The sequence below is a fragment of the Pseudomonas sp. NPDC099000 genome (genome assembly GCF_044759925.1).
In the GTDB taxonomy this organism is placed as follows: Bacteria; Pseudomonadota; Gammaproteobacteria; order Pseudomonadales; family Pseudomonadaceae; genus Aquipseudomonas.
The window spans coordinates 1-111789 of the sequence record NZ_JBIWAF010000008.1 but is presented as its reverse complement, the minus strand read 5'-3'; the positions used below and the strand labels follow the sequence as shown (position 1 = coordinate 111789).

The following is a 111789-nucleotide window of genomic DNA, read 5'->3' as shown; positions in this document are numbered from 1 at the left end:
TGGAAAACGCCTATCTGTTCATGAACTTCCTGATGCGCCCGGACATCATCGCCGAGATCACCAACAACATCGGCTACAGCAACGCCAATGCCGCGGCCACGCCGTTGGTGGATGAGGCGATTCGCGATGATCCGGGGTCGTATCCGCCGCAAGCGGTGATGGCGACGCTGTATGCGATTCCGGATATGCCGATCGGCGTTCAGCGGGTGATGACCCGGGGCTGGACGCGGGTGAAGCTCGGGAAATAGTCGCTGAATGATCGTTCCCACGCTCTGCGTGGGAATGCAGCCCGGGACGCTCCGCGTCCCTTCCAAAGCCGGACGCGGAGCGTCTGTGGAGGCATTCCCACGCGGAGCGTGGGAACGATCACTGTCAAAGTTTCCGTTCACGCAGCGCCTTACCACCGCTGCACCCTCTCTGACGAACGGCCTCACCTGGCTTCCTCGGTTAAGGTGAATTCGGGCGCCCTCCTCGGGCGCCTTTTTTTATGCGGGGACGAGCGGCCATTCCGCCAGCGCCCGATACCGTCCCTTATGGGATTCAAACAACACAAAGTGATCGGCCCGCAGGAAAAACTCCGGCGGCGTCGCGGATTCCGGCACCGGCATTCGATAGTCACGCATCAACGTCAAGTGCGGTCGAAACTCCTTCGGCGCCTCCTCAAAACCAAACGGCAACATCGCCTGTTCCAGCGCATACACCAGACGCAATAACTCCGGTGGCGCCTGCTCTGGCGCCAGCACCAACACCCCCGCCCTGCGCCAGACCTCCATTCGATCCAGCGCCAACCTCAGCGGCGCACCCGGTACGTGAACCTTCGCAGCTGCTGCGCAGATCTCGCCTATTTGCGCCACCGCCACAGCCCCCAAAAACAACAAGGTCAGGTGCAAGTTTTCCGCCGGCACCGGACGCCCGCTGCGCAGCTCAAGGGCGCTGCGCCATTGGGCCATGGCCTTGCGTTGCTCCGGCGGGCAATTGAGCGCGAAAAACAGCCGCTTGAACGGTTCATGGGATTCGTCAGTCATGCCTGGCAGCTCCTGACATGCACGTTATAGTTGAACCAACCGAATCAACGGGAGGGGGCCATGCGACAGATCATCAGCAAAGAGCCATGGTGGGCAATGCCGCCGAAACCGGGGCAGGATGAGTCCGAGCTGGAATGGGGCTGGCTGGTTCACTATAGCGAAGGGGAGCCGCGCTTCGAGTTTATCAGGGAGCGGCCGACAGACAGCGAGATCCGCAACCGCAAAAGTTGCAGGATCACACCGACGCCGGAGTGATCCTTTCGTCGGGATCAGGCCTTCACGATCATTTCAAAACCACCAAAGACCAGACGCTGGCCATCGAAGGGCATCGGATTGACGTCCGGCTGCATCCGCGGATCGTGCATGAGTTTGTCCATGCCCGCATTACGGGTGGCCTTGTCCGGCCAAATGATCCAGCTGAACACCACGGTTTCGTCCTCCTTGAGTTTCACCGCCATGGGAAACGAGGTCACCTTGCCGTCAGGCACATCGTCGCCCCAGCATTCAACGACGCTGAGCGCGCCGCTTTCCTTGAAAATAACCGCAGCGGTTTCGGCGTGCTTCTTGAATTTTTCGCGATTGGCGGTGGGTACGGCAGCGAGGAAGCCATCAACGTAGGACATGGTGTTTCTCCTTCGGTTATGGAACGGTCTGCTGGCTAGTCGTTTCCATCGGGCTCCAATCGACAGCGCCACTGCCCGAACTGACCGACGGTACGTCGGCGCTCCCCGCCAGGTTGCCCTCGATCTGCGACGCCATGTACAACGTTCCCGCCATCACGCCGGTGGTCGGGTTCTGCACCAGTTTCGTCCAGGCCTTGTCGAACGTATTGCCCAGGCTGCTGCGAATCAGCGCCTCGCTATCCGGCCGGTCGTTGGCCTGAATGATCGCCCGAACGCCTGCTACCCCCACCGAAATCAGGGCGCCGGCCAGTTTCCCGGCCACCGCGGCCACCGCACTGGCCGCTCCTCGCGGGGCCATTTCGGCCTCCATCCGCTGGCTGGCGCGTTTGGCCACCGGTGCCATGGCGGTTTCGGTTGAATCCACGCCTTTGTCGCCACCCGCCTTGTGAATCTTTTCGATCAACGCCGCGTAGGCCGGCAACGTGTTCAGCGGTTGCGTGTGCACGACCTGGTACAGCGACGCGTCGCGAGCAGACGGCGGGCCCAGTGCAATCGCGGGGATTTTCTGGATGCGGCCGTTCAGCTGAGCCATCGGCACGCCGTGACGCTGGGAGATTCGCTGCAGTTCTTCCTGAACAATGTCCACGTAGAAGGCCGTTGCCAGGCCGAGAATCGCGTCGGGATCAATCTCCACCGCGACCGGCGCCAGCACGCGCTTCTGGTATTGCTCCAGCAGATAGGCGGCGAGTCGCTTGGCCGAGGCATCCTGCTCGCCCTGGGCACTGAGGCTGTACCAGCCGACCTTCATCGACAGCCATTCCTGGGTCCAGTAACTGCTGAACCAGGGAATGAAGTTCTCTTCGGTCAGTTGGTAGACCCGGGTGCGCCAGTAATCCATGGCGCCGCGGGCGTAGATTTTGGTCTGTTCGGTGGCCGATTGGGAGGCTGCGACAATCTCCTGATCCACTTGTCGCCACGTGCTCTCGGACACCACCACAATCGGCTCCACCACCGGCGCACGCGGCGGCGTGGCGCATCCCGCCAACACCACCATCACGGCGACGATCAGCGAACGCAGGTTCAAGATCGCGGTTCCTACAGTGTTCCCCGGACGGTATGTCCGGTGCTCAAACGCCTATTTATTTGAGTATAGGTGGCGGCAATTGTTCGCTTGGGGTTAGTAGCGACTTCAAGTGCCTCATCGCGGGCAAGCCCGCTCCCACAGGGATTAGCGTCGATTGAAAATCTGTGTTTCGCCAAAGAACACTGTGGGAGCGGGCTTGCCCGCGATGACGCCCTCCAGATCACCAAAAAATCCGCTATCAACGGCGTCGATACTCACCATCGCGATGATTGCCTTCCGCTAAAAAACCGCCAGGCGCAGGATCAACCCATCCCAAGGCAAAAGCCCACACCGGAGGGGAAAATCATGTTGATCCATCTGCTGACCTGCCTGGCCCTGACGGCCGTGACCTTGACTGTCTTTTCCTACATCGTCCTCGCCGAGGAGCGCAGATCATGATCCACGCCATCACCCTCTCCGTAAGCTTCCCGGTGTTCGGCAACAACTACTATTCGCAGCCATTCGTCTCGCGCAAAGAGTTGTCACTGGTGTTCGACAAAAACTTCGAGGCGTTGCTGATACCGGCAGCCGCGAACCACTTCAACAATGAAGTGGTCGGGCTCAACGATCAGTTCCGGTTTCTCAACGACGTCCTGGTTGAACACCTGCTGGAGATCGAATTGGCTCAAAGCGCGCCTCGGTCGTCCCGTCAGTTCACGTTTTAGGATGAGGCGGGCCGACGAACGGCCCTAACCTTGCCGCTGTTTCCTCCGCCACAGAAAAACCGGTCCGCGCCGTCGGACTCAAGCCCGGACACGCCGACACCGGTTGGCAGCGTGAGGCTTTCCAGCACCTCGCCGGTGTTCGGGTCTACTCGCCGCAATTCACCTTCCTCTCCTTCCCATGTGCCGTGCCAGAGCGCACCTTCCACCCAGGTCACGCCAGTGACGAAGCGGTTGGACTCGATCGTGCGAAGAATCTTGCCGGTGTCGGGGTCGATCTGATGGATCTTGCGCTCCCGATACTGCCCGACCCACAGCGTTCCTTCGGCCCAGGCGAGCCCTGAGTCACCACCGCCGCCGGGTGCTGGAATGGTGCCGAGTACCCGGCCGTTCGAAGGATCGATCTTCTGGATACGATCCTCGGCGATCTGGAACAAGTGCTGGCCATCAAAGGCTGTCCCGGCATGCGCGGCGATATCAAGCGAGCGCAGTGTCTGCCCGCTGGCCGGGTCGAGGGCGTTGAGTTTTTCTCCGGAAGCGAACCAGACGTGCTGACCGTCATAAGAAACGCCATGCACGCTGTCAACGCCCGGAAAGGGTCCGTATTCGCGAATGATTTCGGCAGATGATTGCTTCATGGTTGCATCCTCTTCGCTGGGGGGTGGAATGGATCCTAATCACCCGGCACCCAAGCGGTGAGTAACAAAGTCGTCGCGAATCCCGGCAACGGCGGCATCATCCAGCGCCGGGCGCGCCCGCGGCCAAACGACTGCACTTTGCCGGCGGTTGCCAGCGAGTCGAGTACCCGCTGAACGGTGCGTTGACTGGCCATTAACGCCAATGCGAGCGCCGAACTCGACCACGACTCGCCGTCGGCGAGGAAGGCGAGCAGCGCCGCCTGCGGTTCTTCGACGGGCCGTGCCAACACCACAACGTCGTCAGCAATCAGTGGTTGCAGCGCAAACCCGCGCTTGGTCGCACTGACACCGGCCAGAGGTTTCAGCGCCTTGCGCAGCCGGCCGATTTCGACGCGCAATCGCGCGCGATGGGATTCATCGGTGAGTTTCAAGCGAAAGGCCTGCGTGATCAGTGTTTCCCTCGCCACATCCGCCGGCCACGCTTCGGCCAACGCTCGCACGAGGGTAAATAATACCGGGCGTTTGGCCAGGGATACCGACATCCCGGAGCCGCGCACGCCGTATCGGCACGCGTCCACCACCAGTGATGTTGAGCCGAGCAGCGCTTCCACCTCATCCAGCAACAGGGGGCGCTCTTCACCACGGGTGATCAGTCGCGCAGCGGGCGTGTTGAGGACTTGAGCGGCGTGTTCGACCTCGGCGGTCAGCGCGGGAATACCGGCGTCGACCGCAGCGCGTTGAGCCCTTTCGAGCGCAGATCGCGCCCTTTTTGTTTCGAGTCGCCGCACGGCGATCCCGGCCACCACCAATTCATGAACGACGCGCAATGCCGGCGGCAGCGGCGCAGGGTCGAGCTCTGCGAGCAAACTGTCGACCTCATCCAGACGCCCGATCAACAACAAACGGCGAATCTGCAAATACCGCGCATGGGCGGCGTTCAGGCGATCGCCATGCGCCTGCAAGGTCACTCGCGCCGCTTCGAGCGCCTTCACCGGCCAAGCCAGATCCCTTGAAGCCAAAGCGATTTCGGCCTCGGCGACCACGCACCGCGCCCCGGCCAGCGGTGCTTTCGGACCGAAGGCGCGGGCGGCGCTGCGCACCAATGCCTTGGCCCGGACCAGATCGCCCAACTGCGCCATGGCGATGCCGCGAAGTGCCAACGCAGGCGCATCGTCGCGCAGGGCAACCCGGTTCAGCGCACCGAGGGGGTCGCCCGCGGCGAGTGCGTGTGCTGCAGCGGTGATCAGCGAGTCCATTTGAATGGCGCCACAGGTGTCACTCCTTCGGTTCGATGCCCGTTGATGAGTCTATCTCACGCTCACGAAACCTGTGGGAGCGAGCTTGCTCGCGAAAGCGGTGGGTCAGTTGCCATTGATGTTGGATGTCCCGGCCTCTTCGCGAGCAGGCTCACTCCTACACGGATTGTGTTCAACCGGCCGAAGGGGTCACCGCGGGCGTTTTGCGTCTTGCAGCCACTCGCGCGGGCTGGTGCCGGTTTTGCGCCGGAACGCCCGGGCCAGCGCCGAGGGGCTTTCGTAGCCGACTTCATCGGCGATCAACGCAATGGACTTGCCTTCACGCAAACGTTTCTGCGCCAGGCTGATGCGCCAGCTCACCAGATAGTCGACCGGCGTCTGCCCCACCACGGAACGGAAGTATTCAGCGAAACTGGCCCGGGACATGTTGGCCGCTGCCGACAGTTCGGCCACGGTCCAGGCCTTGCCAGGCGTGTCGTGCATCAGGCTCAAGGGGCGCGCCAGGCGCGGATCGGCGAGCCCCGCCATCATCCCGGGCGTCTGATCGCGGCTGGTCAGAATGTGCCGCAACAACTGAATCACCAACAGTTCGAACAGCCGGTCCATCATCGCTTCGCGCCCACAAATGCCGCCGAACGCCTCGCTGAACAGCCAGTCCAGCGTGCCGGCCATGGTCGGGATGCTGTCGAGCTGGAGCACCAGGTATTCAGGCAGCGCCGCCGCCAGGGCATTGCCCGACCCACCGTCGAATTCCAGGGAAGCGCACACCAATTGCGTGCCCGACGCTTCGCTGGCGAACAACCGATGGCGATAAGGTCGCGGGAAGAAAATCAACGTCGGCTCATTGAGCTGCAGGTCTCGCCCATCCGCGAGTTTGAGCGTCAGTTCGCCGGCCTGGAGCAGATGCAGATGCCCGGTGGCCTGGTCGCCCTCAAACGCCGTGACGCCACAAAAATCCCCGCTGTGGAAGGTGCCGGCACTGACACCGAAATGGGTGAGCAAGGTGGACAAGCGATCCATGGAACGACTCCCCGGGGCCATATTTGGACGATCTGTCGCATATCCTCGACGATTTGCACCCTCAAAGCCAGCGCCGATCCCTAGCATGGACCCCGTACCCAGCGCATACCGCGCTTGCATCGACGGAGTCTCACCATGAGCCGCATCACCCCCCTGAGCCTTGACCAAGCCACCGACACCACTCGCCCGCTGCTGGAAGGCGTGCAAAAGAAAATCGGCTTTTTGCCCAACGTCTTCAAGACGCTGGCCCATGCCCCCGCCGTGCTGTCGGCCTATCTGCAACAGTCGGTGGCCCTGGGCAAAACGTCCCTGAGCGCGACTGAAAAAGAAGCGATCTTCCTGGCCACTTCGCAGGTCAACGGCTGCGACTACTGCCTGGCGGCGCACACGCTGTTTGCCGGTAAGGCCGGGTTGTCTGCGCAAGACATCGTCAGCGCCCGACACGGCCAACTCAATGCGTTTGCCACCCTCGCCCGGCAAATCACCGAAAGTCGCGGCCACGTGAGCAACGAGCAGATTGCAGCGGCGCGTGCAGCCGGCATCACCGACGCCAAGATTATCGAAGTGGTCGCCCACATCGCCTCGCAGACCCTGACCAACTACCTGAACAATCTGGCCCTGACCGACATCGACTTCCCGGCGATCGACGCTTGAAGCGGAGCCCAAATTCGAGGAGTACACACCATGAGCACCGTGACGCTTTACACCACTGACACCTGCCCCTATTGCCGCAATGCCAAGGCGCTGCTGGCCAGCAAAGGGATCGCCACCCAGGAAATAAACGTTCAGTCAGACCCCGGCAAATTCCAGGAGATGCTCACCCGCAGCGGTCGTCGCAGCGTGCCGCAGATCTTCATCGGTGACACCCATGTCGGGGGCTTCGACGACCTGGCCAAACTGGACCGTCAAGGGGCCCTGCTGTCGATGCTGGCCTGAAGCTGCAACCCAAAATCCCTTCCCCTTACCCGGCAAGACTTCTATCAGCTCCTAGAAGTCTTGCCTCGTCGTTTTGCCACGCTTCATTTAATTTCTGACAGGTTGTACGATGACCGACGAGTCATTCATAACAACAAGGAACTACCCATGAAAAAAGTGAACGTGCTGATTGGTTTTCTGTGCCTGTTCAGTGGCTACGTGGCGGCAGCCCCGGCGCCGGGCGAGAAGGATGTCGCAGACGCTGTGGATCACCTGACGCAAGCCATGCTCCACAAGAACATCCCCGAACTGAAAGCGTTGACCGCTGAAAACCTGACCTACGGCCACTCCAGCGGCAAGGTCCAGGACAAGAAAGACTTCATCGCCGATATCGAAACCGGCAAGAGCGCGTTCAAAACCCTGGAAATGCAGAACCAGACCATCACCGTCTCGGGTGACGTGGCGCTGGTACGTCACCATTTCTCGGCACAGGCGATCAAGGGCATCGAGCTGGTCCCGACCGAAATCGAGAACTTCCAGATCTGGCAAAAGAAGTCTGGCAAATGGTTGCTGGTAGGCCGACAAGCCTTCCGTATCTGAACAAAAAAAAATCCCGCCCAAGATCACTTGAGCGGGATTTTTTCAGACAGAGCGTCTCATCGACACAGCTCTGCCAACCTCTTAGGCCACCACCGGGATCATCGGATCCGCTGCCGCCAGCGCTGTTGCGCGATCTGCCGCCGGCGGATAGATCCACACCGTGTTGATCTGAGTCTTGAGTGATTTACCTTCCTGCTTGACCAGTTTGACCTGGCGATCCCAACCCTCGGTGTAAACCGCGCCCCAGGCACCCAGATCCAGACAAGTGACGTACTTGGGTTGACTGTACGCTGTCGGGTCCACACCCAGGATTTGCGCAGCGACGTTGTTGCCAGCGTGACGCCCCAGCGAGATCGCGTGTTGGCAGGTCATCAGGGCGTAGTTGCCGATGTCATCCGCGGCGGCGTAAGCCACATCGCCGGTGGCGAATATGTCGTCCTGGCCGATGACTTTCAGATGCGCATCGACGTGCAGGCGGCCGAGGTGATCGCGTTCGGCCGGGATCTGCTCGGTCAGCGAGCTTGCCCGTACCCCGGTGGTCCAGACGACAGTCTTGGCGTCGATGCGTTGGCCATCGGCCAGGGTCACACCGTTTTCATCGACGGCAACCACCGATGACTTCAAGCGCCATTTCACGCCCAGCTCAGTGCTGGCTTCGGCGATTGACTGGCTGATTTCGCTGCCCATGGAGGCCCCGACTTTTTCACCGCGATCGACGATGATCACTTCAATGTCAGCGTCCTCGCCGAGGATGGCCCGCAGACGTGCCGGCATTTCGGTCGCCGTTTCAATCCCGGTAAAGCCGCCACCGGCCACCACTACGGTGTTTCGAGCGTTGCTTTGCGGCAGGTTTGCCAGGGATTTCAGATGGTTTTCCAGGCGTACCGCTTGTTCGATCTGGTCCACGTCAAAGGCGTGTTTGGCCACGCCCGGGGTGTTCGGCAGCGCGAGACCGCTACCGGTGGCCAGAACGAGTTTGTCGTAGCTGCACACCTGTCTGGCACCCGACGCATCGGTGTAGCCGACGCGTTTTTGCTGCACATCGATGGTTTCTGCAGCGCCCTTGATGAACTTCACACCGACGGCATCGAACAGGTCGCCGAGGGGTGCCGCCAGTTGATGAGCATTCGGCTCATAGAAGCGCGGACGCACACGCAGCTCGGCCTGAGGCGCCAGTACCGTGACTTCTACGTGGTTGTGATCATGGATGTCCAACAGGCGCGTGGCGCTCAATGCCGTCCACATGCCACCGAAACCTGCGCCGATTACCAGAATGTGCTGCTTCATTGTTTTAACTCCGAAGATGACCAAAGACTGAACTCGTCGCCGAGCTGACAACGGCGACTATAGTGATCCGAGTTATTGGAAGCAATGACCTTCTATCGATGGTTATCATCACACATTCAGATACCTCGACAATCCACACACAAGCTTCTATCCACAAGCAGGACAGGACAGATTGACGATCAAGGCCATGCCGATGCTTCGTTGCGCCCCTGATCATCGGCTGGTAACATTGGCGACTCATTCAGTCGGAGATAACCATGTCTCTCTACAGCGCGGGCGTTGAGTACGGCATTCACTGCCTGCTTTTTCTGGTGGGCGATTACGGCGATAGCCGTGAGGCAAGCGTGCGCGACCTCGCTGAGCTGCAAGGCGTGCCACTGGACTACCTGGCGAAAATCTTCACCAAGCTGGCCAAGGCCAAACTGGTTGTGGCGACCGAGGGTGTGCGCGGCGGTTTCAAGCTCGCGCGGCCGGCGGACGAAATCAGCGTGCTGGACATCGTCAACGCCATTGATGGCCAGAAGCTGATCTTCGATTGCCGTGATATCCGTGGGCGTTGCGCGCTGTTTGAAGGCTCCCCGCCGACGTGGGCAGTGGAAGGTCATTGCTCGGTTCACGCGGTCATGATGACCGCGCAGCAACGCATGGAAGACGCCCTCGCCCAGCAGACCATTCTTGACCTAGCCCGCAGGGTCGGACGTAAAGCCCCGGCCGAGTTCGGCGCCCAGGTGGACAACTGGATCAATGATCGTCGGGAAAGGAAAACCGTGACCGGCACTCAGCCCGATGGCGAACAGATCATCCCGGTGACCGATATTTCCGACTGACGATTCGCCTGGGGCGCTCTATGATTAAGGCCCATGACAACCTCTGCTCCGATCCGCTCACCCTGCCCGCCCGGCGCCTGCATCTGCGGGCGAGACCCGTTGCTGGAAACACCGGGCGCGGACGTGCGCATCCTGTTTCTGACCCGGCAGGAAGAAAAGCGTCTGCTCGATCGTCTGGAAAACCTGCAAAGCCTGGCTGACCTCGAACGCTTGCAAAACCGCATGTACGCACAACTGGGCATCCGCGTGGACATCGTCCCCAGCTTCAACGAAGTACGTACCATGCGCGGCATCGGCATCACCCTCGGCGAATTGCCGGGCCTGTGCCGCAAGACCCGCCAGTCGATCCCGGCCGCGATTCGTCGCAGCCTGGAGAAACGCCCGGAGATCGCCTTCGAGATCCTCAACGCCAATGACCTGTTGCGCGACGCCTGAGGTCCGAACCGATGAATCCCCTTCTCGAATTCCCCGTTACCGACGAAATACTGACGTCCTACGCACTGGCGATCGGTACCGATTTGTCGGGTTATCGCAATCACATCTACCGGGTGCTGAACTTCTACCGCGCGATCAGCGGCATTGAAGGCCTGCCATCCGAAGCCGTACAGATCGCCGGGGCGTTTCACGACCTGGGCATCTGGACCGATCAAACCATCGATTACCTGGAACCCTCGGTGCGCCTGGCCAGCGACTACCTCGCCAACCGACAACTGTCGCACTTGAGCGGCGAAGTGACGGCGCTGATCCTGGAACACCACAAAGTGCGGCCCTACGGTGCCGACCATGCGCTCAGCGTCGAGCCCTTCCGGCGCGCCGATGTCATTGACGTGTCGCTCGGCCTGCTGACATTCGGCCTGCCACGGGCCTACATCAAAATGGTGAAGTCGGCGCTGCCCAATCATGGCTTTCACGGGATGCTGCTCCGGCAAACCGCACGGCAATTCCTGCGTTCGCCACTCAAGCCGCTGCCTATGTTTCGCTGGTGAAACAAACGTCGCCCAAGCCTGGAAAAAAGCCATTAAAGAGGATCAGCGGTCGTACGCAGACGGCCCGGCGCTGCTATGCCTTCAAAGGGGGCGAGAGGCTGTAGACACAGCGTCACCGTGGTCCCGGCGCCAACCCGGTACGCGCAGACAAACAGGTGCCAATCCGTAGCAGGAGGTGGCAAATGTTATTCATCGTCAGTTGGTCGATTAATCCGGATAACCGTAACAAGGCGATCGAGCGCTTCCTCAAGACCGGCGCCGTTCCACCGGCCGGCGTCCAGATGCTCGGGCGTTGGCATGCCGTCGGCGGTTCGAGCGGTTTTGGCGTGGCAGAAGCCAGTGATCTGGTGCAGATTCAGAAGTGGGTGCTGGAGTGGAACGACATCATGAAGATGGACGTCCAGGCGGCATTGACTGATGAACAGATGGCGCCACTGTTGGCGGGCACGGTCGGCAAGTAGCTGTCATCGGGGCGGCGGATGTTGCTCGCCGCCCCAACACATTCTTCTGTCGCCCCACTGAAATCGACTGGAAAATTTTGCGGCCGAACCTACGCTCATGGCGAAGGATCCGGTTTCAGCCAGGGTTTGCCCCGGCCTGGACTGACCGGGCCGACCCTGCGCTGAACCTACGGAGTAGAAAATATATGAATTTGTCGCAGAAACTGTTAATCGGCGCTGCACTTGCCAGCCTGCTACTCGGCGGCTGCACCTCGAAAGTCACCGAAAAAGACCAGTACTCAGGCTTCCTGTCCAACTACAACAACTTGCAGCAAGTAACCACCACCAGCGGCGAGACCGCGATGCGCTGGGTGAGCCCGTCCTGGAATCCAAACGCCTACGACACCGTGGTCTTCAACAAGCTGGAGCTCTATCCGGCGCCCAAGCCTACCGAGCGGGTCAATCGGCAAACCCTGGATGAACTGCAGAGCTACATGACCAGCAAGACTAAAGGCGTGTTGGGCCAGAGATACCGGGTGGTATCGAGCGAACAATCAGCGCCGGCCGGTTCGAAAAAACTGATCATGCGTGCAGCGATTACCGGGGTGAATGCCGAAAACGAAGGCATGAAATGGTATGAAGTGGTGCCTGTCGCGGCGGTAGTCGGCGGTGTTTCCGCTGTCAGCGGGCATCGGGATCAGGACACCACGCTGTTCATCGAGGCCGAGTTTATCGACGCCAGCAACAACCAGACCGTGGCCAAGGTGGTGCGCAAGGTGTTCGGCAGCACTCTGGAAAACGCCAGCCAGAAAATCACCGCCAAAGACTTCAAAGTGGCGATCGACAAACTGACCAGCGATTTGCAGGCGTTTGTCCAATAGCGGCATCGCAACCCAACAACCTGTGGTGAGGGGATTTATCCCCGTTCGGCTGCGAAGCAGTCGTGAATTCAGACGACGCGGTGCATCAGATAGACCGTGCGTTCAGGTTTTGCGACTGCTTCGCAGCCGAACGGGGATAAATCCCCTCGCCACAAAACAGCCTTAAGCAGTTGCCTGCTCTATTTTTTCATGCCGACCCGCCGACGCATGTCGGCGGTGATCGCTTGCCGGGTTTTCTTCAGGTTCGCCCAAGGCTCATCACCGACTTCGGCCAGTCGTTCCTGCACGTTGTGGACGTTCCACTGATTACCGCCCTTCAATTCGGCCACTTCTTCCCGAAAAATCGGCACCGACACCGGCAGCCCTTCGCGGGTGCGGGCGGCGTAGGCGCAAATGGTGGTGGCGCCCAGTCCATTGCGCAAGTAATCGATGAAAATCCGCCCGACGCGATTCTTCGGTCCCGACACCGCCGAAAAGCGCTCCGGCAGCAACTTGGCCATGTGGCTGACAATCGCGTGACTGAAGTCCTTCACCTCGTCCCAACCGAGCTTGCGGGTCAGCGGGACCACCAGGTGAATCCCCTTGCCGCCGCTGGTCTTGAGGAAGGCCTTGAGCCCCAGTTCATCCAGCACCGACAGCGTCAGCTGAGTCGCCTCGACCATGCTTTTCCACGGCAGCGCCGGGTCCGGGTCGAGGTCAAGAACGAAGCGGTCAGGCTTGTCGAGATTCTCCGTGGTGGCGTTCCAGGTGTGCAGTTCCACGGTGCTCATCTGCACCGCGCCAATCAGCGCTTCGGCGTTGTTGATGATCATCACCGGTTGGCCGGTGACGTCCTTGTCCAGCGTGGTGATGCCCGGAATGGCCAGGCGCTCTGCATTTTTCTGGAAGAACAGTTCGCCGGCGATGCCGTCCGGGGCGCGCACCAGCGCCACTGGGCGGTCCTTGAGCTCGGGCAGAATCCATTCGGCGACGCTGGCGTAATACTCCGCCAGCTGCACTTTGGTGGTGCCGCTGCTCGCATCGATCACCCGGTCCGGATGGGTGATGCGCACCTTGCCTTCGCCGAGGCCGATTTGTGAGGGCGCGGGCGCGGCCTTGGCCGATTTCTTTTTCGCAACGGCAGCCGGTTTGTCCGCGGCGGCTTTCTTGCTGGTCTGGGCTTTCACGGCTTTCGGACGCTCCTCATTGATGTCTTCGGCGGGTTTGTCATCGCGCAAGCCATGGAATACGGCATGGCGCACCGACCCGTCCTTCGTCATCTCGGCGAACGCGACTTCGGCGAGCAAAACGGGTTTGAGCCAATGCACGCCCTTGGCGTCGAAACCGGTCGGCGGGTTGACCACCGTTGGTTTTTTCACCTGCAACGGTTTGAGCTGTTCGTAAATGTGCTTGAGCGTGGTCTCGTTGAAACCGGTTCCGACCTTGCCGGCGTAGCGCAACTCGCCGCTGTCACGGTCGTGCAGGCCCAACAGCAACGCACCGAAGGCATTGCGCGCGCCTTTCGGATCGGTGAAACCGACCACAACGAATTCCTGCCGATGCTTGCACTTGAGCTTGATCCAGTCACTGCTGCGCCGGGACACGTAAGGCGACCCCATGCGCTTGCCGATCAACCCTTCCATCTGCATCTGGCAAGCACTGTTGAGCAAGGCTTCCGGCTCTTCGCCGAACGCATCGGAGAAGCGCAGCAGCGAGTTTTGACTGGGTTTGAGCACCGTCGCCAGGGCGACCCGTCGCTCCTCGACCGGCACTTCGCGCAGGTCCACGCCATTGAGGTAAGGCATGTCGAACAGGTAATAGAGGATGTTGCCACTGCGATTGGATTCGAAGGCATTTTGCAGCGCCTGAAAGTCCGGCACGCCTTGCTCGTTGGCCACCACCATCTCACCGTCGAGCCAGGCGGATTCCAGGCCCAGAGCGGCCAACGCCTCGGCCTGTTTCGGCAATTTGTGGGTCCAGTCGTGACCGTTGCGGGTGAAGAGTTTCACCTCGTCGTGGTCGATGCGCGCCATGATCCGGTAACCGTCCAACTTGATCTCATAGCTCCACTCGCCCTGCGGGGCTTTTTCCACCAGCGTCGCCAGTTCCGGTTTGAGCTGGTCAGGCAGCTTGGCCTTGTGAGCGCCGGTGAGTTGCGCTGACGGCTCTTTCGGCGCGACCTTGCGGGCTGGCTTCTTCACCGGTTTGGGCTTGGCGGCGGTCTTCGCCTTTTTGGGAAGTATGGTCCGGTCACTGAGCACGCTGTCGGGCTCGGCGGCCACCACGTCGTAATCGCTTTCGGGTTTCGCCGCGCTGTCCTGATGCTTGATCAGAAACCATTGCTCCTGCTTGCCCGGCATGTGCGTACGCACCAGGTTCCACAAGCCACCGAGTTTCTCGCCTTGCAGCTCGAACTTGAGCTTGCCCTTGGCATAGGCCTTGGCCGGATCTTCCTGGGGGATCCACACGCCCCGGTCCCAGACAATCACGTCGCCGGCGCCGTAATGCCCTTCGGGAATGCTGCCCTCGAACGTGGCGTAATCGATCGGATGGTCTTCAACGTGGACCGCCAGGCGCTTGACCTTGGGGTCCAGCGAAGGGCCTTTGGGTACCGCCCAACTTTTCAGAGCGCCGTCGAGTTCCAGGCGAAAGTCATAGTGCAACCGCGAGGCATCGTGCTTCTGAATACAGAACTGCAAGGCATGGTCTTTCGCGGTTTTTTTCGCCGATCGTTTCGCGGCGGGTTCAGAGGTCGCCGAGAAATCGCGCATGCGGTTGTAATCGTCCAGATTCTTGTTCATGGCGCACCTGCCGGCTCAACGCTTCCCCCAATGCCGGGGCCGATACGCGTGACGATCAGGGCCACGACCGCAATCCGCTCCACCCGTTGATAGCCGGGTGTCAGCAATTCTTCACCGAACACATCAGGGTCGAGTTCGCGATAGGTCCAGCCGAACATCGGCGACTCGAGGCGCGGGGTCAGTGCCTCGAGAAACGGATCCTGGCCATCGATCATTGCCACCCCGGTGTACAGCACCAAAGAGCCACCGGGCGCCAGGCGATACAATGCTTGCTCGACAATGCGCAACGACAACTGCGCACCCAGCGCGCCGCCGCCATGGCGATAAGCACGTTCGGCGGGGTCGGCCATGTAGGGTGGATTGGCGACGATCAGGTCGAAATTGCCGTCGACGTCCTGCAGCACATCGCTGGCCTCGACCGTGACGTTAGCGACTTCGGCAAGCGCCGCGTTAACCGCCGTCAGGCGCAATGCTGCAGGATTGATATCGACGGCCAGCACCTCGGCCTCACGGCGTGCGCGGGCAATCACAATCGCCCCGACACCCGCGCCGCAACCAATGTCCACGGCGCGCCGGATCGGCGCGAAGGTTTGCTGCAAATGGGTATGGATCAGCTGCGCGAACCGGTAGCTGTCCGGCCCGAAAAACACCGCGTCAGCCGCGTCGGTGGGAAACCCCGAGTGCACGAACAGCAGATCATCCAGGCTGGACCAGCGCACGCGGCTTTTCAGTCGGCCGTTGCTTTCTTGAAGCACGCCCGCCTCCTGCAACTGCCGCTGTTCATCGGTCGACAGCAGGCCCGGTTCGAACGAGCGCGACCAGCCGAACACATCGCGCAAGGTCCGGGCGTTTTGCCCAAAGGCACGGTCGTTGACCCGCTGGTGAGTGAGCGGCGTCGGGGTGATGAACCGGTAGCCATCGGCCTGCAAACGGCGCCCCAGCTGCACCAACGCCAGATCGGCAGCGCCCAGTTGCTCTTCCTGATTCATGTGGTGCTCCTATCGCAGGCTGGATTTGAGTTCGATAAACCGTCGCGTGGCCATCAGGCCGGCTGGATGGGAATGCCGATGGGCCGACAGCCACGGGATCAGCACCTGCATCTGCTCGTGTGCGGCGAGCCCGTCCAACGCGGTTTGCAGGCTCTGGACATCCGGGTCGTTGTCGGACACGGGTGCTTCTGTCGCGATACTCGCGCCCCGGCGAACCGCTGTGGCTGAGCGCTCAGGCGTCCAGTCACCGGCAATCCAGTCATGCAGCAGCTGTTTTTCATAAAGGCTGAACACGCCGAACATGGCGGCGCCGTCACCCTCGATCAACTGCCAGAAACGGCTGGCCTGAGGGTCTTGCTGGCGTTTGATCCATCCTTTGTTTTCCATGGCAGCGAGGAACCCTGGCAACTGCTCCGGCGCGGACAGCCATTGGTTAACGGTCTTGCCTTCAAAACGGCAATAGTCGGAATGCATGTGCTGGCCGAATGGACGCTTGCGCTCAAGCATGTTGAGCAACTCGGCGTCGAGGTCGAACGACTCGATGATCGCGCGACTGCCCTGCCCCAGATCGTTGAGCCGATAACCCAGCGCGACCCGGCGCAGAAAGTCTTCGCGATCGCCTTCCACCGGCAGCAGTTGCAGCACCGACTGCACGGCTTTGTGCGCGTGGCCGGTGCTGGCGTTGTCGATGGTGACGTGCAGGGTGAAGTAGTACGGATCGATGCCCAGTTCGCTGAGTTCATAGGCGCTGATCAGCAGATGCAATGGCAGTTGCTCGTAGCCGAGGTTGTAGCCGATCACCTCTGGTAAAAACTCGTCGGCGGATTCGCCCAGCGCCAGTTGTATCGCGCCTTGCAGGTAATGCTCGTCGGCGATTACCCCGGTGTCTTGCAGGCCATGTTTAGCGAGCAGTTTGCGGTAGATCACCACATGATTCTGCGCCGGATTGCCGTCGCCCAGCTCTTCCAGATAAGTGCAGATCAGCCCTTCGAAACGCGGGTCGCGCCATTGACGCAACAGGCCATACAACCAGGCGCCGTCGACCAGCTTGGTCGGCGCCACGGCTTGCAGGAAAAACAGCGCGTGCGCCTTGCTGGTAAAGAACTGCCGCGGCCCGCCGTCCTTGCGTTGTTGCAGGTAATCGGCGTATTGGCGGGCGACATCGACGCTGTGTTGTTCGACGAACGATTGCAGGGCCGACAGGTCCGTCGGCATCTCCTGAGGCAGGTCGGCGGCGTGTTCGAGCTGCGCCTCGAGAAAGGTTCGGGCGAGTGCGCGCCGTTGCTCGGGGTCATCGCCCAGCAGCAGCTGCTCATAGGCTTGTTTCAGGCTTCCGGCGGCCGGGATCGGGTGTTCGTGGGCGGGCCGCGATTCAAGTCGTGTCAGGGCAGTCATGGGCGCATCTCTCGGTCTGAGGCCAGTGGCAGGACGCTGAATCAACACGTCTCTACATCAGCAGAGCGATTTGCCTGGATAAAAATTCAATTGGCGTTGAAATCGCCCTGACGGACGGACCTGTGGAGCGGCGCCCGGCTGGCGCACCAGGCATATACTCAGCGGGTGTTGACTCATCTTCGGAGAGCAATCATGCGAACGGTGCACGTCATCGAACAATCGCCGGCGCCGGTGAACGTCGTGGGCGAGGCGATCACCATCCTCGCGGGCGGCGACCTCAGTAAGCCCTTTGAAATGCATATCCAGGAAGGCGTGCAAGGCGGTGGACCGCCACCGCACTTTCATCCGTGGGACGAAGCCTTTTACGTGGTCGACGGCCAGGTCGAAGTGACCGTTGCGGGCAAGTCCACCACCGTCTCGGCCGGGGGTTACGTGCATATCCCCGGGGGTTCCATCCATGCCTACAAGAACATCAGCCCGACCGCGAAGATGATTGGCGTGGTGTCGGATCCGCGCGGCGGACAGTTTTTTGCGGCAGTGGATCAATTAAGGGTGCCGGAGGATTTGCCGCGAATACTGGAGATTGCCGAAGCGCATGGGGTTATCTTCCTGGTCCCCAAACCACCGCATGCTTTGTAGCTGCCTTGTGGTGAGGGGATTTATCCCCTCGCCACAGGGCAGCTGCTAGAAGGCCGTGTTCGGCGCTACGTCGCTAAGCCGCGCCCCCCTTGGCCTGCTGCTCCAGATGCACTTGCAGCTCAGGATCAATCTTCAGCGCCGCCGCCAGCTCATCCAGATAGTTGCGCTCGGCATCCTGTTGATCGTCCACCAGCATCACGCTGGCCAGGTACATTTCCGCCGCCATGCCGGGATCCGTCGCCGACTGCGCCACATCGGCTGCATCCAATGGCCGGGCAACTTCGTCATCCAGCCATTGCTGCAGTTGCGGATCGTCGGTGTGGCGGCCGATTTCGGTGCTGATCATCTGTTTCTCGGTGTCATCGATCCGGCCATCGGCCTTGGCCGCCGCAATCAATGCGCGCAAGATCGCATGGCTGTGGTCCTCCACTTCTGGGCCCGACAACAAGTCGACCGTGCGCGGTGCCTGTTGCGGCGCAGCCGCCTGACTGCGTTGCCAGGCCTGATACGCCTGGAAGGCCATCATCCCGAGCGACGCCAGGGCTGCATAGTTGGTGCCGCCACCCGAGCGGGTTCGGGTCGCGCCACCCATGGACGAACCGCCGCCCAGCAGGCCACCGAGCAAACCACCCAATCCGCCACCGCCTGCACTTGAGCCGGCGCCACCGCCCAACAGGCCACCCAACAACCCGCCCAGACCGCCGCCGATGCCTCCCTGCGCGGATGCGCCACCCTGTTGCGCCCCGGAGCCCTGGCCGCCCCGCAGGAGTTGTTCGAGCAAATCGCTGGTGTTCATGACGACGTCCTCATCGATGGGAGTGACCCGCTCAGGCAACAATAGTCCTCGCCGGCAAATGCGCCACCACCGTTTGGCTGACATGACATGGACCCGACTGACGAAGAAAACGAGAAAATCTTCAGCCGAGCAGGAACCCTGTGGTGAGGGGATTTATCCCCGTTGGGTCGCGAAGCTGCCCCCAGCGTCCTTTCAAAGAGACTCAATTGTCCGGATTTACGACTGCTTCGCAGCCGAACGGGGATAAATCCCCTCACCACAAAGGCAGATGTGCCTGAAGCGCCTTGTTTAAGTGAAAAGCTTAACGGATTAATCCGACGTATTTTTTGCCGGCCCAGCTAAGATCTACAAACGGTGAACCTTATTCCCGGATTTCCGGTCGATACCTGCAACCGAACCGGTTTGCCGCCGCCCTTGATAACGAGGGTGATGAACTGGCTTGCTTCACTTTCTGGAGAACGCCCCCGTGATATCCACCCTACACATCGCCAGGCTCAAAGCATGGGGTGCCCATGGTTTTACCGCCACCGGCGTGGTCACTGCCTTCCTCGCCACCCTCGCCTTGCTGGAAAACCAGGCCACCAACTGCCTGCTGTGGCTGGGCGTGGCCCTGATCGTCGATGGGCTGGACGGTGCCCTGGCGCGCAAGGTCAATGTGCAGTCGGTGCTGCCGAGTTTCGATGGATCGATCCTCGATCTGGTGATCGACTACCTGACGTATGTGTTTATCCCCGCGCTGTTCATCTATCGCTATATCCCGTTGCCGGACTACACGCTGCTGCTGACCGTGTCGCTGATTCTGGTGTCGTCGCTGTTTTGCTTCTGCAACGTCAACATGAAGAGCAAGGACAACTACTTCCAGGGCTTCCCCGCCGCGTGGAACGTCGTGGCCCTGTGCCTTTACATCATTGCCCCGTCGCCGTGGATTACCTTCCTGACCGTCATCGGCCTGGCCTTGCTGACCGTGACCCGAATGAAGTTCCTGCACCCGTTCCGCGTGCGCAAGTTCATGCCGATCAACATTGCCGTAACCGCCATCTGGTTGCTGTGCAGCTTGTCGCTGGTGGTCAATCACCCGGTCGTCAACCCGATGGTCATGGGGCTTTGGCTACTGATGTCGGCTTACTTCCTGGGGATCTGCATCTGGCGCACCGCCATGGAGTGGTTCGACGGATCGCGCCACAAGTAACGCGGCATGGCCATTCATATCGTTCGACTCGGCTCGCCGCGCTTGCCCGATGAAGGGCTGCGGATCGGCACGGTACGCCGCCCGCCTCGCGGGGTACCGAAGGCCGAGTTTGCCAGTCGGGATTTTTATGATGTGTGGCAGCCGCTGCTGTCGCCTAGCGCTGAGTTGGTTGCAGAAGCCAAAGCGGCCGAGGACGAGAAAGCCTGGGAGGCCTTTCGGCGCAAGTTCAAGGCGGAAATGAACCACCCGGCGCCCAGTCAATTGCTGGATCTGCTGGCTGCCCTCTCCCATCAAACCTCTCTGGCGGTGGGCTGCTACTGCGAGGAAGAGGCGCACTGCCACCGTTCCGTGTTGCGGGAGCTGCTGGCAGCACGCGGCGCCCGGATTACATGATCATTCCCTGTGGGAACGAGCCTACTCCGGGCGGCGTTCCGACGATGACTGCTTTCCAGCCGATGTAGATGTCGACTGACACTCAGCCATCGCGAGCAGGCTCACTCCTACAGGGGAATTGGGTGTTCAAAGGATTGAGTTACCACTATGAAACCGCAAACACGGCCCGCCACCCCAGCTGACGCGTCCGCCATCAGCCAGGTCATCATCCTGGCTCTGCGCCAGTCCAATGCCCTGGACTACCCACCCGACATCATCGCGCAGGTGGAAAGCAGCTTTTCTACCGAGTCCATTCGCACGTTGCTGACCCGACGCCAGGTCTTTGTCGCAACGATCGATAGTCGTGTCGTGGCTACCGCCAGCCTTGATCGCGATGTTGTACGCAGCGTGTTTGTCGACCCCGGCCACCAGAGAGCAGGCCTCGGCCGACAGTTGATGGCAACGATCGAGTCCATCGCCGCCGATGCAAAGATCGAGGTATTGCGCGTCCCCTCCTCCATCACCGCGCAAGCCTTCTACTTCAAACTGGGCTTTCGAAAGGTCCGCGACGAATTCCACGGCGCCGAGCGCACCATCATCATGGAACGGCGCCTGCCCTCCCTCTGACCACCAAGCCCCCCAACCTGCGCCGGCCTGACGGACGGGAGGTTGATCATGGTCAATACTTAAGAGATTGAATGCCTATTGAATGATCACTGTCTCTTCGTTGATCCACGGGAGGTTTGCCATGTCCGGTCAATCACGCTTCATGCTGGTCGCCTCGCCACTGATGGAACACAGCCCCGCCTTCGACAGGGCCGCGGCGCTGGCCAAGGCCGAAGACGCGGCGTTGCACATCGTGGCTTTCGATTACCTGGAAGGCCTGGCCACCGCCAGCCTGGTCAACGAAAAGGCCCTGGAACAGATACGTCTGGGCTACGTCGATCGGCACCGCCAGTGGCTAGAGGAACAGGCCCGCCCCTTGCGCAAGATCGGGGTGCACGTCACCACTGAAGTGCAATGGGTTGAACGCCCGCTGGAGGAAATCCTGATTCACCTCAAAGAACAGCCGATGGACGTGCTGATCAAGGCACTGGAGCACGAATCACTGCTGTCGCGGTTGATGTTTACCCCGCTCGACGTGCATCTGCTGCGCGAATGCCCGGTGCCGCTGCATTTTGTCAGCCATGCCGTTCACGCCCTGCCACGCAAGGTCGTCGCGGCGGTTGACCCTTTCCATCGCGATGATCAGTACAAAACATTCAATGACCGGATCCTTCACGAAGCGTCGAAACTGGCGAGCGCCTGTAACGCCGAGCTGGATGTTGTCTACGCCTATGACCTTTCCTCCATCAGCGCGGACGAATTCGGCTTCGACAACGGTTCGGCGTTTTTCAGTTCCGGCAAGGCCAAGACCCTGTTCGACTATCAGGAAGACGCCTTCAACGAATTGGCCGAGCGCAACGGCATCGCGCCCGAGCAGCGGCACATGATCATGGGCAACCCGGCCAAGGTCCTGACCCGCTATGCCGACGCCTACGACGTCGACGTGATCGTCATGGGCCGGGTCGGCCATCGCGGTTTGGGCCGGTTGATCGGCAGCACGGTGGAGCACCTGCTGTACAAAATGCCATGCAGCGTGTGGGTGGTGTACACCGAACGGCTGGATGAGTGAGCCTCTTCCAGATACCGCATCCCCTTGTAGGAGCGAGGCTTGCCCGCGAAGACGGAGTAACAGTCGACAAAGATGTTGCCTGACACTCCGTCTTCGCGGGCAAGCCTCGCTCCTACAGGGTTTTGTGTGGTCCATTTAGCGCCGGGTGATCACCACTTCGAGGTATTCACTCGGTACCACCAGCGATTTCTCTCCCGCCCTGTTCATCCGGTTGATCAGCTCGGTCAGGTCACTTTCAAAGGCCTGGGCCCCTTCGGGAGGCAGCGCCGCGAAGGCTTTGTGGACCGGGCCGTACCAAGTGCGAAAAGTGTCGATGAAGTGCTCCGCCGAACGGTAGCGGAAGTTGAAGGTTCGCCGCGTCACCTGCATCAGGAAATCGCGCTCATCAAAATGCGTATGCAACCAGGCTTCGGAGCCCCAGTTTGAAGGCGGTTGTGCGCCTGCCGGTGGCGGCAGGTGGCGGCCCAGGGTCTTGAACATCTGGCCGACAAAACCTTCAGGCGTCCAGTTGGCCAGGCCGATGCGGCCACCAGGGCGGCAGACCCGCGCCAGTTCCGCGGCGGCCTTGGCCTGGTCCGGTGTGAACATCACACCGAAGGTCGAGAGCACGGCATCGAAGCTGGCGTCCTCGAACGGCAGCGCCTCGGCGTCGGCGACCTGGAAGGTCACCTCCAGGCGTTCGGCCCGGGCCCGGTCTTCGCCGCGTTCCAGCAACGCGGCCACGTAGTCGGTGGAAGTGACGTTGCAGCCACGGCGTGCGGCGGCGAGCGTCGCATTGCCGTTGCCGGCGGCCACGTCCAGCACCCGCTCGTCGCAGAGCAAGTCACAGGCTTCAGCGAGTTGCTCGCCGACAATCTGCAGGGTGGTGCCGATGATGGCGTAGTCGCCGCTGGCCCAGGAGGCCATCTGGCGGTTTTTCAGGGCAGTGAGGTCAAGGGGGGTACTCATTAAATCTGCTCCGTAAGGATTGGAACGCTGTCGCGGCTTATTCCGCCGTGGTGGGATCGATGATGCTCGTGACCTGGGAAATGCGGTTGGCCGGGAAACCGCTCTGCCTGGCGTGCTCCTGGATCAGCGCTTCGCTCGGCGAGATGTACACGCAGTACAGCTTGTCGCCCGTGACATAACTCTGAAGCCACTGCACCTCCGGCAAATCGCGCAACGCCCGGCAGGACTTTTGCGAAGCCGCTTTCAAATCCCTTTCTGACAGTGTTCCAGCACCTGGGATCTCGCGTTCTATGACGAACTTTGGCATGGCTACCTCTCATTGTTGTTATTGATGCCAGGGTCGGCAGTGGCCCTGTAGGCAAACTATCGCTCCGGCGCGGGACGGCGTCCTGCCCGATCGTCGGGCAACACTGCCCGATCGTCCGGAGAATTCACGTTACGTGGCAACGCGCTCACAATCAGAAAGCCCTCAGCAGCACGGGAAGCCACCATGGACGCCCTGTCCCAAACCCTGCGCGTCGTCCGCCTGGTCGGTGCTATTTTCATCAATGCCAGGTTCACTGCACCCTGGTGCTACCAGTCGCCCAGCGCCGACACGGCGGCCCCCTTTCTGGAGCCAGGAGCCGAGCGGGTGGTGATCTTTCACTTGATCACCGAAGGCGAGTGCTTTGTCGAAATAGGAAACGATCCGCCGCTGCGGCTGACCGCCGGCGATGTGGTGGTGTTCCCTCAGGGCGATGCCCATCGCATGAGCTCGCAACCCGGGCTGACGCCGGTCACCGGCAAGCGGCTGGACGTGGTGCTGGCGCGTCGTCCCCGACAACTGAGTTACGGCGGTGGTGGCGCAGTCACCCGTCTGGTGTGCGGTTATCTGGCGTGCGATACGCGGTTGGCGGGCATGTTGCTGACGGGGTTGCCGGCCGTGATCCGGGTCAATGTGCGCGGCTCGAATGCCGGAGTCTGGCTGGAATCTTCGGTCCGTTATGCGCTGGCCGAAGCACGGTCTCCCAGGCCCGGCGGCGAAGGTGTGCTGGCGAAACTGGCCGAGGTGTTGTTCATCGAGGTGTTGCGCCTGTACATGAACGAGCACGGTGAAGGTCGAATCGGTTGGCTGGCGGGTGTGGGCGACCGGATCGTCGGTGCGGCCCTGAATGCGTTGCACAAAAAACCCTGTCACGCCTGGACTCTGGATGAACTGGCGAGGACCGCAGGCACATCAAGGTCGGTGTTGGCGGAACGCTTTGCGCAATTGGTGGGGAGTTCGCCGATGCAGTACCTGACGCAGTGGCGGATGTTGCTGGCGGCCAACCTGTTACGCAGCAGTAACAGTTCGTTGATGCGGATTGCCGAAGAGGTGGGTTACCAGACCGACACGGCCTTCAGCCGGGCCTTCCGTCGAGAGTACGGCGCGCCACCGGCGGCATGGCGGCGCAATCAGGAGAAAAAACCAATGGCCCACGGCGCGCAGCTTGTGAGCCATTGAGGTCGAGGGTTACGCAGCAGGTGCCTTGGCCTCTTCCAGCAGTTGTTGAATCATCTTTTCCTGGGTTTCGTAGGCGCCTTCACCGAAGTGGGTGTAACGCACCTGGCCCTTGGCGTCGATCAGGTAGTGAGCGGGCCAGTACTGGTTCTCGAAGGCGCGCCAGATCGCGTAGTTGTTGTCGATGGCCACCGGGTAGGTAATGCCGAGCTCTTTGACCTGATCCTTGACGTTGTCGATGATGCGCTCGTAACCGTATTCAGGGGTGTGCACGCCGACGACCACCAGGCCATCCTTCTCGTATTTCTTCGCCCAGTCCTTCACGTACGGCAAGGTGTGCTGGCAGTTGATGCAGTCGTAGGTCCAGAAGTCCACCAACACCACTTTGCCTTTGAGCGAATCATTGCTCAACGCTGGCGAGTTCAGCCATTGCACGGCACCGGACAGCGACGGCATGGCGCCTTGGGCGTTGTCCAGGGAGTCGGCCTTGACCTTGCTGACGAAGTAGTCGACGACTTTTGGCACGGTTTCCATCACGCCTTTTTCGAGGCTGCTGACGCCTTCGGACGAGGTGCTGGCCAGCAGTGTCCTGTCGGCACCGGTGGAAATCACCGCCACGGTGGCCAGCACGGCAACACCGGCACCACGACGCAGCCAACCGGTGATCGGGATCGACGCTTTCAAGCGATTGACCAGGCCGCGACCGGCGAAGATCAAGGTGCCCAGAGACAACGCGCTGCCCAGGCCGTAGGCCAGCAGCAACAGACTGGTCTGTGCGTTCGCACCCTGGAGCATGGCACCGGTGAGAATCACCCCGAGGATCGGCCCGGCACACGGTGCCCAGAGCAGCCCTGTGGCCACACCGATCATGACCGAACCCAGCGGGCCGGACATTTTGCGGGTGTCGGGGTCCAGGCGATTGCCCAGTGCCACGAATGGACGGGCCATCCAGTCACCGACACGGGCGGAGATCAGCGACAGGGCAAACAACCCCATCACGAAGAGCGCGACGTGGCGACCGGTGTTGTTGGCTTGCACCACCCATTCGCTGCTGACCACGGCCAGGCTGGAGATCAGGGCAAAGGTCAGGACCATGCCGCCGAGGGTGAGCAGGATGGATGAACGCGTGCGTTTGACACCGGCGAACAGGAACGGCACGACCGGGAGGATGCAGGGGCTGAGGACGGTCAATATGCCGCCCAGGAAAGCGATGAGAAACATGGGATCACCTTGAAAATAGAGAAGGACGACACACCACCTATCCCCTGTAGGAGTGAGCCTGCTCGCGATATCGGTGTGTCAGATAACACTGATGTCGACTGACACTCCGCCATCGCGAGCAGGCTCACTCCCACACTGGAACTGTGGTGTTCACAAAACACTGTTCGGGCTTCAGGCCGTCTGGTTATCCAGCAACTGCCCCTGTGGCGTGCGGCTAGCGCCGTTCTCTGCAACCAACTGACCTTGTGGCGTGCGGCTTGAACCGTCCTGTGCGAGGAAGGCATGACCGCCCTGCTCCGCCACCGGCGTCAGCTGGAAGCAGGTCGCGCTGCCACAGCTTTTCTGTTCAACAGCGGCATTGGCATGGGCAGCCGCGCCGGCTACGGAGAAAGCAACAGCGGTCAAAAAGCGGGTGACGTTGTTCATGGTGTTCTTCCTGTTTCAAAAGGGGTTGGCAATCGGTCAGCGAAGGACTCAGTTGTCCGCGTTGCAGCTGTCGGCAAACTTGCGGTAATCCAGCACCTGGGTTTTGTGCTGGGAGTCCAGATAGGTCAGCTGGGCATTCACAACCCCGCAGGAAGGCGTGGCGTCCTCTTTCAACGACACTACTTTCTTGATGTCCAGGTGGGTGCCGTAGGTGTAGGTTTTAGCGCTGACATCCGCGGCTTCGGCACGGGCCGACAAGGTGCAGATGTTCAGGGCGGCAAACAGGCAAGCGGCGTAGATGGCTTTGGTGTTCATGGCGGTTTCCTCAAGGCTTCAATGGGTAGGTCGTTCAATTGAGCCGAGGCGGTGTGGGTTGCCTCGATGGAACCCATTAGAAGCTCGCGAGGTATCTCGTCTGTGTCGAAAACAGCCGCGTGTAAATCGGTACGTATCAAAGCCGGCCCCTGATACAGAGCGATACAAAACCCCTGGAAAATCGTATTTTTGCGTTTGCGTGTATCCGCCACTACGCCAGATACACTGCAATACAAAGGGCTGCGGGCGAGCGGGCCAAGGCTCGATAGACTGCGTAACATCCCCCATTGATAGAGGCTTGGCCCCATGGAACACATCGATCACATTCTCATCGTGGACGATGACCGCGAGATCCGGGAACTGGTAGGCAACTACCTCAAGAAGAATGGCCTGCGCACCACGGTCGTCGCCGATGGGCGTCAGATGCGCGCCTTCCTGGAGTCCACGCCGGTGGACCTGATCGTGCTCGACATCATGATGCCGGGCGACGATGGCTTGATGCTCTGCCGCGAGTTGCGCGCCGGCAAACACAAGGCCACGCCGGTGCTGATGCTCACCGCCCGCAACGACGAAACCGACCGCATCATCGGCCTGGAAATGGGCGCCGACGATTACCTGGTCAAGCCGTTCGCCGCCCGTGAACTGCTCGCCCGAATCAACGCCGTACTGCGCCGCACGCGGATGCTGCCGCCGAACCTGGTGGTCACCGAAAGCGGTCGCCTGCTGGCGTTCGGCCGCTGGCGCCTGGACACCTCGGCCCGGCACTTGCTGGATGAAGACGGCACCATGGTCGCGCTCAGCGGCGCGGAATACCGATTGCTGCGAGTGTTCCTCGATCACCCGCAGCGGGTGCTCAACCGCGACCAGCTACTCAATCTGACCCAAGGCCGCGACGCCGACCTGTTTGACCGCTCCATCGACTTGCTGGTCAGCCGCTTGCGCCAGCGCTTGCTGGACGATGCCCGGGAACCTGCCTACATCAAGACCGTGCGCAGCGAGGGTTATGTGTTTTCGCTGCCGGTGGAAGTGCTCGGTGCGCCGTCATGAACCTCACCCTTCGTTGGCCCCGCACCCTGGCCTCGCGACTCTCGCTGATCTTTCTGGTCGGCCTGATCCTCGCCCAGGCGTTGTCCTTCGGCGCGCAGTATTACGAGCGTTACGAAAGCGCGAAAAACACCATGCTCGGCAACCTCGAAACCGACGTCTCGACCTCCATCGCCATCCTCGACCGCTTGCCGGCCGAAGAACGCATGGGTTGGCTGCAACAACTGAACCGCCGCAACTACCGTTATTTGCTGGACGAAGGTTCGCCGGGCGTGGCCATGAGCGATACGCCCGTCGCGATGACATCGATCAAGGACGCCATCGGAAAGGATTACCCGATGACCGTGACCGACATTCCCGGCGAGCAGAAACACTTTCAGGTGCACCTGAAACTCGCGGACGGCAGCCCGGTGACCATCGACGTAAGGCCATCGATGGTGCCGTTGTCGCCGTGGTTGCCCGTCGTTCTGCTGGGCCAGTTGGCGCTGATGATTATCTGCACCTGGCTGGCCGTCAGAATCGCCATCCGACCCCTCACTCGCCTTGCCGAGGCGGTGGACAACCTTGATCCCAACACTCACGCGGTGCACCTGGACGAAAAAGGCCCGACCGAGGTCGCCCACGCCGCCATCGCCTTCAATTCGATGCAGGCGCGCATCGCCGCGTACTTGAAAGAGCGCATGCAACTGCTGGCGGCGATTTCCCACGACCTGCAGACCCCGATCACCCGGATGAAACTGCGCGCCGAATTCATGGACGATTCCAGCGAGAAAGACAAACTGTGGAACGACCTCGGCGAGATGGAACACCTGGTGCGCGAGGGCGTGGCCTATGCCCGCAGCGTGCACGGCGCCACCGAAGAAAGCCGCCGCACCGACCTTGATTCATTCCTCGACAGCCTGGTATTTGACTACCAGGACATGGGCAAGGACGTGCAACTGGGTGGCAAAAGTGCCGCGGTGATTGACACCCGGCCTCACGCCCTGCGGCGGGTATTGGTGAACCTGACGGATAACGCGCTGAAGTTCGCCGGGGCCGCTGAATTGTGGGTCGAAACGAAAAACGGCCTTCTCTCGGTGAAGGTCATGGATCGCGGACCGGGCATTGCCGAAGAGGAACTGGCCCACGTGATGGAACCGTTTTACCGGGTAGAGAACTCGCGCAACCGCAGCACCGGCGGCACCGGTCTGGGCTTGGCGATCGCGCAGCAATTGGCGTTGGCGATCGGGGGATCGTTGACGTTGAGCAATCGCGAGGGCGGCGGGTTGTGTGCGGAGTTGAAGTTACCGATTTGACCCGTGTAGGAGCGAGGCTTGCCCGCGAAGAACGATGACCGATTCTCAATTACAACCGCGTAACGGCCTTCGCGGGCAAGCCTCGCTCCTACAAACGGCCCAATGGCGATGGAAAGTCTTTATATTGTCGGACACAGTCGTGCGCACCCGATAGCAACCGACATTTATATGGATATTGGCAAATGGATGACAACAGAAGGCCCATCAAGACGCGCTCTGCGGCCTGGGCGAAACACATCACCGACCTTCTGGTGAAACGAGACATCTCCCCCAATCAGATCTCCGTCGCCAGCATCGCCTTCGCGCTCGCCGGGGCGGTGGCACTGAATATCGATAACGGGCTTATCGGCTCGATCCTCTGCGCCGTCGGCATTCAGTTGCGCCTGCTGTGCAACCTCTTCGACGGGATGGTGGCGATCGAGGGCGGCAAGAAATCCGACATCGGCAGCCTCTACAACGAATTTCCCGACCGCATTGCCGACAGCCTGCTGATCGTCGCGCTGGGGTATGCCATCGGGTACGCCGATCTTGGCTGGTTCGCGGCGTTGGCTGCAGCACTGACGGCTTATGTCAGGGTGTTCGGCGGCTCGATTGGCCTGAAGCAGAGCTTTATGGGCCCCATGGCCAAGCAGCACCGAATGGCGGTGATGACCGCCGCTCTTCTGTTGAATGCCGTCGAGGCCACCGTTTATGCCACTCACTACGTGCTGTTGATCGCGCTGGTCGTCATCGCGGCCGGCTCAGCCGCGACCTGCGTCACGCGCACGCTGGCCATCTCGCGCCAGCTCAAGGGGAATGCTCATGTGGATCAGTAACGCGCTGATTTCTGTCCTTCGCTTCCTGATCGGCGTCACCGCCCGATGGGAAAGCCCGCCGGACCTGACACGCCAACGCATCTATTTCGCCAATCACTCCAGTCACATGGACACCCTGGCAATCATCGCCGCCCTGCCACCCGAAGCCCGGGTGAACGTGAAACCGGTCGCGGCGGCGGACTATTGGGGAAAGAACAAATTTCTGTCGTACATCTCGCAAAAAGGCCTGAATGCGGTGCTGATCGAGCGTAACCCGGCGCCCGGCGTCAACGTGCTGGAGCCGATTTTCGATGTGGTGCGCGCCGGCCATTCGATCATCATCTTTCCGGAAGGCACCCGCGGCAGCGAGGCGTTGCCCGGCCCTTTCAAATCCGGTCTGTACCGTTTGGCCGAGACATTCCCCGAGGTGGACCTGGTGCCGATCTACCTGGAAAACCTGCATCGCTCCATGCCTAAAGGCAAACACGTGCCGCTGCCCATCATCTGCACGATCCGGATCGGCGACCCGTTGCCGAGGATCAGTGGCGAGGAAAAACAGGTGTTTCTGGATCGAGCGCGTGACGCGATTGTGAGGTTGTCGGAATGAATCTTGATGAAAAGTTTTTGTGGTTCTTCGGCGCCATTGCCGGCCTGTTGGCCGTTGCTTCGATCATCGGCCGGATACTGGCCAGGCGCGCGACAACAGAAGGCTCGATCTCGACCATCGAAAACCTCAACCAGCGGGTGAATGCCTGGTGGGGCATGGTCATCATCTTCTTCGTGTCCTACCTGCTGGGCGGGAACGCGACGGTCATTCTGTTCGGCTTCATTTCACTGTTCGCGCTCCGGGAGTTCATCACCCTGACGCCGACCCGGCTCGGCGACCATAACGCGCTGTTTTCGGCGTTTTTTATTCTGATCCCGCTGCAATACGTATTGATCGGCACGCATTGGTACTCGCTGTTCACGCTGTTGATTCCGGTGTACGCCTTCCTGCTGTTGCCGGCGATTGCGGTGCTGAGTCAGGACACGGACGCGTTTCTGGAACGGGCGGCCAAGATCCAGTGGGGGGTGATGATTTGCGTCTACTGCATCAGCCACGCGCCGGCCCTGTTGCTGCTGGACCTGGAAGGTTTCAAGGGTCAGAACGCGCTTCTGTTGTTTTACCTGGTGTTCGTCGTTCAGTTGAGTGATGTGTTGCAGTACGTGTTCGGCAAACTCTTCGGCAAGCACAAGGTCGCGCCGCTGGTGAGTCCGTCGAAAACGGTGGAAGGATTGGTCGGTGGCGGCCTGTCTGCCACGCTGATTGGCGGGTGCATGTTCTGGATGACCCCGTTCAGTTTTTGGCAGTCACTGCTGATGTCGCTGGTGATCGTGGTGATGGGCTTTCTGGGTGGGCTGGTCATGTCGGCGATTAAACGCAGCCTGAGCGCGAAGGATTGGGGGACCATGATCAAGGGCCATGGCGGCATGCTGGACCGGATGGATTCGATTTGCTTTGCGGCGCCGATTTTCTTTCACCTGACACGGTATTTCTTCTCTGCACCGTGAACGTCCAGACACCACTTGACCCTGTGGGAGTGAGCCTGCTCCGGGCGGCGTTCCGACGATGAGGCCGGCACATCCAACATTACTGTTGGCTGACACTCCGCCATCGCGAGCAGGCTCGCTCCTACAGTGGTTAGTGGGTGTTTGGAAAATTTGTGGTGGGTCAGGCTTTTATGCCGACCACCCCTTCCCCGTGCATCTGCCGCAGCAACGCCGCCCCGCTCTCCATGAAAGCTGGCGAGCCGGCAGCCCCCGCCTCTACCGCCAACCCTTCCAGCTGCGCCTGCCCATTCAGCTCGGGAAAATCCTCGATCCGCTGCAACAACCGCCACGCCAGCGGGCTCAGTTCGGAAAATCTCACACTCCAGTCCTCGGCCCGACGCACCAACAATAACGTGGGTTGAGGCGGTGCAACGTCCGGCTGATGATCCGGCCCCACCAACTGCACCGGCCAGCCATAGGCCAACGGCCACGCCAGCGGCGATACCTGCAATGGTCGCTCCAGAATCAATGCCGCATCGCTCGGCGCCAACGGCTCGGCCTCGGACTGCTGCAACGCCATCTCGACCCACTCGTAATGCGCCAGCTCCACCATGAACGGCGGCCACTCGCCCTCGCTCAACGCCTGCGGATCGGAGGCCAGGAACTCGACAAACTCCTTGGCGATTTCACCGAATTTGGGCGTATGCGCGCGGTAGTCCCGCAGGAAAATCCGCACCAACGAGCGCCAGCGCTCATCACCAAGAATCTTGATCAGCACCGGGAAGGTCCCGCTGAGCAACAACGACAGGTTGGAAAAAATCAGGTCGCGGTATACCTGTGCCCGCGCCACATCCATCCCGGCCGGCGGCGCGCAGTGATCGGGGTCACGCAGGTACAGACCCAAGGTGTTCTGCTGGTCAAACAGGCCTGGCTTATCCACGGTTCACCCCCTCGGCCTGCAATCGGCGAATGGTCTGCAATTCAGCCACCAGTTCAGAGAACGCCGGGAAGTTGAAATCCCGCTCCAGCAGCGTCGGTTGTGCGCCGAACCGGGCGTAGGCCTGGGCCAGCAACGACCACACCACCGGTTTCACCGACGCGCCATGGGTGTCGATTTTCAACGTGTCGGATTCATCGAAGTGCCCGGCCACGTGCATCGCCACGACCCGGCCCGAATCGATGCCCGCCAGAAAGGTCTGCGGATCGAACCCGTGATTGATCGAGTTGACGTAGACATTGTTGACGTCCAGCAGCAGGTCGCAATCGGCTTCACGCAACACCGCGTTGGTGAACGTCACTTCGTCCATGTCCTGCTGTGGCGCGGCATAGTAGGAGACGTTTTCCACCGCCAGACGCCGACCGAGAATGTCCTGGGCCTGGCGAATTCGCGCAGACACGTGGTGCACCGCTTCTTCGGTAAACGGCAACGGCAACAGGTCGTAAAGATGACCGTCATCGCTGCAATAACTCAGGTGCTCGCTGTACAACGGCACCTTGTAGTGATCGAGGAACACCCGCACTTCCTGCAAAAACCCGACGTCCAGCGGTGCCGGTCCACCCAACGACAGCGACAAGCCGTGGCAGGACAACGGAAAACGCTCGGCCAGGGCACGCAACGCATGACCATGGGCGCCGCCGATGCCGATCCAGTTCTCCGGCGCGACTTCCAGGAAGTCGAAATCGCCGGTACGGGCGGCCTGAAGATCCTTCATTAAACCGCGACGCAAGCCAAGCCCGACGGTCGCGTTCGTTGAGGTGATGGGGGTCTGCATGGTGTCGGTCTCAAGGTTGCCAGTGCGGAATCACAGTTAACCGGAGCGATGTATCGGGGCTGTGTTCCGCTGCGGCAGAAAATCGCGGCGGTTGTATCGCCGGAGGGTCTGTACACACTTCGGTACAGAGCCTTCGGCAGGTGTTACTCCAGCTCGTATTTCTCGCGCACCAGATGGCCGATGCCGATGCGATCGAGCACGTCCATCGGGCACAGGAAGGTCACGCGAACGGTGCCCGGCAAACGGCTGATGTCGATCGAGCCGGTGATGGTCGCGCGGTTGAGCACTTCGTCGTACGGCAGGCCAGTGACCGAAGCAGCGCGTTTCAAGCCGTTCTCCACGGCGACGTTGAGGTTCTCGCCGCTGCCGATAAAGGTGATCGGGCCGCTCTGCTCGATGTCGTGCTGGCCCCAACGCTCGCCGAGTTCGCGAACTTTCTGCCGTTGTTCGGCATTCATCGGCCGCGCCATCGGCGGCAGATCGTCGAGGTTTTGCAGGAGGATCGGCCCTTCCAGCGTCAGGTTTTTCAACACTTGCACCACCACTTCGGTTTCCCCGGAGCAATCGGTGGCGTGCCCGGCGATCTCGCCGTTGCCCTGCTGGGCGTGCATGTCGCCCATGTACACACCGGCTCCCGGCACTTTCACCGGGCAGATCAACACGCAGCCTTCGCGGATCGAGTTGGTGTCCATGTGACCGTCGGTCTTGGCCGCGTGCAGTTCTTCGCGGGTCATGCCGAACCGGTGCGGTGCGTTGATCAGGTATTGGCCGAAATCGGCGCAGTTGTGCGAGTCGGGCAAGTCGCGGGACGGCGTGGTGCCGATATTGCCGAGGAACGGGCGCATGTGCGCGGCCACGCCGGGGATGTCGGCGCGGGCCAGGGACAGGATCGAATGCTGGGCCGCGAATTCCGGCAGCGCCGACATTTGCGAGGCATTGCCGGCCAGTCGGTTGGCGACGTCCTGATTGACGGTCAGGCTGACCTGATTCTGCGCATCGAACACAATCACGTAGCCATGGCTGAAGCGAAATGCGCTGACCTCGGCGCCGCAGTTGTTACAGCGAATCGACTCCTCGCCAATGCCTTCGACATGGCTGGCCGGGTGGTCGGTGCCGCACTTGGAGCAGAATTTGGCAACGAACGGGTCGCCGTTGTATCGCCCTTCAACGAAACTCATGACCCCGGACGACGTCGCCAGCGAGGTGACGCGCATGCTTTTGATCTTGATTGCCACCGCATCGCCGACTTCCGCCCCGGCGATTGCCACCGGCTGCGTCACTTCGTGGCCGCCCTCGAAGGCGGGCGTGATCATCGGGCCCCAGCAGCCCGGCGGTGTACCGGTGATCAGGGTGCCGCCGTCGGCCAGAGGGCCGAGCATCGTCTGGCTTGGGCCGATGATGCCTTGGGTGTAGTGATCGACGCGCAGGCGATTGACGGGTGAAGGGTTGAGGTCGGTTTCAGACGCAAGCGTGGTCATGGGTGTCCCCTTAACGATGAAAGGCGCAGTACGGGGTCACAGTTCATCGCAGGTTTGTATCTCATCTGTGTTCGGCAGCGGCCCGGAATGAAGCGCAATGTATCGGGGCGCACGCCGGACACAGTGCGATACACACCGAAAATCCCTGTGGGAGCGGGTATGTGTCAGGTAGGGGAATGGGCTTTCGTCGCTCCAGGCCGCGGGGAACGGGGCTCGGGCTAAACTTATTGCACGCGGGACGTGCAGAGCGTCCTGTTCATTCCCACGACCACCGCCCAGGGGTGAACGCCTCGAAAAACAAGGCCTCTGGACCGTGATCCTGCTGAAGGAGCACACGTGATGGACGAGGCCAGACTCAATGATTTCATGGGCAAACTGGTGAACGACATGGGCGGCGCGGCGATGCTCGCCAACGTCATCCTCGGTGAAGAGCTCGGCCTGTACCGGGCCATGGCCGACAGTCAGCCGATCACCCCTGAAGCACTCGCCGACAAGACCGGTTGTAATCCCCGCCTGCTGCGCGAATGGCTCAGCGCCCACGCCGCTTCCGGTTACATGGAACACGAGGGCGGTCAGTTCCGCCTGCCCGAAGAGCAGGCCCTGGCATTGGCCATCGAAGACTCACCGGTCTATATCGCCGGCGGTGTCGGGGTGGTCGCGTCGTTTTTCCATGACAAGGACAAACTGGTCAACGCCATGCGCGGCAACGGCGCCCTGGCCTGGGGCGATCACCATCCGTGCATGTTCAGCGGCACGGAGCGGTTCTTCCGCCCCGGGTACAAGGCGCACCTGATCGCCGAGTGGCTGCCGGCCCTCGACGGCGTGGTCGCCAAACTGCAGACAGGTGCCAAAGTGGCGGATATCGGCTGCGGCCATGGTGCCTCCACGGTGATCATGGCCCAGGCGTTCCCGGACTCTCGGTTCGTCGGTTTCGACTACCACGCACCGTCCGTCACCGTCGCGACCCAGCGCGCCGAAGAAGGCGGCGTGTCCGGGCGTGCGCGGTTCTTCCAGGGCACCGCGAAAAGTTTTCCCGGCGACGACTATGACCTGGTCTGCTATTTCGACTGCCTGCACGACATGGGCGACCCGGTGGGCGCGGCAAAGCACGCGTATGACGCACTGAAACCGGATGGCACGGTGCTGCTGGTGGAACCGTTCGCCAATGACTCGCTCGACGACAACGTCACCCCGGTCGGCCGGCTGTTCTACGCCGCGTCGACCTTCATTTGCACACCGAACTCGCTGTCTCAGGAAGTCGGTCTGGGGCTCGGCGCCCAGGCGGGTGAGGCGCGGTTGCGCAAAGTGTTTACCGAGGCGGGGTTCAAAAGTTTCCGTCGGGCCACGGAAACGCCGTTCAACCTGATTCTGGAGGCGCGCAAATAATCACCGCTAACGGATATTCACTGAAGATCCATGTAGGAGCTGTCGAGTGAAACGAGGCTGCGATCTTTTGACGTTGTTTTTAAAGAGCAAGATCAAAAGATCGCAGCCTCGTTTCACTCGACAGCTCCTACAGAGGGATTGCGTTTGGTTCGTCGGCAAGTGCTAGGCTGGGGACACTCAAGCCCCTGCGGAGTGTTGAACATGCTCGACGAACAACTCGACCGACTCCAGCGCTTAATGGCCGAGCAGCCGTTCATGGTCCTGACCGGCGCGGGCATCAGCACCCCGTCGGGCATTCCGGACTACCGCGACAACCAGGGCGTACGGCGTGGCCGGCAACCGATGATGTACCAGGAGTTTCTCTCGGCCCCGGAATCACGGCGCCGCTATTGGGCGCGGGCGATGCTCGGCTGGCCGCGCGTGCGCCAGGCTCAGCCGAACGTGGCCCATGAAGCCCTGGCCAGTTTGCAAAGCAGCCGGCAGATCAGCGGACTGATCACCCAGAACGTCGACACCTTGCACGATCAGGCCGGCAGCCATGATGTGATCGAACTCCACGGCAGCTTGCACCGGGTGCTGTGCCTGGACTGCGGACAGCGCAGCGAGCGGGATTCGATTCAGCAATTGATGGAGGCGCAGAACCCCTATCTGGCCGGGGTCGATGCGGTGCAGGCGCCGGATGGCGACACGCTGCTGGATCCGGCGTTCGAGGCGCGGTTCCAGGTGCCGCATTGCCCACACTGCGCGGGTGAGCGGATGAAACCGGACGTGGTGTTTTTTGGCGAGAACGTCGCGCAGGTGACGGCGGCCAAAGCCATGGCGGCGGTGGAACAGGCGGCGGGATTGTTGGTGGTGGGGTCTTCGTTGATGGCGTACTCGGCGTTCCGCTTGTGCCGGGTGGTGGCGGATCAGGGGAAGCCGTTGATTGCGATCAATTTGGGCAAGACCCGGGCGGATGACCTCCTGGGGATGAAGATTGAGGCGTCGTGCGAACAGCTCTTGCCTTTACTGGCCAAGCGCCTCTCCTCCTGATCACCCAAAAACCCTGTAGGAGTGAGCCTGCTCGCGATAGCGGAGTGTCAGTCAGCATCATTTTTGCCTGATACACCGCTATCGCGAGCAGGCTCACTCCTACAGGGGATTGTGCTCAGGGCATGGACACTTGTTGGCCCAGGTTCTCGGCTTTGAGAATATCGAACAACGCCTGCGCCGCCGCCGACAGTTCCACCCCAGGCTTGGTCAGCACCCCGATCGCCCGTTCCACCACCGGGTCGCGCAACGTAATACACCGCGCGCCCAACTCGCGCATCTGCCCGGCGCACAACGCCGGTACGGCGCTGACGCCCAATCCGCTGGCGACCATCCTTCCGACTGTCGCCAACTGATGGCTTTCAAACTCCACCGGCAATTTCATCCCCCGCGCCTGCAAGTGTTCTTCCAGCATCACCCGCACCGTCGAGGGGCGCTGCAAGGTAATGAACGGTTCCTTGAGCAAGGTCTGCCAATCAATGTCGTGCCGTTGCGCCAAGGGCGAATCGTCCGGCACCACGGCAACGAATCGGTCCATATACAACGGCGTGAATTGCAGCGATGAACTCTGCGTCGGCTCAAACGCCACGCCCAGCTCCACCTGCCGGTCGCGCACCATTTCCAGCACTTGCTCATTGATAACGTCGTTCACCGTGACGTTGACCTTGGGATAACGGGCGCGAAAGGTCTTGAGGATCGGCGGCAGCAGATTGCCGGCAAACGACGGCATCGCCGCCAGGGTCACGCGCCCGCGCTGGAGGGTGAAACGCTGGCGCAGTTCATCCTCGGCGTTGTCCCAATCCGCAATCAGCCGGCGAGCCAGTGGCACCAGCGATTCGCCCTCAGCCGTCAACGCCACATTGCGTGTGTTGCGGGTGAATAGCCGGCCGCCCAACCCCTCTTCCAGGGCCTTGATGGTCAGGCTCAAGGCCGATTGCGACAGGTGCAATCGCTCGCAGGCCACGGCGAAACTCAGGCTCTGGGCCACGGCCAGGAATGCGCGGATCTGCTTGACGGTCATGCGCGGTCTCTCCAAGGTAACTACATTGATTCAACGTAAAAAACCCCTGTAGGAGCTGTCGAGTGAAACGAGGCTGCGATCTTTTGACGTTGATCTTAAAAAACAAGATCAAAAGATCGCAGCCTCGTTTCACTCGACAGCTCCTGCAGGTTCCGACGGCCTCACATTAGTGAGTTTTATCTATCAATCAACCTTAAAAATCAACTTAACAAATAAATCCTCCAGCGAGACACTCCTACCCCATACGGCTAGCCAGCCGCCCACAAAGAATAAAAGAGGTGCATATGGCAGGTTTCGACAAGCGCGTGAGTTCCTATGAGGAAGCTCTGGCAGGTCTTGAAGACGGCATGACCGTGATCGCCGGCGGCTTCGGCCTGTGCGGGATCCCGGAAAACCTGATCGCCGAGATCAAGCGCAAAGGCACCCGTGACCTCACCGTCGTTTCCAACAACTGCGGCGTCGACGGTTTCGGCCTCGGCGTGCTGCTGGAAGACCGGCAGATTCGCAAGGTGGTGGCCTCCTACGTCGGCGAGAACAAACTGTTCGAAGACCAATTGCTGAAAGGCGAAATCGAAGTCGTCCTGACTCCCCAAGGCACCCTCGCCGAAAAAATGCGCGCAGGCGGTGCCGGCATCCCCGCTTTCTTCACCGCCACCGGCGTCGGCACTCCGGTTGCCGATGGCAAGGAAGTGCGCGAATTCCATGGTCGCAAGTACTTGATGGAAGAATCCATCACCGGTGACTTCGCCATCGTCAAAGGCTGGAAAGCCGATCACTTCGGCAACGTGATCTATCGCCACACCGCCCAGAACTTCAACCCGCTGGCCGCCACTGCCGGCAAGATCACCGTGGTCGAAGTCGAAGAAATCGTCGAACCCGGCGAGCTGGACCCGTCGCAGATCCACACCCCTGGCATCTACGTCGACCGGGTCATTTGCGGCACGTTCGAGAAGCGCATCGAACAGCGCACCGTGCGTAAGTGATCCCCAGCCCCCGGACCTGAAGGAAAAATAACAATGGCACTTTCCCGCGAACAAATGGCTCAACGCGTCGCCCGCGAAATGCAGGACGGCTTTTACGTGAACCTGGGCATCGGCATTCCGACCCTGGTTGCCAACTACATCCCGGAAGGCATGGAAGTCATGCTGCAGTCGGAAAACGGCCTGCTCGGCATGGGTCCCTTTCCTACTGAAGAAACCATCGATGCCGACATGATCAACGCCGGCAAACAAACCGTGACCGCACGTATCGGCGCGTCGATCTTTTCCTCGGCCGAGTCCTTCGCGATGATTCGCGGTGGTCATGTCGACCTGACCGTGCTGGGCGCCTTTGAAGTCGACGTGCAAGGCAACATCGCCTCGTGGATGATCCCCGGCAAACTGGTCAAGGGCATGGGCGGCGCCATGGACCTGGTGGCCGGTGCCGACAACATCATCGTCATCATGACCCACGCGTCCAAGGACGGTGAGTCCAAACTCCTGTCCCAATGCAGCCTGCCGCTGACCGGCGCCGGGTGCATCAAGCGTGTGCTGACCGACCTGGCTTACCTTGAAATCGAAAACGGCGCGTTCATTCTCAAAGAACGTGCGCCGGGCGTCAGCGTCGAAGAGATTGTCGCCAAGACCGCCGGTAAACTGATCGTGCCGGATAACGTTCCGGAAATGCAGTTCGCTGCCCAGTGAGGAATCCTTCCATGCAAGACGTCGTTATTGTTGCCGCCACTCGTACCGCTATCGGCAGTTTCCAGGGCTCGCTGGCCAATGTGTCCGCCGTTGACCTCGGCGCTGCGGTGATCCGCCAACTGCTGGCGCAAACCGGCCTGGACGTTGCTGAAGTCGATGAAGTGATCATGGGCCAGGTGTTGACCGCCGGTGCCGGGCAGAACCCTGCCCGCCAGTCCGCGATCAAGGCCGGCCTGCCGTTTACCGTGCCGGCGATGACCCTGAACAAGGTCTGCGGCTCGGGCCTGAAAGCGCTGCACCTGGCCACTCAGGCGATTCGCTGCGGCGATGCCGAGGTGATCATTGCCGGCGGCCAGGAAAACATGAGCCTGTCCAACTACGTCATGCCCGGTGCCCGCACCGGTCTGCGCATGGGTCACGCGCAAATCGTCGACACCATGATCAGCGACGGCCTGTGGGATGCGTTCAACGATTACCACATGGGCATCACTGCCGAGAACCTGGCGGACAAGTACAATCTGACCCGCGAACAACAGGACGCCTTCGCCGCGGCCTCGCAGCAGAAAGCCACGGCCGCCATCGAAGCCGGGCGTTTTGCCGATGAGATCACGCCGATCCTGATCCCGCAGCGCAAGGGTGATCCGCTGTCCTTCGCCACCGATGAACAGCCACGCGCCGGCACCACCGCTCAAGCGCTGGGCAAACTGAAACCGGCCTTCAAGAAGGACGGTTCGGTGACCGCCGGCAACGCCTCGTCCCTGAACGACGGTGCCGCCGCCGTGATCCTGATGAGCGCCGACAAAGCCAAGGCCCTGGGTTTGCCCGTGCTGGCGAAAATCGCCGCTTACGCCAACGCGGGCGTCGACCCGGCGATCATGGGCATTGGCCCGGTGTCGGCGACTCGTCGTTGCCTGAGCAAGGCTGGCTGGTCCATCGACCAACTGGACCTGATCGAAGCCAACGAAGCCTTTGCCGCACAATCCCTGGCGGTGGCCAAGGACCTGGAATGGGACTTGAACAAGGTCAACGTCAATGGCGGCGCCATCGCCCTCGGTCACCCGATCGGTGCGTCGGGCTGCCGGGTGCTGGTGACCTTGCTGCACGAAATGATCAAGCGTGACGCCAAGAAAGGCCTCGCCACTTTGTGCATCGGTGGTGGTCAGGGCGTGGCGCTGGCGATCGAACGGGCGTAAAGCGTTAAACAGACTGCGCGGGGACCCACGAAGAACCGCGCGGTCTGGTAACACCCCGGTGCGCCTGCGGTGGAAGCGCTTCTTGTGGCGAGGGGACTTGTCCCCGTTGGGTTGCGTAGCAGCCCTAAAATCTCGGCAATTGTCCAGACTATAGAGAGCGCTACGCACTCCAACGGGGACAAGTCCCCTCGCCACAGAAGCATCTGATCATCTCAGGTGCATCGGTTTTTTCTAGCCGTCAGGCAAATTTCACCAGGTTCAACGCCGGTAACGGGCCGCCCGGAAACTGCACCAGCTTAGCTCCCACACTCAGTTCCCCAAGATCAATCCCGAAAAAGCCCAATCGCTCGGTCAACCCGATCACTTGAGCTTTCGCCTCGGCGTCATCCCCCGAAACAAACAGCACCCGCTGCCCGCCCTCTGCTGCCGGATCGCTCTCCAGCAAGCGCGCCTGAAGGTGATTGAACGCCTTGACCACCCGCGCACCGGGCACCCATTCGGCAAATACTTCGCTGGACGTTCGGCCCTGCAAATCGACGGCCTTGAATGACGGCGCCTCGATCGAGTTGTTGGCGTCGATGACGATCCGCCCATCAAAATTCGGCAGCCCCACCAGCGCCGTCGGTAATTTCGACCAGTTGACCGCCACCAGCACAATGGCTTGTGCGGCCGCTTCTTCACGGGTGCCGGCGCGGGCCGTTGGCCCGAGCTCTTCCACCAGTGAAGCCAGTGTTTCTGGCCCACGGCTGTTGGCGATAACGATCTCAATGCCTTTGCGTGAAAGCGCCCGGGCAAAGGCTGAACCAATGGCGCCGGCGCCGATGATTCCAATTTTTTGCATGATTGTTCACTCCGAGGGGTTGTCGTTGAAGTGAATACTGCGCTTGCCATTAGGGCTTGATTAGAGGGTAATGCCTTGAATCATCTTCAAGCACTGCTATCAGGTGTCAGCCATGGAAACCCTCGCCAATCTTGAATCGTTTGTCCGCAGCGCCGAGACCGGCAGCTTTTCTGCCGCGGCCCGCTTGCTGGCGCTGACACCCGCGGCGGTCAGTCGCAACGTGGCGATGCTCGAACGAAACATCGGTGTGCGACTGTTCCAGCGCTCGACCCGCCACCTGTCGCTGACCGAGGCTGGCGAGCGTTTTCTGGCGAGCATCGGTGGCAATCTGCAGGCGTTGCAGTCGGCGATCAGCGCGGTGAGCAGCGATCAAGGTGAACCTGCCGGGGTGCTCAAAGTCAGCCTTGCGCCGACGTTTGGCATCGGTCATGTGCTGCCGTTGCTGCCGCAATTCCTCAAGCGCTACCCACTGATCAAACCGGAATGGCACTTCGAAAACCGCCAGGTGGACCTGATTGCCGAAGGGTATGACGCGGCCATCGGCGGCGGTTTCGAGTTGACGCCCGGGGTCATCTCCCGAACATTGGCGGCGGCGCACGTCGTGGCCGTGGCCTCACCGGAATACCTCGCACGGCACAGCCTGCCTGACAACCCGGCCGACCTGGCCCGATTGGAGGGCATCGTGATGCGCGGCACCCGCACCGGACGCATCCGGCAGTGGGTCATGCAGGACGGCGCGGGCAATGAGGAGCAGGCGATTCTCAACGAAAACATCGTGCTCAACGACCCGGCCGCCATGCGTGAAGCGGCGATCCTTGGGCTGGGCGTGTCGCTGCTGGTGTTGCCGGATGTGGCCGCGAATATTCAGCGCGGCGAACTGGTGCGCCTGCTGCCCGACTGGCATGCCGATGCGGGGCCGATCTCGTTGTACTACCCGAGCCGCACGTTGATGCCGGCCAAGACTCGAGTGTTTATTGATTTTGTGGTGGAGGCGTTTTCACGCCACTGAACTGATCGTTCCCACGCTCCGCGTGGGAATGCCTCAATGGACGCTCCGCGTCCGCTTCGGCAGGGACGCGGAGCGTCCCGGCTGCATTCCCACGCAGAGCGTGGGAACGATCACACTCAGGCCAGAAACTGAAAGATCAACCAGCTATTCGCCCCACTGATCACCGCAAACAACCCCCAAGCCAACACCCGCGTCGGCCAGCGATTCACAAACGCCCCCATCAATTTGTGATCGTTGGTCATGCGAATCAGCGGGTACAACGCAAACGGCAATTGCAGACTCAACACCACCTGACTCAACACCAGCAACTTGCCGATTGCGTTATCGCCCATCAGCCAGACGCCGATGAACGCCGGGATCAACGCCAGCCCCCGGGTAATCAGCCGTCGTTGCCAGCAAGGAAGCCGCAGGTTCAGATAGCCCTCCATGATCACCTGCCCCGCGATGGTCCCGGTAAACGTCGAACTCTGCCCCGAAGCCAACAGCGCCACGCCAAACAACACACTGGCCAAGGCGCCGCCCACCAGCGGGTCGAGCAAGTGATAAGCGTCCTGGATGTCCACCACATCGGTATGCCCGCTCTTGTGAAACGCCGCCGCGGCGAGGATCAGGATCGCCGCATTGACCAGCAGCGCCAACGCCAGGGAGCCAATGGTATCGATCCGCGCCAGTTTGACCGCGTCCTGCTTGCTGGCCAGGTCCTTGCCGATCATTCGGGTCTGCACGATCGAGGTGTGCAGGTACAAGTTATGCGGCATCACCGTGGCCCCGAGAATGCCGATGGCCAGGTACAGCGGTGCGGCATCGCCAATGGCTGACAGGGACGGCGTAAAACCACGGGCGACGTCCGGCCAGTACGGCTTGATCAGCAGCAACTCCACGAAGAAACACACGCCGATGGTGCTCACCAGCACCAGCATGATCGCTTCCAACCGGCGGAATCCACGGTTTTGCAGGGCCAGCACCAGCAGCGTGTCAAACGCGGTCAGCGCGATACCGACGGTCAGCGAACAACCCAACAACAAGTGGAAGGCCAGGGCACAGCCGAGCACTTCCGCCAGATCGGTGGCGATGATCGAGATTTCCGCCAGCACCCATTGAGTCCGCGCGGTCCGCGTGCTGTAGCGCTCCCGGGACAGTTGCGCCAGATCGCGGCCAGTGGCGATGCCCAGGCGCGAACACAGACACTGCACCACCATCCCCGCCAGACTTGCCAGCAGCACCACAAACAACAGGCTGTAACCAAAGCGCGAACCCGCCTCGATGGCAGTCGCCCAATTGCCAGGGTCCATGTAGCCGATGGACACCAGCAAGCCAGGCCCGGCAAAGCGCAGCATTCGTTTGAAGAACGATGCACGGGGGTCAACGGCAACGCTGCCGGCCACTTCCGGCGGGCAAAACGGCGCGGTGGCAACTTTTGGCAAACTGAATTTCACGCAATCATCCGTCGACAGGTGGAAAAGCGCAGCTTAGACGTTTCAGCCCGTGCGCCCAAGGGCAAAAATGCCCGGGTATCAGGCGCCGTGTCGGCGGAAGAACAACGTCACCTGGCCTAACTCAACGCCGAACTTGGTCATGGTGGAGCGATTGGCCATGGTGTTTTCGTCCAGCAAATACATCCAGTCATCGAAATGCACCTGATAGACCTTGTCGTCCACCGGCAGGCTGAGTTCATACCGCCAGTGCAGCGCGTTGCCGGCCACCTCACCGCGGGACTCGCCGATCACATCGCCGGCCGTGCCGCGCCAACGGCCTGGACCGTCAGGGTACAAGGTCCAGACGCGGATCTGTTTTGTGCCATCGCTGTAGGTAAAGGCTTCATGCATGATCAGGTTCTGGCCGTCCATTCGGCTGTTGATCAGCACATGAAAGCGTTTGATCACCTCCCCCGAGCGCTTCTGGAACATTCCCCAGCCATCCACTCGCCCGACGAAGAACCCGGGTAGATCGAGCTTGGGGTTTTGCTCGCTGTAGCGCTGCACATCGACGCTGCAACCGACCAGGCAGACGAACAGCACCAGCAGCAGTTTCTTCAGCATGTCATGCACCTCAAGGCTTGGCGCTGCCCAGCAACTGCTGGCGCAACTCAGGATTACGAGTACGTGGGTCGAGCCAGATATCGAAAAAGGCCCGGGCGAATTGCGGGTCCTTCACTTCGTGTTGCGGTTGCTGGCCGACAAAAAACCGTGCGCCCTGCCCCGGCAAATACACCCCGGTAATACGGGTGCCGGCTTTTACATCGACGAATGACTGTTGCATCTGCACCTTCCAGCGCTCGAGTTGCTCGGCGCTGACCGAGGGCCCGGACAACCGCTTGATTTCATCGACACTGGCCTGCACTAGATCATCGCGGGAAATGCTGCGCTGATAGATCAGTTCCAGGGCAAACGGTTGGTCCGGCGCCAAGGGCCGGGCCGCACTCCAGAGCCGAGCGTTGTAGACATCGAACCCGAACACCCGAAACTCGCCGGTGCCGATGATCTGCGCGCCGGGCAATGCCTCCTGCCAACTGGCCAGGGCCTGGGTGCCTGACAATCCCAGCAACAACACACCGTGATACAGGCGTAATCGGAATCTGTTCATCGTGTTCTTTTCACCATGGGCATCTGCTAAAAACTTATACGCAAAGCATCGTTTTGTACAATTATTTGAGCCGTAGCTTTGTATACAAAATCTCCTCGCTTCTAGAGCAATCCAACGTCCGCAGTGCTAACGTTGGCGCCTCACTCAGGTCGGAGACGCGTGCGTGCTGATGCTTAAACTGCTGGTGATTCCAGGCTTTCTCTTGTTGATTTCCCTAGCGGGCAAACGCTGGGGCCCGAGCGTGGCTGGTTGGCTGTCGGGATTGCCGGTGGTGGTCGGGCCGATTCTGTTCTTCCTTGCCATCGAACAGGGCGAGGTGTTCGCCGCTCAATCAGCGACGGCGGCGTTGTCGGCGATGTTCGCGATGATTGCCTTCTGCGTGACCTATGCCCAGGTCGCTCAACGAGCGGGATGGCCATGGGCGTTGACGATGTCACTGCTGGTCTGGGCCGCCGTGGCCGTGGTGCTCTCGCTGATTCCACCCTCGCTGGTGTTCTCGGTGATCGCGGCCGCCACCGCGCTGCTGGCGGCGCCGTACCTGTTTCCCAGCGTGCAACCCATCGTTGCAGGCCCGACGCCAAAGTCTGACAAACTGCTGCTGCGCATGATTGCCGGCGCCCTGCTCACCCTCGCTGTGACATTACTCGCCAGCACCGTCGGCGAAGGCTGGAGCGGTTTGCTCGCGGTGTTCCCGGTGCTCGGCAGCGTGATGGCGGTGTTCTCCCAGCAAACCCGCGGCCCGGCGTTTACGGCCGCGTTGCTGCGGGCGACGGCAACCGGCATGTATTCGTTCGCGGCGTTTTGCCTGGTGTTGGCGCTGGCGTTGCCCGACATGGGCATGAGCGCCTTTGCCCTCGGTGTTGCGGTGTCCGTGGGGATGTTGGGCATTACCAGGCGCTTGCTGGCGCGACCGATCAACCCGACGACCGAGACTGGACGATCAGCGATCAAACGCTAAGCTCCTTCACATCCCGAGGGCCAGGATGTCGCCCGCTACGTGCTGAAGGAACAGACATGAGTCTCGCATCGTCCCTCGTCCGTACTCCCAATTCAGCCACCGCCGTTGGCGTGATCGCGATCGTTCTCTGGTCCTGCCTGGCCCTGTTGACCACCCTCACCGAAGGCATTCCCCCCTTTGAATTGCTGACGCTGAGTTTCGGCATAGCGTTTGTGGCGAGCCTGGTCATTCTCGGGCGCCGGGGGCTCGCCGGCTTCAGTAGCTGGCGACAGCCCTGGGCGGTATGGGTGACCGGGTTCGTGGGCATTTTCGTTTATCACGCGCTGTATTTTTTCGCGCTCAAAGTCGCCCCGGCGGCTGAAGCCAGCTTGATCAACTACCTGTGGCCGCTATTGCTGGTGCTGCTCTCGGCATTTTCGGCCGGGGAAAAGCTGCACAAACGGCAGATGCTTGGCGCGCTGCTGGGGCTGGCCGGCACTGCGTTCATCATGCAACAACACGGCCCGGAGGCTGGCGCATCGATGCCCATCGCCGGTTATCTCGCGGCCTTCGGCTGTGCGCTGATATGGGCCGGTTATTCGGTGATAAACCGACGGTTCAACGACGTGCCCAGCAGCATCATCGGCGGGATCTGCGGTATGTCAGCCGTGTCCGGCCTGATCTGCCATCTGGCTTTCGAAACGACGGTGCAGCCTGATGCCGGCCAATGGACCGCAATTGTGGTGCTCGGCCTCGGGCCGGTCGGGTTGGCATTTCTTGCCTGGGACCACGCCACCAAACACGGCAGTCTGGCGACGCTGGGGGCGCTTTCCTACCTGGCGCCGTTGATTTCGACGTTATTGCTGCTCGCCGTAGGACGCAGCCATGCCGGTCCGATCCTGATCGTCCCTGCCGTGTTGATTATCGCCGGGGCGGTGATCGCCACATCGAGAGCGAGCGATAGAGCCCCCGCAACACGTTCAATCGTTCCGAACGAGTAGAGCAAGAACCTTGCACGTCAATCGAACAGGTTTGCCCCACCATCAGCCTCAGTTCCTACCCACTGACTGAGGCCTACACCATGAAGTTCTTTTTCCACCCTTCGCCGAACCCGATGAAAGTTGCCCTGCTGCTTGAAGAACTGCAAACGCCCTACGAATTGATCGGCGTTGATACGTTCAAGGGCGAGCAACATTTGCCAGCCTTTCTGGCGATCAATCCGAACGCCAAGGTTCCGGCTCTGATCGACGGTGATGCCACCGTGTTCGACTCCCAGGCCATCCTGCTGCATTTGGCGCAAAAGCATCAGCGCTTCCTGCCGACCGCCGTCGCCGGCCAAGCCGAGTTGCTGTCCTGGCTGATGTTTATCGCCACCGGCCTGTCGCCGTTCTCCGGTCAAGCCGTGCATTTTCTGCACCACGCACCGGAAGACCTGCCCTACGCGAAAAACCGTTACCTCAAGGAAGTCGAACGCCACTACCGCGTGCTCGACCAGCGTCTGGCCGATCATCAATACCTGGCCGGCGACACTTACAGCATCGCCGACATGGCGCTATGGGGCTGGGCCAGCTACGCGCATTACATCCTCGGCGAGAATGGCCTGGTGGCCTACCCGAACGTCAAGCGTCTGTTCGATGAAATCAGCGCCCGCCCCGCCGCCCAGCGTGCACAGGGGTTAAAAGAGAAACTGGTGCTGAAGGCCGAGTTCGACGAAGAAACCCGCCGGAACCTGTTTCCGCAGAATCAGGCCTGACACCGCTGTCGGTGTAGAGCTGCCGTTGTGGCGAGGGGGCTTGCCCCCGTTCGGCTGCGAAGCAGTCGTGAAATCAGGCACCGCGCTGTATCAGTAGAACCGTGCATGCAGGATTTACGACTGCTGCGCAGCCGAACGGGGGCAAGCCCCCTCGCCACAAAGGCCCGTTTCCACAGGCCACAGCTGCTACAAACCGTATTCCATGGGATGATTGCGGCGAATGCGCGATCATCCCTGGAGTTTTTGAATGTCATTGTTGAGTAAAAAAGCCGTTGTCCTGTTACTGACGGCGGCCGCCAGCCTGGGGGCTTTGAATGCCTATGCCGCCAAGGCCACTGCCAGCGATAAAGCGCCAGCGCAAGAGGTCTCGATGCTCGGCGGCAAGTTCAAGTTCACCTTGCCCAAAGGCTTCATCGCCAACCCGCTGCCGGCCGGCGACGCGGCCACCGGTACCGCCGGGGCAACGGGCACCATGTACACCAACCAGGCCACCAAAACCGTGGTGATCGCCGCTGAAAACACCATCCCCGGTGGCGCCAACGTCAAGGACAACGACGGTCCGTTCCTCGACTCCGCGGCAACCGACTTCGCCACCGAACAAGCCAAGGCGCTGCCGGACTTCACCAAGCTCAGCGAAAAAAGCCTGACCCAGAAAGGCACCGGACTGGGACTGCGGCAGATCGACAGCACCGCCACCCAAGGCGGCGGCAAAACCCTCGACACCACACTGATGGCCGCGTCCAACACGCGCATGGCGATCGTTCAGGTGATTTCCCGCCTCAGTGACAATGCCGGCCACGAGACACTGGTCAAACAGATCGTCACGGGCAAATAAGACTCAAGGATTGAGGCGCTGCAGCCAAGCGTTCAAATCCTGTATTTCGGTGCCACTGATGCTGTGACCGACGCCGGGGTAGGCATGAAATTCAGGCTTGAGTGACAGGCTCTGCAACAGGCTGTCGGCCTCGGTGCCGTCGATGTACGGCAAGCGTTTGTCTACCGTGCCATGACCGATGAAGATCGCCAGCTTCTGGCGTTTTTCATCCGGTTTGAGTTCGGATTTCAGCAGCGGCAGAATCCGCCCGCTCAGCGCCGCAATGCCGCCCACCGCCTCGGGCTGACGCAACGCCACCTCGTAGGACATGATCGCGCCCTGGCTGAAACCCACCAGGAACACCTTGTCGGGCTCAGTGTGATATTTCTTCGTCGCCTGTGCGATGAAATCCAGCAGCACCTGGCCGCTGGCCTTCAGATCATCGGTCTCACCGTTGTAGGCAGCGTTGCCCTTCTCGCGAAACCACTTGTAACTGCCCTCTTCCATCGTCATCGGTGCCCGCACGGACAGGAAGTTGTAGTGCGCCGGCAACTCATCCTTGATGTCGAACAGGTCCTGCTCGTTACTGCCGTAACCGTGGAGGAAAATCACCAGGGGCTGGTGGCGGGATTCGGGGTTAGCCTGCTCCAGGTACTTGAGCGGCAGATCGGTGTGCAGCGGGGTTTGAGCGTGGACGGTGGTGCTGGCCAGCAGCGTCAGCAGAGCGAGAAACTTCAACATAAGCCTTCCTTCACACGTGCAGGATTCGGGAGAGAGCCTAACACTGTGCGCACAGCAAGGGGATTTGTGGTGCTGCTGACTGATCGTTCCCACGCTCTGCGTGGGAATGTCTCCTCGGACGCTCCGCGTTCGGCTTTGGAAGGGACGCAGAGCGTCCCGGGCTGCATTCCCACGCAGAGCGTGGGAACGATCAAATCCTCAGTCGTTTACCAGTTTCCCAACCCGAATCGGCTCACGCCCCGCCACTTTCGCCTGCCACGTCCCCGGCTGCGTATACCGCCCGCGATCAATTGCAAACAACACGCCGCTGGTCCCGGCGCGCACGGTGGTCACGCGGTCACTCAGTGGATCAACCACCTCAAACAGCGCATCGCCCTTCTCCACCCACTCACCCGAATCACGCAGAAAACTCACCACTCCGTGATGCGGCGCGAACAGGTATTCGGTGCCTTCGAGCGGCATGCCTTCGCAGCACTCGCTCGGTGCCGCAGGCCACGTTCCGGTGATAAAACCTTGCTCGGCAAGGAACCCGAGAATCGCCTCGCAGTTGGCCTGGGCTTGATCGACCCGCGTATCGCCCATGCTGCCCAGTTCCAGCGTCGTCGCCAGGTTGGCCGGGGGAATCGCCGCCTCGGGGAAGGTCCGCGCCAGGCGCAACCACGGCGACGAGCAGGACTCGTCAAATGAACTGCCGCCGGAGTCTTCACAGAGCAACGCCACCCCGGCCTTCAGACGCGCGGCCAGGGATTGCCACTGCGGCCAGTGCTGCGGCAAGGCATACAGATGAATCGCCGCGTCGAAATCGCAATGCAGGTCCAGCGTGATGTCGGCGTCGCAAGCGTGGCGCAACAGCAAGCGGTGCATGGCCTCCAGTTGCGAGGCCGGTGCCGGCAAGTCGTCGAGGACCCGGCCCATGGTCTGGCGAATCAACGCGATGTTGGCCTGCGCATCTTTACCCAGCTGGTCGCCAATCAACGCGGCCACCGGGGCGCTGAGTTCGACGAAGGCGCGGTTGAAGTTCTTGCCGCTGCCCAGCTCGAAGCGGCCCATGTGGCTGCCTTGCAGGTGCTGGTCGAGGCCGATTGGATTGGCCACCGGCACCAGTTCGATCACGCCCTGCAACTGGCCCTGGGTTTCGAGTTCGGCCAAGCGCTTCTTCAGCTCCCAGGCCGTGCGCATGCCGGGCAATTCGTCAGCGTGCAGGCTGGCCTGGATGTAAACCTTGCGAGTGCCCGCGCCATAACGAAACACGCTGAGGGTGCGTTCGGTGCCCAGGTGGCTCCAGGGCAGAGGATGGTCGATGCGTTGCATGGGAACTCCGATATAAGGGGCACTGAGATCACCTGGAGCGAGCCTGCTCGCGAAGGCGGTGTGTCAGTCAACATAAATGCATCTGACCCACCGCTTTCGCGAGCAGGCTCGCTCCTACAAGGGATTTCATTTCAACAGAGAGTGCGCATAAAAAAAGTGGCAACCGCGTCAACGGTTGCCACTTTTTTGAACGGCGTGATTACTGGCCGTAAACGTCAAAGTCGAAATACTTGTCTTGCACTTGCTTGTACTTGCCGTTGGCGCGGATTTCAGTGATAGCTGTGTTGAATTTGTCTGCCAGCGCGGTATCGCCCTTGCGCACAGCAATACCGGCGCCGCCGCCGAAGTACTTGGCGTCTTCGTAGGTCGGGCCGACGAAAGCGAAGCCTTTACCGGCGTCGGTTTTCAGGAAACCGTCGTCCAGGTTGACCGAGTCGGCCAGCAGCGCGTCGACGCGACCGGACACCATGTCCAGGTTGGCTTCCTGCTGGGAGCCGTAACGTACCAGTTCAATCCCGGCCGGCACCAGCACTTCGGTGGCGAAGCGGTCGTGGGTACTGGCGCGCAGCACACCGACTTTCTTGCCCTTGAGTTCGGTCAGCGGGTCCTTGATGTCGGTGCCTGCCTTCATCACGAAACGGGCCGGGGTGTGGTAGTACTTGATGGTGAAATCGACGTTCTTCTTGCGATCGTCAGTGATGGTCATGGACGACAGGATCGCGTCGATTTTCTTCACTTTCAGTGCCGGGATCAGGCCATCGAATTCTTGCTCGACCCAGGTGCACTTCACTTTCATCTGCTCGCACAGTGCGTCGCCGATATCGACGTCGAAACCGGTGAGTTTACCGTCAGGGGTTTTCATCGAGAATGGCGGGTAACCGGCTTCGATACCGATGCGGATCGGCTTGGCGTCCTCGGCCACGGCGGTCAGGGACAACATCGACAGTGCCAGGGCACCAAACATCACTAGCTTCTTCATTTATAACTCCTGTGTGCGGAGGCTTTTATTGGCAGCTTTCGAATGACTTTCGGTCGGTAAAGATCGAAGTGGCCGGCAGTTTAGAGTGGCTTCAAATGGGCAAACTGTGTTTAAGCGACAAATACTTATAGAAAAGTGGCCGCCCTATTCAAAGCCCTTGAAGCGTGCGCCAAGGTGGTGCAAGGACTGTAGGACAAGCCCTTTTTCCAGACAATACCTACACGCAAAAACTACAGAGAGCACCGATGCCAACGTTGAATCTGATCCAGCATCATCCCGCCGAAGGTCCTGGCGCCATTGCCGATTGGGCAGAGTCCCGAGGGGTGACGCTGAACGTCTTTCGCGCCGACCTCGGCCAGTTACCGCCGGTGAGTGCAGCGCCCGTGATCGTGTTGGGCGGGCCTTATGAATCCAATGCCGGGCCGGCGTGGCTGGAAGCAGAACGACAGTGGCTGGCGGCAAGCCTGGGTCAGGGCGCGGCGGTGTTTGCGATTTGTCTGGGGGCACAGTTGCTGGCGTTGAGTCTGGGTGGGAAGGTGCGGCGGATGGATCGGACCGAAACCGGCTGGACCACCGTTACATTTAGCGATGGCCAGGCACTCAAGGTGCTGGAGTGGCACGAAGACGCGATCAACCTGCCGACCGATGCGCAATTGTTGGCCAGCAGTGATCAATGTGAGCAACAGATGTATCACGTGGGGCCGACGCGGCTGGGCCTGCAGTTTCATCCGGAGTGGGATGCGGAGTCGGTGGCGATGCTTAATGAACACTTCGCCGAGGAATCACCCCTGCCTCAGGGGCAACAGGACAGCGCCGCCCATGCAGCGGTGTTTGAGTGGTTGCAGGCGACGCTGGATCAGTGGTGGGCAGCGTCCTCAAGCGTTCGCTGAAAATTACGGATTGACGGGCTCCTGTGGTGAATGGGGCCTCTGTGGCAAAGGAGCTTTTGTGGTGAGGGGGCTTGTCGGACCGCCGCACCGCCCCGTTGGGTTGCGCAGCAGCCCCAAAATCTCGGCAGCGTCGAAGATTTTGGGAGCGCTTCGCACTCCAACGGGGCGGTGCGGCGGTCCGACAAGCCCCCTCGCCACAAAAGCTCCCTCGCCATAAATGTTCAGTTTTGTCCGAACGTCAGCATTCACAACCGATGGCCGTGGTGGCAGGCCGTTGCACCGCAACATTCAATTCCAACCCCTCATCCAGCCACCCGGTCACACCACCGATCATCTCCTTGACCGGGTAACCCAGCACCGCCAGTTTCAACGCCGCCTTGTGCACACCGTTACAGTGCGGCCCGGCGCAATAGACCACAAACAAGGTGGACGTCGGGTAGTGCGCCAGGCCCTCGGCGGTGAGCAGGCGTCCCGGAATGTTGATCGCGCCGGGCACGTGCCCGCGTTCGAACGCCAACGGTCCGCGCACATCCACCAGGACAAAATCCACCTCGCCGGCCTGTTGGCTGCTGTACACGTCGGAACAATCGGTTTCAAAGGTCAGACGGTTGCTGAAGTGCATCAGGGCAATGGCCGAAGGGGCTGCGGGAATGGCGCGAACCAGGCTGGTCATGGGCGGTACTCCAACGTCTTGAGTGGGTGTGAGAAGACTTTATCCGCCCGGCGCTTGCGGCTACAGTGGCGGACAAGACACTCACCGGGAACTTTCCGCCAAATGCAACCGAACCCTGGATTGGTCGCGATTCTGGCCTACGACGGCCTCTGTACATTCGAATTCGGCATCGCCGTGGAGATCTTCGGCCTGGCGCGGCCGGAGTTCGATTTTCCCTGGTATGAGCATCGTATCGTCGCCGTGGATCAAGGCCCGATGCGCGCCATGGGCGGCATTCAGGTGCTGGCCGATGGCGGCATGGAGCTACTCGAAGACGCCCGCACGATCATCATTCCCGGTTGGCGCGACCGCAACGCGCCGGTGCCGGAACACTTGCTCGCCGCCCTGCGCCAGGCCCATGCGCAGGGTGCGCGGTTGCTGTCGATCTGCTCCGGCGTGTTTGTGCTGGCGGCGACCGGCCTGCTGGACGGTCACGGCGCCACCACGCATTGGCGCTACGCCGCTGAGTTGGCCGAACGTTTTCCGAACATTCTGGTGGACCCTGACGTGCTCTATGTCGACTCCGGCCAGTTGATTACATCGGCCGGCAGTGCGGCGGGCATCGATGCGTGCCTGCACCTGGTAGCGCGGGATTTCGGGACGCAGGTGGCCAACTCGGTGGCGCGGCGCCTGGTCATGTCGCCGCAACGCACCGGCGGGCAGGCGCAGTTTATTCCTACGCCCGTCAGCCCGACGCCGCGCAGCGATTTGTCTCGTGTCATGCAGTGGGCGCGGGAGCGCTTGCATGAACCGCTGGAAGTTCGCGAACTGGCGAGCGAGGCGGCCATGAGTGAACGGACCTTTCTGCGCCGGTTTACCGAGGCCACCGGCATGCCGCCCAAGGCGTGGTTGCAGCATGAGCGGCTGGCGCGGGCGAGGGAGTTGCTGGAGAGCACCAATCAAAACACCGATCAGATTGCCGAGCTGTGCGGGTACCGGTCGGTGGAGAGTTTTCGGGTGGCGTTTCGTGGGGTGGTGGGTGTGCCGCCGTCGGTGTATCGGGAGCGGTTTGGGCGTGGGTTAAAGGCGATGACTTGAGGTGCGCTTGAGGGCCTCTTCGCGGGCAAGCCTCGCTCCTACCAGGGCAACGCGATACCCGTAGGAGCGAGGCTTGCCCGCGAAGGCGTCAGCCCAAGCACCGCTTACCTCAAGGCTTGCGCAACAGGTAGGTATCCATAATCCACCCATTCGCCACTCGCGCCGCCTTGCGCACTCGCTCGATCTCATCCGCCACATCCTTGAGCTTGCCGCTGATCAAAATCTCATCCGGCGTCCCCAGATAAGCCCCCCAGTAAATCTCCGTCTCCTGATCCGCCACCTGATGGTAGGAATCCTCGGCATCGAGCATCACCACCAGGCTATCGGCATCGCTCACCTGCCCCGCCGCCAGCCGTCGGCCGGTGGTGATTTCAATCGAGCGGCCAATGCGATTCAGCGGCACTTTATGCTGCGCCGCCAGCGCCTGAACGCTGGTGATGCCGGGGATCACGTCATACTCGAACGCACAGCGGCCCGAGGCCAGGATCGCCTGCAAAATCCGCAGGGTGCTGTCGTACAGCGCCGGATCGCCCCACACCAGAAAACCGCCGCACTGGTCGTCGGACAGTTCCTCATTGATCAGCCGCTCGAAGGTCTGCTGCTTGGCGAGGTTCAGATCTTCGATGCTGGTCTTGTAGTCCACTTCCCCGCGCTCGCGCTCCGGGCTGTGGGCCTCGACGAAATGGTAGTCATGATCGGTGATGTAGCGTTCGCAGATCTCACGGCGCAGGTCGATCAATTTGTCTTTGCTCTGGCCCTTGTCCATCAGGAAAAACACGTCGACGAGGTTCAGTGCCTTCACGGCCTGCATCGTGATGTAGTCGGGGTTGCCGGCGCCGATGCCGATGACCAGCAGCTTTTTCATCAAATGTCTCCTTCAAGCAAACGCAGGCGCCAGCGGCCGGTGAACCGTAACTCGATGGCCGACAACGGTTCGACGTCAATCAGGTTGAACGCCTTGGCCTGCAACACCTGCGTCAGTGCCGCGCGAATGACAAAGGGATGGGTGATGGCAAGGATAGGCCCCGGTGTGGCCTCAAGGGACTTGAGCCATTGCGCCACGCGCTCAGCGAGCTGCGCGACCGACTCACCGCCATGGGGCGCCGAGGTCGGATCGTCGAACCAGGCCTGCAGCGCCTCGGGCTCGGACTTTTGCAGGTCATTGATCCGTATCCCGCTCCACCGTCCGAAGTCGCAATCCCTCAGCGCCGGGACGATTTCAACATTATTGCCAAACAACTCGGCCGTCTGCTGCGTGCGCAACTCCGGCCCGCAGAGCAGGCGTGGCGCCCCCTCGAACTGGCTGCTGCGCGAACCCTTCGCCGACTCCTCATAACATTCCAATGGCTCATTCATAGGCAAACTCGCCAATTTTTGTGCGACGGTTCGCGCATGGCACATCAGGGTCAAACGGGTTGCCTGCACGGTTTATCACCCTGTCGATGAAATGGAAGACGGCACGATGCCGTCGATAATGACGCAATTGTGCCGCAAGAACCGCAATCCAGGGCGTTTCCTTTGAACCAGCTACCACGGGGACACAACTCAACCAACCAATGAATTTAGGTAATCTCTGACACCCTTGCGGGCGATGGACTACAACGCCAGTCGACTTCCGTGTAGCCCTCAGCGCACGGGCTTTTCGCCCCATTTCAGGGCCTGGAAAAACCACGGAAAAATTCACTAGACATGTAGCGTGCGCTACATAAATACTGTTTTAGCAATTTATGAAACAAAATCGACACACCCATCCAGCAGGAGCCCGGATGCCCTCTCTCAGAGACCTGATCACCGATCCCGGCCTGGACCTTACGCCGGCGGAACGCAAAGTCATCCGTGCCTTATTGGACCAGTACCCACGTAACGGGCTGGGGCCGATGTCACGTTTGGCCGAACATGCCGGTGTCAGCGACCCCACCATTGTGCGGCTGGTGAAAAAACTGGGTTTCAGCGGTTACGCCGATTTCCAGGATGCCTTGCTCAGCGACATGGACCACCGCCTGCGGTCCCCCAGTGCCTTGTTACAGCTTCGTTCTCATCTGCAGAAGGGCGACGCCTGGAGCCATTACCTGGCGGACAGCCACCGGGCGCTGGTGGATACCCATGCGCTGACACAACCCGAAGACGTGCGGATTCTGGTCGAATGGCTGCTCGAAACACGCCACCAGGTTCACTGCTTTGGTGGGCGCTTCAGCAGTTTCCTCGCCAGTTATCTGCTCAACCATTTGCGCCTGCTGCGTCCGGGCTGTTTCGCCCTGGAAGACAACGCGCAACTGCCCGACCGGCTGTTCGACGTGCAGCGCCAGGACGTGGTGCTGGTGTTCGACTATCGCCGCTACCAGTCACAGGCCCTGCGCGTAGCCAATGCGGCAAAAAACCGATACGCCCGCGTGGTGTTGTTCACTGATATCTATGCTTCACCGCTGCGGGAAATGGCCGACCTGATTATCAGTGCGCCGGTGGAATCGGTGTCGGCCTTCGACTCCATGGTGCCGGCGCTGGCCCAGGTCGAGGCGCTGATCGCCTGCCTGACCCTGCGCAGCCCGGAGCTGGCCGATCGCCTGGAAGGCATCGATGCCCTGCGGACCGACTTCGACACCCACCTGCTGGAGGATAAATAAGGATGTTCACGCTCCCCCACCACTCGCCCCGGGACCTGCCGTTCACTGCCGATCACACCGCGCTGTTGCTGGTGGACATGCAGCGGGCCTGGCTCGAACCGCAGTTCGACCCGCACCTCAACGGACCGGACGGCGAATACTTCCTGACCCGCACCCACATGCAGGTGGTGCCCAATCAACGCCGGTTGCTCAGTGCCTTTCGCAGCGCAGGGCAAAACGTACTGCACACGATTATCGAAAGCCTGACCGCCGACGGCCGCGACCGCTCGCTGGACCACAAGCTCTCGGACATGCACTTGCCCAAAGGCAGCGCATCGGCGCAGATCATCGACGACCTGACGCCAACGGAAAACGAAATCGTCCTGCCCAAGACCTCCTCCGGGGTCTTCAACTCCACCAACATCGACTACGTACTGCGCAACCTTGAAACCCGGCACCTGATCATCGCTGGCATCGTCACCGACCAGTGCGTGGACATGGCCGTGCGTGACGCCGCCGACCGTGGCTACCTGGTGACGCTGGTGGAGGATGCCTGTGCGACCTACACGCCGGAGCGTCATCAAGCCTGCCTGAATGCGATCAAGGGTTACTGCTGGATCACCGACACCCAGACCGTGCTCGGCCGGTTGCAGGAGATGCAAGCATGAACGAACGCCTGTCGCCGCTGCCCATGACCACCCTCGTCACCACCGACCTGATCGGTGTGACGCGTGGCCGCTCGTTCCCGACGGACGAGCTTGAACACTATCTGACGACGGGCTGCGGCTGGGTGCCGGCCAACAGCGCCCTGACCCCGCAAGACATCATCGCCTCCACCAACCCGTGGGGCGCGTATGGCGATTTACGGCTGATTCCCGACCTGAGCAGCCGGGTGACGGTCAGCAATGGCCCGGATTCCACGGCCCCGGCGCTGGACTTCATCCACAGCGACATTCACGAAACCGATGGCCGCCCGTGGGGCGCCTGCCCACGCACGTTGCTGCGCAATGAAGTGGAGCGGTATCGCGCCGAACTGGGCCTGCAGGTCAACGCCGCGTTCGAACATGAATTCAACCTGCGCAGCGGCGCGGCCGATCAACGGGCGTTCTCCCTTGAGGCCCAGCGTCAGGGCGCCGAGTTCGGTGGCTGGCTGCTCAGCGCCTTGCGCGCCGGTGGCGTCGAACCGGAAATGTTCCTACCCGAATACGGCAAGCATCAATACGAAATCACCTGCCGCCCCGCCTTCGGTGTCGCGGCGGCGGACCGTGCGGTGAACGTGCGCGAGATCACTCGCGAGATCGCCCGGCAGATGGGCCTGGGCGTGAGCTTCGCGCCGAAGACGTCCGAGCATGCCGTGTGCAACGGCGTCCATTTGCATGTCAGCCTGCTGGATCTGGACGGCCAACCGGCGATGTACGACGCCGGCACGATCAATGGCCTGTCCACCCTCGGCCAGCACTGGGCCGCCGGCATCCTGCATTACTTGCCGGCACTCTGCGCGTTTACCGCACCGACACCGGTGTCCTACGAGCGTTTGCAGCCGCATCACTGGAGCGCTTCCTACGCTTGCCTCGGCCAGCGCAACCGCGAAGCGGCGTTGCGGATCTGCCCGACGGTGAGCCTGGGCGGCAAATCGGTGGCGGCGCAATACAACCTGGAATTTCGCGCCATGGACGCCACGGCGTCGCCGCACCTGGCCATGGCCGCACTGCTGATCGCCGGTCGCCTGGGCATCGAGCAACGCCTGGCCTTGAACGCGATCACCGATGAAATCCCCGATTCACTGAACGAAGAACAACGCCAGGCCCGCGGCATCGTCGCCCTGCCCGCGTCACTTGCCGAGGCGCTCGAGTGCCTGCGCAACAGCGAGGCGCTGCTCGAAGCCATGCCGAGCGCGTTGATGGACACCTGGTTCGCCCTTAAAACCGAGGAGTTGACGCTGACGGAACAGCTGTCGCCCGCCGAACGCTGTGAGCACTATGCACGCCTGTACTGAATCCGCTGAACTCGGTCTTTTTACCGAGCCCGCGTACACCCTGAGCCGCGAAGACTCGGCGCACCCGTTGATTCTGGTGTGCGAACACGCCAGCCGTTTCATCCCGCCCGGGTTGAATGACCTGGGCTTGAGTCATGACGCGGCCCGCGAACATATCGCCTGGGACATTGGCGCGTTGGCGCTGGCGCAAGGTTTGTCCCATGCACTGGGAGCGACGTTGCTGGCGGCCAATTACTCACGGCTATTGATTGACCTCAACCGCCCGCGTCATGCCCCGGACAGCATCCCGCCGCAGAGCGAGATTTATCAGATACCGGGTAATCGGGATCTGGACGAGGCCACCCGCGAGTACCGCCGCGAATGCCTGTTCAAACCGTTTCATGCGCGGCTGCAAACCTTGATCGACCAGCGTGTCACACAAGGGCGGCCGGTCCGGGTGGTCGGCATTCACAGCTTCACCCCGGTTTACCACGGCCAGCCGCGCGCGCTGGAAGTCGGCGTGCTGTTTGGCGAAGCCAAGGGCTACGCCCAACGATTGATTGACGGGTTGAGCCAGCACCCCTTGAAGGTCGCCGGTAATGAGCCGTACAAAATCAACCCGCTGGGCGACATGACCGTGCCGGTGCACGGTGATGCACGAGGACTGGAATCGGTGTTGATCGAGGTGCGCAACGATCTGCTGCGCACCCCTGAAGAAGTCAGTCGCTGGACCGCTTACCTGGCACCGCTGTTGTAAGAAATCGCGTCAAACCCGCAGCGTGCAGCTGCTTTCATCCCAAGGAGTAGAGCTTCATGGAAATAGAAGAATTCGGCTACAAGCAAGAGTTGAAACGTAGCCTGTCGCTGACCGACCTGGTGGTGTACGGGATGATCTTCATGATCCCCATCGCCCCGTTCGGTGTGTACGGTTACGTCAACGCCGAAGCGCCCGGGATGGTGCCGCTGGCCTACATCATCGGCATGGTCGCGATGCTGTTCACCGCCCTGAGTTACGGCAGCATGGCGCGGGCCTTTCCGATTGCGGGCTCGGTGTATTCCTACGCGCAACGCGGCCTCAACCCGCATGTCGGGTTTATCGCCGGCTGGCTGATGCTGCTCGATTACCTGCTGATTCCACCGCTGCTCTACGTGTACGCGGCCATGGCGCTGAATCACCTTTACCCGGACATTCCCAAGGTCGGTTTCATCCTGGCGTTTCTGGTCAGCGCGACTTTCGTCAACCTGCGGGGCATCACCTTCACCGCCCGCATGAACATTGTCTTTCTGCTAGCGCAACTGGTGGTGCTGGGGATCTTCCTGTTCTACGCCTGGAATGCGCTGCACAGCGGCGGCGGCAACGGTCAGCTGACCCTGGCGCCGTTATACAACCCCGACACCTTCAATTTCGCCCTGCTGATGCAAGCCGTGTCGATTGCGGTGCTGTCCTTCCTGGGTTTCGATGCGATCTCCACCCTCGCCGAAGAAATCAAGGGCGACCCGGGCCGCAGCGTTGGCAAGGCAGCGTTGATCACGCTGGTGGTGATGGGCGTGATCTTCGTCGTGCAAACCTGGATTGCCACTGACCTGGCGGCTGGCATGGGCTTCACTTCCGCCGACACCGCGTTCTATGAAATCGCCGAAATTGCTGCCGGCAGCTGGCTGGCCACACTGACTGGCGTGGCCACGGCCCTGGCCTGGGGCGTGGCGGTTGCCATCACGTCACAAGCGGCGGTATCGCGCCTGCTGTTCGGCATGGCCCGGGACGGCAAATTGCCGAAAGTGCTGGCCAAGGTTCACCCGAAACACAACACCCCGTACCTGAGCATCTATCTGGTGGCCGTGCTGTCGCTGGTGATCTGCTACCTGTTCATCAACTCGGTGGACACCCTCACCTCGCTGGTGAACTTCGGCGCGCTGAGCGGTTTCATGTTGCTGCACCTGACCGTCATCAATTACTACTGGCGTCGGCAGAAGTCCGGCCAGGTGATCCGTCACCTGGTTTGCCCGGTGATCGGCTTCATCATCGTCGCGGCCATCATGTACAACATGGGCGTCGATGCACAAAAACTCGGCCTGATCTGGATTGCCTTGGGCCTGGTGTATCTGTTTTTTCTCAACAAGCTGGGCGCCAGCACGGCGTTGCCCGACCCGAGCAACGGCTGACAAGAAAAAGAGCGGCGTCTGACAAGAAATCAGGCGACCGCCGATTTAATGCGTGGAAACCGACAGTGATAGTCAGGTTCGGCACACATCACCGAACCCTTTGATACAGGAGTACATCCATGCTGGTCTTACGCCCAGTCGAGTTAACCGACCTGCCCCAGTTACAGCAACTGGCGCGCGACAGCCTGGTCGGTGTCACGTCCTTGCCGGACGACACTGAACGCCTGCGCTTGAGGATTCTTGACTCCGGCGCCTCGTTCGACAAAGACGTGGAGGTTCATGGCCCGGAGAACTATTTCTTCGTGCTGGAGGATCTCGCGGCCCGGCGTCTGGTGGGGTGCTCGGAAATCCTTGCCACCGCCGGCTTCAACGAACCGTTCTACAGTTTGCGCAACCGTCACTTCACAAGCGCCTCGCGGGAGCTGAACATCGAACACGGCGTACCGGCGTTGTCGTTGTGCCAGGACCTCAGCGGCCACACCTTGCTGCGGGGCTTTCATATCGACACGGCGCTGGTGCGCACACCGTTTTCGGAGTTGCTGTCCCGGGCGCGCCTGTTGTTCATTGCCGCCCATTCGCAGCGCTTTGCCGAAGCGGTGATCACCGAGATCGTCGGTTTCAGCAGCGATGAAGGGCAATCACCGTTCTGGGATGCGCTGGGCAAGCATTTCTTCGACCTGCCCTACGCCGAGGCCGAGCGGCTCTGCGGTCTGGAGAGCCGGACCTTCCTCGCCGAACTGATGCCGCAATACCCGATCTACGTGCCGATGCTGCCCCAGGCGGCACAGGATTGCATCGGCCGGATCCACCCCGATGGCCAGGAGGCCTTCGATATTCTTGAGCGCGAGGGGTTTGAAACCAACAGCTACATCGACTTGTTCGACGGTGGCCCGACGCTGTATGCGCGCACCTCGAACATTCTCTCCATCGCCCAAAGCCAGACCGGCACGGCGCAACGGGCTTCGCTGATCGATGCGCGTGGCCGTTACCTGGTGAGCAACGATTCGCTGAAGGAGTATCGCGCCATCGTCGCCGAGCTGAATGTCCAGGCCGGGAAACCGGTGGGGTTGAGCGCCGATATGTGTGCCGCCCTGAATGTCACCGATGGCAGCCCGATCCGGCTGATTGCCCTGTGAGCAGCACCCGGCCCCGTGCCCAACGACAGCGCCCGAACTGGCGCGAAGAAGGAGCTGCATCATGATAGTCCGCCCGGTTCACATCACCGACCTGCCCGCCTTGATGGATCTGGTGCAGCAGGCCGGCCCCGGTTTTACCACCCTGCCGGCCAACGAAGAACGCCTGGTGCACCGGGTGCGCTGGGCCCAACGGACCTTCGCCGAGCAGGTCGAGCGTGCGGATGCCGATTACTTGTTCGTGCTGGAAGATGACGACCAGCAAGTGGTCGGCATCAGTGCGTTGGCCGGCGCCGTCGGCCTGCGTGAACCCTGGTACAACTACCGGCTCGGGCTGACGGTCAGTTCATCGCCGGACCTGGGGATTCAGCGGCAGATTCCGACGCTGTTTCTGAATAATGAAATGACCGGCCAATCGGAAATCTGCTCGCTGTTTCTGCGACCCGATCAACGCCACGGCAGCAACGGTCGGTTGCTGTCCTTGGGGCGTCTGCTGTTCGTGGCCGAGTTCCCGCACCTGTTCGGCGACAAACTCATCGCCGAACTGCGCGGCAGCGCCGATGAACACGGCTGTTCACCGTTCTGGGACAGCCTGGGCCGGCACTTCTTCAAGATGGATTTCAGCCACGCCGATCACCTGTCGGGGCTGGGCAGCAAATCGTTCATCGCCGAACTGATGCCACGCCAGCCGCTCTACACGTGCCTGCTCACCGAACAGGCCCAGGCCGTCATCGGCAAGGCGCATCCAAACACCGAACCGGCACTGAAGATCCTCAAGGCCGAAGGTTTTGTGCATCAGGGCTACATCGACATCTTCGACGCCGGACCGGTGATCGAAGCACCGATCGCGAAAATCCGCACCGTGCGCGACAGCCAGCCGCTGGTTTTGGCCATCGGCACGCCTGACGAGCAGGCCCCGGTGTGGCTGATCCACAACCGCCGCCTGGAAAACTGCCGTATCACCACCGCTCAGGGCCGGTTGGTGGGCAACAGCCTGATCGTCGACCGACTCACGGCCAAACGCCTGCAACTGCAACCGGGGAATTCGGTGCGAGCAGTGCCGCTGGCCAATCGGCAGCAGCACGCTGTCGCGGCTTGATCAGATCCTGAATCCTCCCCACCTCTACAGAGGGTTTACCTGTGGCGAGGGGGTTTACCCCCGTTGGGCTGCGTAGCGGCCCCAAAACCTGCCACCCTATATTTCCAGACACACCGCGCCCATCGTTTTACGACTGCTGCGCAGCCGAACGGGGGCAAGCCCCCTCGCCACAGGAACAGCGTCATCCTCTCAGTGCAAAATTCGTCATCATCTTCCCCTCGTCCGCGTGATAGCCTTTTGTTCCTTCGGCGTTGACACCTTTGCTCAAGCCTTTCCATTCCTTTGTATTGGTGGAACTCATATGTCCAGGCTTTCTCATCAAGATTTGCGCCGTAACTTCCGCGAGCTGTTTGCTTCCAACGCCTGCTATCACACGGCGTCGGTCTTCGACCCGATGTCGGCCCGCATTGCCGCTGACCTCGGTTTTGAAGTGGGAATCCTGGGTGGCTCGGTCGCGTCGTTGCAGGTGCTGGGCGCCCCCGACTTTGCCTTGATCACCCTCAGCGAGTTCGCCGAACAGGCCACGCGCATCGGCCGTGTCGCTCAATTACCGGTCATCGCCGACGCCGACCACGGCTACGGCAACGCGCTCAACGTGATGCGCACCATCGTCGAACTGGAACGCGCCGGTATCGCCGCCCTGACCATCGAAGACACCCTGCTGCCGGCGCAATTCGGCCGCAAATCCACCGACCTGATCGGCGTGGCGGAAGGCGTCGGCAAGATTCGCGCGGCACTGGAAGCCCGGGTCGACTCGGAAATGGCGATCATCGCGCGCACCAACGCCGGGATCCTGCCGATCCAGGAAATCATCAGCCGCACCAAGCAATACCAACAAGCCGGGGCGGACGGGATCTGCATGGTCGGCGTGCGGGACTTCGATCACCTCGAACAGATTGCCGAACACCTGAGCGTGCCACTGATGCTCGTCACCTACGGCAACCCGTTGCTGCGTGACGACAAACGCCTGGCCGAACTGGGCGTGCGGGTGACCATTGATGGTCATGGCGCGTACTTCGCGGCGATCAAGGCGACGTATGACAGCTTGCGTGAGCAACGGCAGATCTTTACCCAGGCGTCGGATTTGAGTGCTACCGAGCTGACTCATACGTATACGCAGCCTGAGGAATACATCCGTTGGGCGGAAGAGTTTATGAGTGTGAAGGAATAACCGTTCAGCAGATGTTGTTGTAGTGACTGCAATGTCACACCGCTACTGTTTGATCGTTCCCACGCTCTGCGTGGGAATGCAGCCCGGGACGCTCTGCGTCCCCTCCAAAACCGAACGCGGAGCGTCCGTTGAGGCATTCCCACGCAGAGCGTGGGAACGATCAGCGGGGGTGAATCAGTGCTTGGTCAACTCCATAATCATCCGCGACAGCAGGTAAATCCGCGGCGCCACGCTTTCTACCTCCGCGTACTCTTCAGGGGTATGAATATTGCCGCCAACAATCCCGAATCCATCCAGCGTCGGCGTGCCCACACCGGCCGAGAGGCTGGCATCCGCCGCTCCGCCGCTGCCTTCTTCTGTCAACTTGCGCCCGATCTCGCCGTAAATTCCCTGCGCCATGGCCATCAGCCGATCCGATTCCGCCGTCTGCGGCATCGGCGGCAAACCGCGCTGTAGTGTGGTGGTGACTTCGGTGTCCGGAATCAGCTTGTCCTTGGACACCCGCGCCAGGTCCTTCTCGATCCGGTCGAACTCTTCCGGCACCGCTGCCCGCACGTCAGCCTTGGCCGTGGCCTGGTCCGGAATCACGTTGGTGCGGTCGCCCGACTTGATCACGGTAAAGTTGATGGTGGTTTTTTTCTCGGCGTCGCCCAGTTTGCCGAGCTGCAGAATCTGGTGCGCCGCCTCCATCGCCGCGTTGCGTCCCAGCTCCGGTGCAACACCGGCATGCGCGGCTTTGCCTTTGACTTCCACCACCGCCGTCGCGCTGCCTTTGCGCCACACCACCAGGCCATCCGCCGGGCGGCCCGGTTCGAGGTTGAGGGTCACGTCGTGGGCCTTGGCGGTTTTCTTGATCAGGTCGGTGGCGATGTCCGAGCCGGTCTCTTCGCTGGCGTCGAGCAGAAAGGTGATTTGCGCGTAGTCCTTGAAGTCGAGGTTCTTCAGCACTTTCAGCGCGTAGATCCCGGCGACGATGCCGCCCTTGTCGTCCATCACGCCCGGCCCGTAGGCGCGACCGTCCTTGATGTGGAACGGGCGTTCGGCGGCCGAGCCTTCCTTGAACACCGTGTCCATGTGCGCCATCAGCAGGATTTTCGCCTTGCCGGTGCCTTTGAGGGTCGCGATCACGTGGCTGCTTTTGTCCGGTGTGTTGGGCACCAGTTCGATGGTGGCGCCGAGTTTTTTCAGCTCGTCGATGGCGATGTCGCGCACTTGTGTCAGGCCGGGTTCATAGCCGGAACCGGAGTCGATGTTCACCAGCCGCTCCAACAGTTTCAGGGCTTCACCCTTGTACTGCTCGGAATCGGCGAGGACTTGTTTGTGGGGTTCGGCGAAGGCTGCAGGGGAGAATGTACTGAGGGCGAGGGTCAGGCCAAGGCTGGTGGCCAGCAGGGAACGAGGGAGATTGAGCGTCATGAATCGATCCTTGTTTCGTGTCGGGGAACCGAAACCCTACCTCACCGAGCCGCTTGGCTCTATGCCCAATGCGACACCAACCGACCTGACACACCACCCCTCCCCTGTGGGAGCGGGCCCTTGTGGCGAGGGGATTTATCCCCGTTGGGCTGCGAAGCGGCCCCAGATCTACCATCGCGTTTTTTCAGGCATACCGCGTTCAGCGATTTACGACTGCTTCGCAGCCGAACGGGGATAAATCCCCTCGCCACAAGGGCCCGCTCCCACAGGGGGACGTGTGTGGGCCCTCAGACCGGGTCGAGCAATTCGTGCTGGGGTTTGCCGTCTATGCGGCAGATAACGCGGTTGCGGCCGGTGGTCTTGGCTTCGTAGAGCGCCTGGTCGGCGTCATTGAGCCACAGGGTGGCGTCGGTGTGTGACGGGTCGAACGCCGCCAGGCCAATGCTCAAGCTGACTTTCAGCGCCGGGTTCTGCTCGTAGCCCAGGGTCGCGAAGCGATCACGCAAGGCGTCCATGGCAGCCGCTGCGCTATCGAGGGGCAAGTCCGGGAGGAGCACGCAGAACTCGTCACCGCCATAGCGCCCCGCCACATCGGTCGCCCGCAGGTTCTGCTTGAGCATTTTGCTCAGTTGCCGCAGCACGATGTCCCCGGCGACGTGGCCGTAGGTGTCATTGATGGTTTTGAAATGGTCGATGTCGATCAACGCAATCGCACCGCCCTGCTGCTGGCGTTGGCAACGCTGGAATTCAACTTCCAGCTGGTCCTTCCAGGCGCCATGGTTCAGCAGGCCGGTGAGGCTGTCGGTACGGCTCAGGGCCAGCAGTTCGCGTTTTTGGCGGCCCAGGGTGGTGGCCTGTTGAAAGCAGATCCAGCCCAGCGCCAGTGGATACAGGACCAGCAGGGGCAGACAGGCGTACAGCTGCAACGGGCTGGTTTGCGTGACAAAAGCCGGTGTGAATACCAGCAGGCCGACACCGATCCCGAGAATCTGCGCGACCGTGCCCACCAGCAGGAACCGCAAACCACCGATCGCCACGTTGTTCATGGCCATCATGGACAGCGTCGCCGCGCTCGGCAGCGGATTGAACTGCATCGCAGCGACCCAGAAACCGCCGAGAAAGGCGTCGACCAGGATGTTGCGATGCTCGGCGTGAAAGGGCACCTTCGCCCGACGCGCCCATTGATAGGCAACATGCGGCCAGAGCACGCCATTGACCAGCATCAGCACCCAGACCCACGGCGCCGGGTTGAGTGGATACATCGCCGCGCCTACGCACAACAGGCCCAGGGCCAAGCCCAGGGTTCGCGATGTATAGAGCCTTCTGGCCAGTGAAAGCCCTTTTCCTCCCGTTTTTCCCATAAGGGCCTCTGCGTCACAGAACGGAACCTGACCACACAAGGGTTGCGGGTGTGCTGGGAGTCTATCAGGGCGAAGTTAAATAGCCATCACCGGCGGGCGCGCGGTTCCGTAGGAGCGAGGCTTGCCCGCGAATGGGACACCGTGGTGCATAAGGCGGACCGCGTCATCGTTCTTCGCGAGCAAGCTTCGCTCCTACAAGTTATGTGGCCGATGTTTGGGCTATACATGAAGGGAGAATCAGATAATCGATAAAAAAGGAGGCCCATGCAGACCTTTCAGGTGTTGATCATCGGCAGCGGTTTTGGCGGTCAGTGCGCGGCGATCAATTTGCTCAAGGCAGGCATCGACGATTTTCGCCTGCTGGAACGACGGGACTTTTTTGGCGGCACCTGGTGCCAGAACACCTACCCCGGCGCGGCCGTCGATGTGCCCTCGCCGCTCTACTCACTGTCTTTCGCCCCCTACCGCTGGACGCAAATGTTCGCCGATCAGGCTGAACTGCACCACTACACCCAGTACGTGGTGGAGCACTTCGGCCTGCGGGACAAGGTCGAACTGCAAGCCAATGTCGAGCGCATCGAATGGGACGCCGACGGCCAGCGCTGGGCGGTGCACACCGGCGCCAAAGGCACGTTTTACGCGCAGTTCCTGATCAACGCCACGGGGCCGCTGAGCCAACCCGTCGTCCCACACTTCGAAGGCCAGGAACGCTTTCAGGGAAAGACTTTTCATACAAACAACTGGGATCACTCCTTCGACTATCACCACAAACGTGTCGCCATCGTCGGCAGCGGCGCCAGTGCGGCGCAGGTGATTCCCGCCATTGCCCCCGACGTCGAGCACCTGCATGTGTTCCAGCGCACGCCGCATTGGGTATTGCCCCGGGCCGACCGCACCTTCGGGCCTTTCCAGCGTTGGCTGCTGGGCCTCAAACCGGCGTACAAGCTGCTGCGCTGGATGCTCTACTGGCAGTTCGAAACCCGGGTGATTGCCTTCAAATACTCGAAGCCGGCGATCCGCATGGTCCAGCACCACGCCCTGCGCTTCCTCAAACGCCAGGTGCCCGACCCGGAATTACGCCGCAAACTGACACCGGACTTCACCATCGGCTGCAAGCGCGTGATTGTCTCAAGCACCCTTTACCCGGCGCTCGGCCGCCGCAACGTGACGCTGCACAGCCGCGAGCAAGGCATCGCGTCCATCGACGAAACCGGCATCGTCACCCAGGACGGTCAGCACATCGACCTGGACCTGATCGTCTGGTCCACCGGGTACGACGCCACCGACGGGGTGATTTCCTACCCGGTCACCGGCAAAAACGGCACCCGGCTCAAAGACGTCTGGGCCCAGTACCCGCGGGCTTATCTGGGCACCAGCCTGCCGGACTTTCCCAACCTGTTTATCGTCACCGGGCCCAACACCGGCATCGGCCACACCTCGGCGCTGTTCATCATCGAATCCCAGATGAATTACATCCTCGACTGCATTCGCACGCTCAAAGAACAGGGTTTGCGCAGCATCGAAGTACGCCCCGAGGCAGAACGTACCTACACTGAGATGATCCACCGCGAAATGGAGCGCACCGTCTGGAAGTCCGGGGGCTGCCACAGTTGGTATCAAAGCAGGAGCGGTCATGTGATCGCCATGTTTCCGGGGTTTAGTTTCAGCTATCACCGGTTGACCCGGGCACTGAAACCCGCTGACCACATTTTGTCCTGATCACGTAAAAGGAAGATGCCTGATGCTTGTGTTGGTTGCCGTTATCGCGGTTTTCGTGGCCTGGAGCTGGCTGAGCTACCCCGCCATCGGTCACTGGCTCTATGACCTGAATATGGCCCTGGAAGCCAAGCTGTATCGGCTGCACAAAATCGTCGTACCGATTACGGAAATGACCGTCTCGACCTGGCAAGGCGGGCCATATGAAGCGTCCAGCAGTGTGTTGATGCTGCACGGCTACAGCGCCGACAAGAACGTCTGGCTGCGCTTCGCCCGGCACTTTGTCGGCAACTATCGGGTGATCATTCCCGACATCGCCGGTCACGGCGAAACCGGGTTCAAGGCCGGTGGCGGCTACGACATCCCGCTGCAGGCCAAACGGATGATCCAGTTGCTAGACGTTTGCGGAGTCGAAAAAGTCCATGTGATCGGCAACTCGATGGGCGGCTACATCGCGGCGTGGCTGGCGGCGACGTACCCGGACCGGATCGCCTCCGTCGCCCTGATCGATCCGGCCGGCGTCACCGCCCCCGAGGCCAGTGACCTGGAGCGGCATCTGGCCAAGGGGCACAACCCGTTTTTGATTCATTCACGGGAAGAATTCCGGCGCTTCTACGCCATGACCATGGCCGAACCACCGTGGGTACCCGGCGTGGTGCTGGACGCCATCGCGCAGCGTTATGAACAGAGTCGCGATGAGCTGGAAGAAATCTTCAACGACTTCCGTGCCAGCCCGCCGATGGAACCGAAACTGCCCGACATCAAGTGCCCGGCGCTGTTGCTGTGGGGGCACAAGGATCGCTTGATCGATGTCAGCAGCGTGGCCGTCTGGAGTAAAGGCATTGCTGATTTGCGCGTGGACATCTGGGACCACATCGGCCATATGCCGATGGTCGAACAACCGGCCAATACCGCGCGGTTGTATGGGGAGTTCCTGGGGTCGTTGCGCTCGGAAAGCCGTTCACACCTGTAATCCCTAGCCCCATATAGCTGCCCTGTGGCGAGGGGGCTTGCCCCCGTTCGGCTGCGAAGCAGTCGCAAAACCTGAACGCAGGGTCTATCTGATGCACCGCGTTGTTGAATTCACGACTGCTTCGCAGCCGAACGGGGGCAAGCCCCCTCGCCACAAGGTGGCATCTACAGGCAGTTGTGAATGCAGTCCTTGGCAGAATGAAGTCCGTAAGATTCTTCGTTTGTCGGCGTTGCAGAAGGCTGCGATCTTTTCCCACATCCTTCACGTCACCCGCGCCAGGAATTTTTTTCATGAGCCACCCAAGCTTCGTCAGCCCTGAACTGATCCGCCAACGCTTCTCCAAAGCGATGTCCGACATGTACCGCGAAGAAGTCCCGCTGTACGGCGCGCTGATGAAGCTGGTGGAGCAGACCAACCGTCACGTGCTGGACAGCGATCCGCAGGTGGCCCGCCAGCTGGACAGCACCGGCGAAATCGAGCGGCTGGACCTGGAGCGTCACGGCGCAATTCGCGTCGGCACCGCTGAGGAACTGGCCACCCTCGCCCGACTGTTCGCGGTCATGGGCATGCAACCCGTCGGCTATTACGACCTGACCCCGGCCGGCGTACCGGTTCACTCCACCGCGTTCCGCGCCGTGCACGAAGCCGCCTTGCAAGTCAGCCCGTTCCGGGTGTTCACCTCCCTGCTGCGCCTGGAACTGATCGAAGACCTGGAACTGCGAGCCTTCGCCCAGTCGGTGCTGGATAAACGCCAGATCTTCACCCCGGCAGCCCTTGCCCTGATCCAGCGCGCCGAAACCGCGGGCGGTCTGACCGAACAAGAGGCCCAGGACTTCGTCGAACAGGCACTGGAAACCTTCCGCTGGCACCACAGCGCCACCGTCACCGCCGAGCAGTACCAGAAACTCAGCGCACAGCATCGACTGATCGCCGACGTGGTGGCATTCAAAGGCCCGCACATCAATCACCTGACACCGCGCACCCTGGACATCGACATCGTCCAGGCGCAAATGCCCGCCCACAGCATCACGCCCAAAGCCGTCATCGAAGGCCCACCTCGCCGCCAGTGCCCGATCCTGCTGCGCCAGACCAGTTTCAAGGCGCTCGACGAGCCGATTGCCTTCATCGATCAAGCCGGGACGCGCGGCAGCCACAGCGCACGCTTCGGTGAAATCGAACAGCGCGGCGCAGCGCTCACGCCGAAAGGCCGGGCGCTTTACGACCGTTTGCTCAACGCCGCCCGTGACGAGTTGCAGGACTTCCCCAACGAGGCCAATGCCGCACGTTACAACGCGCTGATGGCGCATCACTTTGGCGAATTCCCTGACACCTACGAAGGCATGCGCCAACAGGAACTGGCGTACTTTCGCTATTTCGTCACGGAAAAAGGCCTGGCAGCGGATGAGCTGAAATCCTTGACCCTGGACGATCTGCTCAGCGGCGGATATTTGCGGGTGGAACCGTTGGTGTATGAGGATTTTCTGCCGGTCAGTGCGGCGGGGATTTTCCAGTCGAACCTGGGGGATACGGCGCAGGTGAATTATGGCGTGCATTCGAACCAGCAGGCGTTTGAACAAGCGCTGGGGCGGCCGACCATTGACGAACTGGGGTTGTATGCCGAAACGCAGCGGCGCTCGATCGAACAGTGTTTTGCCGCGTTGAACCTTCGCTAGTCACCACTGAACTGTAGGAGCATGGCTTGCCAGCGAAGGCGTCTTCAAAACCGCCTTCGCCGGCAAGCCGTGCTCCTACAAGGTCCTGCGTTTACTTGAGTTTCGCCAACAACGCCTCAGCCGCAGCCTCGGACGACGCCGGATTCTGCCCGGTGATCAACAGGCCATCGGTGAGCACATAACTCGCCCAATCTTCGCCCTTGGAATAATTGCCGCCCTTCTCCTTAAGCATGTCCTCCACCAGAAACGGCACGACATTCGTCAGTTGCACCGCCTCTTCCTCAGTGTTAGTAAACCCCGTCACGCGCTTGCCTTTGACCAATGGCTGGCCATCCGCACCCTTGACGTGACGCAGCACACCCGGTGCGTGGCAAACGGCCGCGACCGGTTTACCTGCTTTGAAAAACGCTTCGATCAGCGCGATCGAGTTCTTGTCTTCGGTCAGATCCCACAACGGACCATGACCGCCCGGGTAGAAAACCGCGTCGTAATCTTGAGCCCTCGCGCTGCTAAGCAGAGCGGTAGACGCCAATGCCGACTGGGCTGCGGAATCTTTGCGGAAGCGCTCGGTGGCAGCGGTTTGCGCGTCCGGCTCGTCGCTTTTCGGGTCCAGCGGCGGCTGGCCACCCTTGGGCGAGACCAGGGTCAGTTGAGCACCGGCGTCCTTGAAGGCGAAGTACGGCGCGGCGAATTCTTCCAGCCAGAAGCCGGTTTTCTTACCCGTATCACCCAATTGATCGTGGGACGTTAAAACCATCAGGATTTTCATGTCGTTCTCACTCCACTTCCAGGTTGTTCGGACGCTCGACGGCGCTGTTTTTATGGACCACTCGGCCCGTCGATTCGTTGCACCGGGTTACCGGCACCTTCAAGTGATGGCGCAAGGCCTTTCTGCGCAAGAAGTTGCGCACTGCTCCCGCCAAACGCGCTTGCAGGATCGCTGATCGCCCGGCCAGTCAGGCTCTCCAGCCGAGTGCGCAAGTTCTTGCGCAGTGCTGCGCAAGAACTTGCGCACATTCAGGTGGCACCGCTAAAAAAAATCTTCACAGCTCTTTAAAACAAGCCTCAACACCTTGATTTACATAGCCTTAACCGTTTCTGGCACGGACCTTGATAACAGTCATGCACCCACCGGGCGATACCGCCTCCCGGGCACTCTCACTTTATTCAGCAAGGAGCACATCCATGGCTACTCCAGCGTACATGTCCGTCACTGGCGAAAAACAAGGTCTGATCACTGCCGGCGCGTTCACCGCCGACTCGGTTGGTAACACCTATCAGGAAGGTCACGAAGACCAGGTCATGGTTCAGGCTTTCAGCCACGACGTGATCATCCCGCGTGACCCACAGTCCGGCCAGCCAACCGGTCAGCGCGTTCACAAGCCAGTTGTGATCACCAAGGTCTACGACAAGGCTTCGCCACTGCTGCAAGCTGCTCTGACCTCCGGCGAGCGCATGAGCGAAATCGTTATCCAGTGGTACCGCACTTCGGCTCAAGGTACCCAAGAGCACTACTACACCACCAAACTGGAAGACGCGATCATCGTCGCCATCAACAACAAAATGCACAACTGCCAGGATCCGTCGAACTCGCACTTCACGCACCTGGAAGAAGTGCAATTCACCTACCGCAAAATCACCTGGACCCACGAAGTATCCGGTACTTCGGGTTCCGATGACTGGCGTCTGCCGGTCGCCTAAGTCAGGCCGACCGTCACAAGCATCGGCCAGCTCTGCTGGTCGATGTTGTTTCCGCCCTTCCAGAATTTCGCGTCCGTTGACCCGGTTTCCGGGTGTCAGCGCATGCCGCAGCACTGCACGAGGAACAAGGGATGTTCGCGCCGGCCAATCAGACTCACTTTGCCCTGACCATCGAAGGTCTTTCCAGCGACTTTCAGGTCTTTTCCCTGCAAGGCCGGGAAGCCATCAGCCAGCCTTTTGTGTTTGAGGTGGAGCTGGTCAGTGAACAGCCGTCCCTGGACCTCGAGACCCTGCTGCACAAACCGGCCTTTTTGCAGCTCTCGCCTGACGGCAGCGGCATCCATGGCCAGATCTATCGCGCCGCCCAGGGTGATTCCGGCAAACGCCTGACCCGCTACGCGGTGACCCTGCGTCCGCAACTGTCCTACCTCGCGCACCGCATCAACCAACGCATCTTCCAGAACCTCACGGTGCCGAAAATCATCGGCATGGTCCTTGAAGAGCACGGCATCCAAAGCAACGCCTATGAATTCAAAGTCGGGGCGATTTATCCCGAGCGTATCTACTGCGTTCAATACGATGAATCGGACCTGCAATTCATCCAGCGCCTGTGCGAGGAAGAAGGTATCCACTACCACTTCCAGCACAGCGCCACGGCCCACAAACTGGTGTTCGGCGATGACCAGACGGTGTTCCCGAAACTCGCGCCCGTGGCCTACCAGCAAGACTCCGGCATGGTCGCCAACGACCCGGTGATCAAGCGCTTCGACCTGCGCCTGGAAACCCGCACCAGCCGCACCACCCGCCGCGACTACGACTTCGAAAAACCACGCATCACCCTCGAAAGCGAAAACCGCGGCGACGCCCTGCCCGACCTCGAAGACTACGACTACCCCGGTCGCTTCATCGACCGCGAGCGCGGAAAACATTTAGCCAAGCGCAACCTGGAACGCCACCGCAGCGACTTCCAACTCGCCGAAGGCAAAAGCGATCAGCCGTTGCTGGTCAGCGGCCACTTCCTGGCCCTGACCCAACACCCTAAAGCCAAATGGAACGACCTGTGGCTGCTGACCGAAGTTCTCCATGAAGGCAAACAGCCGCAAGTGCTTGAGGAGTCGGTCACCAGCGACACGACCAACCTCAAGGGCGATTTCCATCAGGGCTACCGCAACCGCTTTCAAGCCACGCCGTGGGACGTGCCGAACCGCCCGCCGCTGACGCAGAAAAAGCCGCGCATCCTCGGCAGCCAAAGCGCCGTGGTCACCGGGCCCAAGGGTGAAGAGATCCACTGCGACCAGTACGGCCGCGTCAAAGTGCAATTCCACTGGGACCGCGAAGGTCAGGCCGACGACAAGACCAGCTGCTGGCTGCGCGTCTCCTCCGCCTGGGCCGGCGCCCACTACGGCGGCATCGCCATCCCGCGGATCGGCATGGAAGTGCTCGTCACCTTCCTCGAAGGCGACCCCGACCAACCGCTGATCAGCGGCTGCCTGTACCACAAGGAAAACGTCGTCCCCTACCCGCTGCCGGCGAACAAAACCCGCAGCACCTTCAAAACCCTGAGCTCCAAGGGCGGTGGCGGCTTCAACGAACTGCGCATCGAAGACAAAAAAGGCCAGGAACAAATCTTCCTGCACGCCCAGCGCGACTGGGACGAAAACGTCGAACACGACCAGAAAATCCGCGTCGGCAACGAACGCCACGACACCGTCGAGCAAAACAGCTACAGCGAATTCAAGGCTGAGGAACACCACACCGTCTACGCCGACCGCAAAGTCGAGGCCAGGGCGAACGACCACCTGACCGTGGGCGTGAACCAGCACATCAAGATCGGCACCGGGCAGTTCATCGACGCCGGCCAGGAAATCCACTTGAGCAGCGGCATGAAAGTCGTGCTCGAAGCGGGCAGTGAACTGACCCTGATCGGGGGTGGCAGCTTTATCAAGATCGATGCTGGTGGCGTGACCATGAGCGGGCCGGTGATCAACATGAACTCGGGGGGTGGGCCGGGTAGCGGGACGGGGGCTGCGCCGTTGTTGCCGGGGGTGTTGAAACAGGCGGATGCGGATAAGGCGGGGGCGGTGTTGACGCCGGCGCAGATCAATACGTTGAAACGCAATGCGCCGTTTTGTGAAGAGTGCGAGAAGTGTAAGGCAGGTGCTTGTGCGATCTGATCTTTTGACTCCGCAGGCTTGGTTGGCTGAGCAGCCGTTGCAGACCGGTGAACGGTTGTACTTGATCGTCAGCGCCGCCAGCGATGCTGAAGCGCTCAAGGCCTACTACCAGCAAGACATGGCTCCGGAACTGACTCCCATCTGGGGTGGCACGCCTTACGCCGATTGGCAGCCAGTCATGCCCTATCTCGCCGAGCTGAAGCCAAACGCTGGTTTTCTGCAGTGGATTACCGAAACCGAGGCTGAGGATTGGGGGTGGCTGGCGGTGTCTACTAGCACGCCGGACGTGGTGTTTGAACATCTGCGCAGTTTGACCCAGGTGCGTACGCCCGATGGTACCGAGGTGTTTTTCCGGTTCTGGGATGGGCGGCATATTTACCCGATTCTTGAAAGCCTGGGCGCCGGTGCTGGCGAGGTCCTGCCAGTGTTCAACCGATACTTGATCAACGGACAAAGCCTGGAGGTGGGGCCAAGATCCGTTCCTCCAGCAAAAGAATCGCCGTGGTGGGAAGTGCCACAGAAGCTGCTCGATACGCTGGCGGAAAAAGACCACAGTACCGTCGTCGACAACCTGATGCAGTGGCTGGGCGAGGACTGCCCTGAACTGTTCTTTGCCTTCCCCGAAAGTAACTTGCGCCACAAGGTCGAGCGTTTCGTCCGCCAACAACCCAACACAGAAGATATGGCAGAGCGTCTTGCTGCTCAGCTGACAAAGGAAGTCACGTCATGAATACCCCGATTGGTACCTTGGTCCTGCGTGTACTGGACGCCAAAACTCCTGACGTGAACCTGATTCTCAAAGACTTCAAAAACTGCCTGAGCGACTACAAGGAGTGGGCGGACGGTTTCCTCACCGGTTGGGCGCTGGATGTCGACCAGACATTCAAAGTCGGTAATGAAGTCAGCGTCACCAAACGCAAGACAAAAACCGGTGCGGTCGAGACCTACGCAACCTGCCCCTTGGCGGGCGACTTCACGCTGATCCATATGTTCGAATCGGCGCGTTTCGTCCCCATCGGCAACACGCCAGTGAAACTCGAGCCCGTCACCAAAGGCACGCTCTACGACGACGTCACCGGCCCTGTCATTGAAACAACCATCGGCCCCAGCGGCATCAAAGTGATCGATGGCTGCAAGAAAGGCCAGATGTACCGCATCACCTTTTTCCCCAACGTTTCCCAGAGCGACGTCAAAGCGCTCTACGATTCCTATCAGGGCGTAATCGGCAATCTCGAAGGCTGGCTGCAAAGTGAATGGTCGAGCAAGTTCCAGCCACAGTGGGCCAGCTACTCGGCGGCCGACCGCATGGGCCGTTCGGTCATTCTGTTGAAACAAGCTATGGATGGCCTGGAGAAAGCGTTGCTCAGGCTGTGGGACGACATCAAAAGCCTGTTCGAACTGCTCGCACATCCGAAGGAAAATCTCGAAAAGCTGCGTAAATACCTGTCGGATGTCGAGATCGACAAGCTCTATGCCGCCTCCAAGGAGTCCATTGCTTCAGGCCTGTTGATCCTCAGTGATGAACCCCTGATGTTCATCTACGTTTCGGCAATTGTTGCCTGGGTCGGCATGCTGCCGCCGCAGGTCATTGTTGACGTAGTGACGGCGATTGCAGCGGAGTTCCTGATCAACGTGGTGCTGGGCATTTGCCTCACCGGTGGTGCGGGGATCGCTGTGCGGGTTGGCACCAAGGCAATGTCTACCGTCAAGTCCGGTACAGCCATCAAGTACCTTGAAGAACTGGCCGCGAAACTGATGACGTTGAGCGGCAAACACAGTCTTCCGGCACACGCGGAAGTGTCGAAACCGTTGATTGCCAGCGCCAAGAATGTGCCGATGAAGCCGACCAAAACGGCGGCGATTAAAATCGACGAGGCTGCCGCCAACGGGTCTAAAAGCCAGGTACCGAAAACCACCGATACGCCGAAGCAGGAAGTCAAAGATGCTTCTTCGTTTCCGCGTGGCAAGAAAGAAAAACAGACCACCCTCACACCCAAGGAAAAAGTCGACGACGTTTCGACTCCGTCGAAGACGCCTGACGATAAAAGCGCCGCCTGCGCCAAGAAAACCTGCACCAATGGTTGCCCCGTATCGATGGTCACGGGCGAAGAGTTGCTGACCCTGACCGATGGCGAGCTCGGTGGTTTGTTGCCCTTCAGCTGGACGCGACTCTATCGCACCAGCGCCGCAGAAATCGATTGCGGTCTCGGCAACGGCTGGAGCCATGCCTTGGCCCAACGCGTCGACATCCACGACGACGAAGTCCTCTGGACCGACCATGAGAACCGTGTCACCACGTTCCCGCTGCCAAGCGTGCAGCGTCCAGCGATCACCAATAGCCTCTCGGAAGCGGCCATTTTCATCGGTGACGACCCTTCCGAGCTGGTGCTCACACAGGCCGGTGAACGCAAGCAGTTTTACCACTTCCGCTACAACAGCAAGGGCGCCACGCTGATCGCCATCAGCGACGATTACGGAAATCGCCTGCACATCACCCGTGACATCCACGGGCGAATCAAGCGTGTCGATAACGGTGCCGGTCGCGCCCTCCTCGTGCGTTATGACCGCAAGCACATCGTCGCCATCGACTATCAGCAGTTCAGCCCGGCGGACAATCTGGAAGATGCCTGGAGCACCGTTCAGACTCTGGTCACCTATGGCTATGACGCCCAGCAGCGTCTGATCGAAGCCCGAAACGCAGCGGGCGAAGCAGAACGCTACGCCTACAACGATCAAAACGTCATTCTTGAGCGCCAACTGGCCGGTGGCGCGAGTTTCTACTGGGAATGGGAAAAGGAAGGCAAGTCGGCACGCTGCATCCATCACTGGGCAAGCTTCTCGCAAATGGACGCGCACTACGCCTGGGATGACAAGGGCAGCGTCACGGTGACCAACGCCGACGGTAGCGAAGAAATCTACACCCACGATGATCAAGCCCGACTGATCGCCAAGGTTGACCCGGATGGTGCCGAACACCTCAAGGCCTACGACGACAAGGGTCGTCTGATTGCCGAAAAAGATCCACTAGGAGCAGTCACCGAATACCAGTACAACGAAGCCGGGCGACTGGTCGCGGTAATTCCACCGGAAGACGCCCCCACCACTTACGAGTACTACCACGGGTTCGTCCGTGTAGTGAACCGTGGTCCGGCAACCTGGACCTACTGGCGCAACGATCAGGGCGACATCACCGAACAAATCGACCCGGACGGCAACTCGACCCACTACAGCTACAACCGACAGGGCCGTCTGCTGGAGATTCGTCATCCTGATGGCAGTCGCCACCAACTGGGCTGGAACAACCTTGGCCAACTGCTCGAAGAACAGCTGCCCGACGGCGGCCAGCGCAAGTATCGCTACGACGCGTTGGGCCGACAGATCACGCGTCAGGATGAAAGCGGCGCGATCACCCACTATCAATGGGACGCCGCGAACCGCCTCGCGCAAATCACTCTGCCCGGCGGTGCAACCCGTGCGTTCACCTATAACGCTTACGGCAAAGTCACCGCCGAACGCGATGAACTGGGCCGCGTCACCCGCTACGAGTATGCGGATAACCTGCATCTGGTCAGCCGTCGCATCAACCCGGACGGCAGCCAACTGCGTTACCACTACGACAACTCGCGCCTGTTGCTCAGCGAGATCGAAAACGAACGTGGCGAGCACTACCATCTCGATTACTACCCCAACGGCCTGATCCAGCAGGAAACCGGCTTCGACGGTCGCCGCACCGCTTACGAGTACGACCTCAACGGCCAACTGCTGAAGAAAACCGAATTTGGCGACGACGGTAGCGAACTGATTACCGAGTACCAGCGCGACGCCGCTGGGCGCTTGCTGGTAAAAACCCTGGCCGATGGCGAAGAAATTCACTACAGCTACGATGCATTGGGTCGCCTGGTTAACGTCGACGACGGCCACTGGCCTCTCGCCTACGAGTACGATCTGCAAGACCGCCTGATCACCGAACACCAGGGTTGGGGCACCACGCGTTACGAGTACGACAAACTCGGCCAACTGAGCCACTGCCGCCTCCCCGACGGCAGCAAACTCGACTACCGCCACCAATCCGGCGGTCGTCTGAGCAGCATCGACCTCAACGGCTCGCGTCTGACGACTCACCAGTTCAGCGCCGGCCGCGAGCAGCAACGTCAACAAGGCCTGCTGCTCAGCCAATATCAGTACGACGAACAAGGCCGACTGCAAGCCCACACGGTGGGTCAGCAAGATCGCAACCTGTTCCAGCGGCGCTACGCCTACGATGCCAATGGCAACCTTGCGGGCATCGACGACAGCCGCAAAGGCAATCGCAGCTACCACTACGACCCGCTCGACCGACTGATCAACGTCCGCGGCACCACCCCGGAAGCCTTTGCCCACGACCCGGCGGGCAACCTCCTGGGCCAGGGCGACCAGCCAACCGCAAACCTGGCCAACGTCAAAGGCAACCGCCTGCTCATGCAGGGCGACCGCCACTACGACTACGACGCCTACGGCAACCTGGCGCGCGAACGTCAAGGAGCCGGCCAGAAACTCGTCACCGAATACCGCTACGACTGCCAGCACCGCCTGATCGGCGTCAGCCTCCCCGGCGGCAGTAATGCAACCTACAAATACGACGCCTTTGGCCGCCGTATCGCCAAAACCGTCGATGGCCAAACCACGGAATTCCTGTGGCAAGGCGAGCGCCTCATCGCCGAAAGCGCGGACAACCGCTATCGCAGCTATATCTACGAGCCGGGCACCTTCCGCCCCTTGGCGATGCTCGATGGTGAAGGCCCGCTAAAAGCCGAGCCGTTCTACTACCAACTCGACCACCTCGGCACCCCACAGGAACTCACCGACTACAGCGGCCAGATCATGTGGTCGGCTAAATACCGCGCCTACGGCAACCTCGCCACCCTCGACATTGCTGAAATCGACAACCCACTACGCTTCCAGGGTCAGTACTTCGATGGGGAAACGGGCTTACATTACAACCGGCATCGCTACTACAATCCGGGCACTGGACGGTATCTGACACCGGATCCAATCAAGCTTGCGGGTGGGTTGAACAACTACCAGTATGTGCCTAACCCTACGGGGTGGGTGGATCCGTTGGGGTTGAATAACTGCCCTGGCGCAGATGGTTGTAAACCCGATAGGGCAATAGAAACCCCAGAAGCACAGGCCAAGGTAGACCAGGGTGATCCGGGCATACCAACCGCAAAAGTTCTTCAAGCAAGACAACGCCAAGCTCAGATGTTAGAAGACAATGTTGGGTACAACATTAGCCCAATAGCGTGGGATAAATACCCAAGCATCGGAAGAGACGGATCCTTTATTTCTGACAAAAAAGGCATCAGCGATCTGATTGGAGATTTCTCAGCAAATGGAAAAATGACACTGAGCAAAGACAAAATTCTCAATTTAGAAGCCGCATTTGGACTAGAAAAAGGAAGCCTTCAAAATGGTTTCAAAATCAGAAAAATTGATGGAATCCAAGAACGCTCGCCTAGAAGCCCACTTGCAGGTAATGAAAAATTTGAAGGCCCAGGAAATCATCTACCGGGAGGGGCGCCAGAGATGGTGATCGATTCTATCCCTACTACCGATGCGCCTGGTGTGTCTACCATGACAGAGATTTTACTGAAATGATTACAATCCATGCTTATGTCACAAAATCCGACAGCGATTTTGTTAGAGTTAAGATTCTAGACGCAAAAACCAAAGAAAAACTTATCGATATTGGCTTCACAAACGATATCGATCTTAACGAATATAAAATCAACACACCAACCGATGAAAAAAAATCCGACGTATTTAACAAACTTAGAGAACTTGATTTTTATTTTTCTGATGGTAGAGAGTGGTGTCCTGCAGAAGTATTTGAGTATTTAAGAGACAAGGGACTTTTAAAAGGAACTTTTAAGATGATTAGCTGGACTAGCCCTGACAAATACATTATCACAGTCGACAAATGAACCGCAAAAATGCAAACAAAAACAAACAGACGGGAAGCCCAAGATAAAAGCGAAAAGATTTATTTTCGTGAAAGAAAATAAATTCTTCCACTTTTGAGAGGATGACTGGGGAAAAACCCAATGAAAACCATGTTCGAGACTGCCCTAGATCAACATGAAATCTCCGAATTCTTCAAAGGAAATGGTATCTATTTTGCTTGAGGATCCGACTGGGGTGATCATCTACATGTAAGCAACTGGGCAGAAATATGCAATGTACTTAAAACCCAGAAAGCCACACGAAACTTACTGACGCCTATATTTGAAGAGTACGCAAGATACCTCAATGAAAATTACGAAGATGCTGAAGGTCTACTTTCGAATATAACAGCCTATTACATAATAAAAACAAGGCATCCATTTCTATCCGACGACAACTACGACCTGATCAAAAGCATCGACAACAAAAGCAAAGAACATATAGGCCGCCTATTTAGACTCCTAAGAAAAGAGCACGATATAAAAACCAAATAGTTACAAATGCTTTCATTCGAACAACGGCTTCAAAAACTAAAAATAAACGGCTGCCCCATTGAACTTGAAAGTCTTTGAATGGCAGAAATCCGCCATTTTTTTTAGATTAGCCCACTTTTAAGTTGGAACCAATCTTATGACTGGAAACATCCACAGTGATCAGCAATTTTGAAAAAGCATTAGACAGAGATGAATTCCCAGACTACTTCAGAGGATCCGGCATCTATTTCACAAGAGATCCTGACTGGGGTAATCAACTACACATCATCAACTGGCAGGGGCTTTGCGGCTTTCTCAAGACACAAAAAAATCCCGTCTCTATTCTAAAAACCGCGTTTGAAAAATACGTAACTACCGTAACAAACAGTCTAGAGGACGCAAACGACCTTCTCGAAAATAAGGGTGCTATTACTATATGCGAAAAAAGGCCCCAGTCTTATCTGAAAATGGTTTTGACCTAATTCTGAATATGCCTAGCAATGAAAAACAAATAATATCTAAACACATGAAATTCCTGCATCAAGAAATAAGTAAAACGACGGACATACAGGACATCGAACTCTACAACAGTCGACTATCAAAGCTTATTCATGATGGCGGCCCTTGCGATATAGAAAGTCTTTAGAGATAAAATGAAATTCTATGACACGCTAACAAACATTTCCGAACGTTTCTCTATTGGTATAGAACTGGAAACTGAAAGGCTCTATGTCTCGATACCCGTCAGTAATCGCCTGGTGGATTACGAAGAGTATTATCAGATAGATAGAGTTGCTTATGATCTCTATATGTCTAATCCAACTGCAGCTTTAGATTTTGTTAAGCTCTGCAGGAACCGGGAAGTCGATAACCTGCTCATCTTTGCGCCTGGCACAGATCGTGGAGAGACTACATAAGTTCTGAATAACTCAAAAAAAGCCCCATAACCCACGTCTAAAATGGTTTCACACATGACAGGAGCCTTCCGATGCCTTTTGCGGATCTGCAAAATGCGGTTAAGTTTGCCGGGTTCACCGTAATCGGGTTCTCGGACCAGCGAGCATTTTTCGGCTGTTGGTCGTTGACTGTCGAAGGCCATGGAACAACCTACCTGATCGTCAATGAAGGACGCGATGGTTGGATGATTTGTTATCGCGCTAGTGCGGAGGGAACACTTACAGAGCTGGACAAGAAAGAATCGGCTTGGATGGACGATACCGACAAGGCAGCCCAATGTCTGACTTGGCTCTCTGACTTTCCATAACCCACAAAACGCCAAGATCCCAAAAAATCAGAAAAAGTTAGACAGTCGCCACTCGCCGAACATCCACCCTATAAATCAAACAATCAGGATCTCTCATGAATAAACACCAGATCAGTCTTTCAAACGGCTGGATTGCAGAATTCGAGAATCAGGGTGAATTCCGCATGTCAGCTGAAGGCTGGAATTTGATTTTGCAAGGACCTGATCAGCAAAGCATCCAATACTTCAAAGATAAGATCATTGTCGTTAACGATGACGATGGTGCTCAGGCGAAATCATGTATTCGCCTCTCTAACGATGGCGTTTACGGCTATTTGAACACTGGGCTGGATCAAGGCTGGGTGATTGATTTCGCGCGAGGCATGATCGCTCCGCACAGGGTAAGCATCTCCCGCAGCCATGATGGATACGATGAAAGTATCTCAATATACGAACAACCTGCCTTCAAACGTGCACGCGAATATATAAGTGTGAAAGGCAAGTACATTTACCTGACCTTCCCCCTCACTAAAGATGAAGATTTCCCTAAGGTATGGGAAGAATATCTGCACATTCGGAAACGGCAACTGGACGAGCTTTACTTCAGGAATTGATCAGGGAGTACTGGCTCAATCCTATCGACCCGTGCTTCGGAAATCGCCAAAGCTCTGTTTACGTCCAAAAAACGGGCAATTTCAAGATCACCCGTTTCTTCATACATTCACGACCAACTCCTCTACCCCATACTTAACAACCACCCGATTCCTATAAAGCCGCTCATTCTCCAACACCTCACTCCCCTGCCCCTTACTCCTGACCTCCCGCCAAATCTCGTTCTCCCGAAACACCCGCCCACCCTCGCGCAAAAATCGATGCCCAACCTGATAAACGTGATACCGAACCTCCCGCACCCGATCACACAACAACTCCCCCTCCAACTGCTGCTCGCCCACCTTCAACTTCAACTGAAAATGCCGATCCGTCGGGTTATGCAGCACCAAATCAACGTAGTTATAAAAAATCGCAGCGCCTGAACCGAACGGCAAAACCCGCCCTTCATCAGGAAACGGATCAAAGCTGTGGTTCGAGCGCTCAGCCACCACCAGGGGCGAGTGAATGGCCATCCAGTGGATCAGGTTGCTCAGTTGGCAGATGCCGCCGCCGATGCCGCTGCGTGCTTCACCAAATGACAGTTCCATGCCTTCGACGTAACCGCGTTTTCGGGTCGGTCGGCCGACCAGGCGGCAGAAGGAAAAGTATTCACCCGGCGCGATGACTATGCCGTTTATCGATGACACGGCCAGTTTGAGGTTGATGACTTTGTTGTGTTGCAGCGCAATATCGGAGTTGCCGAGTTTACGAATCAGCTTGGAGGTGTGTTTGAGGTAGCGAAAGGGTAAGCGGGATTCGGCGTCGATCGAAACGGCGTATTGCCGACTGGAGAAGCGCCAGGCTATTTGCCGAAACAGTCTTTTTTGCCACACGCGCAGCCAGTAGAGGGCCGGGTGATAAAGGGAGAGTGGTTTCATCCGTGTCAGAACGGCAGGGGCCGTTTTCATCCTTGATCTGAATGCCGCGCATCTTAACGTATTGCTGCAGGTGCGTATCGCACTCGGGAGGTGTTCGCCCAGTGTAATGGCCTCGGCAATCCATGCACTGGTAAAGAGCCTTGACACTGGGCGAACGGGAAGTATTTTAATGGAAGTCGGGAAAGTTGTCCGTATACATAATCATGAAATTTATCGATACAACATTAATTAAATGTCACTTCAAATATTACTTGTACGACAACAAGAACTCACCAGTTAGACCATTAAAACTGATTGTTCTTATACAAAAAAATTGTACAAGAACAATCAATATATAGAGTTAATACTCAGCTTCCGTGTTTGCTGGTCACTGTCAGGATGTCGGTGTAGGTCACGACGACACTCTGTCCAACTTTCAGGTCTTTCAATTTTGCTTGAACTTCGGGTCTTACGACGTCAATGGTCTTGGACTGGCCGGCGGGATTTTCGAAGGTCACCTGGTTTTTCTTCGTGTCGATTTTGGTGATTTTCAACTGGACCTGCACCTGACGGTAGGCTTCGCCGCCCGGGTTGTCGCTGCCTGGGGCGGCACGGACCTCGCCGGTGCGCTCGACAGTGCCCGGCAGGCCTTTGTCGACATCAGTGTCGAGGTAGGCAGCGACGGCGCTGGTGACCTTGACGTCGACTTGATCACCGACCTTCAGGTTGTCGAGGTTTTTGGCCTTTTCGGTCAGTTGCACATGAACCTGGCGACCTTCCGGCCCTTCCAGGACGACCCGGTGATTAGCCGCATCGACCGAGACGACTTTGGTGGTGACCTGATCCGCCTCCACAACGGCAGACAGCGGAATGTCCGCTGCCATGGCGCCAAGGCTGGTGGCAGACAGCAAGGTAGCGAGGGTGATGGCTTTGGTCAGTGCATGCAGTTTCATAGGCGGTACTTTCCCTGTGATGAATGGCAGCAGACGGCTCTGGCCCGAGGGTCAGCGCCGACTGTGCAATTCAGCTTAGACGCAGTTCAGGGAGTTTTTGCAGTTTCTTGCGCGGTGGATTCGCCGCTTTGCGTGCCCTTGCCGCTTTCCTTGCGTCGGGTCGGATCGGTGGGACGCAGGGCGTCGTTGTCGCGCTCGACTTCGCCGGGTGGTCGCGGTTCGTCAGGGTGTTCAGCGGTATCGGGGGTTTGGGGCTTCATGGTAGTTCTCCTCAGGCTTCGGGATCATCGACTTCTTGTGCGACGTTCACCGCGGGCGAGTCTTTGTGGGATTGTTCGGCCTTGGCTTTCAGCGCCTGCCACTGCTCCAGGTCAATGGCGCCCTGCCCCAGCAAGTCGTCGGCCACCCGCAGCAGTTCGCTGTAATGGGCGTCGGGGGATTGCTGCCAGTAGGCCTTGTCTTCAAACAGGCGCTGCCAGGCATCGAGGTCGGGTGGTTTGAGGTCTTCGCTCATGAGTGAGCTCCTGCGATGCGTTCAAACGGTAGAGGCTTGCGCAACGGCTGGAGTTCCGGGGGATTTGATGGGGAGCAAGATCAAGAGATCGCAGCCTCGTTTCACTCGACAGCTGCTACAGGGGGGGTTAGTAGCCGGTCATTTCGAGGTAGCCGGTGCCGCCGTTGAATTGGACGGGACCTTCCCAGTAAGGAATGCGCAAATCCATCCAGGCATTGGGGTTAAGCGCGCTGATGGAGATGTCGAGGTGTTTGGCGGGGATCTTGATCGACCAGCGCACCGGCATTTCACGGCCGGCGACTTTGGCGGTGTCCTGCGGTGTGAGGCTGATGTCGGAGGCATGCAATGACTGAGTCTGGCCTTGGGCATCGATCCAGGTGCCGGTGAGGTAAGGCGCACCGTCCTTTTGCCGCATGCGGTACAGCATGACCTGTTCGCCGCTGTCCAGGTGCAGCGAAAACCAGTCCCAACCGGTTTGATTGGCGGTCAGCGGCTGGCTGCTCCATTCCCGATCGAGCCATGCCGGACCGCTGACCTGATACGTCTTGCCATCGATTTCCAGCGCACCATTGGCCTGAAAAAACGGTTGGCTGTAGTAATACGACGCCTGCCCTTGTTCGGATTTCTGACTGAAACCCTTGTCGCCCTGAAGCACCAGCGGACGGTTGGACGTCAGCCGCAGTTGGTAGCTGAACCCCTTGTCCCGCGCGCTGAGTTGCAGATCCGCCAAGGCATCGGCGCCCTGGCTGCTGAAGCGCCAATCGTCGATCCAGGCAGTGAACGGCGCAAGACTCACACCCGCCTGACCCACGCCGCCACGGGCGTAGCGTTCGGCCGCGTGATGGGCGGTTGCCGACGTCACGGCGGCGTGCCCCAGCCAGATGGTCTGATTGCCCCAACCTGGTTGCTCAGGAACAGCTTTCAACGCGCTGCGAAACAACGTCCATTGCACGCCAAACTCGCGGCCCTGATCGTCCTTGAGATTGGCGGTGACGTACCACCATTCGATGCGAAAGCCATCGTGAGGACCGTGGTCTGCCGGGAAGCTGAATTCCCGACCGGGCACTACGGGTGTGAATACGGAGGCGTCACCACCCAGACCTGCGAAGCCCTTCTCGTCAGGCGCCGAGTTGTCGCAGCCGCTCAACAAAACCAATAGCAACAAGCCGACCTTAATCCTCATGCGCAAACGTCCTCAGCAGGTCCGCCGGTTGCGTGCGGTACAGCGAATACAGCGGCCACGCCGACGCCAGCAAGGTCGCGAGCAACGCCAGCCCCATCAATTGCAACAGCTGCAGTGGAAACACCCGCAACGGCAATCGCCAGCCAAATGCCTGCACGTTGATCACCGCGTCCAGGCACCACGCCAACGCAATCCCCAACGGCAACGCCAGCACCAGTGTCAGCACCGCCAGCAGCCAGGTTTGCCCGAGGTTGAGCAGCATCAATTGCCGCCGCGTGACGCCCAGCGCCCACAGCGGCGCAAGTTGGCCGAGACGGCTCTGGCTCTGGGTCAGCAGGCTGATGAACAACGCCACGCCGGCGACGGCCAGGGTCAGGCTGTTGAGCGCGGCGGTGGCGGCGAAGGTGCGTTCGAAGACTTGCGTGGACCAGCCCTTGAGCCGCGCCTGATCGACAATGCGGCTGTCGTCCAGGGTGAAGCGTGCTTGCAGCGTTTTGAGGAATGGCGCAATCAACGCTGGCTCGATGCGCAGGTTGAAACGATTGGGCGTGAGCTGCGGCCACCCGCGAAGCAGATGGTTGGCGCTCACCAGAAGATGGCCCTTGGGATTGCCGTAGTCGGCGTAGATCCCGACGATTCGTGGCGACCATGGACCGCCCGGCGTGGGGATGGTCAGGTGATCACCGAGCCGCACCTTCAAGCGCCGGGCCAGTTGTTCGCTGAGCATCAGCGCATCGTCCTTGGCCAGGCGATCCCAGGGGTTGTCGCCCAAGGCTTCCAGCAGCGGCCAATGCTGGCGATAGGTCGGGTGATCGATCACGCCGAAGATATCCGCCGGCCAGCCTTGTAGCTGGATCGACACCTGCCAGTTGGGCAGCACGGCTGTCAGTGAAGGTTGCTGTTTGAGCCAAGTGTGCAGCTCTCGGGACTGCGCCGGGTTTTGCGGATTGACGTAGAGCTCGGCGGTCAGGCGTTGTTCGAGCCAGTCACTGAAGGTCTGGCGAAAACCGGCGGTCATGCTGCCGGCGCCGATGTTCGCCGCCAGTGCCAACAACAGCGCCATCAGCGCCAGGCTCAACGCCGGCAGTTGCTGACGGCAATCGGCGAGAAACCATTGGCCGAGCACCGAATGACTGCGGCTCAACGCCAGGTTCAAGACCAGATTCAGCACCACCGGCAAGGCCAGTGCGGCGCCGATCAACAGCGCCGCCATCAGCACAAAACCACTGGCCAGGCTGTCACCCCAGAAAAACGCGATGAGCGCGATGACCGCGGCCAGTGCCGCGACCCAACCCTGACGCCGTAACCAGCGCGCGTGCGCCTGATGCCAGGCTTGCGGATCGGCCAGGGCCAGCAACGGCAGGCGCGCCGCCCGCAACAGACTGTTGGCACCGGCCAGCAACGCGCCGAGCAGGCTCAGGCCCACCCCGCTGAACCACCACCACGGACTGAGGCTCAACTGCCCCGCCACTTCGGCACCGTACAAACCGCGCAGACTGGCGGCGACGTCCGGCAGCAGTACGCTGGCCAGCAAATAGCCGCTGGCGACGCCGGCAATGCCGCCAATCAGCGCCAGTGCTCCGAGTTCAACCGCCAGACACGTGATCAGCATTCGCGCGCTGACCCCGCAGGCGCGCAGGGTTCTGAGCAAACCTCGACGTTGCTCCAGCGCCAGCCCGATCGCGGCGTGAACGATGAACAGGCCGACCACGAAGGACAGAAAGCCCAAGGCATCGAGGTTCAAATGGAAGCTTTCAGTCAGCCGCGAGAGATTGTTTTCTTCATCGCTGGTTTTGAGCTGCAACTGGCCTTTGTATTGATCGGGCAGTGCCGCGCTGAAATCCTTGGGCAGCAGCAGGCGCGACAGCTGCTCCGGCAGGCCGAGAATCTGCTGGGCGAAGCCGATGTCCACCAGCAACATGCCGGGGGCCATGTCGGTTTGAACGTGCAGCGGTGGCAGAATCTCGCCATTTGCGCTCACTGGCCGTTCACCTTCGTGCAGACCCAACGCCTGCAAAGTCTGCGGCGAAATCCAGGTGCGGCCCGGCGGGGTGAAAAACTCGACAATCTGCTCGATCGCCAAGGATCGCCCCGCCACCGCCGAGCCGGCCGGCAACGACACCGGTTCGATGCCCATCAGCTGCAAACGTTGGTCCTCATGGCCCTTGAGTGTCACCCGCCCTTGCAGCACGGGCGATACCGGCCAGCCCGCGCGACGCAGGTCGACAAACAATTGCTGGGAGAAAGTCGCGCCACTGGGAGCAATGAGGCTGGCTTGCGGTTCGCCGCCGATCAACTGACTGGCTCGAGCATAGCTGTCACGCGCCTGGCTGTTCAGCGCTTCTACGCCGGTCAGCAAACTGGTGGCGAGCCAGAGTCCGGTCAGTACACTGAAAAATTGCACCGGGTGCTGCCACCAATGGCTGAGCAGCGCCCGCAGCGTTTCGCGAAAGACGCGCACCTCAGTGCTCGTCCGCGCCAGCCAGACGGCCGCGGTGCAGCACCACTTTTTCCGCCAGCCGTGCGGCAACCCGATGACTATGCGTAACCATCAACAAGGTGGTCGGACTGTCGTCGAGCAATTCCAGTAGCAACTTCAATACTTCATCGCTGGTGGCTTCATCGAGGCTGCCGGTGGGCTCGTCGGCCAGCAACAATTTCGGCTTCGACGCCAGGGCGCGGCCCAAGGCAACTCGCTGTTGTTGCCCACCGGAGAGCTGCTCCGGATAACGCCGCAGCAAATCACTCAAGCCCAGTCGCTGCACCAGATGCGCCTGCCAGCGCGGATCATGCCGCCCGGCCAGGCGCGCCTGAAACGCCAGATTGTCCTCGACCCGCAAGCTGCCGATCAGGTTGAATTGCTGGAACACCAGGCCGATTTCAGTCCGCCGCCAGTTCGCCAGTTGCCCTTCGCTCATCTGGTCCAGCCGATGTCCGCCGCTTTGAATGCTGCCGCGATCGACCTTGTCCAGCCCGGCGATCAAGTGCAGCAAGGTGCTCTTGCCACTGCCCGACTCGCCCATCAGCGCCAGGCTGCTGCCGGGTTTCAATGTCAGGTCGACACCTTGCAGCACCGGCAGCGGACCTTGCGCAGTGGCGTAGCTTTTGAAGACGCCTTGGACCTGAAGCATGGGGGGAGGCTCGCTGAAGTCAGTGCGCCTAGGATAGCGGACGGTAGCGGCACCGCGTTATCGTTCTTCGCGGGCAAGCCTCGCTCCTACAAAGGTTTTGTGAACACCGCAAACCACTGTAGGAGCGAGGCTTGCCCGCGAAGAGGCCGGATCAGGCAACCCAAAACCTCACTGCCCCACCGCAACATTTGTAGGCGCCTGCGAAGGCGTCACAATGTTCTTCAGATCAATATACTTCCACTCAGGCTTGGCCCCCAGCCGCGCATTGAACCGATAGTTGAACGTAAAGTCGTCCGCGGTCGGCACGCTCAACGGCTTGCCATACACCGACTCGATCCCCGCCAGGTCATACCCCATCAACTGCAACAGCGTCGGGAAGATGTTGTAGTGACTCGAGCGATCCTTGTTCCCGGCCAGCGCCTTCTGCCAATCCAGTGTGCGCAACTGATCCCCTTGAATCACCACCAGCGGCACCAGGCCCTCCTCCTCTACCGGGTCACCGCCACAGTGCAAATTCAACCCGGGATTGCCCCGCTCATGCAGGTCCTGCCCATGGTCCGAGGTGTAGATCAGCAGCGCATTGCTCATGTCTGCCTGGGCAAACACCCGTGAGAAAAACTCCCCGACGTTCCACAGCAAGGTGTTCTTGTAGGCATTGCGGTACAGCACCCAATCATCCGGCTCGCCGTTGAAACCATCCCGCTTGCCGGTGTCCGCGATCTCGACAAACTGGCCACGAGGCAAGGTCGGACGATACGCCATGAACGCATCCGGGTATTTGTCGTGCACCGGGAAATGCGCGCCCACCTTATTGATTACCACCAGCTCGGGCTTGCCGTCATTGAGCAGCTCGATCAGCTTCGCCGCAGCCGCCATGTCGCGATCGCGCACGCTGGTCTGGTCGAATTGCACAAACTCGTCGATGTCCTTTTTCTCGGCTTCGTTCATCAGGTTCTGCAAGTTGCCGGCGGTGCGCTGGGCATCGATGTAGACGGTGCGCAGGCCGGCCTTTTTCGCGTACTGCCAGATCGACGGCATCGTGCTGTTGATGCGCATGTAGTCGGCGCGGGTGCCGCCGTAGCGCAGGGTGATGTTGGTGTCGGCGCTGCAATTGGCAATGGACGCGGCGTAACCGTAGTTGAAGATCGCGACGCCCGGGCGCGGTTCCTTGAGGTTGCTGTGCACGCCGAACGGCGCGTTGATGTCCAGGTAGTTGCCGGAAATGCTTTCGTCGATGATCAGCACGATGTCGTGCCCCGGCAGTGTGTCGTTGCGCGCCAGTCTCACGGGCTCGCGCGGGCCGACAGTGTTGTGCAGGGCTTCATAGGTGAACAGGTTCAGATAGGCCAGCGGCGTGTACATGATCGGCAGGCCACGGGCGCCCTCGCCCGCTCGCACGAACAATACCGCACTGAGCAGCAGCACTGCGAGCACCGGCGCCGCCACCAGCAACGCACCAGGCAGCGGCATTCGCCGGCGCGGCTTGAGTCCGATGCCAAACAGCAGCAACAAGCCGCTGACCACCCCACTGATGATCGCGTCGCGGTACTGGTAAGCCGCTTCCTGGATGAACCCGCCGGAATACACCAGCGACACGAAGCTGCTGTAGGTCAGGTAGTCGGCCGTGACGCGGGTATAGACATCGAAAAACACCGCCGACACAAACATCGTCAGGGCGAACACATGGCGAATCAGGGTCTGGCGAATGTACGCGGTCATGAAAAGCGCCACGGTCAGCGCGATAAACATCCCGCCAAACAGCAGCACCGGGAAACCCATTCCCATTGCGCTCAGGCGTTCCAGGTAATAGTCGTAATTCTTGATTAAGTAGAGAACTAAGAGCAGTTCTTTGAGGTATCGAATCATAGTATTTCCGATGCTCGCGGCCGTCCGTTGGCCAATAGATTGTCGGCCATTTTTTGACACTAGCACCGGGCCATTAAAGCGCAAGAAATGTCGGTTTTTTCGACAAAGCGTCAAAAAAACGTTGACTCAAATCTGACACACCTGATCGGCTGTAACCCTTGTGTTTCAAGCCCTACGACCGTTTATCGTTTTCTTCTAAAAGTAAAAAACCCGTCAAAACCGCGGCAAATCCAGCAGTGGCAAGCACTTGATGGCAAATCGCCCCAAAAATGGGGCTGTTATAGCCACTTAACATGTCATTTTGCTGACACGTTTTCCCAACGCTGGGCTATACCCCTTTTGACAGTCTTATTTAAGTTCTTTCAACCGTCTTACGAGGCACGCCAATATGGACGTGAGCGTATTTGGTACGGGCTACGTCGGCCTGATACAAGCAGCGGCACTGGCCGATGTCGGACATCGTGTCTTATGTGTCGACATTGATCCGAACAAGATCAAGCAACTGCAACAGGCCGTGCCGCCGATCAGCGAACCGGGGTTATCCGGCACGCTGGAAGAGAACATCAAGGCCGGCCGTTTGCTGTTCACGACCCAGGCCAGCGATGCGGTCGAACACGCCGAGCTGATTTTCATCGCCGTCGGCACGCCCGCCGATGAAGACGGTTCGGCCGACCTCAGTCACGTACTGAATGTGGCCCGCCAGATCGCCAGTTTCATGGAGGCCGATCGCACCCTGATCATCAAGTCCACTGTCCCGGTCGGCACTGCGGACCAGGTGGCCGCCACCGCCAACGAAGAACTGCTTCGCCGCGACAAGAGCGCCCTGAATGTGCGGGTAGTCTCCAACCCCGAATTTCTCAAGGAAGGCAGCGCCCTCGCCGATTGCATGCGCCCGGACCGGATCATCGTCGGCACCGACGACGATGAAGCCCGCGGCCAGCTGAGCGAGCTCTACGCGCCGTTCTGCCGCAACCGTGAAAAGATCATGTTCATGGACAACCGCAGCGCCGAGCTGACCAAGTACGCGGCCAACGCGATGCTCGCCACGCGCATCAGTTTCATGAACGAACTGGCCAACCTCACCGAGCTGCTGGGGGCCGACATCGAAGCGGTGCGCAAAGGCATCGGTTCGGACCCGCGCATCGGCTATCACTTCATCTACCCGGGTTGCGGTTTTGGTGGCTCGTGTTTCCCCAAGGATCTGCGCGCCCTGCTGCACACCGCCGAACACAACGGCATGCCATTGCGTCTGCTGCGCAGCGTCACCGACGTCAACGACAGCCAGCGCCACATCCTGTTCGGCAAACTGAAAGCGCAATTCCCCAACGGCCTGGCCGGAAAATCCATCGCGATCTGGGGCCTGGCGTTCAAGCCCAACACCGATGACATGCGCGAAGCCCCCAGCCGTTACCTGATGGAAGCGCTATGGGCCGAAGGCGCGAGCGTGCAGGCCTATGACCCGGAGGCCATGTCCGAATGCCGACGCATTTACGGCTACCGCAATAACTTGCACCTGTGCGCCACCCGCGACGACACGCTGGAGGACGCCGACGCCTTGGTGATCTGCACCGAGTGGAAGAACTTCCGCGTGGTCGACTTCGACCTGCTGGCGAGCAAGTTGCGTTCGCGGGTGATCGTCGACGGTCGCAACCTCTACAACCCGGAACAAGTGGCGGCGGCCGGTTTGCACTACAGCGGCATCGGCCTGCGGCACATCGTTCCCGAGGCGCCGCGGCCATGAAAATTCTCGTCACCGGAGCGGCCGGGTTCATTGGTGCCCATTGCGTGTTACGGCTGATCCGTGACGGGCACCACGTGTTCGGCCTCGACAATTTCAACGATTACTACGACCCGCAACTCAAACACGACCGCGTGGATTGGGTGCAGGAGCAGGTTGGCGCTTTCCAGCTCGCAACGGTTGACCTGGCCGATGGTCCGGCCATCGAGGCCCTGTTTGTCCGTGAACAACCCGAGGTGGTGATTCACCTCGCGGCCCAGGCCGGGGTGCGTTACTCCCTGGAAAACCCACGGGCTTACCTCGACAGCAATTTGAGCGGGTTCCTCAACATCCTCGAAAGCTGCCGCAATCACCCGGTCAAGCATCTGATCTACGCCTCGTCCAGTTCGGTCTACGGCGCCAACCAGCACACGCCTTATTCGGTAAAGGACGGCGTCAACCATCCGCTGTCGCTGTACGCCGCGACCAAGAAAGCCAACGAGCTGATGGCCCACAGCTACAGCCACCTGTTCGGCATTCCCTGCACCGGCCTGCGTTTTTTCACCGTGTACGGGCCTTGGGGTCGGCCGGACATGTCGCCGATCCAGTTTGCCCGGGCGATTGCCGAAGGGCAGCCACTGAAGTTGTTCAACTACGGCGAGCACCAGCGCGATTTCACCTACATCGACGACATCATCGAAAGCATCGCGCGCCTGATCGACCGTCCACCGCAAGCCAACGCCGAATGGGACCGTGAACAACCGGACCCGGCCAGCAGCATGGCGCCGTGGCGGATTTTCAACATCGGCGGACAACACCCGGTGGAGCTCAAGGATTACCTGGCACTGCTGGAAAAACACCTGGGACAAAAAGCTTTGGTTGAACTGTTGCCCCTGCAACCGGGCGACGTGCTCAACACCTGCGCCGATGCCAGTGACCTGGCTCGGGCAACCGGATTTCAGCCTGGTATCGAGCTGGATGAGGGACTCGGGCGCTTCATCGCCTGGTTCCGTAATTACTACCGACTGCCTATCGCCCACGCGCCGCTAGCGGCTGAACTTCAGCGGAGGATTCTATGACTGGACATGAAAAAACGGTGCCCTTGCAACAGATGCGCCGAGACAAACGCCTGGACCCGGAACACCGAATGCGCCTCGATACCGCGATTCATATGCAGGGTCGCGGCTGGATGACCGGCCGTGACGGCGGTCGCCCCTGGACGTTGTCACGCACCAATCGCGTTGTCGCCTGCTTCGGTGCGCTGGTGATTCTGGTGCTGATCTCGCCCATCCTGCTGGGCCTGGCACTGGCGATCAAATTCAGCAGCCCGGGACCGGTGATGTTCGTGCAGAAACGCACGGGCTATCGCGGTCGCAAGTTCGGCATGTACAAGTTCCGCACCATGGTGGCCAACGCCGAGGAGCTCAAGGAGTCCTTGCGTCACCTGAACAAGCACGGAGCCGACGCGATCGATTTCAAGATCGACAAGGACCCGCGCATCACCGGCATCGGTGGTTTCCTGCGGCGCAGCAGCCTGGATGAGCTGCCGAACCTGATCAATGTGGTGACGGGCGACATGCGCCTGGTGGGCCCGCGGCCGACCTCGTTCAACGCCTACCGCTACAAGGACAATCACCTTGCACGCCTGAGCATCTACCCCGGCATGACCGGCCTGTGGCAGATCTCCGGGCGCAGCAATATCGACTTCGACCAGCGCGTTGAGTTGGACCTCAGCTATATCGCCGAGCAGAGCCTGTTGCTTGATCTGAAGATCCTGTTGAAAACCCCCTTCAAAGTGTTCAGCGGCCACGGAGCGAGTTAAATGGACGGTTCATCAGCCAAAAGTCTAAGCATTGCCAACCCGAGCGAGTCCAACCTGACGTCGACCGTGCTCGATCAAGATCTGCGGATCCTATTCCTGACCGCCGCCAACCCCGGCGCTGGCACCACCACCAGTGCCCTGGCGCTGGCCAGCCAACTGGCGCAAATGAGCAGCGGCGAGGTGCTGCTGGTCGATGCCAGCCAGTCGTCGACCAACCTCACGCAGCAGCTGGGGCTGACCAAGGAGCGCGGTTTTCGCGACCTGCTGTTCAACACCCAGAGCCCGCCACTGCTGCAGGACTGCGTGGTGAATGTCTCCAGCCTGCCCTTCCACATCCTGCCCAACGGCCGGTATGTGCGTGGCACCGAGCACCTGACCCCTGAACGCCTGGGCCTGTTGCTCGATCAGCTCGGCAGTCAGTATCGCTTTGTGGTGATCGACGGCGACGCGGTGTATTCCGCCGCCGACACCATGATCATCAGCACCCAGGTGGACGGCGTGATCATGGTCGTGCGCTCCGAAGACACACGCTGGGAAGTGGCGCAGGCGGCGGTTCAGCGCCTGACCCAGGCCGGCGCGAAACTGGTCGGCAGCGTGTTCAACCGGCGCAAGTACTACATGCCGAAATGGCTGTACAAAAACCTGTAAGCAATCGCCAAAGGATGACGACATGAACGCCAAAATGCTTGTCCTGCTGTTGCTGCCGCTTGCAGGTTGCTCCAGCACTTCCGAAACCCAGAACATGCCGGTGAATATCCTCACGGCCTCACCGGCCAACGCCCAGGCCACCGACATGCCCAAGATCGAACAGACCTTGCGGCCACAGGATGTGCTGGACGTGATCTTCCACATCAGCACCAGCGGCTCGGACGCCTACCGCATCCAGTCCGGTGACCAGATCGGCCTGAACTTCACCGCTGCCAGCCAGCTCAACGGCAATCAACTGGTGCTGCCCGATGGCACCATTGAACTGCCGGGCGCCAACACCTCGGTGAAAATCGCCGGGCTGACGTCCGAACAAGCGCGTGAGGAAATCCAGCGTGCCTACCAGCGTAAACAGCTGTTCCAGCCTAACCGCAACCAGCTGTCCGTGCAGGTCATCAGCCCGCTGAGCAACGAGTCGAACCTCAAAAGTGCCCTGAACCACCCCGCTACCGGCATGAGCCGGGAGATCACCGTGGGCACCGACGGCTACGCCAGCTTCCCGGAAATCGGCGCCGTGCCGCTGCAAGGCATGACCGTCAACCAATTGGAAACCTTCCTCAACCAACGCTACGCGAAGCTGCCGGGGCGGATGACCGTCGACGTGCTGCTGAAGTCCACGGCGGGTAACGAAATCTATGTGCTGGGCGAAGTGGGCCAACCGGGTTCCTACCCTATTCGCCGGCCGGTCTCAGTGCTTGAAGCGCTGACCCTGGCCCGAGGCTCCAACGTCAAGGCGCGGCTCGATTCGGTGATGATCATGCGCCGCAATGGCAACCAGGTGCAGGCCGTGCGCTACGACGTCGAAAAGGCTTTGGCCGGCGATGCGTCGCAGATTGCGTACCTGCAACCGGACGACATGCTCTATGTGCCGAAGACCAAACTGGCCAGCGCCGGTGAACTCGCAAGGCAACTGGCAGACGTGGTGTTGTTCCAAGGCGTGGGCTTCAGCTTCGGCTACCGCGTCGACAACAAAGACAGTGACAGCAACTAACTCTCAGGTGACCGACCATGAATCCAAAGGAAAACTACCTGCACGAGTTCTTCAGGATCTTCTTCGCCAACAAGCAGTTGGTGAAACGAGTCTTCCTGCTCTTTGCAGTGATCGCCCTGGTCTTGCCGCTGATGCTCAAACAGAGCTTCGATATCACCGCCCAGGTGATCGTGCAATCCAAAAAACTCTCACAGGGAGACGCCACCACATCCCTCAACCAGGAGAACGCCTCGTTCATTCCACCGTCCCTGGCGGACATGGAAACCGAGAGCAATATCCTGCGCTCGCCAGCCTTGATCCGGCAGACCATCAGCGAGTTGCGCGCCAAGGGTGAGTACACGCCCACCCCTGGCGTCTTCAACAAACTGGTGACCCAGCCGTTCAAACAATACGTAACCACGCCGCTGCGGGAATACGTGATCAACCCGATGAAAGACGCCCTCGGCCTGGAAACCGATCCGGTGCGTGACACGGCGCTGGATGCACTGACTCAAGAGGCGATGGACAGTCTGAAAATCGAGACGCTGCCAGGCTCCAACGTGATCTCCATCATCTACAGCTTTGACAATCCGGCCCAAGGCACCAACTTTGTCGCCGCCTTGCTGCAGAACTACCTGACCAGCCGTCAGGAATTGCAATCCATCGACTTGCCACAATCGTTCTACGAAACCAAAAAGAAGCAGTACCAAGTGCGGCTCGATGGCCTGGAAGGCACTCGGCTTGCCTTGCTTGAAGGCGTCGGCTCGTCCGATCCAAAGGAAGAAATCACCTTCCGCCTCAACGCCATCAACACCGAGGAACAAGCGCTCAACCTGTACCGCGACCGCCTGCTGCAAAGCCAACGCTGGCTCGACTATCTGAAAACCAGCCTGGCCGCTGCCAGCAACTCCAAACTCAACGACTACACCTTCCCCTACACCTTCACCACCACCGTGGACAACGTGGCGTTTGAAGATCGCGAGATCAAACAAATGGGTAAGGCCCTGACCACTCAGGTCAGCCGCTACATGAACGACCTGGCGATCTTTCAGCCAAGCAGCGAACCGATGTTGCTGACCCGCGAGCAAATCGCCCGCACCCGTCAGCAGTTTCTAAAAGTGGTCAGCAACCGGATTCAGGAGCGCACCAACGACCTGGCGATCGTCAGCTCGGTGATTAACCAGAAAACCGCGCGCATTGCCGAGTACAAGGAACGCATCCACCAGTTGCAGCAAACCCAGAGCAAGCTGCGGCAGATGGACACCGAGATCAACGGCTTGCACGCGGCGTTCTCTACTTACGCCCAGCGCTTCGCCGAAAGCAGCACCTCTCGCTCGCTGGACAACGACCTGTCCAACGCACGGGTGCTCAGCCCGCCGTATGAGCCGACCGAAGCTGCGTTCCCGAAACCGATGCTGATTATTCCGTTCGGGTTGTTCACCGGTCTGTTGCTGGCGATTGCCCTGGTCTACGTGCGTGAGTTCTTCGATCACCGTTTCAAACACCCAGCGCAAATCACCCACGAACTGGGCTTGCCGGTGCTGTTGGTGATCAACGATCAAAACGTGGAACCGACCAATCCGCACAGCAACTGGTCCGTGCCTGGCCTCGTGCATTGGGTGCGCAATTGAACGCGCCGCTCAACCCTTCCCTGCCGATCATTCATTTGCTCAGCAGCGGCGGCTTCTACGGGGCTGAGCGGATGCTGCTGGACCATTGCCTGGCGACGCCGGGGCAGCACCAGGTGCTGTTTCTCGATGCGCCACCAGACTTGATCGCGCGGTTTCGCCAGGCGGGGGTCGACTGCCGGGGTTGCGCGGGGCTGGGGGACTTACTGGCGCATTTGCGCCAACGCCGGGCGGAACGGCCGTTGATCAATACGCACAACTTCAAGGGCCTGTTGTTTGGTTGGGTAGGCGCAACGTTGTTGCGCCTGCCGCTGGTGATTACCCAGCACGGTTTCACACCACGCAGTCGCAAGCAGAAGTTCTACACCTGGCTGAGCCTGCAACTGTGCCGCACCGCGTCAGTGAATCGCGTGGTCTGCGTCGCAGAAAGCATCGCCGTGCTGTGCCGCCAGGCCAGCGTCGGGGCGGAAAAGCTGCAGGTGATTCCCAATGGTTTACCGGCGGCACCCGGACTGCTGCCGCACAACGTGGAACGCCAGCGTTGGCTGGCGGGTTACGTCGGGCGGTTGAGCAGTGAAAAAGGCCCGGACTTTTTTCTCGATGCGCTGATTCCACTCTGCCGGCAACACCCGCAGCTGGACGCCGTGATGCTCGGCGACGGCCCGGAACGGGAGACGCTGCTGGCGCGCATCAACGAAGCGGGTTTACAGGACCGCATCACCCTGCCCGGTTACCAGACCGACATGAGTGTGTGGTGGCGACAACTCGATGCGCTGGTGATCAGCTCGCGCACCGAAGGCACGCCGATGATTCTGCTCGAAGCGATGCAAGCCGGCGTGCCGGTGGTGGCGTTTGGCGTCGGCGGGATTCCCGATGTGCTGCAAGACCGGCACAACGGCCTGCTGGCGACACCCGCTGACAGCGCCGCCCTCGCCCGCCAGATCGGTTCGTTGCTGACTGAACCGGTCATGGCTCGCGAACTGATCGACAACGCAAAACGTACGCAATTGGACCGTTACGACCTCAAGGCCCTGGCCGAACGCTGGTCGCAACTTTATCTCCGTACTGCACGGGAGGCACGCACGTGATCTTTCCGCTCTCGATCGTCAGTTTGTTTGGCCTGGTCTGCCTCGGTTTGCTGGCCAGCCCTTATCCGTTTCTGGCGCCGGGGGCGGTGCTGGGCCTGGTCGGTGTCGCGCTGCTTTACCGAAAACCCACCTGGGGTTTGCTCGGGATCGCGGCGCTGGTGCCGTTCGAAGGTTTCTTCAAGGACAGTCCGCTAACGGGCACCAAGCTCCTTGGCGCGGCATTGGCCGTGATCCTGATGCTGCAACTGGCCATCCACCAGATTCCCTCCGAACGCCTGCGCAGCAATATCTGGCGCTACCTGATCTGGTTCATGGTCTTGTACCTGCTGAGCGTGATCAACACCGATAACATGGGCATGTCGATGGGGCATCTGCGGGAGCTGAGCGTCGGCCTGGTGCTGTTTGTGATCACCTTGCTGATTGCCCGCGAACTGGACATGGACCTGTTCGCCAAAATGGTCACCCTCAGTGTCACGGCGACCTGCGTGCTGGCGATGTTCTCCATCAAATACCAGGACCAGGGTCGCGCTGCCGGCCTGCTGGAAGACCCGAACTCCTTTGCCATGCTGATTGCCTTCGCCGTGCCTCTCGGCTTGCTGCAGGTGGTGCGCAGCCCGCACTTTTTGCATCGGTTGTTCTGGGTCGGTTGCTGCATTTTGCTGCTGGGCGGCATGACCAAGACCGAATCCCGTTCGGGGCTGGTGGTGCTGTTCCTCAGCCTGATGATCGGCGTCTGGCACTACCGCGCCGAGCTCAAACGCATCCGTCCACGGCATCTGGGTTTCGCGATGCTGGGCCTGGTGATCGTGATTCCGCTGGCCATTTATGCGATGCCGAAGGGTTACATCGAGCGCATTCAGTCCTTGAGCATTTTGAGCGCCGGCGCCAAGAGCCAGGACCAATCCCTCGGCCGTCGAGCCTCGTACATTGTGGTCGGCAGCGAGATGATCCGCGAGAACCCGTTGCTGGGCACCGGTCCCGGGACGTTTCCGCTGCACTACGCCACCACCGGTTATGCCAAGGCGTTTTCGGCCAACCGCAAAATCGGCGACCTCTACCGTCGCGCCCACAACACCTACCTGGAAATCTTCAGTGAGCTGGGGATTCCCGCCGGCCTGTTGTTCGTCGGCATGCTCGGCCTGGGCTTGTACAACCTGGTCCGCGCCCGTCGTGTGTGGATGCAGCGACGCAACCGCGAGCAGGCGGATTTGCTGACGCACCTGAGCATGAGCTTTCTGTCGCTGACGCTGTTTTTGATGTTCCTCAGCGCACCCAACCAGAAGTACGTGTGGATCATGCTCGCCCTGACCAGCGTGCTGCGTTTGAAAGCCGAAGAAAGCCCACTCGCGGAGGCCAAGGCATGAGTCGCATCAGTATCGTTATCCCGATGTACAACGAAGCCCGCCACATCGCCCGGACCCTGTTGGCCGCGCAACGCGCGGCCATCGCCGCCGGGCTGGAATGCGAGCTGATCGTGGCCGACAACGGCTCCGAGGATCAGGGTCCGCACATTGCCCGGCAAATGGGCGCGCAAGTGCTGCTGCTGCCGGGCGTGCTGATCGGCGCCTTGCGCAATCGCGGTGCTGCCATCGCCACCGGCGAATGGCTGGCCTTCATCGATGCCGATGTCGAGTTGCCCGAGGACTGGCTGACGCTGTTGTTGAAAATCGAACCCGCGGTTCAGGTCGACGTGCTTGGGCTGGACCTGCACACCCCGGCCGAAGCCCCGTGGTATGCCAATGCCTGGCAACGCCGCACGTTGCGCCCGAACGACGAGACGGTGCAAACAGTGCGCTGGCTACCCAGTTCCAACCTGTTGATGCGCCGCCCCTGGTTCGACAAGGTCGGTGGCTTCAACGAAACCCTGCGCACCGGCGAGGACAAGGATTTCACCATGCGCCTTTCCCACGCAGGGGCCCGCCTGCTCTCGGTCAACCAGACCGTCGCCTTGCATTGGGGTTACGAGGGCAGCTGGCACGAATGGATGGGCAAGGAGTTCTGGCGTCAGGGCAGCCATCTGCAGTTACTGCGCAGCCACGGGATGAGCATTCGTCTGCTGCGTTTCCCGATGCTATCGCTCGCCGCCTGGGTTCTGGATTTCATCGCAATCTCCGCCCTGCTCGACGGGTTCCCCAACGTGGCGTTGTTCATGTTGTTCGTCACCAGTTTGCCGGCGCTTTTCCTCAGCCTGCGCCAGACCCTCAAGCACCGCGATCTGCTGTTGACCCTGCAACTCTGGGGCCTGCACTGGTTGCGTCTGCACCTGGCCGGTGCCGCGTTCATCCTCAGTCTGTGTCATTGGAAAGCCAGGAGGCCTGCCCGTGGCTGAATTCATTTTCTGGTTGTGCCTGTTGTTGCCGGTCTACGCCTATCTGGGGTATCCGCTGCTGCTGACATTGCTGGCGCCGTTGTTTGCCGCGCGGCGTCACGCAATTGCTGAACCGATGAACATCAGCATCGTGATTGCCGCGCACAACGAGGCGCGGCACATCGAACACAAGTTGCGCACGTTGCTTGCTCAGGATTATGAGCCGGCCTCGTTGCAGATCATTCTGGCCAGCGACGGTTCGACCGATGACACCGTGGCCTGTGCGCACAAGGTCATCGACCCGCGCATCACCATCCTCGACCTGCCTCGCCAGGGCAAGGCCGCGACCCTGAATGCCGGCGTGGCGTTGAGCACCGGGGACATTCTGGTGTTCACCGATGCCGACAACCAATGGTCCCGCGGCACCCTCGGTCACCTGCTGGCGCCGCTGTGCGATCCGCAAGTCGGTGCCTGCGCCGGGCACATGGTGATCCCGGTCACCGGCGGTGGCTTGAGTATCGGCGACAGCCTCTATCGGCATTACGAAGGCTGGCTGCGCAGGGTGGAAAACCGCACCGGCTGCATGGTCTCCGCCGACGGCGCCCTGCTCGCCCTGCGCCGTGAGTTGTTCCAGGAGGTGCCGGCCGAGGTCAACGATGACTTCTTCATCAGCACCTGCGCGCCGGTGGCGTTCAAGCGCATTGTCTATGTGCCCGAGGCGCAGGTGATCGACCACGGCGTCGATGAGGCCGACAAACAATTCCGCCGTCGCCAGCGGGTCACCGTCGGGGGCTTGCAAAGCCTGGCCCAGCGCAGCGAACTGCTCAATCCGCTGAAACATGGCCTGTATTCGATTGCGTTGATCAGCCACAAGCTGATCCGCCGACTGGCGCCGATCCTGCTGCTGCCGCTGTTGCTGAGCAATTTCTGGCTGTGGGAAGAACACGGTTTCTATCGCCTGAGCCTGGTCGCGCAACTGCTCGGTTACGCGGTAGCCATCGCTGGCCTGCTGGATTCGCAACACCGGTTGCCCAAACCTTTTCGCCTCGCCGCGTTCCTTCTGGTGACCCTGGCCGGGATGAGTATCGGTCTGTGGCAGTTCCTGCGGGGGCAGCGGTACGCCCAGTGGAACCCTGAGCAAAACCGTTGAAAGGACTGAGCCATGGCGATCAGACAATTATTAAAACGTACCAGTGGCTGGCTTTATCTCAATTCGCCGGTGGGCCGCAATCAACTGCAAGGCGCCGGTGTGATTCTGATGTTGCATCGGGTGCTGGCCAGCGACCACGCCGCCGACCTGCCCCATCGCAATGAGCTGTGCGTCGGGCCGAAGGCGTTCGAACACTTGCTGGTGTGGCTGAAAAAGCACTTCGATTGCGTGTCGTTGATGGACATCTTGCAACCCGGCACGGTGCGATCGGATCGCCCGAAAATCACCCTGACCTTCGACGACGGCTGGCGCGACAACGCCTTGAACGCCTTCGCGCTGCTGCAAAAATACCAGGTGCCGGCGAGCATCTTTCTCTCCACCGATTTCATCGGCAGCCGCCAGCGGTTCTGGTGGGAAAGCATCGGCGAAACCCTCTGGGGCAGCCACGGTGAACGGGCGCGGATGCAATTGATCGACTGCCTGCGACAGGTCGGTCGGCCATTGCCGGCGCCCTTCGATGAGCTGGATGTGGAGCGTCGCAGCCTGGCCTTGCTGCATTATCTGCACAGCCTGAAAACCCTCAGCCCTGCTGACTTGAATCGCCTGACCGATGAGTGCCCGGACGAGTCATTGCCCCAGGCGCTGGACTGGCATCAAGTGCGCATGCTGGAAGCCTCGGGCCTGGTGCGGTTCGGCCCGCACGGCGCCAGCCATTCGATACTCACCGGTCTCGACGATCAGCGTTTGCATGAAGAACTCAGCCGCAGCCGCGATGCCTTGCACAATGGCTGCAACCGGCCGCTGCCGGTCTACTGCTACCCCAACGGCGACAACGATGCGCGGGTGCGTGAACACGTTGCCGATCATGATTACCCGTTCGCCCTGGGCACTGGCACCGGGATTTATCGGGGCACCGACGACCCTTTGAACCTGCCTCGCTTCGGCGTCAGCCAACGGGTGGCGCGTAATCCGCAACTGCTTTCCTGGCGCTTGTACCGCGGAGCACGCGCATGAGCCGCAGCCAATACCTCAAGCACCTGGCCCTGAGCATGGGCACCAAACTGGCGATGATCGGTTTGCGACTGATGCGCAACGTGTTGCTCGCACGGATCCTCGGGCCGAGCGAACGGGGTTTGTTTGCATTGCTCAGCACCCTGCCCGACCTGATCAGCGCCGCCACCAGCGGCGGGCTGAATTCGGCGGTGGGTTTTCAGGCGGCCAAGCAGCGGCCCATGGGATTACTGCTGAGTCAGGTGCTGGTGTTCGGCTGCCTGCTGGCGGGTCTTTTGACCTTGCTGGTGGTCGCCCTGGTGCGTGAGTTCGGCAGCGAACTCGACATCACCACGCAACTGGGCCTGCTCGCCTGGCTGTTGTTGCTAGCGGTGCCGTTGACCGTACTTAAAAGTGGTCTGCTGACCTTGCACAACGCATCCGGCGGCGTGGTGGCATTCAACGCGTTGCGCCTGGTGGAATCCCTGGCACCGCTGCTGCTGTTTCTCGCCTTGTTCTGGATGTGGAAAGACTCCGCACTGGAAGCGGCGCTGATCAGTTGGCTGGCAGGCATCAGCCTGGTGGTGCTGGCGGGCTGGTTCTGGCTCAAACGCGCTCAGCCCCTGAAATTGCAATGGGACCGCGCCAGTCAGAATGAGCTGCTGCGCTACAGCGCCCGCAGCCATCCCGACATGCTGTTCCAGCAAGTGATCCTGCGTTCCGATTATCTGTTCATCGGCGCCCTGCTCGGCAGCACCGCGCTCGGTCATTACGCCATGGCCAGCGCCGCCGCCGAGTTACTGCTGATCGTCCCGGAAGCCGTGACCACACCGTTGATGAAACGCCTGCTGCAACAGGAAGAAGGCATCGACAAAGTGACGCCGCTGGCCCTGCGCCTGACCGCCACGGTGATGCTCGGCGCCTGCGTGACCATGGCCGTGATCGGTGAGTGGCTGATCGTGACGTTGTTCGGCGTGGCCTATCAGCCCGCCTACCCCGCCTTGTTGGCGCTGCTGCCGGGCCTGTTGGGTCTGTGCTACGCGAGCATCCTGCGCCTGGACTTGCTGGGCAAAAATCGTCCCGGCTCGATTTCGTTGTTGATGGGCCTGGGCGCCCTGCTGAACCTGGCGCTGAACCTGGTGTTGATCCCTGCTTACGGGATCGTCGGCGCGGCGGCGGCATCGTCCATCGCCTACGTCGCGGTGACCCTTGCGCTGCTGGTGATGTACTGCCGGTTGACCGGCGTGCCGGTCTGGCAAACCCTGATCATCCTGCCCAGCGATGTAGCGCCGATGCTGCACATGCTGCAACGGAAGTCGGCATGAAACGCCTAGTCTTGCTGTTGAGTCTGGGCCTCTCGCTGAGCGCCCAGGCGGCGCCCATGCGTTGGGCCGACATTCGCGACGGCAGCCTGTACCTGCAACCGGACCGCCCCGACACCCTGACCATTCGCTGGGCACCCGCGTGGCAGGCGGATGCCAACGAAGAACGCCTGTACCTGATCGACGGCCAGGGCAAACTCCAGGGCGAGCGCCTGATCGCCGCCAGTGAATCGCGCGGCAGCCAGAGCTGGCCGTTGGCCCCGAGTGCCTCCAGCTATCAACTGGAAATTCCGGGCTACAGCTTCCGTCGCTACCGGGTTGAACACGACGAACGCACGGTGGCGCTGTTCGCCCCGGCCAAGGTGCATTTCAGCGCCGAAACCCACAGTGGCGATGAGTTGTACTTCAAGGTGGCGCCGGGTGAACACGCGGTGCTGGCCGGCAAGTTCCACGGCGGTGTCAGCGCCCTGCAAGCGCAGCGGGTGGGCGACGGCAAACAAGTGGCGCTGGCGTTGAAACCGTATCGGGGCTATTGGCAGTTCGACAAGGTCGAGTTGCCGGTCGCCACTGAACCACAGGTCTGGCGCCTGCGGCTGCAAGGCAGCGGCAAAGTGGCGTTCTGGCTCGATGGCACCGCCAACCTCTTCGCCCAGAACCCGCAGCAGCTCAAGCCCCTGCGCGAGGACGATGGCCAGGTCCGGTTGACGCTGCACAATCAAGTACTCGGCCCGACCCCGAACCTGGGCATTGCCCTGCCCTACGTCAAAGTGCCGGAATCGAGTTATGCAATGCTCGATGCTCTCAAGCCACAGGCAGGCACTTATTACAGCTTCGTCGACATCACGGCGAAGAACCCGCAGTACGAAGACGCTTTCCGCCGGCTGTATCAGGACCGCTTCGGCATCACCCAGGACATCACCTTGTTGGCCGGGAGCCAGCGCCAGGCTGACTTGCGCGCCGACACCCAGAGCAACGCCGGGCTCGACGCCTGGCTCGCAGCGACCCGGGCCCTGGGCGGCAAAGGCACGCACTACATCGGTTTCGCCGACGAGCCGAACCTCAACTACCCGGACTACACCAACTACCAAAGCATCTTCAACAGCATGGCCCGGCAAGTGCGCAGCAACCCCGCCAATGCCAAGGCCGGCGTGCGCATCGCCATGCCCGCCAGTTCGCGGCTGGTCAACGGCCCGTTTGCCGACAACGCTGCCGACAAGCGCGGCATCGATTGGGCCAAACGCTTGCTGGCCGAATCCGGCGACAACATCGATGCCCTGGCCTGGCACGAATGGATGATTCGCGACCTGCTGGCGACACGGGTCTACCGTGACAGCGTGCGCCGCGCCGCCGAGCTGGTCGGCCTCGACGCCCAGGGCCGGCCGCGCAAAGCCTTGCTGCTGGACCAGACCAACATGTCCAGCGGTTCCAGCCTCAGTCCTTACGATCAGGAAACCCACTTCGCGTCGTTGTGGTGGGCGTCGGTCGTCATCAATTCGTCTCAGGACGGCTTGCTGGAGATGCTGAGCTGGTTCCAGGCCGCCGACGAACCCAACTACCCCAAAGGCATGTTACGCGTACTCGGCGACGATCGCTTCGAGCTCAAACCCGTGGGCCTGGCCCAGCAGTTCATCCGCCAGAATTGGCTGCACGATGTCATGCGTCTGGAGAATGAGGCCTTCGAGGTCGACGTGCTGGCCATGGCCGAGGACCTCAAACGCAGCCTGCTGGGCGTCAACAAAGGCACGCGCTTGCAGCGTGTGACCCTGACCGGGGCCCAGTGTCCGCTGGCCAACGGTTCATTACGCTATTTCGGTGCCGACAACCGCGCCCGCGACGCCCCCTTCAATTGCCAGGACGGTCGCGTCAGCTTCGAGCTGCCAGGACAGACCCTGTTCAATCTAAGCTGGAGCGCCTCATGAATTGCCAACTATTGCATTGCGACCCCGGCCATTGGCCGCACCTCGCATCACTCCACTCACGGTCCAGACCGTCAGGAGTCAATAACATGAGCGTTTTGCAGAAACTCAGCCGACACATCAGACAAAAAGGCCTGCGCGCCACCCTCATAAAAATCTGGAAGCACTACGTGTTTTCCCATCGGGAACTGTTGTGGATGGAGCGTGACCTGGTCAGTCCGGTACCGCCGTACAAACTCAAGCCCTACCCGCCGCTGCAGGTGGTCAGCATCACCCCGGAGAACGCCGTGGCCTTCACCCGTTACTTCGGTGACCGCGTGGACACCATGGCCGAACTGGCCCGCGAAGGTTACACCGGGCAGATGCACCTGGACGACAAAGGCGACGCGGTGGCGTTCATCTGGGGCGCGGTACGCAACTATTACGACAAGCACTATTTCGGCTGCTGGTTCCCGGTGAAAGAAGGCGAGTTCTTCGAATTCGGCGGCGAGCTGACCCGTGCGTACTGGGGCACTGCGCTGTCGATGGACCTGCAGACGGATTTATGGAAAGCCATGCTGGCCCAGGGTTGCCACACGGTGGTGGATGTCTGTGAGTTCAGTAATATCCCGGCCCTCAAACTGCACATACGCACCGGCTACAAGGAACAAGGGCGGATCATGAACGTCTACGATCTGTTTGGTCGCTGGCGCTTCTACCGCGAAACCCATTACAGCGGCTCACGTCTGGATGCCTTGCGCAAACCGGCACGTGAACCCGCCACAGCAGCGGTGACCTGACCCTATGGCAGCACGATTCGAATGGCGCACTTCGCTGTGCGCCGCTGACTTCCCGGCAACGGCTTATGAAGCGTTGCGCCTGCGAGTGTCGGACCACACACCGTTCAACACCCTGGCCTGGATGCGCGCGTCCGAACAAGCCCTGACAACCGGGCAACGCTTGCACGTGTTGCTCGGCTGGCAAGGTCATGAGCTGGTTTTGTGTTTGCCGTTGGTGGCCTGCGTCGAACGTTTCGCCAGGCTGCCGTTTCGCGTGCTGCATCACCTTGGCTACCCCCTCACCGACCGCCTCGCGCTCCTCGCAAAAATGGACTCGGAGAATATCCGCAAGACACTGATCGAGATCCGTCGACAGGTTCCCCATGCCCTGCTGCAACTCAACGAGTTGTCGGAACCGGTCGGCGAAGAAAGCGCGCTGACCGAGTGGATGACCCACAGTTCGACCGGTGAACGACGCCTCAGCTGTCGGGTGCCGGTGCACGTGATCAGCGACGCGGACCACCAGGAAGTCTCGGGTGACCCACGCTATAAACTGCGCCGTGCACGCAAACGCATCGCGGCATGTGGCGCTGTCGTTCGGCGGATCACGCCCGACGGGGCGACCATGGGCCCGTTGTTGCAGGCCATCAGTGAAGTCGAAGCGGTCAGTTGGAAAGGCGATGAAGGCGTCGGGATTTTTTCCGATGAACGCCACCGACAATGGATGGACCGAGCCTTTACCGCCCTCGCCGAACAGGGGCTGGTGCGGGTCGTGGTGCTGGAACTGGACGGGCGCTGCATCAGCTACCGCCTCGGATTGCTGGAGCAGGGCCGGCTGTACGATTACAACCTGGCGTTCCTGCCGCAATACGCCGATCTGGGCAGCGGTCGGGTGCTGCTCGAAGAGTGGATTCGCTGGGGACTGGATGAGCACTGGCGCTGGATCGACGCCTCGCGGGTGAGCCTGGAAAACTCCAGCCATCAACTGCACGAGCGCATGACCGGGCAACTGGAACACTGGCGCTGGAGTTTCTATTCCTGGCGCCCCAGCGGCCTGGCGTTGGGCCTGGCCCTGAGACTTTGGCAGCGGCTCAAACCCTTGTTGCAGAAACAGCGAGCCAAACGTGCAGCCGCGGCCGTTACCGCCGCACCGGTGCTCAAAGCAGCGAAGCCAACCGACACAAACAGGGAGAGCGACCATGCCTCGCCAAGTCATAGTCAACGCTGACGATTTCGGTATCAGCCCGTGCGAAAACGCGGTGATCCTCGGTGCCTTCCAGGCCGGGGTGATCAGCTCCGCCACGGCCATGGCCAATATGCCGGCCTTCGAAGCGGCGTGCGTCATGGCCCAGCATCCGTTGCTCAAGGACCGGATCGGCCTGCATTTCAACCTCACGTACGGGCGTCCGTTGAGTCAGTCGATACTGGGTCGAACGAACTTCTGTGACAGCAACGGGGTATTCGATCTCAACCTGTCCCGTCATCGCCTCTGGCTCAGCCGCAGGGACCGCGACGCGGTGCTTGAGGAGCTCAAAGCGCAATGGCAACGCTGCGTGGACAACGGGGTACGGCCCAGCCACATCGATTCCCATCAACACGTTCACAACATCTGGCCCATCGGCGAAATCGTCGCCCGCTTCGCCGCCAGCCAAGGGGTGGCCGTGCGCCTGGCGCGCAATCTGGGGCAAAACCTGAGCTTGCCCAAGCGCGTGTTCAAGACGTTGCTCAACAGCCGTTTACAGAGTCTGGCCGGTGTGACCGCGGATTATGTGTGCACGCCAGTGGACCTGCGCAATGACGCCATGCCGACTGACGGTGTGCTGGAAATCGTGGCTCATCCGACTCAGCTTGGCGCTGATTTCGGCGATGCCTATTTGCATTCGGAAGAGTCGCTAACCCTTGTTCTAGAGCGGCGCCTTCAAGGTGTGCCGCGGGTTTCCTATGGCGCTGCAAACAGCCATTTGATGACAGGTGCTGCAGCGCTCGAATGAGTTACATAAGTTGCAACATATTCAAAGCTGGCGCTTTGATATGAACTATCAAGCTTGATCTATACACAACAAAAGCGTTTCCACCCACACCCTGGCTTAGGCTAAGGAGAGCGTCATGAGCATCATCGAAAAGCTTCGCGAACGCATAAAACAAAAGGGCTTGAGCCGCACGTTCAGCACGCTGTGGAAACGCTACGTGTTCTTCCACTGGGAGCTTTTATGGATGGAGCGCGACCTGGTCAGCCCGGTACAGCCGCACAAACTGCGTCCCTATTCGGGCCTGCGCAGGGTGAACATCACCAAGGAAAACGCCACAGCTTTTGGCAAGCATTTTGGTGACCGCGTCGACACCATGGCCGAGCTCGCCACCGAGGGCCACACCGGGCACATGTACCTGGACGAAGAAGGCCACGCTATTGCGTTCATCTGGGGCAGCATCCGCGACTACCACGACCGTCACTATTACGGCTGCTGGTTCCCGGTCAAACCCGGTGAATTCTTCGAGTTCGGCGGCGAAATGACCCGCCCCTACTTCGGCACCAGCCTGTCGGTGGATGCTCAGGTAGACCTCTGGGCAGCAATGGCGGCCCAAGGCTGCAACAAGGTGGTGGACGTCTGCGAAACCCACAACATCCCTGCCCTGAAGCTGCACATCCGCATGGGCTATCACGAGCAGGGTCGCGTCACCCACGTCTACGGCCTGTTCGGCCGCTGGCGCTTCTACCGCGAAACCCGCTACACCGGCTCACGGCTTGATCCGCTGCGCAAACCGGGACGGCCGGTGGTGACGGGGGCGGCCAGCGCCTGATATCCGATTGACAGACCGAGTTGCGGCCATCGCGAGCAGGCTCGCTCCTACAGTGGATCTCCAGCGCACGCAGATTTTGTGTTCGACAGGAATCAAATGTAGGAGTGAGCCTCCTCGCGATGGCGGCGGCACATTCAGTATTGATGTGGCTGACAGATAGCTATCGCGAGCAGGCTGAACTGGTCCAGTAATTTTGGACATTTTTTTCGGTTCTCACGCCGCCAGCTTTTCCGCTGCTACAGGTGAGTGGTAACCGTTGTAACTGTGG

113 protein-coding genes and 1 pseudogene (1 of these 114 only partly in view) are annotated in these 111789 nt (G+C 60.2%); 72 read left to right on the top strand and 42 right to left on the bottom strand.

Annotated features, from left to right (window positions below; all coding sequences use genetic code 11):
• A protein-coding gene (locus ACIQV9_RS12825; protein WP_403101672.1) for a polyamine ABC transporter substrate-binding protein crosses the window boundary here: on the top strand, positions 1–248 show its end. The gene continues 850 nt to the left of window position 1, outside the view; the window shows 248 of its 1098 coding nt (coding positions 851–1098); its start codon lies off the left edge, out of view; it ends in the stop codon at positions 246–248.
• A gap of 237 nt (positions 249–485) precedes the next feature.
• Here ACIQV9_RS12825 and thpR read toward each other — a convergent pair whose 3' ends face one another.
• Positions 486–1025, bottom strand: coding sequence for an RNA 2',3'-cyclic phosphodiesterase (thpR, locus tag ACIQV9_RS12820; RefSeq protein ID WP_403101670.1), 540 nt, complete (start codon positions 1023–1025; stop codon positions 486–488).
• 60 nt (positions 1026–1085) lie between these two features.
• Between thpR and ACIQV9_RS12815 the strand changes: the two genes are divergently transcribed.
• Positions 1086–1280, top strand: a complete 195-nt coding sequence (locus tag ACIQV9_RS12815; RefSeq protein ID WP_403101668.1) for a hypothetical protein — start codon at positions 1086–1088, stop codon at positions 1278–1280.
• Between the two features lie 14 nt (positions 1281–1294).
• Here ACIQV9_RS12815 and ACIQV9_RS12810 read toward each other — a convergent pair whose 3' ends face one another.
• The gene (locus ACIQV9_RS12810; RefSeq protein WP_403101666.1) at positions 1295–1648 is read right to left on the bottom strand and encodes a DUF1428 domain-containing protein; all 354 of its coding nucleotides are present in this window, start codon (positions 1646–1648) and stop codon (positions 1295–1297) included.
• Between the two features lie 16 nt (positions 1649–1664).
• On the bottom strand, positions 1665–2732 hold the full coding sequence (locus tag ACIQV9_RS12805; RefSeq protein WP_403101664.1) for a hypothetical protein: 1068 nt from the start codon (positions 2730–2732) through the stop codon (positions 1665–1667).
• Positions 2733–2801: 69 nt separating this feature from the next.
• Between ACIQV9_RS12805 and ACIQV9_RS12800 the strand changes: the two genes are divergently transcribed.
• Both ACIQV9_RS12800 and ACIQV9_RS12795 read left to right on the top strand, forming a co-directional pair.
• On the top strand, positions 2802–3170 hold the full coding sequence (locus tag ACIQV9_RS12800; protein ID WP_403102003.1) for a hypothetical protein: 369 nt from the start codon (positions 2802–2804) through the stop codon (positions 3168–3170).
• Entirely contained in the window at positions 3167–3436 is a 270-nt protein-coding gene (locus ACIQV9_RS12795; protein WP_403101662.1) for a hypothetical protein, read from the top strand. The genes ACIQV9_RS12800 and ACIQV9_RS12795 overlap by 4 nt, the downstream gene beginning before the upstream one ends.
• Here ACIQV9_RS12795 and ACIQV9_RS12790 read toward each other — a convergent pair.
• The 3 genes from ACIQV9_RS12790 to ACIQV9_RS12780 all read right to left on the bottom strand — a co-directional run bounded on the left by ACIQV9_RS12790 (position 3433) and on the right by ACIQV9_RS12780 (position 6347).
• Complete coding sequence (locus ACIQV9_RS12790) at positions 3433–4071, bottom strand: PQQ-binding-like beta-propeller repeat protein (protein WP_403101660.1); 639 nt, start codon at positions 4069–4071, stop codon at positions 3433–3435. The genes ACIQV9_RS12795 and ACIQV9_RS12790 overlap by 4 nt on opposite strands.
• A 35-nt stretch (positions 4072–4106) precedes the next feature.
• Positions 4107–5327 (bottom strand): helix-turn-helix domain-containing protein, encoded by a 1221-nt coding sequence (locus tag ACIQV9_RS12785; protein WP_403101658.1) that lies wholly within the window; start codon positions 5325–5327, stop codon positions 4107–4109.
• 189 nt (positions 5328–5516) lie between these two features.
• Entirely contained in the window at positions 5517–6347 is an 831-nt protein-coding gene (locus ACIQV9_RS12780; RefSeq protein ID WP_403101656.1) for a cupin domain-containing protein, read from the bottom strand.
• Positions 6348–6482: 135 nt separating this feature from the next.
• On the opposite strand from ACIQV9_RS12780, the gene ACIQV9_RS12775 reads away from it, so the two are divergent.
• The 3 genes from ACIQV9_RS12775 to ACIQV9_RS12765 all read left to right on the top strand — a co-directional run bounded on the left by ACIQV9_RS12775 (position 6483) and on the right by ACIQV9_RS12765 (position 7862).
• The gene (locus ACIQV9_RS12775) at positions 6483–7001 is read left to right on the top strand and encodes a carboxymuconolactone decarboxylase family protein (RefSeq protein ID WP_403101654.1); all 519 of its coding nucleotides are present in this window, start codon (positions 6483–6485) and stop codon (positions 6999–7001) included.
• 30 nt (positions 7002–7031) lie between these two features.
• Positions 7032–7283, top strand: coding sequence for a glutaredoxin 3 (grxC, locus tag ACIQV9_RS12770; RefSeq protein WP_403101652.1), 252 nt, complete (start codon positions 7032–7034; stop codon positions 7281–7283).
• Between the two features lie 147 nt (positions 7284–7430).
• Positions 7431–7862 carry a nuclear transport factor 2 family protein gene (locus ACIQV9_RS12765; RefSeq protein ID WP_403101650.1) on the top strand — a complete coding sequence of 144 codons (432 nt, stop codon included), beginning with the start codon at positions 7431–7433 and terminating at the stop codon, positions 7860–7862.
• Positions 7863–7943: 81 nt separating this feature from the next.
• Here the strand turns inward: ACIQV9_RS12765 and ACIQV9_RS12760 are convergent, their stop codons facing one another.
• A complete protein-coding gene (locus ACIQV9_RS12760; protein WP_403101648.1) occupies positions 7944–9149 on the bottom strand; it encodes an NAD(P)/FAD-dependent oxidoreductase in 1206 nt (401 codons plus the stop codon).
• A gap of 257 nt (positions 9150–9406) precedes the next feature.
• On the opposite strand from ACIQV9_RS12760, the gene ACIQV9_RS12755 reads away from it, so the two are divergent.
• The 5 genes from ACIQV9_RS12755 to ACIQV9_RS12735 all read left to right on the top strand — a co-directional run bounded on the left by ACIQV9_RS12755 (position 9407) and on the right by ACIQV9_RS12735 (position 12283).
• Positions 9407–9976, top strand: a complete 570-nt coding sequence (locus tag ACIQV9_RS12755) for an Rrf2 family transcriptional regulator (protein ID WP_010455470.1) — start codon at positions 9407–9409, stop codon at positions 9974–9976.
• Positions 9977–10009: 33 nt separating this feature from the next.
• The gene (locus ACIQV9_RS12750; RefSeq protein ID WP_077749108.1) at positions 10010–10411 is read left to right on the top strand and encodes a hypothetical protein; all 402 of its coding nucleotides are present in this window, start codon (positions 10010–10012) and stop codon (positions 10409–10411) included.
• A gap of 11 nt (positions 10412–10422) precedes the next feature.
• Positions 10423–10962, top strand: a complete 540-nt coding sequence (locus ACIQV9_RS12745) for an HD domain-containing protein (protein ID WP_403101645.1) — start codon at positions 10423–10425, stop codon at positions 10960–10962.
• A gap of 182 nt (positions 10963–11144) precedes the next feature.
• Positions 11145–11423 carry a DUF3303 domain-containing protein gene (locus ACIQV9_RS12740; protein ID WP_403101643.1) on the top strand — a complete coding sequence of 93 codons (279 nt, stop codon included), beginning with the start codon at positions 11145–11147 and terminating at the stop codon, positions 11421–11423.
• Between the two features lie 185 nt (positions 11424–11608).
• Positions 11609–12283 carry a DUF3313 domain-containing protein gene (locus tag ACIQV9_RS12735; protein ID WP_403101641.1) on the top strand — a complete coding sequence of 225 codons (675 nt, stop codon included), beginning with the start codon at positions 11609–11611 and terminating at the stop codon, positions 12281–12283.
• A 179-nt stretch (positions 12284–12462) separates the two neighbouring features.
• Here ACIQV9_RS12735 and ligD read toward each other — a convergent pair whose 3' ends face one another.
• The 3 genes from ligD to ACIQV9_RS12720 are packed head-to-tail and all read right to left on the bottom strand — an operon-like array spanning position 12463 to position 17447.
• Positions 12463–15063, bottom strand: a complete 2601-nt coding sequence (gene ligD / locus ACIQV9_RS12730; RefSeq protein ID WP_403101639.1) for a DNA ligase D — start codon at positions 15061–15063, stop codon at positions 12463–12465.
• A complete protein-coding gene (locus ACIQV9_RS12725; protein WP_403101637.1) occupies positions 15060–16052 on the bottom strand; it encodes a methyltransferase in 993 nt (330 codons plus the stop codon). Before ACIQV9_RS12725 ends, ligD begins: the two co-directional genes overlap by 4 nt.
• 9 nt (positions 16053–16061) lie before the next feature.
• Complete coding sequence (locus tag ACIQV9_RS12720) at positions 16062–17447, bottom strand: iron-containing redox enzyme family protein (RefSeq protein ID WP_403101635.1); 1386 nt, start codon at positions 17445–17447, stop codon at positions 16062–16064.
• Positions 17448–17639: 192 nt separating this feature from the next.
• Here ACIQV9_RS12720 and ACIQV9_RS12715 point away from each other — a divergent pair, with 192 nt between their 5' ends.
• A complete protein-coding gene (locus tag ACIQV9_RS12715; RefSeq protein ID WP_403101633.1) occupies positions 17640–18086 on the top strand; it encodes a cupin domain-containing protein in 447 nt (148 codons plus the stop codon).
• Positions 18087–18159: 73 nt separating this feature from the next.
• Here the strand turns inward: ACIQV9_RS12715 and ACIQV9_RS12710 are convergent, their stop codons facing one another.
• The gene (locus tag ACIQV9_RS12710) at positions 18160–18882 is read right to left on the bottom strand and encodes a tellurite resistance TerB family protein (RefSeq protein WP_403101631.1); all 723 of its coding nucleotides are present in this window, start codon (positions 18880–18882) and stop codon (positions 18160–18162) included.
• 466 nt (positions 18883–19348) lie between these two features.
• Here ACIQV9_RS12710 and pcsA point away from each other — a divergent pair, with 466 nt between their 5' ends.
• From pcsA to ACIQV9_RS12690, 4 genes are all read left to right on the top strand, one after another.
• Positions 19349–20071 (top strand): phosphatidylcholine synthase, encoded by a 723-nt coding sequence (pcsA, locus tag ACIQV9_RS12705; protein WP_109636136.1) that lies wholly within the window; start codon positions 19349–19351, stop codon positions 20069–20071.
• Positions 20072–20077: 6 nt separating this feature from the next.
• Positions 20078–20464 carry a DUF488 domain-containing protein gene (locus ACIQV9_RS12700; RefSeq protein WP_403101629.1) on the top strand — a complete coding sequence of 129 codons (387 nt, stop codon included), beginning with the start codon at positions 20078–20080 and terminating at the stop codon, positions 20462–20464.
• Positions 20465–20611: 147 nt separating this feature from the next.
• Positions 20612–21070: a GNAT family N-acetyltransferase gene (locus ACIQV9_RS12695; protein WP_403101628.1), complete on the top strand. Its 459-nt coding sequence runs from the start codon at positions 20612–20614 to the stop codon at positions 21068–21070.
• 121 nt (positions 21071–21191) lie between these two features.
• Positions 21192–22118, top strand: a complete 927-nt coding sequence (locus ACIQV9_RS12690) for a universal stress protein (RefSeq protein ID WP_403101626.1) — start codon at positions 21192–21194, stop codon at positions 22116–22118.
• Positions 22119–22253: 135 nt separating this feature from the next.
• On the opposite strand, the gene ACIQV9_RS12685 is transcribed toward ACIQV9_RS12690, so the two are convergent.
• Positions 22254–23066 carry a class I SAM-dependent methyltransferase gene (locus ACIQV9_RS12685; protein ID WP_403101624.1) on the bottom strand — a complete coding sequence of 271 codons (813 nt, stop codon included), beginning with the start codon at positions 23064–23066 and terminating at the stop codon, positions 22254–22256.
• 37 nt (positions 23067–23103) lie between these two features.
• Entirely contained in the window at positions 23104–23373 is a 270-nt protein-coding gene (locus ACIQV9_RS12680) for a DUF4242 domain-containing protein (protein ID WP_403101622.1), read from the bottom strand.
• A gap of 183 nt (positions 23374–23556) precedes the next feature.
• On the opposite strand from ACIQV9_RS12680, the gene ACIQV9_RS12675 reads away from it, so the two are divergent.
• On the top strand, positions 23557–24549 hold the full coding sequence (locus ACIQV9_RS12675) for an AraC family transcriptional regulator (protein WP_403101620.1): 993 nt from the start codon (positions 23557–23559) through the stop codon (positions 24547–24549).
• A gap of 9 nt (positions 24550–24558) precedes the next feature.
• On the opposite strand, the gene ACIQV9_RS12670 is transcribed toward ACIQV9_RS12675, so the two are convergent.
• The 3 genes from ACIQV9_RS12670 to ACIQV9_RS12660 form a co-directional block, all read right to left on the bottom strand.
• A complete protein-coding gene (locus tag ACIQV9_RS12670) occupies positions 24559–25767 on the bottom strand; it encodes a cytochrome c biogenesis protein DipZ (protein WP_403101618.1) in 1209 nt (402 codons plus the stop codon).
• Positions 25768–25938: 171 nt separating this feature from the next.
• Positions 25939–26193 (bottom strand): hypothetical protein, encoded by a 255-nt coding sequence (locus ACIQV9_RS12665; protein ID WP_403101616.1) that lies wholly within the window; start codon positions 26191–26193, stop codon positions 25939–25941.
• Positions 26194–26241: 48 nt separating this feature from the next.
• The gene (locus ACIQV9_RS12660) at positions 26242–26508 is read right to left on the bottom strand and encodes a DUF2790 domain-containing protein (RefSeq protein WP_403101614.1); all 267 of its coding nucleotides are present in this window, start codon (positions 26506–26508) and stop codon (positions 26242–26244) included.
• Between the two features lie 306 nt (positions 26509–26814).
• Between ACIQV9_RS12660 and ACIQV9_RS12655 the strand changes: the two genes are divergently transcribed.
• From ACIQV9_RS12655 to ACIQV9_RS12635, 5 genes are all read left to right on the top strand, one after another.
• Entirely contained in the window at positions 26815–27555 is a 741-nt protein-coding gene (locus ACIQV9_RS12655) for a response regulator (RefSeq protein WP_403101612.1), read from the top strand.
• Positions 27552–28847, top strand: a complete 1296-nt coding sequence (locus ACIQV9_RS12650; RefSeq protein ID WP_403101610.1) for an ATP-binding protein — start codon at positions 27552–27554, stop codon at positions 28845–28847. Before ACIQV9_RS12655 ends, ACIQV9_RS12650 begins: the two co-directional genes overlap by 4 nt.
• Positions 28848–29029: 182 nt before the next feature.
• Positions 29030–29662 (top strand): CDP-alcohol phosphatidyltransferase family protein, encoded by a 633-nt coding sequence (locus tag ACIQV9_RS12645; RefSeq protein ID WP_403101608.1) that lies wholly within the window; start codon positions 29030–29032, stop codon positions 29660–29662.
• On the top strand, positions 29649–30248 hold the full coding sequence (locus ACIQV9_RS12640; protein WP_403101606.1) for a lysophospholipid acyltransferase family protein: 600 nt from the start codon (positions 29649–29651) through the stop codon (positions 30246–30248). The genes ACIQV9_RS12645 and ACIQV9_RS12640 overlap by 14 nt, the downstream gene beginning before the upstream one ends.
• Entirely contained in the window at positions 30245–31192 is a 948-nt protein-coding gene (locus tag ACIQV9_RS12635) for a phosphatidate cytidylyltransferase (protein ID WP_403101604.1), read from the top strand. The genes ACIQV9_RS12640 and ACIQV9_RS12635 overlap by 4 nt, the downstream gene beginning before the upstream one ends.
• Before the next feature lie 160 nt (positions 31193–31352).
• On the opposite strand, the gene ACIQV9_RS12630 is transcribed toward ACIQV9_RS12635, so the two are convergent.
• The 3 genes from ACIQV9_RS12630 to ACIQV9_RS12620 all read right to left on the bottom strand — a co-directional run bounded on the left by ACIQV9_RS12630 (position 31353) and on the right by ACIQV9_RS12620 (position 34421).
• Positions 31353–32111: a DUF2063 domain-containing protein gene (locus ACIQV9_RS12630; RefSeq protein ID WP_403101603.1), complete on the bottom strand. Its 759-nt coding sequence runs from the start codon at positions 32109–32111 to the stop codon at positions 31353–31355.
• On the bottom strand, positions 32104–32943 hold the full coding sequence (locus ACIQV9_RS12625; RefSeq protein WP_403101601.1) for a DUF692 domain-containing protein: 840 nt from the start codon (positions 32941–32943) through the stop codon (positions 32104–32106). Before ACIQV9_RS12625 ends, ACIQV9_RS12630 begins: the two co-directional genes overlap by 8 nt.
• Before the next feature lie 143 nt (positions 32944–33086).
• Entirely contained in the window at positions 33087–34421 is a 1335-nt protein-coding gene (locus tag ACIQV9_RS12620) for an acetamidase/formamidase family protein (RefSeq protein ID WP_403101599.1), read from the bottom strand.
• Positions 34422–34760: 339 nt separating this feature from the next.
• Between ACIQV9_RS12620 and ACIQV9_RS12615 the strand changes: the two genes are divergently transcribed.
• Complete coding sequence (locus ACIQV9_RS12615) at positions 34761–35807, top strand: class I SAM-dependent methyltransferase (protein ID WP_403101597.1); 1047 nt, start codon at positions 34761–34763, stop codon at positions 35805–35807.
• 201 nt (positions 35808–36008) lie between these two features.
• Positions 36009–36839, top strand: a complete 831-nt coding sequence (locus ACIQV9_RS12610) for an NAD-dependent protein deacetylase (RefSeq protein ID WP_403101595.1) — start codon at positions 36009–36011, stop codon at positions 36837–36839.
• 115 nt (positions 36840–36954) lie between these two features.
• On the opposite strand, the gene ACIQV9_RS12605 is transcribed toward ACIQV9_RS12610, so the two are convergent.
• On the bottom strand, positions 36955–37857 hold the full coding sequence (locus ACIQV9_RS12605; protein WP_403101593.1) for a LysR substrate-binding domain-containing protein: 903 nt from the start codon (positions 37855–37857) through the stop codon (positions 36955–36957).
• 284 nt (positions 37858–38141) lie between these two features.
• Between ACIQV9_RS12605 and ACIQV9_RS12600 the strand changes: the two genes are divergently transcribed.
• Genes ACIQV9_RS12600 through ACIQV9_RS12590 form a run of 3 tightly spaced genes read left to right on the top strand, consistent with a single transcriptional unit; the run spans position 38142 to position 40732 of the window.
• Positions 38142–38840 carry a CoA transferase subunit A gene (locus tag ACIQV9_RS12600; protein ID WP_219094907.1) on the top strand — a complete coding sequence of 233 codons (699 nt, stop codon included), beginning with the start codon at positions 38142–38144 and terminating at the stop codon, positions 38838–38840.
• Positions 38841–38873: 33 nt separating this feature from the next.
• On the top strand, positions 38874–39539 hold the full coding sequence (locus ACIQV9_RS12595) for a CoA transferase subunit B (RefSeq protein ID WP_403101591.1): 666 nt from the start codon (positions 38874–38876) through the stop codon (positions 39537–39539).
• An 11-nt stretch (positions 39540–39550) separates the two neighbouring features.
• Positions 39551–40732, top strand: coding sequence for an acetyl-CoA C-acetyltransferase (locus ACIQV9_RS12590; RefSeq protein ID WP_403101589.1), 1182 nt, complete (start codon positions 39551–39553; stop codon positions 40730–40732).
• A gap of 238 nt (positions 40733–40970) precedes the next feature.
• Here ACIQV9_RS12590 and ACIQV9_RS12585 read toward each other — a convergent pair whose 3' ends face one another.
• Entirely contained in the window at positions 40971–41573 is a 603-nt protein-coding gene (locus ACIQV9_RS12585) for an NADPH-dependent F420 reductase (RefSeq protein ID WP_403101587.1), read from the bottom strand.
• Between the two features lie 112 nt (positions 41574–41685).
• On the opposite strand from ACIQV9_RS12585, the gene ACIQV9_RS12580 reads away from it, so the two are divergent.
• On the top strand, positions 41686–42582 hold the full coding sequence (locus ACIQV9_RS12580) for a LysR family transcriptional regulator (RefSeq protein WP_403101585.1): 897 nt from the start codon (positions 41686–41688) through the stop codon (positions 42580–42582).
• A gap of 116 nt (positions 42583–42698) precedes the next feature.
• Here ACIQV9_RS12580 and ACIQV9_RS12575 read toward each other — a convergent pair whose 3' ends face one another.
• The 3 genes from ACIQV9_RS12575 to ACIQV9_RS12565 all read right to left on the bottom strand — a co-directional run bounded on the left by ACIQV9_RS12575 (position 42699) and on the right by ACIQV9_RS12565 (position 45165).
• Positions 42699–44018 carry an Nramp family divalent metal transporter gene (locus ACIQV9_RS12575; RefSeq protein WP_403101583.1) on the bottom strand — a complete coding sequence of 440 codons (1320 nt, stop codon included), beginning with the start codon at positions 44016–44018 and terminating at the stop codon, positions 42699–42701.
• A 78-nt stretch (positions 44019–44096) separates the two neighbouring features.
• Positions 44097–44621 carry a DUF3833 domain-containing protein gene (locus ACIQV9_RS12570; protein ID WP_403101581.1) on the bottom strand — a complete coding sequence of 175 codons (525 nt, stop codon included), beginning with the start codon at positions 44619–44621 and terminating at the stop codon, positions 44097–44099.
• 10 nt (positions 44622–44631) lie between these two features.
• Entirely contained in the window at positions 44632–45165 is a 534-nt protein-coding gene (locus ACIQV9_RS12565) for a chalcone isomerase family protein (RefSeq protein WP_403101579.1), read from the bottom strand.
• A 163-nt stretch (positions 45166–45328) separates the two neighbouring features.
• On the opposite strand from ACIQV9_RS12565, the gene ACIQV9_RS12560 reads away from it, so the two are divergent.
• The 4 genes from ACIQV9_RS12560 to ACIQV9_RS12545 all read left to right on the top strand — a co-directional run bounded on the left by ACIQV9_RS12560 (position 45329) and on the right by ACIQV9_RS12545 (position 48690).
• The gene (locus ACIQV9_RS12560) at positions 45329–46123 is read left to right on the top strand and encodes a hypothetical protein (RefSeq protein WP_403101578.1); all 795 of its coding nucleotides are present in this window, start codon (positions 45329–45331) and stop codon (positions 46121–46123) included.
• 56 nt (positions 46124–46179) lie between these two features.
• Positions 46180–47103 carry a DMT family transporter gene (locus ACIQV9_RS12555; protein WP_403101576.1) on the top strand — a complete coding sequence of 308 codons (924 nt, stop codon included), beginning with the start codon at positions 46180–46182 and terminating at the stop codon, positions 47101–47103.
• Between the two features lie 80 nt (positions 47104–47183).
• The gene (locus ACIQV9_RS12550; RefSeq protein WP_403101574.1) at positions 47184–47855 is read left to right on the top strand and encodes a glutathione S-transferase family protein; all 672 of its coding nucleotides are present in this window, start codon (positions 47184–47186) and stop codon (positions 47853–47855) included.
• A 247-nt stretch (positions 47856–48102) separates the two neighbouring features.
• A complete protein-coding gene (locus ACIQV9_RS12545; protein ID WP_403101572.1) occupies positions 48103–48690 on the top strand; it encodes a hypothetical protein in 588 nt (195 codons plus the stop codon).
• A 3-nt stretch (positions 48691–48693) separates the two neighbouring features.
• Here the strand turns inward: ACIQV9_RS12545 and ACIQV9_RS12540 are convergent, their stop codons facing one another.
• From ACIQV9_RS12540 to ACIQV9_RS12530, 3 genes are all read right to left on the bottom strand, one after another.
• A complete protein-coding gene (locus tag ACIQV9_RS12540; RefSeq protein WP_403101570.1) occupies positions 48694–49410 on the bottom strand; it encodes an alpha/beta hydrolase in 717 nt (238 codons plus the stop codon).
• A gap of 198 nt (positions 49411–49608) precedes the next feature.
• Complete coding sequence (locus ACIQV9_RS12535) at positions 49609–50721, bottom strand: succinylglutamate desuccinylase/aspartoacylase family protein (protein WP_403101568.1); 1113 nt, start codon at positions 50719–50721, stop codon at positions 49609–49611.
• 199 nt (positions 50722–50920) lie between these two features.
• Positions 50921–51700 (bottom strand): ABC transporter substrate-binding protein, encoded by a 780-nt coding sequence (locus ACIQV9_RS12530; RefSeq protein ID WP_403101567.1) that lies wholly within the window; start codon positions 51698–51700, stop codon positions 50921–50923.
• Positions 51701–51945: 245 nt separating this feature from the next.
• On the opposite strand from ACIQV9_RS12530, the gene ACIQV9_RS12525 reads away from it, so the two are divergent.
• Complete coding sequence (locus ACIQV9_RS12525) at positions 51946–52590, top strand: type 1 glutamine amidotransferase (protein WP_403101565.1); 645 nt, start codon at positions 51946–51948, stop codon at positions 52588–52590.
• Positions 52591–52828: 238 nt separating this feature from the next.
• Here ACIQV9_RS12525 and ACIQV9_RS12520 read toward each other — a convergent pair whose 3' ends face one another.
• Positions 52829–53263 (bottom strand): rhodanese-like domain-containing protein, encoded by a 435-nt coding sequence (locus tag ACIQV9_RS12520; RefSeq protein ID WP_403101563.1) that lies wholly within the window; start codon positions 53261–53263, stop codon positions 52829–52831.
• Positions 53264–53365: 102 nt separating this feature from the next.
• On the opposite strand from ACIQV9_RS12520, the gene ftrA reads away from it, so the two are divergent.
• Entirely contained in the window at positions 53366–54340 is a 975-nt protein-coding gene (gene ftrA / locus ACIQV9_RS12515; RefSeq protein WP_403101561.1) for a transcriptional regulator FtrA, read from the top strand.
• 109 nt (positions 54341–54449) lie between these two features.
• On the opposite strand, the gene cobF is transcribed toward ftrA, so the two are convergent.
• Positions 54450–55205 carry a precorrin-6A synthase (deacetylating) gene (cobF, locus tag ACIQV9_RS12510; protein WP_403101559.1) on the bottom strand — a complete coding sequence of 252 codons (756 nt, stop codon included), beginning with the start codon at positions 55203–55205 and terminating at the stop codon, positions 54450–54452.
• The gene (locus ACIQV9_RS12505) at positions 55205–55765 is read right to left on the bottom strand and encodes a histidine phosphatase family protein (protein ID WP_403101557.1); all 561 of its coding nucleotides are present in this window, start codon (positions 55763–55765) and stop codon (positions 55205–55207) included. Before ACIQV9_RS12505 ends, cobF begins: the two co-directional genes overlap by 1 nt.
• Before the next feature lie 341 nt (positions 55766–56106).
• Here ACIQV9_RS12505 and ACIQV9_RS12500 point away from each other — a divergent pair, with 341 nt between their 5' ends.
• From ACIQV9_RS12500 to ACIQV9_RS12465, 8 genes are all read left to right on the top strand, one after another.
• Positions 56107–56961 (top strand): MurR/RpiR family transcriptional regulator, encoded by an 855-nt coding sequence (locus ACIQV9_RS12500; RefSeq protein WP_403101555.1) that lies wholly within the window; start codon positions 56107–56109, stop codon positions 56959–56961.
• A 2-nt stretch (positions 56962–56963) separates the two neighbouring features.
• The gene (locus tag ACIQV9_RS12495; RefSeq protein ID WP_403101553.1) at positions 56964–57608 is read left to right on the top strand and encodes an isochorismatase family cysteine hydrolase; all 645 of its coding nucleotides are present in this window, start codon (positions 56964–56966) and stop codon (positions 57606–57608) included.
• Entirely contained in the window at positions 57605–58936 is a 1332-nt protein-coding gene (locus ACIQV9_RS12490; protein ID WP_403101551.1) for a glutamine synthetase family protein, read from the top strand. Before ACIQV9_RS12495 ends, ACIQV9_RS12490 begins: the two co-directional genes overlap by 4 nt.
• Positions 58920–59672 (top strand): N-formylglutamate amidohydrolase, encoded by a 753-nt coding sequence (locus ACIQV9_RS12485; protein WP_403101549.1) that lies wholly within the window; start codon positions 58920–58922, stop codon positions 59670–59672. The genes ACIQV9_RS12490 and ACIQV9_RS12485 overlap by 17 nt, the downstream gene beginning before the upstream one ends.
• Before the next feature lie 56 nt (positions 59673–59728).
• The gene (locus tag ACIQV9_RS12480) at positions 59729–61078 is read left to right on the top strand and encodes an APC family permease (RefSeq protein WP_403101547.1); all 1350 of its coding nucleotides are present in this window, start codon (positions 59729–59731) and stop codon (positions 61076–61078) included.
• A gap of 119 nt (positions 61079–61197) precedes the next feature.
• Positions 61198–62214, top strand: a complete 1017-nt coding sequence (locus tag ACIQV9_RS12475) for an arginine N-succinyltransferase (protein WP_403101545.1) — start codon at positions 61198–61200, stop codon at positions 62212–62214.
• 61 nt (positions 62215–62275) lie between these two features.
• Positions 62276–63310: an arginine N-succinyltransferase gene (gene astA, locus ACIQV9_RS12470; protein ID WP_403101543.1), complete on the top strand. Its 1035-nt coding sequence runs from the start codon at positions 62276–62278 to the stop codon at positions 63308–63310.
• Between the two features lie 301 nt (positions 63311–63611).
• Positions 63612–64481 (top strand): oxaloacetate decarboxylase, encoded by an 870-nt coding sequence (locus ACIQV9_RS12465; protein ID WP_403101541.1) that lies wholly within the window; start codon positions 63612–63614, stop codon positions 64479–64481.
• Positions 64482–64655: 174 nt separating this feature from the next.
• Here ACIQV9_RS12465 and ACIQV9_RS12460 read toward each other — a convergent pair whose 3' ends face one another.
• Both ACIQV9_RS12460 and ACIQV9_RS12455 read right to left on the bottom strand, forming a co-directional pair.
• On the bottom strand, positions 64656–65897 hold the full coding sequence (locus tag ACIQV9_RS12460; RefSeq protein ID WP_403101539.1) for a M20/M25/M40 family metallo-hydrolase: 1242 nt from the start codon (positions 65895–65897) through the stop codon (positions 64656–64658).
• A 287-nt stretch (positions 65898–66184) separates the two neighbouring features.
• The gene (locus tag ACIQV9_RS12455; protein WP_403101537.1) at positions 66185–67258 is read right to left on the bottom strand and encodes a diguanylate cyclase; all 1074 of its coding nucleotides are present in this window, start codon (positions 67256–67258) and stop codon (positions 66185–66187) included.
• 264 nt (positions 67259–67522) lie between these two features.
• Here ACIQV9_RS12455 and ACIQV9_RS12450 point away from each other — a divergent pair, with 264 nt between their 5' ends.
• The 3 genes from ACIQV9_RS12450 to ACIQV9_RS12440 all read left to right on the top strand — a co-directional run bounded on the left by ACIQV9_RS12450 (position 67523) and on the right by ACIQV9_RS12440 (position 71620).
• Positions 67523–68977 carry a flavin-containing monooxygenase gene (locus tag ACIQV9_RS12450; RefSeq protein WP_403101535.1) on the top strand — a complete coding sequence of 485 codons (1455 nt, stop codon included), beginning with the start codon at positions 67523–67525 and terminating at the stop codon, positions 68975–68977.
• Between the two features lie 22 nt (positions 68978–68999).
• Positions 69000–69947 (top strand): alpha/beta fold hydrolase, encoded by a 948-nt coding sequence (locus ACIQV9_RS12445; RefSeq protein WP_403101533.1) that lies wholly within the window; start codon positions 69000–69002, stop codon positions 69945–69947.
• A 290-nt stretch (positions 69948–70237) separates the two neighbouring features.
• On the top strand, positions 70238–71620 hold the full coding sequence (locus ACIQV9_RS12440; RefSeq protein ID WP_403101531.1) for a VOC family protein: 1383 nt from the start codon (positions 70238–70240) through the stop codon (positions 71618–71620).
• A 91-nt stretch (positions 71621–71711) separates the two neighbouring features.
• Here the strand turns inward: ACIQV9_RS12440 and ACIQV9_RS12435 are convergent, their stop codons facing one another.
• Positions 71712–72389: a type 1 glutamine amidotransferase domain-containing protein gene (locus ACIQV9_RS12435; protein ID WP_403101529.1), complete on the bottom strand. Its 678-nt coding sequence runs from the start codon at positions 72387–72389 to the stop codon at positions 71712–71714.
• Between the two features lie 416 nt (positions 72390–72805).
• Between ACIQV9_RS12435 and ACIQV9_RS12430 the strand changes: the two genes are divergently transcribed.
• The 9 genes from ACIQV9_RS12430 to ACIQV9_RS12390 all read left to right on the top strand — a co-directional run bounded on the left by ACIQV9_RS12430 (position 72806) and on the right by ACIQV9_RS12390 (position 83807).
• A complete protein-coding gene (locus ACIQV9_RS12430; RefSeq protein ID WP_033058787.1) occupies positions 72806–73321 on the top strand; it encodes an Hcp family type VI secretion system effector in 516 nt (171 codons plus the stop codon).
• A 131-nt stretch (positions 73322–73452) separates the two neighbouring features.
• Entirely contained in the window at positions 73453–75495 is a 2043-nt protein-coding gene (tssI, locus tag ACIQV9_RS12425; protein ID WP_403101526.1) for a type VI secretion system tip protein TssI/VgrG, read from the top strand.
• On the top strand, positions 75485–76225 hold the full coding sequence (locus tag ACIQV9_RS12420) for a DUF4123 domain-containing protein (RefSeq protein ID WP_403101524.1): 741 nt from the start codon (positions 75485–75487) through the stop codon (positions 76223–76225). The genes tssI and ACIQV9_RS12420 overlap by 11 nt, the downstream gene beginning before the upstream one ends.
• Complete coding sequence (locus ACIQV9_RS12415; RefSeq protein ID WP_403101522.1) at positions 76222–81132, top strand: RHS repeat-associated core domain-containing protein; 4911 nt, start codon at positions 76222–76224, stop codon at positions 81130–81132. Before ACIQV9_RS12420 ends, ACIQV9_RS12415 begins: the two co-directional genes overlap by 4 nt.
• Positions 81129–81458, top strand: coding sequence for a hypothetical protein (locus ACIQV9_RS12410; protein ID WP_403101520.1), 330 nt, complete (start codon positions 81129–81131; stop codon positions 81456–81458). The genes ACIQV9_RS12415 and ACIQV9_RS12410 overlap by 4 nt, the downstream gene beginning before the upstream one ends.
• Positions 81459–82126: 668 nt before the next feature.
• Positions 82127–82432: a hypothetical protein gene (locus ACIQV9_RS12405; RefSeq protein ID WP_403101518.1), complete on the top strand. Its 306-nt coding sequence runs from the start codon at positions 82127–82129 to the stop codon at positions 82430–82432.
• 171 nt (positions 82433–82603) lie between these two features.
• Positions 82604–82867: a hypothetical protein gene (locus tag ACIQV9_RS12400; RefSeq protein ID WP_403101517.1), complete on the top strand. Its 264-nt coding sequence runs from the start codon at positions 82604–82606 to the stop codon at positions 82865–82867.
• A gap of 71 nt (positions 82868–82938) precedes the next feature.
• On the top strand, positions 82939–83214 hold the full coding sequence (locus ACIQV9_RS12395) for a hypothetical protein (RefSeq protein WP_403101515.1): 276 nt from the start codon (positions 82939–82941) through the stop codon (positions 83212–83214).
• 95 nt (positions 83215–83309) lie between these two features.
• A complete protein-coding gene (locus tag ACIQV9_RS12390; protein WP_403101513.1) occupies positions 83310–83807 on the top strand; it encodes a hypothetical protein in 498 nt (165 codons plus the stop codon).
• Between the two features lie 99 nt (positions 83808–83906).
• Here the strand turns inward: ACIQV9_RS12390 and ACIQV9_RS12385 are convergent, their stop codons facing one another.
• From ACIQV9_RS12385 to ACIQV9_RS12350, 8 genes are all read right to left on the bottom strand, one after another.
• A complete protein-coding gene (locus ACIQV9_RS12385) occupies positions 83907–84722 on the bottom strand; it encodes a VanW family protein (RefSeq protein ID WP_403101986.1) in 816 nt (271 codons plus the stop codon).
• A 347-nt stretch (positions 84723–85069) separates the two neighbouring features.
• Positions 85070–85654 (bottom strand): hypothetical protein, encoded by a 585-nt coding sequence (locus ACIQV9_RS12380; RefSeq protein WP_403101511.1) that lies wholly within the window; start codon positions 85652–85654, stop codon positions 85070–85072.
• Positions 85655–85740: 86 nt separating this feature from the next.
• Positions 85741–85914 (bottom strand): hypothetical protein, encoded by a 174-nt coding sequence (locus ACIQV9_RS12375; RefSeq protein ID WP_403101509.1) that lies wholly within the window; start codon positions 85912–85914, stop codon positions 85741–85743.
• Between the two features lie 11 nt (positions 85915–85925).
• Positions 85926–86168, bottom strand: coding sequence for a hypothetical protein (locus ACIQV9_RS12370; RefSeq protein ID WP_109632873.1), 243 nt, complete (start codon positions 86166–86168; stop codon positions 85926–85928).
• A gap of 127 nt (positions 86169–86295) precedes the next feature.
• The gene (locus tag ACIQV9_RS12365; protein WP_403101507.1) at positions 86296–87351 is read right to left on the bottom strand and encodes a lipocalin-like domain-containing protein; all 1056 of its coding nucleotides are present in this window, start codon (positions 87349–87351) and stop codon (positions 86296–86298) included.
• Positions 87341–89812, bottom strand: a complete 2472-nt coding sequence (locus tag ACIQV9_RS12360; protein WP_403101505.1) for an FtsX-like permease family protein — start codon at positions 89810–89812, stop codon at positions 87341–87343. The genes ACIQV9_RS12365 and ACIQV9_RS12360 overlap by 11 nt, the downstream gene beginning before the upstream one ends.
• A gap of 1 nt (position 89813) precedes the next feature.
• A complete protein-coding gene (locus tag ACIQV9_RS12355; RefSeq protein WP_403101503.1) occupies positions 89814–90482 on the bottom strand; it encodes an ABC transporter ATP-binding protein in 669 nt (222 codons plus the stop codon).
• A 168-nt stretch (positions 90483–90650) separates the two neighbouring features.
• Positions 90651–92348 carry a sulfatase-like hydrolase/transferase gene (locus ACIQV9_RS12350; protein WP_403101501.1) on the bottom strand — a complete coding sequence of 566 codons (1698 nt, stop codon included), beginning with the start codon at positions 92346–92348 and terminating at the stop codon, positions 90651–90653.
• 388 nt (positions 92349–92736) lie between these two features.
• Here ACIQV9_RS12350 and ACIQV9_RS12345 point away from each other — a divergent pair, with 388 nt between their 5' ends.
• From ACIQV9_RS12345 to ACIQV9_RS12280, 14 genes are all read left to right on the top strand, one after another.
• Positions 92737–94089 carry a UDP-glucose dehydrogenase family protein gene (locus tag ACIQV9_RS12345; RefSeq protein WP_403101498.1) on the top strand — a complete coding sequence of 451 codons (1353 nt, stop codon included), beginning with the start codon at positions 92737–92739 and terminating at the stop codon, positions 94087–94089.
• Positions 94086–95144, top strand: a complete 1059-nt coding sequence (locus tag ACIQV9_RS12340; protein WP_403101497.1) for an NAD-dependent epimerase — start codon at positions 94086–94088, stop codon at positions 95142–95144. The genes ACIQV9_RS12345 and ACIQV9_RS12340 overlap by 4 nt, the downstream gene beginning before the upstream one ends.
• A complete protein-coding gene (locus ACIQV9_RS12335) occupies positions 95141–95887 on the top strand; it encodes a sugar transferase (RefSeq protein WP_403101495.1) in 747 nt (248 codons plus the stop codon). The genes ACIQV9_RS12340 and ACIQV9_RS12335 overlap by 4 nt, the downstream gene beginning before the upstream one ends.
• Positions 95888–96535: a CpsD/CapB family tyrosine-protein kinase gene (locus ACIQV9_RS12330; RefSeq protein ID WP_403101493.1), complete on the top strand. Its 648-nt coding sequence runs from the start codon at positions 95888–95890 to the stop codon at positions 96533–96535.
• A gap of 22 nt (positions 96536–96557) precedes the next feature.
• Entirely contained in the window at positions 96558–97583 is a 1026-nt protein-coding gene (locus ACIQV9_RS12325) for a polysaccharide biosynthesis/export family protein (protein ID WP_403101491.1), read from the top strand.
• A gap of 17 nt (positions 97584–97600) precedes the next feature.
• Positions 97601–99193: a GumC family protein gene (locus ACIQV9_RS12320; protein WP_403101489.1), complete on the top strand. Its 1593-nt coding sequence runs from the start codon at positions 97601–97603 to the stop codon at positions 99191–99193.
• Positions 99190–100278 carry a glycosyltransferase family 4 protein gene (locus tag ACIQV9_RS12315; protein WP_403101487.1) on the top strand — a complete coding sequence of 363 codons (1089 nt, stop codon included), beginning with the start codon at positions 99190–99192 and terminating at the stop codon, positions 100276–100278. Before ACIQV9_RS12320 ends, ACIQV9_RS12315 begins: the two co-directional genes overlap by 4 nt.
• On the top strand, positions 100275–101642 hold the full coding sequence (locus tag ACIQV9_RS12310) for an O-antigen ligase family protein (RefSeq protein WP_403101485.1): 1368 nt from the start codon (positions 100275–100277) through the stop codon (positions 101640–101642). The genes ACIQV9_RS12315 and ACIQV9_RS12310 overlap by 4 nt, the downstream gene beginning before the upstream one ends.
• Positions 101639–102607 (top strand): glycosyltransferase, encoded by a 969-nt coding sequence (locus ACIQV9_RS12305; RefSeq protein WP_403101483.1) that lies wholly within the window; start codon positions 101639–101641, stop codon positions 102605–102607. The genes ACIQV9_RS12310 and ACIQV9_RS12305 overlap by 4 nt, the downstream gene beginning before the upstream one ends.
• Entirely contained in the window at positions 102600–103736 is a 1137-nt protein-coding gene (locus tag ACIQV9_RS12300; RefSeq protein WP_403101481.1) for a glycosyltransferase, read from the top strand. Before ACIQV9_RS12305 ends, ACIQV9_RS12300 begins: the two co-directional genes overlap by 8 nt.
• Positions 103737–103748: 12 nt before the next feature.
• On the top strand, positions 103749–104750 hold the full coding sequence (locus ACIQV9_RS12295) for a polysaccharide deacetylase family protein (protein ID WP_403101479.1): 1002 nt from the start codon (positions 103749–103751) through the stop codon (positions 104748–104750).
• Complete coding sequence (locus ACIQV9_RS12290) at positions 104747–106051, top strand: lipopolysaccharide biosynthesis protein (protein WP_403101477.1); 1305 nt, start codon at positions 104747–104749, stop codon at positions 106049–106051. Before ACIQV9_RS12295 ends, ACIQV9_RS12290 begins: the two co-directional genes overlap by 4 nt.
• Positions 106048–107967, top strand: coding sequence for a hypothetical protein (locus tag ACIQV9_RS12285; RefSeq protein WP_403101475.1), 1920 nt, complete (start codon positions 106048–106050; stop codon positions 107965–107967). Before ACIQV9_RS12290 ends, ACIQV9_RS12285 begins: the two co-directional genes overlap by 4 nt.
• Before the next feature lie 86 nt (positions 107968–108053).
• Positions 108054–108743 carry an N-acetyltransferase gene (locus ACIQV9_RS12280; RefSeq protein ID WP_403101473.1) on the top strand — a complete coding sequence of 230 codons (690 nt, stop codon included), beginning with the start codon at positions 108054–108056 and terminating at the stop codon, positions 108741–108743.
• Between the two features lie 63 nt (positions 108744–108806).
• On the opposite strand, the pseudogene ACIQV9_RS12275 reads toward ACIQV9_RS12280, so the two are convergent.
• A pseudogene (locus ACIQV9_RS12275) lies at positions 108807–108872 on the bottom strand (hypothetical protein); the annotation flags it as partial.
• Here ACIQV9_RS12275 and ACIQV9_RS12270 point away from each other — a divergent pair.
• The 3 genes from ACIQV9_RS12270 to ACIQV9_RS12260 all read left to right on the top strand — a co-directional run bounded on the left by ACIQV9_RS12270 (position 108865) and on the right by ACIQV9_RS12260 (position 111521).
• A complete protein-coding gene (locus ACIQV9_RS12270; RefSeq protein WP_403101983.1) occupies positions 108865–109950 on the top strand; it encodes a GNAT family N-acetyltransferase in 1086 nt (361 codons plus the stop codon). The pseudogene ACIQV9_RS12275 and the gene ACIQV9_RS12270 sit on opposite strands and share 8 nt — an antisense overlap.
• The gene (locus ACIQV9_RS12265; protein WP_403101471.1) at positions 109922–110713 is read left to right on the top strand and encodes a ChbG/HpnK family deacetylase; all 792 of its coding nucleotides are present in this window, start codon (positions 109922–109924) and stop codon (positions 110711–110713) included. Before ACIQV9_RS12270 ends, ACIQV9_RS12265 begins: the two co-directional genes overlap by 29 nt.
• A 115-nt stretch (positions 110714–110828) precedes the next feature.
• The gene (locus ACIQV9_RS12260) at positions 110829–111521 is read left to right on the top strand and encodes an N-acetyltransferase (RefSeq protein ID WP_403101469.1); all 693 of its coding nucleotides are present in this window, start codon (positions 110829–110831) and stop codon (positions 111519–111521) included.
• Positions 111522–111789 lie beyond the last annotated feature (268 nt).

Excerpts from the sequence above, each read along its gene's own strand:
- thpR (WP_403101670.1), bottom strand. The coding sequence starts at position 1,025 with ATGACTGACGAATCCCATGAACCGTTCAAGCGGCTGTTTTTCGCGCTC.
- ACIQV9_RS12815 (WP_403101668.1), top strand. The coding sequence starts at position 1,086 with ATGCGACAGATCATCAGCAAAGAGCCATGGTGGGCAATGCCGCCGAAA.
- ACIQV9_RS12810 (WP_403101666.1), bottom strand. The coding sequence starts at position 1,648 with ATGTCCTACGTTGATGGCTTCCTCGCTGCCGTACCCACCGCCAATCGC.
- ACIQV9_RS12795 (WP_403101662.1), top strand. The coding sequence starts at position 3,167 with ATGATCCACGCCATCACCCTCTCCGTAAGCTTCCCGGTGTTCGGCAAC.
- ACIQV9_RS12790 (WP_403101660.1), bottom strand. The coding sequence starts at position 4,071 with ATGAAGCAATCATCTGCCGAAATCATTCGCGAATACGGACCCTTTCCG.
- ACIQV9_RS12785 (WP_403101658.1), bottom strand. The coding sequence starts at position 5,327 with ATGGACTCGCTGATCACCGCTGCAGCACACGCACTCGCCGCGGGCGAC.
- ACIQV9_RS12780 (WP_403101656.1), bottom strand. The coding sequence starts at position 6,347 with ATGGATCGCTTGTCCACCTTGCTCACCCATTTCGGTGTCAGTGCCGGC.
- ACIQV9_RS12775 (WP_403101654.1), top strand. The coding sequence starts at position 6,483 with ATGAGCCGCATCACCCCCCTGAGCCTTGACCAAGCCACCGACACCACT.
- grxC (WP_403101652.1), top strand. The coding sequence starts at position 7,032 with ATGAGCACCGTGACGCTTTACACCACTGACACCTGCCCCTATTGCCGC.
- ACIQV9_RS12765 (WP_403101650.1), top strand. The coding sequence starts at position 7,431 with ATGAAAAAAGTGAACGTGCTGATTGGTTTTCTGTGCCTGTTCAGTGGC.
- ACIQV9_RS12760 (WP_403101648.1), bottom strand. The coding sequence starts at position 9,149 with ATGAAGCAGCACATTCTGGTAATCGGCGCAGGTTTCGGTGGCATGTGG.
- ACIQV9_RS12755 (WP_010455470.1), top strand. The coding sequence starts at position 9,407 with ATGTCTCTCTACAGCGCGGGCGTTGAGTACGGCATTCACTGCCTGCTT.
- ACIQV9_RS12750 (WP_077749108.1), top strand. The coding sequence starts at position 10,010 with ATGACAACCTCTGCTCCGATCCGCTCACCCTGCCCGCCCGGCGCCTGC.
- ACIQV9_RS12745 (WP_403101645.1), top strand. The coding sequence starts at position 10,423 with ATGAATCCCCTTCTCGAATTCCCCGTTACCGACGAAATACTGACGTCC.
- ACIQV9_RS12740 (WP_403101643.1), top strand. The coding sequence starts at position 11,145 with ATGTTATTCATCGTCAGTTGGTCGATTAATCCGGATAACCGTAACAAG.
- ACIQV9_RS12735 (WP_403101641.1), top strand. The coding sequence starts at position 11,609 with ATGAATTTGTCGCAGAAACTGTTAATCGGCGCTGCACTTGCCAGCCTG.
- ligD (WP_403101639.1), bottom strand. The coding sequence starts at position 15,063 with ATGAACAAGAATCTGGACGATTACAACCGCATGCGCGATTTCTCGGCG.
- ACIQV9_RS12725 (WP_403101637.1), bottom strand. The coding sequence starts at position 16,052 with ATGAATCAGGAAGAGCAACTGGGCGCTGCCGATCTGGCGTTGGTGCAG.
- ACIQV9_RS12720 (WP_403101635.1), bottom strand. The coding sequence starts at position 17,447 with ATGACTGCCCTGACACGACTTGAATCGCGGCCCGCCCACGAACACCCG.
- ACIQV9_RS12715 (WP_403101633.1), top strand. The coding sequence starts at position 17,640 with ATGCGAACGGTGCACGTCATCGAACAATCGCCGGCGCCGGTGAACGTC.
- ACIQV9_RS12710 (WP_403101631.1), bottom strand. The coding sequence starts at position 18,882 with ATGAACACCAGCGATTTGCTCGAACAACTCCTGCGGGGCGGCCAGGGC.
- ACIQV9_RS12700 (WP_403101629.1), top strand. The coding sequence starts at position 20,078 with ATGGCCATTCATATCGTTCGACTCGGCTCGCCGCGCTTGCCCGATGAA.
- ACIQV9_RS12695 (WP_403101628.1), top strand. The coding sequence starts at position 20,612 with ATGAAACCGCAAACACGGCCCGCCACCCCAGCTGACGCGTCCGCCATC.
- ACIQV9_RS12690 (WP_403101626.1), top strand. The coding sequence starts at position 21,192 with ATGTCCGGTCAATCACGCTTCATGCTGGTCGCCTCGCCACTGATGGAA.
- ACIQV9_RS12685 (WP_403101624.1), bottom strand. The coding sequence starts at position 23,066 with ATGAGTACCCCCCTTGACCTCACTGCCCTGAAAAACCGCCAGATGGCC.
- ACIQV9_RS12680 (WP_403101622.1), bottom strand. The coding sequence starts at position 23,373 with ATGCCAAAGTTCGTCATAGAACGCGAGATCCCAGGTGCTGGAACACTG.
- ACIQV9_RS12675 (WP_403101620.1), top strand. The coding sequence starts at position 23,557 with ATGGACGCCCTGTCCCAAACCCTGCGCGTCGTCCGCCTGGTCGGTGCT.
- ACIQV9_RS12670 (WP_403101618.1), bottom strand. The coding sequence starts at position 25,767 with ATGTTTCTCATCGCTTTCCTGGGCGGCATATTGACCGTCCTCAGCCCC.
- ACIQV9_RS12665 (WP_403101616.1), bottom strand. The coding sequence starts at position 26,193 with ATGAACAACGTCACCCGCTTTTTGACCGCTGTTGCTTTCTCCGTAGCC.
- ACIQV9_RS12660 (WP_403101614.1), bottom strand. The coding sequence starts at position 26,508 with ATGAACACCAAAGCCATCTACGCCGCTTGCCTGTTTGCCGCCCTGAAC.
- ACIQV9_RS12655 (WP_403101612.1), top strand. The coding sequence starts at position 26,815 with ATGGAACACATCGATCACATTCTCATCGTGGACGATGACCGCGAGATC.
- ACIQV9_RS12650 (WP_403101610.1), top strand. The coding sequence starts at position 27,552 with ATGAACCTCACCCTTCGTTGGCCCCGCACCCTGGCCTCGCGACTCTCG.
- ACIQV9_RS12645 (WP_403101608.1), top strand. The coding sequence starts at position 29,030 with ATGGATGACAACAGAAGGCCCATCAAGACGCGCTCTGCGGCCTGGGCG.
- ACIQV9_RS12640 (WP_403101606.1), top strand. The coding sequence starts at position 29,649 with ATGTGGATCAGTAACGCGCTGATTTCTGTCCTTCGCTTCCTGATCGGC.
- ACIQV9_RS12635 (WP_403101604.1), top strand. The coding sequence starts at position 30,245 with ATGAATCTTGATGAAAAGTTTTTGTGGTTCTTCGGCGCCATTGCCGGC.
- ACIQV9_RS12625 (WP_403101601.1), bottom strand. The coding sequence starts at position 32,943 with ATGCAGACCCCCATCACCTCAACGAACGCGACCGTCGGGCTTGGCTTG.
- ACIQV9_RS12620 (WP_403101599.1), bottom strand. The coding sequence starts at position 34,421 with ATGACCACGCTTGCGTCTGAAACCGACCTCAACCCTTCACCCGTCAAT.
- ACIQV9_RS12615 (WP_403101597.1), top strand. The coding sequence starts at position 34,761 with ATGGACGAGGCCAGACTCAATGATTTCATGGGCAAACTGGTGAACGAC.
- ACIQV9_RS12610 (WP_403101595.1), top strand. The coding sequence starts at position 36,009 with ATGCTCGACGAACAACTCGACCGACTCCAGCGCTTAATGGCCGAGCAG.
- ACIQV9_RS12605 (WP_403101593.1), bottom strand. The coding sequence starts at position 37,857 with ATGACCGTCAAGCAGATCCGCGCATTCCTGGCCGTGGCCCAGAGCCTG.
- ACIQV9_RS12600 (WP_219094907.1), top strand. The coding sequence starts at position 38,142 with ATGGCAGGTTTCGACAAGCGCGTGAGTTCCTATGAGGAAGCTCTGGCA.
- ACIQV9_RS12595 (WP_403101591.1), top strand. The coding sequence starts at position 38,874 with ATGGCACTTTCCCGCGAACAAATGGCTCAACGCGTCGCCCGCGAAATG.
- ACIQV9_RS12590 (WP_403101589.1), top strand. The coding sequence starts at position 39,551 with ATGCAAGACGTCGTTATTGTTGCCGCCACTCGTACCGCTATCGGCAGT.
- ACIQV9_RS12585 (WP_403101587.1), bottom strand. The coding sequence starts at position 41,573 with ATGCAAAAAATTGGAATCATCGGCGCCGGCGCCATTGGTTCAGCCTTT.
- ACIQV9_RS12580 (WP_403101585.1), top strand. The coding sequence starts at position 41,686 with ATGGAAACCCTCGCCAATCTTGAATCGTTTGTCCGCAGCGCCGAGACC.
- ACIQV9_RS12570 (WP_403101581.1), bottom strand. The coding sequence starts at position 44,621 with ATGCTGAAGAAACTGCTGCTGGTGCTGTTCGTCTGCCTGGTCGGTTGC.
- ACIQV9_RS12565 (WP_403101579.1), bottom strand. The coding sequence starts at position 45,165 with ATGAACAGATTCCGATTACGCCTGTATCACGGTGTGTTGTTGCTGGGA.
- ACIQV9_RS12555 (WP_403101576.1), top strand. The coding sequence starts at position 46,180 with ATGAGTCTCGCATCGTCCCTCGTCCGTACTCCCAATTCAGCCACCGCC.
- ACIQV9_RS12550 (WP_403101574.1), top strand. The coding sequence starts at position 47,184 with ATGAAGTTCTTTTTCCACCCTTCGCCGAACCCGATGAAAGTTGCCCTG.
- ACIQV9_RS12545 (WP_403101572.1), top strand. The coding sequence starts at position 48,103 with ATGTCATTGTTGAGTAAAAAAGCCGTTGTCCTGTTACTGACGGCGGCC.
- ACIQV9_RS12540 (WP_403101570.1), bottom strand. The coding sequence starts at position 49,410 with ATGTTGAAGTTTCTCGCTCTGCTGACGCTGCTGGCCAGCACCACCGTC.
- ACIQV9_RS12535 (WP_403101568.1), bottom strand. The coding sequence starts at position 50,721 with ATGCAACGCATCGACCATCCTCTGCCCTGGAGCCACCTGGGCACCGAA.
- ACIQV9_RS12530 (WP_403101567.1), bottom strand. The coding sequence starts at position 51,700 with ATGAAGAAGCTAGTGATGTTTGGTGCCCTGGCACTGTCGATGTTGTCC.
- ACIQV9_RS12525 (WP_403101565.1), top strand. The coding sequence starts at position 51,946 with ATGCCAACGTTGAATCTGATCCAGCATCATCCCGCCGAAGGTCCTGGC.
- ACIQV9_RS12520 (WP_403101563.1), bottom strand. The coding sequence starts at position 53,263 with ATGACCAGCCTGGTTCGCGCCATTCCCGCAGCCCCTTCGGCCATTGCC.
- ftrA (WP_403101561.1), top strand. The coding sequence starts at position 53,366 with ATGCAACCGAACCCTGGATTGGTCGCGATTCTGGCCTACGACGGCCTC.
- cobF (WP_403101559.1), bottom strand. The coding sequence starts at position 55,205 with ATGAAAAAGCTGCTGGTCATCGGCATCGGCGCCGGCAACCCCGACTAC.
- ACIQV9_RS12500 (WP_403101555.1), top strand. The coding sequence starts at position 56,107 with ATGCCCTCTCTCAGAGACCTGATCACCGATCCCGGCCTGGACCTTACG.
- ACIQV9_RS12495 (WP_403101553.1), top strand. The coding sequence starts at position 56,964 with ATGTTCACGCTCCCCCACCACTCGCCCCGGGACCTGCCGTTCACTGCC.
- ACIQV9_RS12490 (WP_403101551.1), top strand. The coding sequence starts at position 57,605 with ATGAACGAACGCCTGTCGCCGCTGCCCATGACCACCCTCGTCACCACC.
- ACIQV9_RS12485 (WP_403101549.1), top strand. The coding sequence starts at position 58,920 with ATGCACGCCTGTACTGAATCCGCTGAACTCGGTCTTTTTACCGAGCCC.
- ACIQV9_RS12480 (WP_403101547.1), top strand. The coding sequence starts at position 59,729 with ATGGAAATAGAAGAATTCGGCTACAAGCAAGAGTTGAAACGTAGCCTG.
- ACIQV9_RS12475 (WP_403101545.1), top strand. The coding sequence starts at position 61,198 with ATGCTGGTCTTACGCCCAGTCGAGTTAACCGACCTGCCCCAGTTACAG.
- astA (WP_403101543.1), top strand. The coding sequence starts at position 62,276 with ATGATAGTCCGCCCGGTTCACATCACCGACCTGCCCGCCTTGATGGAT.
- ACIQV9_RS12465 (WP_403101541.1), top strand. The coding sequence starts at position 63,612 with ATGTCCAGGCTTTCTCATCAAGATTTGCGCCGTAACTTCCGCGAGCTG.
- ACIQV9_RS12460 (WP_403101539.1), bottom strand. The coding sequence starts at position 65,897 with ATGACGCTCAATCTCCCTCGTTCCCTGCTGGCCACCAGCCTTGGCCTG.
- ACIQV9_RS12455 (WP_403101537.1), bottom strand. The coding sequence starts at position 67,258 with ATGGGAAAAACGGGAGGAAAAGGGCTTTCACTGGCCAGAAGGCTCTAT.
- ACIQV9_RS12450 (WP_403101535.1), top strand. The coding sequence starts at position 67,523 with ATGCAGACCTTTCAGGTGTTGATCATCGGCAGCGGTTTTGGCGGTCAG.
- ACIQV9_RS12445 (WP_403101533.1), top strand. The coding sequence starts at position 69,000 with ATGCTTGTGTTGGTTGCCGTTATCGCGGTTTTCGTGGCCTGGAGCTGG.
- ACIQV9_RS12440 (WP_403101531.1), top strand. The coding sequence starts at position 70,238 with ATGAGCCACCCAAGCTTCGTCAGCCCTGAACTGATCCGCCAACGCTTC.
- ACIQV9_RS12435 (WP_403101529.1), bottom strand. The coding sequence starts at position 72,389 with ATGAAAATCCTGATGGTTTTAACGTCCCACGATCAATTGGGTGATACG.
- ACIQV9_RS12430 (WP_033058787.1), top strand. The coding sequence starts at position 72,806 with ATGGCTACTCCAGCGTACATGTCCGTCACTGGCGAAAAACAAGGTCTG.
- tssI (WP_403101526.1), top strand. The coding sequence starts at position 73,453 with ATGTTCGCGCCGGCCAATCAGACTCACTTTGCCCTGACCATCGAAGGT.
- ACIQV9_RS12415 (WP_403101522.1), top strand. The coding sequence starts at position 76,222 with ATGAATACCCCGATTGGTACCTTGGTCCTGCGTGTACTGGACGCCAAA.
- ACIQV9_RS12410 (WP_403101520.1), top strand. The coding sequence starts at position 81,129 with ATGATTACAATCCATGCTTATGTCACAAAATCCGACAGCGATTTTGTT.
- ACIQV9_RS12400 (WP_403101517.1), top strand. The coding sequence starts at position 82,604 with ATGAAATTCTATGACACGCTAACAAACATTTCCGAACGTTTCTCTATT.
- ACIQV9_RS12395 (WP_403101515.1), top strand. The coding sequence starts at position 82,939 with ATGCCTTTTGCGGATCTGCAAAATGCGGTTAAGTTTGCCGGGTTCACC.
- ACIQV9_RS12390 (WP_403101513.1), top strand. The coding sequence starts at position 83,310 with ATGAATAAACACCAGATCAGTCTTTCAAACGGCTGGATTGCAGAATTC.
- ACIQV9_RS12385 (WP_403101986.1), bottom strand. The coding sequence starts at position 84,722 with ATGAAACCACTCTCCCTTTATCACCCGGCCCTCTACTGGCTGCGCGTG.
- ACIQV9_RS12380 (WP_403101511.1), bottom strand. The coding sequence starts at position 85,654 with ATGAAACTGCATGCACTGACCAAAGCCATCACCCTCGCTACCTTGCTG.
- ACIQV9_RS12375 (WP_403101509.1), bottom strand. The coding sequence starts at position 85,914 with ATGAAGCCCCAAACCCCCGATACCGCTGAACACCCTGACGAACCGCGA.
- ACIQV9_RS12370 (WP_109632873.1), bottom strand. The coding sequence starts at position 86,168 with ATGAGCGAAGACCTCAAACCACCCGACCTCGATGCCTGGCAGCGCCTG.
- ACIQV9_RS12365 (WP_403101507.1), bottom strand. The coding sequence starts at position 87,351 with ATGAGGATTAAGGTCGGCTTGTTGCTATTGGTTTTGTTGAGCGGCTGC.
- ACIQV9_RS12355 (WP_403101503.1), bottom strand. The coding sequence starts at position 90,482 with ATGCTTCAGGTCCAAGGCGTCTTCAAAAGCTACGCCACTGCGCAAGGT.
- ACIQV9_RS12350 (WP_403101501.1), bottom strand. The coding sequence starts at position 92,348 with ATGATTCGATACCTCAAAGAACTGCTCTTAGTTCTCTACTTAATCAAG.
- ACIQV9_RS12345 (WP_403101498.1), top strand. The coding sequence starts at position 92,737 with ATGGACGTGAGCGTATTTGGTACGGGCTACGTCGGCCTGATACAAGCA.
- ACIQV9_RS12340 (WP_403101497.1), top strand. The coding sequence starts at position 94,086 with ATGAAAATTCTCGTCACCGGAGCGGCCGGGTTCATTGGTGCCCATTGC.
- ACIQV9_RS12335 (WP_403101495.1), top strand. The coding sequence starts at position 95,141 with ATGACTGGACATGAAAAAACGGTGCCCTTGCAACAGATGCGCCGAGAC.
- ACIQV9_RS12330 (WP_403101493.1), top strand. The coding sequence starts at position 95,888 with ATGGACGGTTCATCAGCCAAAAGTCTAAGCATTGCCAACCCGAGCGAG.
- ACIQV9_RS12325 (WP_403101491.1), top strand. The coding sequence starts at position 96,558 with ATGAACGCCAAAATGCTTGTCCTGCTGTTGCTGCCGCTTGCAGGTTGC.
- ACIQV9_RS12320 (WP_403101489.1), top strand. The coding sequence starts at position 97,601 with ATGAATCCAAAGGAAAACTACCTGCACGAGTTCTTCAGGATCTTCTTC.
- ACIQV9_RS12305 (WP_403101483.1), top strand. The coding sequence starts at position 101,639 with ATGAGTCGCATCAGTATCGTTATCCCGATGTACAACGAAGCCCGCCAC.
- ACIQV9_RS12295 (WP_403101479.1), top strand. The coding sequence starts at position 103,749 with ATGGCGATCAGACAATTATTAAAACGTACCAGTGGCTGGCTTTATCTC.
- ACIQV9_RS12290 (WP_403101477.1), top strand. The coding sequence starts at position 104,747 with ATGAGCCGCAGCCAATACCTCAAGCACCTGGCCCTGAGCATGGGCACC.
- ACIQV9_RS12285 (WP_403101475.1), top strand. The coding sequence starts at position 106,048 with ATGAAACGCCTAGTCTTGCTGTTGAGTCTGGGCCTCTCGCTGAGCGCC.
- ACIQV9_RS12280 (WP_403101473.1), top strand. The coding sequence starts at position 108,054 with ATGAGCGTTTTGCAGAAACTCAGCCGACACATCAGACAAAAAGGCCTG.
- ACIQV9_RS12270 (WP_403101983.1), top strand. The coding sequence starts at position 108,865 with ATGCGCGCGTCCGAACAAGCCCTGACAACCGGGCAACGCTTGCACGTG.
- ACIQV9_RS12265 (WP_403101471.1), top strand. The coding sequence starts at position 109,922 with ATGCCTCGCCAAGTCATAGTCAACGCTGACGATTTCGGTATCAGCCCG.
- ACIQV9_RS12260 (WP_403101469.1), top strand. The coding sequence starts at position 110,829 with ATGAGCATCATCGAAAAGCTTCGCGAACGCATAAAACAAAAGGGCTTG.